Raw genomic sequence first — 115,343 nt, 5'->3', positions numbered from 1 at the left:
TAATGTTTAACTTTTGTTCTGCAGTTCATATTTAAAGAAAAGTATATCTTCTTCTTCTTTTTTCAAAAGCATCTGTTCCACCTTCTAATATTTTACAAACTTTCCTTTCTATTAAATCATTTTCTAAACTACCGTTAGTATAATAGAACTTATTATTGTTAGGATTCTGATTTTCCTCATCGTGCTCATTTGCAATAATAATATTTTCTGAATCAGCTGCTACAGTAACATTTGCATTGTGTGAAACCACAAATATCTGTCTTTTTAATTTTTGTTTACAAAGATAAGTAATCAAATCATTATAAATAGCATTATTATCAAGGTTATCTTCAGGTTGATCAATTAATAAAGGGGTATCTTCGTCTGTTTGAGATAAAATTAATACTAATAGAATAAATGATTTTTTTCCTTCTGACATTTTATTAAACTCATAATTTTTATATGTAATAATGAAGTCCATGGTTAAAAATATCAATAGTGAAATATCATTTAAAAAAGTAGAAATATTTTTATTCTTTTTAAAAATACCTTCCTTAGTGAGAGAACTATTCAATATATTTTCAATAGTTGAAATAAAATCATTGATAATAGTTATTGTATTAATTTCATAGTCTCTATTTTCCCATAGTGAAATTTCTTTGAATTGGCCATATGCCAATTCTTTATACTTAGATTGTCCTATAGAAAAATGATTTCTAAAAATATTAGAAACCTCATTAATATTAAATTTAACATCAAGTTTTATTTTAACTTCATCTTTAACAAATAATTCTTTATTGATCTCGGTATCACACTTTTTTAAACATTCAATAATTTGATTTATAGTATTATTAATACTAGATAAATTTGTACTTAATGCCATGTCATAATTTTGTCTAGCTTTCAAATTAAATTTTTCTCTGTTTAATAAATTATTAATTTTTTCTTTTTCGGGATTATTTGATTGTTCTTTTTTATATGTTACATAAAGTTTGTTTTTTTTCAATTTTGTTAGGTGAACATTATATTTATCTATTAAGTCAATTTTACGTTGCACACGACTCTCAATGTAACTATTTATTCTGTTCTCTGCATTCTTCATTTCATTCATAATGACCTTATGTAATCCATTAAATAAATTTCCTGATGTTTCCTCAAAATTTAATATATTTTGTTTTTTTAAATCATGTAAAAGTTCTATTTTGTTTTGTTGATAAGTAATATATTGTTCTATTTTATTTGTTTTCTTTGAAATAGAATTTGCTACTTGAAGCTCTTCATTACTTAGAGAAGATTGAAATTCACTTAGTTTACTTTCATAACTTTTAATATTTTGTTTAATAGTATGAATATTTTGAAAATTAATTAATTTATTATTAATCTCCTCATTTTCATTAAGTAATTTTTCAAGGCATAAATTTAAATTTTGTATAGTAGTTCTTATTTCTTTTTTGAAATTTTCAAATGTTCTAATTTCTTGATTGTCACCAATTATTTCTTTTATAAATATATTTCGTTTCTCATTATCAAACGCAATTTCTTGTAATCCATCTTGATAAATAAATTCAATATTAAAATTGTTATTAATCTCATTACCATCTTTTGATTTTATGATAGTTTTATTTGATATTTCATGTACTAAATTATTATAGTCAACATTATTTTTTTTTACTGTTATAGAATCATTAGACTTTTTAGCTAGAATTGATAGCAATAATGATTTACCACTAGATCTACCACCGATAATTGTATTTAAATAAGGATTAAATTTTAATTTTTGTCCACCAAAATATTCATGATTGAGTTCTATGGTATCGATAACTTTACTTTCAAGCTTAATATCAGGGTGTTTTTCACCTATATGTACTCTACTTAAGGGTTCTATTAATATAGATTTTAAACCTTTAAATGTTAAATCTGACTTAATAAAAGTTGATTTTTCTTTATCATACTCTTTTATTTCTTTATAACTATGAGCATCAGATCCAGAAATACATGGAAACAATTTCCCCAAATCTCTTTTTGATTGTCCACTATAAAAAGATATACAGCTTTGATTTGATGTATTAATTATATCAACATAATTTTTTACAAAATTATCATTATTTTTTATTCCGTGGCCTGTATTTGGTGAAATTCCATCATCACTATTTGGAACCATAATTAGAACATTATCTCTATATTGTTTGCCAAATGTTGCTTCTAGAGAATTAATAATATCTTTTGAAGTTGGTAAATATTCGATATTACCATTTTGAAAAATTATATCTTGATTATCAATATAATTTATCTTCTTTCCATCAACATCTTCAACTTGTATGTTTCTCAGAAAATTAATTAAATCATCATCCTTAACTTCATTATTAAATATTAAATGGATATTTACTTTCGAATTATTTCGTTTTTTAGACTTAGACGAATCTGAATTTTGATATTCATTTTTATGAGCAGCACGGGATGTTAAATCAGATACTCTTAGTTCAATGTTTGGAAACAAGACTATATCTTTCTTCAATCCGTATTCGTCTCTATTTATTTTTAAATTTAAATAATTTTCTACTGAGAAATAATCAGTGATGCCTAATACTTTTGCTTCATATTCATTCAGTAATTTACAGTATTCTAACCAATAATCCTTTACTTCATTTTCATTTCCACACAATCTAAACTGATTATTTAATTTTGTAAATGGAGTATGTATATGTAAATCCCATTTTCTCCAATATGATCCATAACTCATTTATTCACCTTCTTATTCTTTTTATATAGATTATATACTGAAATTATATTTATTTCACAATTAATATGAATCAAATAAATATCAATGAACCCATGTAACCTTTCTTTTTATTTATGATTTTTATAATAATTTTGAAAATTAATGAATTTATATTATTCAATAAACTAAATTTTCTCCACTATATTATTAATTAATATGTAATTTTTTTGATAGATTAAAATTCTTAGAATTAACAAGAAATCAAATGAATATAAACAAATTTATTTCAAATTTGATAAAAGGATTATCAAAATGTTAATTTAATTTTTTGTGTCGCTATGTTAACACTGATGTTGAGGTACTTATTTCATATAATAAATTACTATGATATTTATAAAATATCTAACTAATTTTAGAGTCTTGTTACTTTCCCTTTTAAGTTGTTAGAATATGAAAGTAAAGAATGTATTATATATAGAATTCAATAGTTAAACTTTCTTCAATTCAACTATTCTTTAATATTCAAGATCAATATCAATTTTGTGATTCTTAGTTTTTATATACATAAAATCCCTTCATAATATATCTCTAATTTTTCCATTTTAACCTTAAAGTTACCTTAAAAAATGACCCACAAAAGTGAGTCATTACCATTAGTATTTCACCTCATTGTTATATGCAGTCATAAAGAGTAATCCCTTTTTAGTTACTTCAATATTAAGTAGAGACTTGAACACGTTATCATCGATTAAGACATTGAACTTGAATTCCACTAAGCCCATCTCAAGTAAGATAAATATGATGTCGTCTTCTTTAAAGTAACCGTAATAGTCTGCATCTGGGTGATCGGTTAATGTTACTAAAATCTTATGTATGCGACCAAGCTCAAAATCCACGGAGTCACCTCCTTTGTATTATGATGATTTAATCATAATATGGAAATTAATACATAAATTAAAAATTTCTAATTTGGAAAATTTGCACTAAAATATACGAGAAAAACTTATAATAATTTAGTAAAAGACATTATTTTTCAACATTAGATAAAAACATTAACTTTCAATTATAATATAATTTACAAAAAAATTGTGGGTATTTTCCGAGTTGGAAAATACCCACTTTTTTATGATTTTCTTTGTTAATTTCACCTAAAAAAGAGGTGGAATACATTGAATAACTCCGACTTTGCGAAAGCAATCAAATACCACAGAGAGAATCTAGATTTTACTTCCAAAGAAATGGCGCATCAATTAAATATTGGATTATCAACCTATTCTAAATTAGAAAATGCTGAACGCAATATTACTGCTGTTGATCTGTATAACATCAGTAAAATATTTAATATGACGATGGACGAAATCATAACGAAGCAAGGAAGGAGGAAATAGATTATTGGTTTAATGTTTATATATCAAAAGACAAATGGAGTTGTCTACCTAACAACTCCATTTGTTGTAACTTTCGGAATCTTTATTTTATCATTTTTGTATCTGCTAATTCTTTATACCAGTGTGCACTCTTTTTAGGATATCTTTCCTGTGTTTCAAAATCTACATAGAATAAACCATATCTTTTTTCATATCCATTAGACCAAGAAAATACATCCATCAGTGACCAGATAAAATATCCTTTGACATTAGCACCGTCTTCAATAGCATCAGCGATTACTTCCAGATGTTTTTTAACATAATCAATTCGCGCATCATCATATACAGTTCCATCTACAAATTCATCTTTATATCCTAATCCATTTTCAGTGATATAGATTTTTTTATAGTTTGGATAATCTTTTTTCACACGCATAATTTGATCGTATAAACCTTGTGGGTAAATCATCCAATCCCAATCAGTTCTAGGGACATCTATATCAAATTCTCTTTGTCCTACCCCTTTTAATTGATATTTAGATCCACCTTTATTGCCTTTAGAATTATGAGTGATTTCTGATTCGCCGTCAAATCCCCTCATCCAATCACTCATATAGTAGTTAATTCCTAAGAAATCATTTAAGTCTTTAGCAGCATCTAGTTCTTTTAAATCTTCATCTAAAATTTCTAGTTTACCACCATTTACTTTAAGAATGTGATTGACACCTTCCATTGTATGATCAGAATATCGACCAAGATATGTTGCATCTAGAATAAATTTATTATGAATAATATCTTCTAATTCAGCAGCACGTACATCTTCTGGATTTTCTGGATCATACGGATATTTTGTTGGCAAGGCATGCACGACACCTATCTCACCTTCATAGCCATTATCTTTAAATAATTTAACTGCTCTCGCATGTGCTACCATCATATTGTGATGTGACTGAAATACTTTTTCAAAATCATATTTTATGCCTGGAGGAAACTTACCAACAAGATACTGTCCATCACCAATAGGGCCTATTTCATTAAAAGTAGTCCAATATTTTACTTGAGTAAATGTTTCGAAACAAAACTTAGCATAATCTACAAAGTGTTTCACATTTTTTCTATTTAGGAAATCACCATTTTTATGCAAAACTTCAGGTGTATCAAAGTGATGTAATGTAACAAATGGTTCCACATTTCTCTTTAAACACTCATCGAATAAATTTTGATAAAATTGAACGCCTTTTTCATTAACTTCTCCGTATCCTTGTGGAAAAATTCTTGACCATGCAATTGATATTCGTATACCATTTACTCCAAATTTTTCACTTAATTCTAAATCAATTGGATATTTATTATAAAAATCACTTGCTGGTTCAGCAGTATACCAATAATTCTCTTCCAAATAGGTATCCCAAGCTACTCTCCCTTTTCCATCAGTATTTGTCGCACCTTCTGCTTGATACGCTGCTGTTGCTCCTCCAAAAATAAAATCTTCAGGTAACTTTTTCATAAACAATAGATCTCCTCTCTAAGATTTGAATTGATCTTCAACGAATTCAACTGCACCCTTACCATCACGAGTTAATTTGATATATTCTGCACCTTGTGTCTTCGCTAATTTAATACCTAATCTATCTGTATCGATTTTTATATCTTCATAATTTGATGCTACTTGTGGTGCTAAAATCACTAATTGATATTCTTTCATAATATCCATGTGTGCTCCATAACTACCTGCTGCAGCTTTAATTGGTTTATCAAATTCAAGAGCAGCCTTATTTAATGCATTTGCTAATAAACCACTTGTCCCTCCACCAGCACATAATACAAGTACATTTGTTTGCTCTTTTAATCCACTATCATTACTTAGATTACTTTCCGTATTAATAACATTTGCTTTATTATTTGTATTCTTTTCTAAAATTACATCGGCTTTTGTTGTATCAAAATTTTCTTTAACTTTATCTCTTAAATTATTTGAATTATCAACACCAGCTAATTCTTCTTCTAAAATTTGTTTGTCATAAACCTTTAGGAATGGATAGTAAATTAAAACATCCACGACTATTAATGTGATAGCAAGTACAAATGACCACATACCTAAACCTGTTCCCATTATAATCCCTAACGGACCAGGTGTTGTCCAAGGCAAGTTAACACTGAAACTGTTCATTCCTAATACATCTACGAAAAACTTGAATATCCAGACGTTTGCAATTGGTGCAAATACAAACGGAATAAAGAACACAGGGTTCAGTACTAAAGGAGCACCAAATAATATTGGTTCGTTAACACCAAAGAATGTCGGTACTGCTGAAGCTCTACCAATCGCTTTATTACGTTTAGATTTCGTCAGCCACATAAACATAAATGGTACAACTAATGTTGCTCCTGTACCACCCATTGTTACAATAAACATTTGCGTTCCAGATGTTAAAATTTTATCTGCATGCTCGCCTGCTTGTAATAATTGATAGTTTGTTTCAATATTCGCATAAGTTATTGCTGCAATAGCAGGTTCAACAATTGAAGGACCATGAATCCCAATAAACCAGAATAAAGCAAATGCTCCAAAGATAATTGTTATTCCAACGTAACCATCTGCTGCAGTGAACAGTGGTGCAAAGAATTTAACAATTGACTCAGCAACGTTTGTATTTAAGATTGCGCGGCTAAGTAAATCTAATCCATATAGTGTTAAAATAACAAATGAAAATGGAAAAATATCTTTAAATACTTGTGAAATATTTGGTGGTACTTCTGAAGGCATTTTAATTGTTATATTTCTCTTTACACAGAAATTATAAATAATTACTGTCACAAATGCTGCTAAGAAAGCAGTCATTAAACCCTTTGTGCCTAAAAATGCGCTTGAAAATCCTCCAACTTTAACAGCATCTGACGCTAGAAATAGAAATCCACAAATCGCTGCTAACATTGTTGATAAAAAATTAATTTGATTCGTACTATCTAGCTTTCTATTATAAGAATCTGTTAATGACTTAGCTGTCGTACCTGCCACTAATAATGCTATAACACCCATGGTGTAATGATAAGGTTTCATCAATATCATTTCAGCATTTTTACTCCATGTAAATCCAAAAACGTTTGGTACATAAGCAATTAACAAAAATATACTCGAAAATAGTATTACGGGCATAGCTGAAATAAATCCATCACGAATCGCTCTCAAATATATATTACGTGATAGCTTTTCAAATAATGGTTTTGCTTTCTCTATTTGCGCAATTAATTTATCCATTATTTTCAGCTCCCTCTTTTATAAAGCTCAATCATATGCTTCATCATGTCTTTTAATAATAATGTAGTCATTAGATGATCCTGCCCATGCATCATTGTGACACTATATGCAATATCTTCACCAGATGCTTCTTTAGCGAGTAAGCTTGTTTGAACATTATGAGCATCAACAATACATTTATCCGCTTCTTCAACTAATTGTTCTGCCTTATCAAATTCTCCATTTTTAGCAGCATTTAAAGCTTCGAGTAACTTTGACCTTGCATCCCCAGCATATGCAACAATTTCAAATCCAAGCATTGTAGTTTCTTCTCTGTTCATATCAAATTCCCTCCAATATTTTTATATTTTTTCTTTGTAAGATACTGCAGTTGATTTTAATACTTCGTTTAATTGATTAATATTATTATATCCTTCAGATTGTAACCATTTTCTAGCGGCTTCTTCACCTTGTTCAATATAAACTTTAACCGCACCAGACCATGTTGCTCTACCGCATAGTACACCATTAAACTTCGCACCAGATTCAGCTGCAAACTTTAATGTTTCCTGGAATAATTGAGCTGAAACACCTGCGCTTAAATAAATATAAGGTAAATTAGTTGCTTGTTCTTGCTCTTTAAAGTATTGAACTGCTTCTTCTTTAGAATATACAACTTCATTCTCAGCAAATCCTTCCACAAAATTCATATTTACTGGAACTTCTACTTTTAGAACATCAACATTAAAGCGATCTTTTGAGAATAATTTCATTGCTTCATTTACTTTTCTTGGTTTAACTTTAGCAAACTCAACACTACTGTTATCAGCTATATTATCATCATATGTTAATATTTCTAAGAAGAATGGAATATCCTCTGCTACACATTCAGAGCCTATTCTTTCAATATAAGCTTGTTTTTGATCATTAATGTATTTATCATCATCTACATCGTAGTAAAGTAGGAATTTAACCGCATCTGCACCTTGTTCTTTAATACGTTTAGCAGACCATTCAACTAAACAATCCGGTAATCTTCCTTTCGTTGTAGCATCATAACCAGTTTTTTCATAGGCTAATAATAATCCTGCATCTTTATGTTTTACTTTAGAAGCAGGTAATCCATACTCAGGATCTAATAATATTGAAGAGGCATACTCAGTTAGTTCCTTAGCTACCAATGATTTTAAATTTTCTATTTGTTCAACAGTTGGATCTTCTTCCTGAAATGCTGACATCATTCTTTTTAAAGCACCACGTTGGTCAAAAGCTAATGCAGAAATAATTCCATTTTCATCACTAACTTTTTCTAAAAATCTTTTCTTATTTTCAGTATTTATCATGTTTTACACCTCTATAATTTTTATTTGCTTATATAAACCTTCAAATTTATCTATGTTAATACAACCTGTTTGTTGCTCCATTGCATTCAACATACCAAAAGTATTTGCTGTTTTAATAATCTCAATGACAGATTTATCTTTACTATAAGCTGATGCAAACCCAGCTACAGTTGCATCCCCTGAACCTACTGGATTGACTACTCCAATCTTAGGAATATTTACCTTATAGTATTCATCATCATGCTTTACTAAAGAACCATTTGCTCCTAGCGATACAAATATCCATTGTATTCCATTAAACATTTCATGTTTAAGTGCATTCTTCATTTCTGTTATATCTTCTGAAACTGTATAACCGAGTATCTGTGATAGTTCATCTAAATTAGGCTTTATAGCATAAGGTTTATTAGATTGCTCTAATAACGTTGTTAATGCTATACCTGACGTGTCAGCGATAACCGGAATTGATTTATGATTACAAATTTTAATTAAATCTGAATAATAATTGACCGGAACCCCAGCAGGCAAACTTCCAGAGAAAACAACTAATTGCACTTCATCCATTAATTTTTCAAAATGTTTAATAAAGCCTTGTAATTCATCTGTTGAAATATATGGACCGCTTTCTAATATTTCAGTTTGATTTCCTTCATGTAACACTGCTATACAATTTCTAGTTTCTTCTTTTATAGGATAGAAAGAATTTTTAATTTGTGATGCATTTAATTCATCTTCAATAAATGCTCCTAGATACCCACCTTTAAATCCAGTTGCAATGACTGGCGAATTTGCCTGGAACAATACTCTAGTCACATTTAAGCCTTTGCCACCAGCTGTTTTACTAACCGAACTTGTCCTATTAACATTATCAATTTCCAGTTGATTCAGTTTGTAGGAAATATCAACTGAAGGATTAAGAGTAACTGTCAAGATCATTACTTATACTCCTTAGTCATGATATTCACCCTTATCCCACTTCTCCAGGAATTCATCAAAGAAAGCAGGATCTTTTTGTTGATTCTCAGCTGTGTCTAGTTTAGAAATCTTTTCTATCAATACTTTATTTTTATCGTTCGGTTTATATTCTGCATCAAGAAAAGCTTCGATAATGTCACACATCAATAATTCACCAATTATCTTTCCACCAAAACTTATAACATTAGCATTCAGCTCTTCTTTAGCATACAAAGCAGACGTCATATCTCTAACTAATGCTGAACGCACGCCAGGCACTTTATTCGCTGCATTGCTTATTCCAACACCTGTTCCACAAATGCATACACCTAAATCAGCTTCGCCACTTGAAACTGCTTCACCGACCTTCTTGCCATAAATCGGATAATGCGTTCTTGTAAAATCATATGTGCCACAATCAATTACTTCATGTCCTTGAGATTTTAAAAATTTCGAAACTTCCATCTTCGTATCAGTTACTATATGGTCACAACCAATTGCAATTTTCATTTCTAAGTCCTCCCTAAAATTAAGCCATTTTATTTAGCATATCTACTCGAATTTGATGTCTTCCACCGTCGTATTTACCTGTTACAAAAGCATTTACAATATTTATTGCTAATTCATCACCAACAATTTCAGATCCCATAGTAATCATTCGAGCATTATTATGTCCACGAGTCATATAAGCTGATCTTTCATCTGATACTTCTGCTGCAATCATACCTTTAACTTTTGTAGCTACCATAAAACTACCTGCACCATATGCATCAACCATAATACCTAAATTACTTTCATCCTCTTGCACTTTTGAAACAACAGCTAAAGTAGCATCTACGAAATCTTCATGTGATTCATTTGACGTATCAATAACGTCATAACCTTTTTCTGTTAAAAACTCATGAATCTTGTTCTTTAAACTTTGTCCACTTTTATCAGATCCTAATACAACTTTCATTTCCTTCATCCTTTCGATATTTTTGTTCGTTTAAACAATATAAGCGTTTACATGTTTGATTATGTTTAAATTATAATACTTATCAAACAAAAAAGCAACATTATTTGTTTGATTTTGTTTATTTTAAAAAAACAAAAGATCAAGTATAACAATTAAGTTATACTTGATCTTTTTACTCAATATATAATTCTAAATAATAACCTCAGTAAATATTTCTAATCCTTTAGTCTTACTCACATTTTTATCATCAATTACAATTGCAGTAAGTGACTTAAGATCGCAGAATGAAACAAAGTCTTCTTTACCGAGCTTTGAGGAATCGACTAAAAGATACTTTTCAATCGAGTTTTTAATCGCTAATTGCTGCGTATATGCTTCTTCATGAGAAGAGGTCATTACATCAGAGCCTTTAACGCCATTTGCACTAAAGAACATCTTGCTAAATCTCATCTTTTCTAAAGTACTATTAGTCATATCACCTGAAAAAGATTCAGTCAGTTCTCTCATCTCACCACCAATTAAATATACTCTAAACTTATCAGATTTTTTCCTGAATAATATATTAAATACAGGTAGACAATTCGTAATAATACTTATTCTTGTATTAGATATCTCTTCAGCTAAGAGCTCTACAGTCGTGCCAGGACCTAAAAAAATAGTATTCCCCTCTTCTATCAGTTCCGCAGCTTTTTTAGCAATTTGTCTCTTCTCTTCCACGCACTGAGTATGCTTTTCATTATGAGACATTTCTGTATATTGAAATGCCGAATTACTCCTCGCACCACCATGTATTTTTGTTAATATACCCTTCTCTTCAAGTTCTGCTAAATCTCGCCTTACAGTCATATCTGAAACTTTCAAAGAATCTACAATCTCTTTTATTCGAATTGTACCTTTTTTATTAACTAAATTTGCAATCTCATCTAATCGTTCGTATTTATTCATAAAAAGCCCTTTCTGTTTACTTTATGTTTATATTTTAAACAAAACAAACAAATTAAACAACAGTTGTTGTTTTTTAAGATAACAAAAATGAGTATTCTCTAATTTAAAAAATACTCATTCGTAAAATTATTCTTCTATTTCTTCATATCTATCATTTCTATCAATACCAATAAATAATTTATGTTCTTTTAAATCTAAAGTTGTATCTGTTTTCGGTAAATATTTTTTCTCTTTAGAAATTATAAAATCATACACATGATTATCGATTGGCTGAGTAAAAAAAACATATTTCGGTGATTCTTTTATTCTTTCTGAAGATCCAGAAATACCTTCAGCAATCACAGAATACTTGTTATCCTTTTCATTGATATAAAAAGGTGCTGCATGTAATATTTCATTCTTTTCATTATCTACAGCCATTTTAAACGTAATAACGCCAGGAATCTGGTGTTGCTTATTAAATTTATCTGTCACATTGTAATATTTATCATACTGATTGACCATCGCTTCTTTTGCATATGCGTTTGCAAACGCTTCAACCGCTTCATCAATCGAATTGAAAGATTTCCCTTTCACCGATTCTGGAGTAGAACCAAAGTAACCCCAGACATCAGGCTTATCAGGTTTATTCAACTCCCACAATACAATTAAACCAACTATAGTTAATACAATGATCACACTTGAAATCCATCTCGCTTTAGTTCCCATAAAATACCTCCTTTGTATAAATTAATTATACATCTTAAGGTAGGTATAAGAACCTTAAAGTTACCCAAAATTTGAAATTAACTTTAAACTAGATAATAATGATGAAGAAATCAACAATGACTGCTCTTAATACTTTCCGTATCTATGCCATTTTTTCACCTTTTGCATCAAAATATTTTCCATATCTTCAATCTCTACATCAAGAATTGATGAAATGATTGCTGCTACTAGAAATATAATAATGAAATATTTATCGATGATATCTATGACTTGATAATCAAAAAATATACTCCCTACTAAATAAACAGCAATGGCTGCTACTAATGATTTAATAAGTAAATTGAAAGTTTTAAAAAAGATTATTAATATTTGTTTATACATAAGATTAACTCATTTCAAATTGGTTAAAACTATCATACATCTATATTATTCAAAATAAAACTACCCTCGCACCTTAAAGTGCGAGGATAGTGATTATTAATGCTATAAATAGCAGACGTTAATAATATATAAATCAATACATCACATGTTAATAGCACATTATGTAAATAAAGTTCTATTCCTCTACCATTTCATCAAAAGAAAGAATCTTTATACCTTATAATCCCCATATATATCTTATGCTTTTTCAAATGGATAACAACATCAGATTTCGGTATATATTTCTTGTGTTTAGAAACGATGAAATCATAATTATAATTTTCTATGGGCTGATAGAATCCTCCATATTTTGGAGAATCTTTAACCGTCTGAGCATTTCCCGCACCAGAGAAAGCCATAACTGAATACTTGTTATTCTTCTCATTGATATAAAATGGTGAAATATGTAGCATTTTATGATTTTCATTATCAATTAGGAAATCAAATGTCATTACACCCGGTATTTGATGTTGTTGTTCAAATTTATCTGTTACTTTATAGAATGTATCATAGCTCGAAACCCCTATCTCTTTAGAATAGGCTTTTGCAAATTGATTGACAGCTTCATCAATAGTATCGAACTCTTTTCCCTCCATACTTTCAGGCGTATCTCCGAATGATGAAATGTATTTCGGTTGTTCAAATTTATTAAACTCCCATAACGTTATCAGCCCAACGATTGTTAAAACAATTAAAGCACTTGAAATCCATCTCGCTTTAGTTCCCATAAAATACCTCCTCTGTTTGTATTTATTATACTATTATTGGAGGTATTCAGAACCTTAAAGTTACCTTAAAAATCAAACTAAAAAGTACCAACCTATCGATTGGTACTTCATTTTATATTTATATATTATTAACCACCAACTATCATGTCATACAAATCATTTAACGTTTCTTCTCTATCGTTCTTCTTCAAGCCACATTCCCAGACAACAATCACACGAATTCCTAATTCATTCAATTCCTCAATATTGCGTTCATCTCTGGATACATTACTATCTAATTTTTTCTGCCAGAATTCTTTATTTGACTTAGGCATAACAAATAATTCACAGTTATGAACATGCCAAAAACAACCATTTACAAAAACTGCAACATTATATTTTGATATATACAGATCAGGTTTTCCAGGTAAATCTTTAGCATTTTTTGTATATCTTATACCCCTATGGAATAAATATTTACGAACTATTTCTTCAGGTTTAGTATTCTTGCCAGTAATTTTCTGCATATTATGTCGTCTCTGTTCCGGTGTGTGTACGTCCATCAAAACACCTCTAGACTAATAAGATTTATATAAATAATATCGAAATCGTTTTAATATATTTTTGAATTAGTGAAAATGATTAAAAAGTTAATATTTTATAATAAATAATAATTCATCAACATTTTTATATTAAAATACTGTTCATTAATAGTAAAATCTTGTTCCTCCTTATTATAATCAGTATTCTGAACATAATGTTTTCTTTTATTACTTTCATGATTTTGAATACGACTTGTAGGTAGCAATAAAATATTATATGTTTTCCATGTTTCTAAATTTCCATTATTAAATAAATTATGATGTTTTAATAAAAAATAGTATGAAGCTTGTTTATAATTGAGCCCTCTTACTTCATCATAATATTTTGCATCAAGAATAAGTTTATAATCTGAACCGAAATAATAATAATCTGGTTCTACAGTATAGCGATTTTCACTTAAATCTGTAATCTCTGATGCTTTTGTAAAACTTTTCATTTTTTTATTCTTGATATCAGAAAACTCTAGATAACCATTTCCACTTATTCCAATAAAATAACTGTTCAAATAATTTTCTAAAATCTGTTCCCAAATTAAATTAAATGAATTAATAGTCATTCTAACTGTATTGTTGCCACTCTTTCTATATTCAAAAAATTCAATAAGACTCAAAATCAGTTTCTTTTGATAATCTTTAAACGTTTCGTTTAACACAGCTTTAAGTTTATTAATAATAAAGTCTTTGTTATCCCAACCAGTACTACTAATATCGAAATCGATTGTAGAATAATTTAATATAAAAGAAAATTTTTCTATAGTTGAGTTTATAGCAAAAGTCATACACTCACTTATAAAAACGGCATTTTTTTGATTAGAATTAGTTATTAATGGATTAAAAATAATATTACCGTTTGAAATAATTACTGGTGATTTTTTTATCGTTTTATTCCAATTGACTTTACCAGTACCACCTAATTTTTGCGTTTTAATTTCATCATAATATAATCCATACTTTTGATAGTATTCATAGATCTGAAAAAAGGATCTCATAGGATAATCTTTATTTAGATCATCATTAATACCTATCGATGTCAAAGTTTTTTTAAGTATTGCTTTTTTTATACAGTTAAAAAGTAATTTTATATCTTTGTTCAAATTTTCGATTTCTTTAATTTGTTTTAGATCGATATTTGAATAAAAGTGTTTTGGAAAACTAACAAATACATCATTATTATAAGTAACAAAACCCACAAAGTCGGTTACAATATCATTTTCTTTACGTCTAAAATCTGCTAAGGAAAAAATATCTTTATATTTGTTTTCAAATTCCTTTGATATTGCAACCCCATCCTGCAAAACTATATAATTAGTTTTGTATTTCATTATATGACTCTTCTTTAACAAATTTTTCTAAAAATTCCTTAGAAAATACTTGTTCTTTTTCTTCAAACTTTTTATAAAGTTCTCCAAAACTCTTAATATTACTATCAAATAATGATTTCTCAGAATAAGACGCGCCACGAACGTCATTCCACAAATATTGCAATAATTTGCCTTTTAATTTATCGTAGTTAACAGAATAATTATCTTGATTTTCTATATTTGTAACTATTGATTGTTCAGTTAATTCATTGTCATCCAATTTAAATTTAATAAAGAATTGGCCTAATTGCTTATCTTCTGTTAAGCCTAAACCATTTAAATCATCTACAATAAATTCATTTAGATTATGGATAAAATTAATCCATGAAAAATTCATCTTTCCAATGTTAAATACAAAGTTATTTAATGGTTTACCAGCTTCGTCTAGTGCTGCATAATTTGCATCTAAATATTCAAATTCAAATCTTCTTTTAAATGCTGTATCCATTACAAATACGTTTTGATCACTAGTATTAACTGTACCTATAATGAATAGATTATGCGGAATATAAATTTTCGATAAGGATAAACCTATATTCTTCCTTGAGAATTGCTCATTTAAATACTTTTGAATTAATTCATTATCAATTAAATATTCACTTCTACCATCTTCATCTCTATCAAGTAACTGAAATATATCTCCAAAAACTGCTGCAACATTTGCGCGACTCATTTCTTCTAGTATTAAAAAGACAGGTTCATCTCTTTTCTCAAGAGCTCTTTCAAGTGCTAAAGTAAAAACTTGTGGCTTAAAATCATATTTTATTAAATCTTTGCCATCATTATCTTTAGTCACTACAGGCATTATTTGACCTACAAAATCATGATATGATGATTCTGGATGTAATGTAGTTCTAAAAACATTTGGGTGTTCTAATTTATTCTTATAATCTTGCAGCCCATTTTTTCTAATAAATTTTTGAATATTAAAGGACTTACCAGTACCAGGAGCACCGTAAAATAGTTTGTTTTCTGAAATTATGTTTGAATCTGTAACTTTTTCATTGTTATTATATAATTTGTTTTTTTCTAAGAAATATTTGGCTTTTAACATTAAAAATTTATTTTTGTTTTCAGATAAATATTTTGCATATGCTAAACTATTGGTATTTCTATTTAATAGCTGCTTAACATCTTCAAATTCGTGAAATTTATATTTTAAGTTACAAAGTTCAATTAAATCGTCTAGATAGTTCTGAGCAAATTCGCTTAATAAAAATTTCTCATTATTTTGCTCACTCTTAATAAAAAATTCAGTAGAAATTAGATAGTCAAATAGTATATTTTTTTGATTATTTTTCTTAATATTGTCTTTTTCATTTTCAAAGTGTAATATATCTATCAAAGTTTCTTTACTGTAAGATTTATCTTTTCCGTACACTTTAAAATAAGTTAATATTTCATACAAAATATTTTTATATTTTAGCTCTCCGTCAATATAAAAATAACTAAATAAATTAATAAAAACAATTGAAATATAATTCCTTATACTCAATGTCCCTTCTGCTACTTCATTTGCCATATTTGAAAGTGTATAAGCTTTATCAATCCAAATTCCCATCTCATTACCAGGTGTTCGTAATGAATCAAATTTTTTTAAGTATTTTTTTAATGTCTCCTCATCAATTGAATCAGTAGAAAGGTTTGAAACTGCTTCTTCTAAATTTTCACCAAAACTGCTAAATCTTCCTTCTCTTTTATATATCTCGAGTAATGGAATCAATCTAACAACAATTTTTTCTGCATTAGATAAATTTCTATTTATGCCTAATAACTTATATTTATAATCTTCGATTTTATATGATGCATGAATTAATGCATTAATTAACCCTATTCTGTCCTTTTTTGTGACTTCATCAAATCTTTGTCTATCTTTATCTACGATTGCCATAAAATTACTCCTTATTCATATAAATTAATAAATCATTTATAGCTAATGCTAATCTCCTTGAAAACTCAGGAGGTACTGCATTACCAATCATTTTATATTGATTGCCTCGAGTTGATAAAAATTCAAAGTCATCAGGAAAAGATTGCAATCTTGCTGCTTCTCTAACTGTAATCGTTCTTTTCTGTTTTGGATCGTAATGTATAAATCTTAATCCATCTTTATGAAGATGTGCTGTTATAGTTGTACTAGGCATATCTTTTCGTAGGACATGATACTTATGAACTTTAGAATTTCCACCAGTAGCTTTATTATAAATCTCATTTAAAGAATTCGCATTTTGCAATTCATTTTTTCCAGATGCAATATCTTCTGCTAAAATTCCAAATATATCAATATCACGTTTATTTTGAAATCTAGTTATGTGTCCCCAATCAATTTCTATATTTTCAGGTAAAGAATGAGATTGTTTACCTACTCCTTTAACTATAACTTCATTAATTAAAGGATATGATGGAGGTAAATCACTTATTGCATCAAATACAGTTTTTATTTTCTCACTTTTATATTTCGGAAGAATATTATCATAAAAATTCATTAGTCTATGCTGAATTTCTTCCTTAGTTTTATTTCCCTTTCTCATTCCTACTAAAATTACACGTTTTCTATTCTGTGGTACACCATATTCACTCATATTTATTAAAGCGTGGTATTTTATATCTTCGACTATTTCATATCCAATTGAATTGACATCACTTCTTATCAGATCAACAATTGGTGTTCCGTCCGGCATAGCTGAAAGCATCCCAGGTACATTTTCAAATACAAATAATTCCGGCTGATATCTTTCGACAGCTTTCAAATAATATTCAAACAAAAAATTTCTATAATCATTTCTCATACCATTTTTATCTTTTGTTCTACCTGCTTGAGAATAAGCTTGGCAAGGTGGCCCTCCGATAATTAAATCAGTGTTATTACCAGCAAAAAAATCTAAACCAAACGAATATCCATACTTTTCATCATCAAATCCTCTAAATAACTCATCAGTTCTTTGCATATCAAACCAAATAGCACTCTGATCAGCGTCTGTTATATTCCATTTTGTTTTTAATCTATGTCTCAAAGTTTCAATTGGAGCTTTCTCCCATTCAACAGAAGCTAAAGGATGATAATATCCAGATTGTAAAAATCCCTCCAATAACCCCCCCGCTCCTGAGAATAAATCAATCACATTATATTTTTTCATTTTCTAATACCTCTCTCACTTTAGTTGCGATTGCTTTTCCCAATAATGGGGGAACTGCATTACCCACTTGTCTATATTGCTCTTGTTTATTACCAAAAAAAATAAAATCATCAGGAAATGATTGCAGTCTCGCATTTTCCCTAACAGTAGGAATTCTATTCCATCTATAATGAAAATGTGTTCTATGTCCAGTATCAATAGTCCTAGAAGGTTTTTTACTGTGATATCTTGTTAATGCTTCATTATATTTAAAATTCCTTTTTAATAGAATATCTTCAGGTAAAGCTTTATAATTTTTACCTTCCGGAATCAATGATATTAATTTTATTGTATCCTCAGTATGATTTGTAGGTATATGATTAACTATTTTATCGGATTTTGATCTCATCTGTTTTTGATATTGCGTTATTGGTGCATTTAAATATTTAAATTCTTGTCCTAATGAATAATCTTTAACATTATTTAATGAGGGTAAATCTCCTATCGCATCCTCGCAATTTATATATTGATCTTCATTTAATAATGGTTCTGGATATTTAAATTCGGAATTCATTATACTATTATGAATCATTACAAAGAAAACTCTTTTTCTAATTTGCGGAACGCCATAATCAGGTGCATATAAAATTTGTGGCTTTGCTACTTTATACCCTATCTTACTAAAATCTTCTATTACGCGTTTTGCTCCTGCACCATTGTATAATGTCAACATACCAGGTACATTTTCTAAAACAATAACTTTCGGCTTTAATATTTCAGCAGTTTTTACCATGGCACTATATAGTACATTTCTTTCATCAAACTCTTCTCTTTTACCAGCAAGTGAAAAACCTTGACAAGGTGGACCGCCAACTAAAACATCTAATTTAATCTTTTTTTTGTCAACATAATTTTGTATAACTTTAATATTCTCATGGTTGAATAAATCTAACTTCATTGCATCTGCATTACCATGATTTTCTTTGAAAGTTTTCAGTGCCGCATCATCAAAATCAATGCCTAAAATCACATTAAAACCAGCATCCATAAAACCTCTAGACAATCCACCTGCTCCAGAAAATAAATCTATAACATTATACTGACTACTAATATATAAGTCTTTGTTATTAACAATTTTTTGATTTATCCCAAACTCTAAGCATTCTCTTATTCTTTCTTGATCACTTTTTCCAGTAAAATTCATTTCTAACTGTTCAAAGATTTCATCAGGAATTTTTATTTTAATTTCCTTGCCTTTGATAGGATTCCTTCCTGCTCCAGGTCTAGTACCGCCTCTACTCATATTTAACCTCCATTGATAAAAAGTACTTTTATCAATATATATTATCAATTTTGATTATTAATGTAAATGGTTAAACTAATTTTTCAATAAAAGTAATCAACCTATCATATTTCAAGTCATCAAATTTCAAATTTAAACATCCTATTCTGTATTTATTTAAGTTTTATTTATAATCATTTTACATTAAAATCACAGCTTAGTTAATGCAACACGTACTTTCTTGTAAAATAAAGCAAAACAAAATATCTTCATAAAAATTTAAAAATAATTTTGAAAATTCTATATGTTTTATATACACTAATTATAAACCATCCAAAAAGGAGTGCTACTATGAATTTACAATCTGCTCTTCCATCTGAAATACGCGCTTTGATTCGCGATAACAAACTCATCCAGCATACGTCAGGCATGGCTAAGGGCTACATCCAGGCGAATGTTGTGATCTTACCTGAACGTTATGCGTATGATTTCCTCAAATTCTGCTACCGTAATCCGAAGTCATGTCCGCTTCTCGACATCACTGAAATTGGCGAACATTCCTTCCCTAAATACGGTCCTAATGCCGATATTCGTACGGATGTTGGTGAATATTATGTTTACCGTGACGGTGTCCATGTAGAAACGCGTCATGATATTAAAGATTTATATGGTAAGGATATGGTGGCTTTTATTATTGGTTGTAGCTTTACGTTTGAGCATGCATTACTAGATGCTGATATTCCTGTTCGTCATATTGAAGAAGGTCATAATGTACCGATGTATATTACGAATATTCCTACTGAGCAAAGTGGTGTCTTCCACGGTCCTACTACTGTTAGTATGCGTCCTATGTCGATGGCTCAGGCGATTCGTGCAACTGAGATTACAACACACTTCAAAGGTGCACATGGTGCTCCTATTCATATCGGCGATCCTTCTGCTATTGGTATTAAGGATATAAGTAAACCTGACTTTGGAGAAGCTGTTGAAATTCGCGACGGTGAGGTTCCTGTGTTCTGGGGTTGTGGTGTTACACCTCAATCTGTGTGTTTAAATGTTAAACCTGAACTGATGATTACACATGCGCCTGGTTACATGTTTATCACAGATATTAAGGAAAGTGAATTATTGTATTAAAGAAAATGCCATAAGCATAGTCAATACACTATGCTTATGGCTAATTTTTTAAACCGTCCATGACATTGGATTCGGATTTCTATTCAGTTGTTTCACATTACTCTTAGGTAAATTTTCACGTTTAACGACTTTTGGTGTCATACCGCTATTAATCCTTTTATATAATTTCGGATCCATCTGATTCGTTCTAAAACTTTTGAACACTCTATGCGTTATTTCTTCACATGTCGGGCAAGTATCTTTCTGCAAATTACTGCTCATCGTCTTCCATACTTCATATTCTCCACACGTTGTACAATTAAATGTATACTTCGGCATTATTCATCCAGCTTCGGAATAATATTATTTGTGAATATTTCTTTCGGTAATGACAATGTACAACATGCGTTTGGAATATCAACGATACCACCAATATTACCTTGAACTGGTGCTGAGCCGAGTAACATATATGCCTGCTCTCCTGTATAACCACATGTCTTCAGGAACTCAATAGCGTTTAAACAAGCATTACGATAAGCTGTATTTGCATCAAGATATAACTGGTCTCCAGAGAATTCATTCACTGAAATCCCTTCGAATACTAAATATTCATTGTAATGTGGCATCACTGGTCCTGGCTGGAATGCAGGGTTCTTCTTAATCTTATATTTCTCCATACCGCCTTTAATAACGTTCACCTTTAATTCAATCCATCCTGGAATCTCAATTCCACCACAGAATGTAATTTCACCATCACCTTGTGAGAAGTGCAGGTCACCGACTGATAATTTAGCCCCTTCTACAAATACCGGGAAGTAGATGCGTGATCCTTTAGAAAGGTTCTTAATATCACAGTTACCACCATTCTCTCGAGGCGGTACAGTTCTTGCACCTTCTTTAGCAACGCGGTCAAAGTCTGCACCTTTCAATGTTCCTAATACACATGAATCGGGATCTGGTAATTCTGCTAATGCCGGCACACGATTTGGATTCGTATCAACTAAAGCTTTCTCACGTCTGTTCCATTCATCAAGCATTTCCTGACTCGGTGCCACACCCATTAGCCCTGGGTGAATGATACCAGCGAACTTTACATTCGGTACGTGTCTGCTTGTCGCATAGATTCCTTCGAAATCCCAGATTGACTTTGCTGCTTTCGGATAGTGATCTACTAAGAAACTACCACCATTTTCTTTAGCAAATATACCGTTAAAGCCCCACTCATGCGCACTAAATGTTCCGATATCTAAAATATCTACTACTAATAAATCCCCTGGCTCTACACCATTTACATGTACTGGTCCACTTAATACATGCACACGTTTTAAATTAACCTTTTCAATATCAGATGGATCATCATTGTTCTTAATCTGCCCATCCGTCCAGTCCAAACATTCCATCTTAAAGACCTCTCCAGGTTCAACAGAGAAAGCCGCCGGAATATCTGGATGCCATCTGTTATGTCCAGGATGTTTTTGTTCGTGCATTTTCTTCGTTAAATCAATTTCAAATATTTTCTTAGCCATAAAAAATATCCCCCTTGAAAAATCAATTCAATATTACACTTTTAGTGTATTCTAGTTTTCAGAATTTTTCAAATTTTAATGGGATATTTTTATGAAAGGAATTCAACAAAAAAAGACCTCTTCAGGTCTTTTAAAGTTTATTATCTTTCTCCGCCAATTGTTGCTCTAATATTTCAATTCTTTTCTCAAGTTCTTTCTTCTGAAGTGCTTCTAATTCAATTCTACTTATTGTTCTCTGCTTCATATTATCCAGCAATCTTCTAATCGCAATCCCAATTGTAATTGCAATCCAAATCAACAAAAGATAAAAAGCTACTAGCCATACATATTCCATTTTACAATCTCCCTTTTAATTCCTATACACTATATCCTTATAATACCATTTTATTATGATTAAATTCATTTCAATTCAATAGTTTCAAAAATTAAACCAGCACATAAATGCTGGTTTAATCGTTCTATTTATACTCTGCAAAAAACTCTTTCGTCAGTCGTTTCACTTGTGGGCTAAGCAGTAATACTGCGATTACGTTCGGAATCAAGATTAAAGCTAATGCAAGGTCTAATAGTTTCCACAGTTCTGTTCCGTACCCAACTGCTCCGATTGTTATCGAGATAATATAGACGGCTTTCATTATGTTGCCCATCAGTTCTCCAAACAAGAACTCTGCCATTCTTGAGCCATAATATACGACAACGATAACTGTAGATAACACAAAGAAAATCAACGATATTGATATTAACGAACTTCCGAACACACCAAATGCATCTTCATAAGCCCGTGCTGTTAATGCGCCTGGATTTGCTTTTGCATCTTTATGTAAGTATACATCAGATACTAATACAACAAATGCTGTTGTTGAACATATTATGATTGTATCCACTACAATTTCAGAGATACTCCAGAATGCTTGTCTTACCGGATGATCTGTCTTTGCTGCAGCATGGGCAATAGGTGATGTTCCTAATCCTGCTTCATTGGAATACACACCTCTTGCAAATCCCCATCTTACTGTTGAAGCTAGTGCTGCTCCGAATCCTCCCCCTGCAGCTGCTTCTGGTTTAAATGCTTTCTCCACGACTAATGAAATTACCTCTGGTACATGACTGATATTCATCACAATAATGATAAAGCCAAATAATAAATATAGTCCTACCATTACAGGTACAAGTTTCTCCGTAAATGTAGCGATTCTTTGAATACCACCAAACACGACAATTCCGGTAACGATCGACATGATAATTCCTGTAATCCACGGGTTAATTGAAAATGTATCATGTATAGAATCAGCAACTGAATTCCCTTGCACCATTACACTTGGAATTAGCTCAATCATCAACATGAATGCGAATATTACAGCAAATATCATACCGACTTTTTTATTTTTAAATCCTTTCTTCATATAGTAGGTTGGGCCACCAACGAATTCACCTTTTTTATTCTTCTCACGATACTGCATCCCTAGTACATTCTCACTAAACTTCAGTGCCATTGCTAAGAATGCAATTACTAACATCCAGAATACCGCACCAGGTCCACCCATAATAATTGCTGTAGGTACGCCTACGATATTCGCAGCACCTACAGTAGAAGACAGCGCTGATGTTAGTGCCTGTTTAGGCGTAATTGTTCCTTCACCTTTTGGTTCTTTATTAATACTTCCAAAAGTTTGTTTCATGATATAAGGGAAATGTCTAAATTGTATAAACCCTAGATAAACAGTTAAAAACAAACTAGTGAAAAATAGAAGTGATATCAATGGATAGCCCCATAACCATTCTGAAAACTTTACAATATAGTCCATGATCTTCTCCTTAATTTTAATATAGTTTAAGTTTACAGAAATATTTATATCATTTCAATTATTTTTCAGAATATTCAGACCTCATTGTTATTATTTTTTATATAAAAAGAGAGATTCTAAAAATTAGAATCTCTCTTTGCTATTAACTGGTGTACGCCAAGATTTTGCTGTAATTATATTGGCTATTTTGTTGATTTCTATTCAGTGTTGTTCATAATAGTTGAAGGTACTAGGAACTTATCTTCTGCATTATTCTTAAATTAATCGATCGTAAGTCCTTCACCAACAAATTTCTGATATGCTTCATACATTCTTCCCGGTACACCGCTTTCAGCACTGTTATAACGATTGAAGTTCTTATCATTCACTACTTCTTTGATCATCTCAATCGTGTCATCACTTCTCGGATCTTCAATCTTCTCCCCTGTCGTTTCTTCAGCAATAACAAATAATCTTACTAAATATCTCGTATATGAATCATCTTTATCGAGTGTAATCTCTAATTCTTCTGTTAGTTCTTTACTCGTCTCCACAAAACATCTGAAATCTTCAAAGAAGTCTCCAAATCTTATCAATACATGCCGATAATGTTCATCTGATAGCTTCATATATCTGAATGCCAATTGCTTAACCACCCTTAATTTTTAGTCAATTCTAGTGTATCACTTTTGTAAGCGCTTGAAAATGTCGAATTTATTTATCGTGATAATACTTATGCTTCGTCTATGCCATGTGCTGCTCTCATTCCACTAAATATACATCCACCGAGGAAAGTGCCTTCAAGTGCGCCGTATCCGTGTACGCCGCCGCCTCCAAATCCTGCGACTTCTCCTGCTGCATATAATCCATGGATCGGTGTATCTTCCTGACTGATAACCTGACTGTTTAAGTCGGTTTGTATTCCGCCTAACGTCTTACGGCTGATAATGTGCAGTTTAACAGCGATTAATCTTTTAGATTCAAGTATTTTATGTGGTTTAGCGGTTCTAATCAGCTTGTCACCAAGAAACTTTCGTGCGCCGTGAATAAATGTCACTTGTGGATCTTTACTGAACGGGTTATCGAGTTGCAGGTCTCGTTCTATAATCTGTGTCTTAATGTGATCTGCGTCTAGTAATTCACTGCCTGCTAATGCGTTCATCTTACGTACTAGGTCGTGAATATTCTCTGCGACAATAAAGTCTTCTCCTTTTTCTTTAAATGCTTCTACGGGTCCTGTCGCATTTGAAGAAAGGCGTTCTTTTAATAGTAGTTTAATGTCTTTTTCAGTAAGGTCCGGATTTTGTTCAGAGCCTGATAAGACGAATTCTTTCTTTAGAATATCTTCTGTTAAGATAAACCATGAATAGTCATATCCTGTCTTACAGATGGTTTCCAGCGTATGCAATGTATCAAATCCTGGATAGTCTGGTGCTGTCATGCGATTACCTAACGCATCAAACCATAATGATGATGGTCCGGGTATGATTCTAATCCCGTGATTATTCCAGATTGGTGTATGGTTGATAATGCCTTCAGTATAGTGCCACATGCGGTCTTTATTCACGAGTTTCACGCCTGCTGTTTCACTGATGCCTAACATCTTACCATCTGTTGAATCCGGCACACCTTGTATCATCGTCTCCGGTGCTTTACCGAGTCGGCGTGGCCAGTTCTTCTTAATCAGTTCGTGATTTGCTCCGATACCACCTGTCGTAATAATGAGGTATGGTGTATCAAATTTGAACTGATCAATAATTTCACGGTTAGATGGTTCACCGCGTTCTGCTTCACTTGGCTTGAGTATATTACCTTCAATCGAAGTTATCTTATTGTCTGTAATATTTAACCGTGTCACTTGATGTCGTTCTAAAAAGCGGAAGTTCCCTTTCTGTTCTTCAGCTAATACATAGTTCACAAATGGTTCAATCAGGCCAGGGCCAGTTCCCCATGTAATATGGAAACGTGGTACTGAATTGCCGTGTCCAGATGCACTAAATCCTCCACGTTCTGCCCATCCTAATATCGGTGTCAGTTTAATCCCCATACTTTCTAAATAGGCTTCTTTTTCAAATGCTGCAAATTTAATATATGCTTCTGCCCATTGTTTCGCCCAGTAATCTTCTGTATCTAGACGGTCGAATTGTGCTGTATTTAACCAGTCGCGTTGAGCGAGTTCATAACTGTCTTTTACACCAAGTCTTCTCTGTACTTTTGAATTGACTAAGAATAATCCTCCGAAACTCCAGAATGCTTGTCCACCGATTGCTGTCTTCGGTTCCTGATCGATCATCGTCACGTGATGTCCATTTTTCAATAGTTCTGTTGCAGCAACTAATCCTGAAAGTCCTGCACCAATAATTGTTACCTCTTTTTTCATGATCAATTCCTTCTTTCTTTAGACAGTCTTAATATGATTATATACGAAAAAGACAAAGCATGATTGCTCACGCTTTGTCTTATAAATGTTTTATTGATTCCATAGATCGATCAATGATTGAATCGACATAAATCCTGCACCGATTGTAGCAAGTACTGCAATCACACCTAAAATAAGTAACCACGTTGGATGTTTATAATCTCCAACGATACGTTTATTTTTCGATGCAATAAGAATCGCAGTTAATGTAATCGGTAAGATAAGGCCGTTAAATGCGCCTGCTAGTACTAATAATTTCACTGGTTTACCTACAAGTAAGAAGACGATTGTAGAGAATACGATAAATGAAATTACGACGATATTATTGTGTTTCGTAAATACTGGATGGAATCCTTTTAAGAATGAAGCTGATGTATATGCTGCACCGATAACTGAAGTCAGTGCTGCAGCTAATAATACTAAACCAAAGATTTTAGGTCCGATTGGTCCTAAAGCATGTTGGAACGCAGAAGCGGGTGGGTTTACTGGATCTAACTTCACACCCGTTGCTACTACACCTAACACTGCTAAGAATAAACAGAAACGCATTAATCCTGTCGTTAAGATACCTAAGTTTGCTGCACGAGATACGAATGGTAAATTCGCTTTACCAACCATACCATCATCAATCAGACGGTGAGCTCCGGCAAACGTAATGTATCCACCAACTGTACCACCGACAATTGTTACAAGTGGCATTACAAGTCCTAATGGATTATCAGGCATTACCATCTTCGTTAAAGCTTCCCCATATGGCGGTTGAACTTTAATCATAACAAATGCTACTGTCAGTAACATTACTACACCTAGAATCTGTGTTACAACGTCCATCATCTTATTTGCACTTTTACTACTGAATATGATGATTGCAAGTATTCCTGTAATCACTGCACCAATTCTCACGTCAATACCAAGTAATGCATTAAAACCGAGTCCTGCTCCGGCAACGTTACCGATATTAAATGCTAGTCCTCCAAGTACGATAAGTATCGCGATAAAACTTCCTAATCCTTTAAATACTTCATTTGAAATATCTTGTCCACGTTTACCTGTTACGGTTAACACACGCCAAATATTTAACTGTGCACCGATATCAATAATGATACTCAGTAAGATCGCAAAGGCAAAGCTTGCCAGGAATTGTTCTGTAAAGATTGTCGTCTGTGTCAAGAAGGCAGGTCCGATTGCAGACGTCGCCATTAAGAAGATTGCGCCGAACAGTAATCTGCGCTGCGCTGATGTCATTTTAGGTTTCTCGTTGTTCATAATAAGCCCCTTTTCTTAGTTAGATTGTAGTAATTTCTATATTTTTTTGTAACAATGTATCACGAATTTGTTCAACAAAAGCTAATGCTTCTGGTCCATCCCCATGGACGCAAATTGAATCTGCCTGAATTGGTATTAACTTACCTGTTTCTGTCTTTACTTGTTGATCTATGATCATGCGCAATACATGTTCAACCGCTTCGTCTACATTATGAATCATCGCATTATTCGCTTTACGAGAAACAAGTGTGCCTTCATCTGTATAATTACGATCTGCAAATACTTCGTTAATCGCTGTTAAGCCATTTTCCTGTGCGACGCGTACTAAATTACCATCCGCAATACCCATCACCTTTAATTTCGGATCAAATTGCTTGATCGCATTCACGATAGCTTGCGCAAGCTTTTCATCATTAAAGGTTGCATTGTAAAGTGCACCGTGTGGTTTAACATGATTTAATTCTACTTGATGTTTATTACAGAATGCCTGTATTGCACCAAGCTGATACGTAACGAGGTTCTCAACTTCGTCATAGCTCATATCGACTTGTTTACGACCAAATCCCATGAGATCATTGTAACCAGGATGTGCACCGATGCCGGTATTATTTTCCTTACACAGTGCTACCGTACGATTTAATACATTGAAATCCCCTGCATGCATACCACATGCGATATTAGCAGAAGTAATTAAAGGTATAATCGCTTCATCATTGCCAATCGTGTAATTACCAAAGCTTTCTCCTAAGTCTGCATTTAAATCAATCTTCATCTCTAGCCCTCCAGGAAGTGATTTTTCTCTAAGAATTTTATATCGATAATATTTTCCTGATACCTTGGATGCTGCATAATACGATACTGATAATCAAGATTTGTCGGGAAGCCGGTAATCACCGTCTCATCAAGAATAGATAACATTCTGCGTATCGCTCTATCACGCGTCTTCTCAAATGTTATAAATTTACCGATCATTGAATCATAATACGGAGAAACCATACACTTTTGATATAAGAATGTATCGATTCTTACACCTGGTCCACTAGGTAAATTTAAATATTCTACTTTCCCCGGACTTGGTCTAAATCCGTGATCTGGATCTTCAGCGTTAATTCGACATTCGATACTAAAACCATTAATCTGAATCTCATCCTGCACAAGCTCGAACTTATCGTATAATGCGATATTAAGTTGTGCTTCGATAATATCGACGCCAGTCACCATTTCGGTTACCGTATGTTCTACTTGAACACGCGTATTCATCTCTAGGAAGTAATACTCTTTTGTTGACTCAACGTATAAGAATTCTAGCGTACCTGCACCACGATAATTAATATTTTTCGCTGCGTTGACGGCATCACGTGTCATGCGTTCTCTTACTTCATCCGGTACGATAGCAGCAGGCGCTTCTTCTACAAGCTTCTGATTGTTACGTTGAATAGAACAATCACGGTCGTAAAGATGTACTGCATCTCCTTTACCGTCACCAATGACCTGCACTTCAATATGTCTTGCAGTCTTAATAAATTTTTCTATGTAAACACGGTCGTCTCCAAATGCTTTCTTTGCTTCTGATTTAGCCGCATTAAATAAATTTTCGAAATCTTCCATGCGGCTGACGATACGCATCCCTTTACCGCCACCACCAGCGACTGCTTTAATCACCATCGGTACGCCGATTTCCTGTGCTTTCACCGTCGCTTCAGCGAGTGTCGGTATTACATCTTTTGAACCAGGTATTACAGGTACACCAGCAGTGACCATCGTCTTACGCGCCTCAGCTTTATCACCCATCTTCTCGATTGTTTCAGGTGTAGGTCCAATGAATACTAAATCATGTTCAGCACATAGTCGTGCGAAATTAGCATTTTCAGCTAAGAAACCATAACCCGGATGTATCGCATCTGCACCTGTAATTTCAGCTGCAGCAATCACATTATTCATATTCAGATAACTTTCTGTCGAACTAGATGGACCGATACAAACTGCTTCATCTGCTAAAGTAACGTGTAAGCTATCCACATCTGTCGTAGAATAGACAGCAACCGTCTTAATGCCCATCTTCTTACATGTTCTAATAATTCGAATCGCAATTTCTCCTCGATTGGCAATCAATACTTTCTTCAAAGTGTCACCCCCTATTTTTCTTTAATTGTCACTAACGGTTCATCATAGCCTACAGCAGTTCCGTTCTCGATATGAATCGCTTCAATAACACCATCAACATCAGCATGAATATCATTCATTACTTTCATCGCTTCGATGATACCGATACGGTCGCCTTTCTCAACTTTGTCACCGACACGGATAAACGGCTCTTTTGATGCTTCATCCTGCATATTATAGAATGTTCCTACCAGTTGAGACTTTTGTACGTGATGTCCATGCTCGACAACTTCCTGCTCTGGTTGTTGTGTTACTTGTCCTGGTATTTGCTGTACCGGATAGGTCTGTACTTCTTTAATTGCTTTTTCGATGTAGTATTCGTTATCGCCTTCTTTTACCGAAATAACTTTTAGTTCATTACTATTCATCATATCAATGAGCTGTTGTAATTTATCTGAATTCATTATGATTCCGCCTTCTCTAATAAGTTTTGGATTTTTTGACTCGTGTGTCTGATATCAAATGCATGCATGCTTACTTCATTTATAATCTTCATCATCTTTTTCTTCTCTGCTATCGCTTCTTCTAAAGTGCCTTCAACGAGACGAATCTCACTCCCAGGACCTTTTTGCACAAGTGTAGGGATATCACTGAAATATACTGTTCCTAGCTTTGCATATCCGCCGACAGTTTGACGATCATTCATCAGTATAATCGGCTGACCGTCAGACGATACCTGGATTGAACCGAGCTGAACCGGTTCAGAGATGATATCATAGTTCGTCTTCACTTCTAATATTTCACCTGACAGACGGATACCCATTCTATCTGATGTATTAGAAATTTCGTATGTGCTTGATAGTGATGCCGCTAAATTTTTAAATCGGTCATATTGACGACCTGGAATAAAACGAATCGTGCTTACTTTATCGATAAAATGCGTGTTAACGCGTCTCGTTTCAACAATTTCCGGTTGATTGAATGCAAGAAAATCATCTTTAATCAACGTACGTCCATCTAATCCGCCTAGTTTAATCTTCATATGCGTTGAATAGCTACCCTGAACTTTCGGTAGATCAAAACCACCTTTGACCGTCAGGTAAGTACGGTATCCATTTTTAGCAGTCTTAAATGTTAATATATCGCCGGCTTTTGCGTTATATACACATCGATTAACTACAGGCGTATCATTTAACTCAGCAAGCATATTACCACCAGTAATGATAAATGCATTATCTTCAGTAAATTTAAAGATGCCACCCTGCATCGTCATCTCAATACTCATATGATCTGTATTACCAAGCAGATTGTTACCTAATAATAATGCACGATAATCCATTGCGCCTGCTGGTGATAAACCAACATTTTGAAAGCCTGTGCGTCCGAAATCCTGTATTGTAGAATACATTCCCGGATGTATGACTTGAAGTCCCATTATTGTACCTCCGTTTCAATTTCATAAGTACCGTTATTTACAGCCTGTTCAATGTTATCATATTCTTCTTTTGAGATGCGTTTAAACTTAATATAATCTCCAGCTTCATAGTAAACTTCAGGATCGCGTTTCGGATCGAATAGCTTTAAAGGTGTCTTTCCGATAATGTTCCATCCCCCAGGTGAAGCTAATGGATAGATACCAGTTTGTGCATTTGCTATACCTACAGAACCCGCAGGAATTTCTTTACGCGGTGAAGCTTTGCGGGGTGTTGCAATCGACTCATCTAATCCTCCTAAAAATGGAAAGCCAGGCATAAAGCCTAACATATAGATAAGATAAGGTTTACTTGTATGTATTTGAATGATTTCTTCTGTCGTTTTATTATGTAATGAAGCCATTTCATCCAGATCAAGATTGAACGGTGCCTCGTAACACACAGGAATAACGTATGTCGTTGTCTGCTGTTGATCTGTTGAAGATAGTGTAAGACTCTGTAAAGATTCACTTAACGTTTCATGATCTGTCACTGTATCATCGAAATAAATAACGAGCGTGTTATAAGAAATGACAAGCTCTAATATGCCACTGATAGCGCTATTTTGTATCGCAGATTTTAACTGGATCACCTGCGCATTAATCTCAGGATCAATACGCTCTTCAAAGACGACGCTCATACAGTTCTCATTGATATTTACAATATTCATGATGTAACCCCTTTCTTTTTTTACCTAAATAATCATATCATAATAGTCTGATAATTTAAATTACTTATTTTGAAAGTTTAAAGTAATAAAGAGCAACAATATTTAAACGACATTAATTAAACATATAAATATGTATATAAATATACCTCATAAAAAAACCATTACACAATTTGTGTAATGGTCTAAGATGTCTTATAAAATGCCTAATCCACTTGATTGAATGTCTTTAGCGAATCCTTTAACTGTATCTACTGATAATTCATCGATGTCACGACCGATATTCGGAATCTTCTTCACAACGTCCCCTGGACATGTGATAATGTCGCAGCCGATTTCATCTGCCTGAATCACGTTATAAAGCTCGCGACATGATGCCCATAAAAGTTTCACGCCTTCTTTTTCGTGACAAACTTTTACAGCAGCACGCATTAATGGCATAGGATCTACACCAGTATCTGCGATACGGCCAGCAAATACTGAAACGTATGTTTCAACACCTGGTTTAATTGCTTTTACGATTTCTGTCACCTGTTCGATTGTATAAACCGCAGTAACGTTTAATTTAATATCCTGTTCAGATAATTTCTTGATTAATGGAATCATAGATTCGCCTTTCGTATTCACGACAGGAATCTTAACAAATACATTTTCACCGAATGACTGAATGATTGCTGCTTCTTTCTCCATCGTTTCCATATCATCGCCGAATACTTCAAATGAGATAGAAGCATCTGGTATTGCCTTAACTGCAGCTTCTGCAAAAGCTGTATAATCTTCTACACCAGCTTTAGCCATAAGTGATGGGTTTGTCGTAAATCCATCAACTGTCTGGTTTTGGTAAGCTGTTTTCATTTGTTCGATATCCGCACCATCAGCAAATACTTGCACATTTAAATTTTTCATTATTATTCCTCCACATTTAATGTAAACACTTCTACTTATTATAATCACATAATGTATGATATTGCTAATGATTGAGTATACTTGTTTGTTTTTTCAATATATTTACTATTCTTTTCAGAATTTTATATTTTTGTTGTCATTTGATGTGGTAAAATAAAATGATTAATGAATGGAGGAACATCATGAAAGCGAACAAATATGTTTACTTCTCTATATTTTTTGTTATCTTAAGTATCTTTTGTAACGGTTATAATCCCGTGCTGGCAATACTTTTCGGTTCTATCAATGCCATCATACTGTTTACCGGACTAGTAAGCTGTATTTTACTTATTATTAGTATTGTCTTAATTGATAAAGCTTTGAAGCAGCCTGAAAACATTTCAAGCGGTTTATATAAGGTCGCGAAAATTTGGCCATGGGTCATCTTAGTTGTTATTCTCTTACAACTTGCTAGTATTCTGTTTAGATTTGGTATCATTTAAGGATTGATTCGTCAATCCTTTTTATTATGGAGGTTTTTATATGGTCTATCTTTGGATTGCATGTATGAGTGTCTTCGGTGCATTATGCAGATATAGTATAAGTTTAGCGCTTCATGCACCGCTGTATACAATTATCGTGAATCTCATCGGCGCATTTGCTTTAGGATTTTCTACAACTTACTTTAGACGGCTATCCTGGTCATCGCACATAAAGACTGGAATTACAACCGGTTTTCTAGGAAGCTTCACTACATTCTCTGCACTGAGTAAAGACGTTGCCGATCTCTATTTAGCACATCATTATCTTTCACTTTTCATCTATTATAGTATTAGCATCCCTGGAGGTATGATATGTGCTGTTATCGGTATGAAATGGGGTGACAGAAATTGATCTATGTTGCAATCGGTGCACCATTCGGGGCTATGTTACGATATTATATCAGTCAGAAGATGAATGGCCGTTTTCCATTTGGTACACTGTTCATTAATTTATTAGGTGCATTGTTGTTAGGCATCGTTGCACGTTTTGATATGACAACGATGCTTTTCCTCGGTACTGGTTTTTTAGGCGCATTCACAACATTTTCTACGTTGAACATTGAGATTGTTAAACTGTATCAAACGAATAAAAACTGGTGTATTTTCTATATAACAATTACCTATATATTCGGTCCGTTACTCTACTTGTTTGCATATACATTTCATTTATAATTTTTTTGTAAATTTAGCGTAATTTTTTCTTAAAATTATCACAGCTTATGTATTTATACATTATTATAATATTGAAATTAAAATTTATTTTGGAGGGAACACCGTGAAACGAATTGCATCAATGGTATTAATGTTAACGTTATTAATCTCAATGCTTTTCCAAAGTCCTTATGCACTTGCAGATGTGACGACAGAACAGCCAACGACTGAAGCACCAACGACTGAAGTAGCAACGACTCAAGCAGCGACAACTGAAGCGCCTACAACTGAGAAAGCTACGACTGAATTACCAACGACTGAACAAGCAACAACAGAAACTCCTGCTGGACCGAACTCAGTAAAGATCTTACATACAAATGATATGCATGGTCGTTTAGATGCTGAAGATGGCCGTGTTATCGGCATGGCAAAGGTAAAGACAATCAAAGATAAAGAACAACCTACATTGATGTTTGATTCTGGGGATGCTTTCCAGGGCTTACCATTATCTAACTTCTCAAAAGGTGCTGACATGGCAAAAGCGATGAACGCTGTTGGTTACGATGCGATGACTGTTGGTAACCATGAGTTTGATTTCGGTTTTGAAACTGCGATGAACTATAAGAAACTATTAAACTTCCCTATTTTAAGTTCAAACGTTTATAAAGATGGGAAAAGTGTTTATGCGCCTTCTGCAATTATCGAGAAAAATGGTAAGAAATATGGTGTCATCGGTGTAACAACACCGGAGACTGCTACAAAGACGCACCCGAACAACATTATCGGTGTTTCGTTCCTTGATCCAGTTGCATCTGTAACTGCAGAAATGAAAAAGCTACAAGGAAAAGTTGATGCATTTATCATCTTAAGTCACTTAGGTATCGACACAACAACGAAAGAAGCTTGGCGTGGTGATAATTTAGCGAATAAGATTGCCGGCAACAAAGATTTTAAAAATAATGCAATCGTCATATTAGATGGACATTCTCACTCTGTCATTGAAAATGGTGAATTAAAAAATACGGTAATGCTTGCTCAAACAGGTACGGCACTTGCAAACATCGGGAAAGTTACATTTGATTTACAAAATAAGGTTGCAAGTAATCTGAAAGCTTCAATGATTAAAGAAGCAGATACGAAAGAAGTTACACAAGATGCTGCAGTTAAAGCTATCGTTGATACTGCAAAAGATAACTTTGGGAAAGCAACTTCTGAAGTCGTATTCCACAATCCAGTACAACTTCAAGGTGAACGTAACGACGTACGTACACGTGAGACAAACTTAGGTAACGCAATTGCTGATGCAATGGAAGCATATTCTGTTAACGGATTTGATGCAGCTGGTGACTTTGCTGTAACTAATGGTGGAGGTATCCGAGCTTCAATCGAAGGTAATAAAGATGTAACAATCGGAGATATTATTAAAGTATTACCTTTCGGAAACACTATTACACAAATTAACGTCAAAGGTACTGACGTTAAAGCAATGTTTGAACACGCTTTAAGTGCACCCGTTGTTGAAAAAGACGGAAAAACAGGATTAGATGCAAACGGTGCCTTCTTACACATCTCTAAATCAATCAAAGTTCATTATGACATGACTAAACCTGCTGGTGAACGTGTTTATGCAATTGAAGTATTCAACAAAAAGACAAACAAATTTGAACCATTAAACAATACTAAAACATACAAAGTTGTAACAAATGATTTCTTAGCCGTTGGTGGCGATGGTTATACCATGCTTGGTGGACCTCGTGAAGAAGGACCATCATTAGATGCAGTTGTACGTCAATACTTTAAAGCTGCTGATATGACAGCTTATACAAGTGAAGCATTACAACGTATCTTAGCAGGAAACGCGAGTGCGTATCAACCAGTTGTATCTGAAGAAGTAACGACTGAAAGACCGACAACTGAAACTGTAAAACCTCAAATTGACGTACCTACAGAAGAAGATGGACGCGAAGGTTTCATCATCAACACAGAAGATTCTACTGAAGAACCTGTCGTATTAGAAGTTACAAAGGCTGCTCATGATGATAAAGTCATTCCATTTGAAACTGTTGCAAAGACGAATGAAACAAATTTAGATACGACAATTCAAGCGGATCAAGTTGCAGATGATACAAACAAACCTGCAATTACTGAAGCGGTTGAGCAATTACCGGTGACTGGTGAAGCGGCTGGTACAGGTGCTGCTGCAATCGGATTATTAGGATTAGGATTATATTTAGTGAAACGTAAATCTGCATAACAAATAAGCCTTGAGTGAAATTCACTCAAGGCTTATTTGTTACGGATTTAAATGTTCAATTTGGTCCATAATATTTTCAAGTGCTTCAACTTTATACTGGAATCTACCATGGAAGACAAATTTTTCGAAGAATGTTTGCAATTCTTCTTCACCTACAATCACCTTCACACCATTATCTCTCGAATAATTCGTAATGTGTTCACTACCTACCCCTTCTGCATTGTAGTACGCAATCGGTGTTACCGGATACGGTAACTCAAACACTTTCTCTAAACGTTCTGCTTTTAATTTCAATGCTTCAATCGAGTGGTTATATGTTCTGAATTCAGCATTACCATCTTTGTTCTTATCGAGTACGATTGTCTGTTCAAGCTTCGGATCAAGCTCTAATATGTTGAATACACCTTCTAGCATTGGTTCGCCAGCAAACTGCATCTCACTTACACCGTGATAAATATGACCTGTCCAGTAATTAGAATCTATCAGGTAGATACCAGTTCTCGTCAATACGACATGATCAAGTTTATCAGTGCTTTTCACGCGTTTACCAGGAATATAGATATTTGCAAGAACGTGCATATCTTCCGGACGAATACGCTCCTCACGAATGAACTGTTCTTTTAACTGAATTAAAGTAAGGTCTGTTAAATATTCACCTTTATCTTTCGAGAACATCTTTAAAGATTCGATATGTGATGATTTCTCATCGATTGTTTTCTGTAATGTTTCTTTTTGTTCTGCTAATTCTTTTTTATATTGAAGTCGAGACTTTTCACTCTCATCGTGATACTCATCTGATCTAATTTTCTGTGCTTTACGAAATTCTTCTTCTTTACGCGCAATTGATTTTTTCTTGCTGGATAATGCGAGTAACCATAAGACGAAGAATAATAAAGCCAGGACACCTAAACCAATTAACACATAAAACAAAGTACTTCCTACTTCTACTGACATATCATTCACCTTTCTAACCGTATTTCCTTTATTATAATGAAATTTCAGAAGAACTTCATCGAAAATATGAAAGTAATTTGTGAAAGTTTACTCTAATTAAAAATATTAATAAGAAATTAATATTCTGAACAAAGATTAACAATGTTTAATAAAATATAAATTCTTAATTAATAATGATATGAAATAATTTAAGTGTCCTAAAAATATTTTTGGGCAAAATTAAATTTTCTCGGAGGATGATACCATGGCAATGTATAAACGTTTATTATTAGCAGGTACTTTCGCATCAGCATTATTATTAGGTGCATGTGGTGAAGAGGAAAAAACTGACGACGCAAAAACTGAAGATGCAGCAACAACTGAAGAAGAAACTACTGAAGATGATGCTGCTACAGAAGAAGAGACTACTGAAGAAGAAACTGAAGAAGCTTAATATTTTTTTATTGACTATCTCGCATGAGGTAGTCTTTTTTCATCCTACGAATAAAGCTAAAACGGCGGAATAGAAGTGACCACTACGACAAAAACCGAACAAAAACTATAAATCAAAGAACGATTTATTAGTTTTGTCCGGTTTTTGCTTGTGGCAGAACACTTCTATCCCTGCCTCTATTTATTTAAATTTGCTTTTAAATCTTCAATTTTATCTGTCGCTTCCCATGGTAAATCAACATCTGTACGACCGAAGTGACCGTAAGCAGCTGTTTGTTTATAAATTGGGCGGCGAAGATCTAACATCTGAATGATACCTGCTGGACGTAAGTCGAATGTCTTACGTACTGCATCAACAAGTTGTTGTTCAGTGTATTCAGAAGTACCATAAGTTTCAACTGAAATAGATACGGGTTGTGCTACACCGATCGCATAAGCTAATTGTACTTCACATTTGTCAGCTAGACCTGCTGCAACGATGTTCTTCGCAACATAACGCGCTGCATATGCACCACTACGGTCAACTTTAGTCGCATCTTTACCAGAGAATGCACCACCACCGTGACGCGCATATCCGCCGTAAGTATCTACGATAATCTTACGGCCAGTAAGACCAGCATCCCCTTGAGGTCCACCGATTACGAAACGACCAGTTGGATTGATGAAATATTTTGTTTCTTCATCAATTAATTCAGCTGGAACAACTGGTTTAATAACGTGTTCTTTAATATCAGCCTGAATTTGTTCTAATTCAATCTTCTCATGGTGTTGAGATGAGATAACGATAGTGTCAATTCTTTTCGGCTTACCCGCTTCGTCATACTCAACAGTAACTTGTGTCTTACCATCTGGACGTAAGTATTCTAAAGTACCATCTTTACGCACGGCAGTCAGACGGCGTGCTAATTCATGAGATAATGAAATTGGTAAAGGCATTAAGCTTTCAGTTTCATTACATGCAAATCCAAACATTAAACCTTGGTCACCAGCACCGATTGATTCGATATCTGAGTCAGATAAGTTACCACGGTCTTCTAATGCACGGTCTACCCCTTGAGCAATATCAGGCGACTGCTCATCGATTGCAGTAAGTACTGCCATCGTCTGGAAGTCATAGCCGAATTTAGCACGTGTATATCCGATTTCTTTTACAGTATCACGTACTACTTTAGGAATATCAACATATGTTGATGTAGTAATTTCACCTGCGATTAATGCCATACCTGTTGTTACTGATGTTTCACACGCTACACGTGCTTTTGGATCTCCTGTAAGAATTGCATCTAAGATTGCATCTGAAATTTGGTCAGCAATTTTATCTGGATGTCCTTCTGTTACTGATTCTGACGTAAATAATTTACGATCTGTCATTTATAAACACTCCTAATAAATATATATTTCACGGTTCAAGCTATAAATAAAAAATAGCCCTCTCTCCTATTAAGAGAGAAGGCTAATTATACATAATTAGTCCATTCTGCTCTTATCGTTCAGACAGCTGTCTGCAAACGGTTTGGCACCTTACTTAACAATGAAGTTAAGGGTTGCTGGGCTTCAAAGGGTCCATGTCCCTCCACCACTCTGGATAAGAGAATCCGCAAGTTAGATAATACTAAACTTTTTGTACACTGTCAATATATCGGATTGATTCACAAATTTTCTGAATAATATTTTATCTATAAAATTTTATTTATATTTAATGTAACACTTAAAACCTTATGTTATACTATTTCATGAAACTGCTTACATCAGCAGAAAATATAAACTTGGGGGACCTTTTAATGAGCGAACAAATCTTTGGTAAACTAGATAACTTATTAAAGAGTGATAGCGTATTAAATCAATTATCAAGAACACAGTTAATCAACGAAATTTTAGCAAATCGTGAAGGTGTATTAACAGAGTCAGGTGCTGTCAGAACTGAAACTGGTAAATATACAGGTCGTTCACCAAAAGATAAATTTATCGTTGAAGAAGAAGAAACAAAAGACCAAATCGACTGGGGTACAATCAACCAACCTATCTCTGAAGATATCTTCTTAAAATTATTAGACCGCGTTTTAGACTATTTAGGAACAAAAGATAAAGTTTATGAATTCAATGGTTATGCAGGTGCAGATCCTGCTACTCAATTAAATTTACGCGTCATCAATGAGTTAGCATGGCATAACTTATTTGCACGTACAATGTTTATCCGACCTGAAACATTCAATGAAGGTATCTTAATCGATCCAGACTTCACTATCATTTCTGCGCCACACTTTAAAGCAGATCCAAAAATCGATGGTACAAATTCTGAAACATTTATCATTACAAGTTTCAAACATAAAATTATCTTAATCGGTGGTACTGAATATGCTGGAGAAATGAAAAAAGGTATCTTCGGTGTAATGAACTACTTATTACCAACACAAGGTGTAATGAGTATGCATTGTTCAGCAAACGTTGGTGAAAATAAAGACGTTGCGTTATTCTTCGGTTTATCAGGAACAGGTAAAACAACTTTATCAGCTGACCCACACCGCAAATTAATCGGTGATGATGAACATGGCTGGAACGATAATGGTGTATTCAATATCGAAGGTGGATGTTACGCGAAGACAATCGACCTTTCTCGTGAGAAAGAACCACAAATCTATGATGCGATCCGTTACGGTGCGATCTTAGAAAATGTTAAAGTTGATGAAAAAGGTTTCCCAGACTATGAAGACAAATCATTAACTGAAAATACACGTGCAGCATACCCAATTGAAAATATCGATAACATCGTATTACCTTCAATTGCTGGTCATGCTAAAACAATCATCTTCTTAACAGCAGATGCATTCGGCGTATTACCTCCAATCTCTAAATTAACGAAAGAACAAGCAATGTACCACTTCTTAAGTGGATTTACATCTAAATTAGCAGGTACTGAGCGCGGGGTAACGAGCCCACAACCAGTATTCTCAACATGTTTCGGTTCTCCGTTCTTACCATTACATGCAACAGTATATGCGAATATGTTAGGTGAATTAATCGACAAGCATGGTTCAGACGTATACTTAGTAAACACTGGATGGACTGGTGGAGAATATGGTGTAGGTAGCCGTATGAGCTTAACACATACACGTTCTATGATCCGTCGTGCAATCAGTGGCGAAATTAAAAACTCTGAATTCACTCAAGATCCTATCTTCGGATTATATGTACCAAATTCAGTCGCAGGTGTTCCTAAAGAAATCTTAATGCCACGTAACGCTTGGGTATCTCAAGATGCTTACGATGAAAAAGCAAAAGATTTAGCATTACGCTTCCAGGAAAACTTCAAGAAATTCGGTGAAAAGTCAGCAGAAATTGAAGAAAAAGGCGGCTTTATATTTAGAGGATAATAATAGAGGCTGGAACTGAAGTGTTCTGCCACAAGCAAAAACCGAACAAAACTAATAAATCGCGCTTTGATTTATAGTTTTTGTTCGGTTTTTGTCGTAGGGGCAACTTCTGTTCTGCCGTTTAAGCTGTTAAAGATAAAAGGACTAAAATTTAAGTCACATCTTCATTTTATTCTACAGCTAACATCCATCTATAAATTTCTTCTAGTATCTTGCGTTCATTATCAGGTCGAAGGACGTGTGCTTCATCTTCTAAGTAAATCGCTTCATGCTTTACACCTAAGTTTTTAAGTCTTTCTTCAAGCATCTTGCCATGCGCGATATTAACCTGCTTATCTTCTGTTCCGTGAATAATCATAATTGGGGGACTGTCTGCTTTGATCAGATTAATACCTTCGCGTTTATCATAGGCGGCTTTATCTGAAATCGGACCGACGATGCGCTTTAACATGCTGCGCAAGTCTAGTCGCTCATCATACATGTAATAAATACTCGATACACCACCCCATGTAATAAAGGATGTCACATTACTATCCTGATACGTAACGAGTCCTTGAATACCCCCACGTGAAAAACCTATAAAGTGTAATGGTACATCTGGATACTTTTTTCTTAATATACGCACAAGCGCATATACATCCTCACGGTCACTTCCACCAAACTCATCCTGACCATTATGATGCGTTCCACGGTAATAAGGTGCTGCAACAAGTGTATTCGGATAGGCAAAACGCATCAGTCCAGCTGGTCTAAGCGTCCCTACCTGCCCTTTTCCACCGCGAAGATATATAATGATGCGTTCTACAAGTTTCGGCTCATATAATAAGCCTTTAACTTCAAATTCGTCAGACTGATAGGTTATCTCCTGAAAACTTATATCTTTATAAGTTGCAGGAATTACTTTACTCGTGATGAACATCAAAACGCTCCTTTAGTGTATCTAATAGGTATAGAATACAGTCATCTTTTAACAGGAAACTTTTATCTTCTGTCTGAATGTCATCCAGCGCCTTTGCAATTACCGGACCATCTGTTTCCAGATAATCTTCACGCTTGTCGATTTGCGCTACTTCTACATAGAAGACATCTTTACTGAATGGTGACTGATCATATACGGTATAGGTACCTATAAACTCATAATTACGCACTACACCACCAGTTTCTTCATATAATTCACGATGCATCGCCTCAATAGGTGTTTCATCATACTCAACCTTACCACCCGGGAATTCAATACCTCGAATTTTATTATGCGTAAGTAGCATATTACCCTTAAAGTTTGTTATTATTAGTACATGTTTACTTGTTGGAATATCAGCCTTATTTTTAATTTCGAGGATTACTTTATTTCCAACATGATCTGTAAATATCATTAATCTGCTCCATTCATCACAAAATTATCTATCTAGAGGTCTCTATGAAAAAACTAACTATACTTTTTATTATTTTAACATTAATTATTACCGGTTGTGCAGCACCACAGGAAAAAAAGAAACCATTGACGAAAGACCAGATTATCGCTCGAATGCAGAAGAATATTAAAGCAACAGACAGCATTTCTCTTGATGCCACTAATAAGACAACGATTTCATATGATAAGTTCACAACAAAGTTTACACAGGATACAGCATCTCAATTTGATACGATCAATAAAAGTGCGCTACTTATTAAAGCTGATTCAAATAACACGAAATATCCTGTAAAGTCTGTTATATTCAATATGGATGAGGGGAATATAGAAGCCTTTCCTGAACCTCAATATTTAAATTATCGTGCTCGTAATGCTGATATTCAGTACTTTTCAAGTGTCCAATCAAATATGGTCAATTTAACAGATATTGTTCAAAATGTCGTCAAAAAAGAAGTTGATAATATAAAAACGACGGATAATTCGATTCAATATCAAGGTAACTCTCAAAATTTAAAACATCTGTTTGATTACGGCGTCGATTTCTCAAGCATGAATCAAGTATCTACATTTAATGATCTCACTGATATTAAAATTCAGAGTGGTTCATTTGATGTTGAATTATCACCCGTGAAGAAGCTGCCAAAAACGCTGTACTTTGATATCAAGGTCAATGCTAAAATTAAAAACAAACCTGTCACAATATTGATGAAACAGGAAACGCACTATAAGAACTTTAATAAAACCAATGTATCTATGTATAAAGCAGAAGAAATTGATTAGGAGATTATTATGAAACAACTATTATTAGCTGGTATTAAATTTTACAGAAATTATATCTCACCAATGACACCACCCACATGCCGCTTCACACCGACATGTTCCCAATATGGATTAGAAGCAATTGAAACACACGGTGCATTAAAAGGAAGCTATTTAACGATCGTAAGAATCCTTAAATGTCATCCGTTTCATCCCGGTGGTTATGACCCGGTCCCAGACAAAGAACATCATCATTAAAAAAGGAAATTCCGAAATGGAATTTCCTTTTTATCTATACAGCTTTATTAATCGTAAGCAGCTAATAATGTGAGATGAGATTTCTTTACTTTTGGTACAGAAATATTGAGTCGATTGTCGCTAATTATTTCGTCATATTCAGTAAAGTCATGCGCAAAATAAGTACCTTTCGGCGTAATGTCCGGTACAGTCTGAAACGTTTCACCGAGCAGCGCAGTGAAATATTTGCTGAGACCAAATTCATACATGCCGCCGGATACGAGCTTCATTTCTGGTAAGTCTTCTTTTATCTTAAGTGCACTAGTCACGCCACCTAATCTACTATATTTAATAACTGCAGTATTAACGCCTATATTATAAAATTGTTGTATCGTATGCGCATCAGTCGCACTTTCATCAATAGCAAGATTAACCTTCGGATTCAAGCGATGCATTGAACGATAATCTTCAATAGAACTGAACGGCTCTTCAAAATAAAGAATGTCATACTCAGAAAGTTTACGGATCAAGTTAAAATGATTTGCATCCATTAACCCGTTTGCATCGATGACGATCTCTACATCACTCGTCTTACGAATGGATTGTACTTGCGCTAAAATATTGTGATGCATCTTTAATTTTACACGTGTAGCGTTCGGTTGAATAACACGTGCATCATGATGTAACGTTTGACCGATCAACACAGTCACTGGCTTTAGCGTATTAAAATATTGATACGCAATGATATCAAAACAACTGGATGCATTCGGTTTTTCAGAATCAAGTAAAGCATTGAATGCTTCTATTGAAGATATCGGTCTATTTTTTATTATTTGAAACTGATTGACGAGTGATTGATAAACCGTTTCAATCGTTTCAAAATGATACCACGGTGTCTCAAAACTATTTGCTTCCGCATAATATTCCACACCATCAATTACGATACCTGCTACAAGTACCTTCCGCTCATTTAAAGTAATAAGATTTGTCTTGATCGGCGCTTTAAAAGGTGCAGCATATGAATAAATATTAAGCTTTGAGATATTCATGCATAAACCATTCCTTACATTGATGACGTGATATTTTTCCGTTCGATGTTCGTTTTAAATTATTTACTCGAATAAATTGTTTAGGATGCTTATATTTTGCGATATTATTATTTAATACATTCTGAATAGTTGCATCCATATTACCATCCGCTTCATATAAACAAACCGGCACACTGCCCCACTCGCTGTCGTTAATACCAATAACACAAGCTGCATGTACAGACGTATGACTTAATATGGCCTGCTCAATTTCTGAAGGATATATATTTTCTCCACCTGAAATAATTAAATCTTTGCGACGGTCTAATATATAAAGATGATCCTCTTCGATATACCCGATATCTCCTGTTAAGAAATATCCATCTATGAATGCTTCTTGATTTGCACTTTCCGGATAAAGATAACCGTGCATGACATTATCACCACGAACACCAATTTCACCGACCTGATTCACTGCATTAAATAATTGGATATTTTGATTGACCTGACCGACACTCTTTGGATACTTTTGAATATCTTTTGGTGATGCTGTAATCATTTGAGAACATGTTTCAGTCATGCCAAATGATGTATAGACGGGTAGGTTTGCACTTCGTGCCTGAATAAGTAAACGATCATCTAGTTTAGCACCACCAATCAGTATGCCTTGAAGGGCATATTGCTGGTTAAGTCCTTGTCTTAAGAGACGTTCTAACGTTTGGGGTACAAGCGAGATATGCGTAATCTCTTTATCTTTAATATCATCGATAATCTGCTTTGCATCAAACTTTTCATGCAATACGACAGAGCAGCCATCAATCACTGCACGTATTAATACACTCAAACCACTTATATGAAACAATGGCAGAACATCCAGCCAAATTGAATCATGGTCATACGTAAATATCTGTTTACAATTTCCGGCACTTGCTAAATGATTAATAAAGCGTTGAGGTACTGCTTTCTGAACACCAGTCGTCCCTGAAGTAAACATAATAGATAATATATCTTCTGGATGATTCGGTTTGGCAGTTAATGTTGAATGCTGATTTATTGCCTTTCTAACAAACTCTGATTTATGTATAGCAGAGATGTGCGTGTAATTATTATTTGAAAATAAAAGCTCTGTATCCACAGACGCCATTTGCTTTCTCATTTCATGTTCAGTCAGATGCTTATTGATCATCACTATTTCAATATTCGCAATTATCGCAGCATGAATAAAATAACAATCCATTAATGTATTTTCCGCTACAAGCGCAACACGATGATGTTGAAGTTGATCGAGTTCGTATGCTACTTTTTGAGCTTGTTCGTAGAGTAATTGATAAGAAATATGTTGATCTTGATAAAAAATTGCTGTTTTATCTGGATATCGATTTGCTGTTGTCTTAAGCCACTGCATAATGCCACGTCCTCTTAGTTAATATAATTATCATATCAAAAAGAAGAAGTTAATACATCGGTATGCGCTTTGGTGCTAGATGTTGATATATATTGTTTATCAACATCTACGACATGATATACGCCCGACCTTCTTCACTAGATGTTGATATATTCCGTTTATCAACATCTACGACATGATATATTCCCGACCTTCATTGCTAGATGTTGATATATTCCGTTTATCAACATCTACGACATGATATATTCCCGACCTTCTTCACTAGATGTTGATATATTCCGTTTATCAACATCTAGCGATGAGGTTCTATACTCTACTGATGATTCAAAAATTCCCTTCACTGTTTTCTTGACTGTATATTTGCGTCCTTTATTCTTTCCATACGTTTCAAATTCAGATTTCAGTACATTTCTAATCGTTGTTTTACCTATACCGGTATATCTACTAATATCAGCCGTAGTTACAGCATCATTTTTCAGGATTTTTATCGTTCTAAATGCATCAAGTACTAATTTATTTTTTGGAGTTTTATATCCACAATCACAACGTACAATTCTTTGACGTCCAGACACTATCGGCAAAAACTTTCGACATTCCGGACACTTCATACCTGGTTTTAAAGCATTGAAGGGATAATAATGTATGCGTTCATACTTACTATTAGGATGATGATGCTTTTTTAATAATTCTCCAATATATAGCTCTTCATTTGTCGGTTCCCCCTCACCTAACATTTTCACAATTCTTGAGACGTCCGTTGAATATAATAGCTTATCAGTATGTTCTAGTCCACTCAATTCAAATGTAGGATTAATAAATAACACATAACTTTTCACCTGATAATCGATATTATTTTTATAACAGAAATACTTTAACTTCTTCTCTGCTTTATCGAGTTGTACTAATGGATTGGCATTCACATAATTATTCTCACTCACAAAGTTATTATTACTAAATGTATACGGTCCGGCAAAATTTTTTACATCAATATGTATAATAAATCTGTCTTTAATCAACAAAAAGTCAAATTGCACTTCGCCATTACTCCTGATTCTCACATTCCATAACTTCACGCCGCCACGTGTACCTTTCAATGCATCATAGCATATTCTCTCTCCCATATACCCACGTTCAAATGTATATAGCTGTGATTCATCAAAACTGTCCAATTCTATACGATTCTTAACTTCCCACAAATATTGTTCATAATCACTAAAATCATATAATTTCAGGAACATATCATCACCTCACATATAATATACAAATGAACACAAAAATTAACAAATTAATTTTACGTAAATTTTGTTAACAAAAAAAGCACCCCAAAAAAAGGGTGCTTCACTCTCTTGCTTATGGGAATTTAGGGAACTGATCGAAGTTCGGCTGACGTTTTTCTTTAAATGCGTCACGACCTTCTTTCGCTTCATCACTTGTGTAGTAAAGTAATGTAGCGTCACCAGCGAATTGTTGTAAACCAGCTAGTCCATCAGTATCAGCGTTCATCGCAGCTTTTAAGAAACGTAATGCTGTTGGAGAATGTTGTAACATCTCTTTACACCATTGTACAGTTTCATCTTCAATTTGGTCTAAAGGTACTACTGTATTAACTAAGCCCATATCTAATGCTTCCTGCGCATCATATTGACGGCATAAGTACCAGATTTCACGTGCTTTTTTATGTCCAACGATTCTTGCTAAATAACCTGAACCATATCCAGCATCAAATGAACCTACTTTTGGTCCAGTTTGACCGAAACGTGCATTGTCAGCAGCGATTGTTAAGTCACATACGATGTGTAATACGTGTCCACCACCGATTGCATAGCCACGAACCATCGCGACAACTGGTTTAGGAATAACACGGATTAAACGTTGTAAATCTAATACATTTAAACGTGGAATATTATCATCACCTACGTAACCACCATGGCCACGTACTTTTTGGTCGCCACCTGAACAGAATGCTAAGTCACCTTCTCCTGTTAAGATGATTGCACCTACTCTTTGATCGTCACGTGCACGAGAGAATGCATCGATCATTTCCATTACTGTATTCGGTGTAAACGCGTTACGAACTTCCGGACGGTTGATCGTAATTTTCGCGATACCTTCAAAAAATTCATATTTTATTTCTTTATACTCTTTTAATGTTTCCCAAACTCTAGTCATGATTTTCCTCCTTGATAAACGATACTATTATTGTATCAAATATTTTTAAATTCTCCACATGAATTGTATGACCCGCTTCAATTATCATATGTCGGGCATCGGGCAGTGCTTCTACCATACGTTTAGCGATTGATTCAAACTTCTTATCTAAACTTCCAGTAAGCAATAAGACCGGTTTATTAAAGCTAGGTAAAAGCGGCCAGAGATTCGGTTGTCTGCCTGTTCCATATTCTCTTAAAGCTTTAGCAATACCCATTGGTTCGTGATGCATTCTTATCTCACGCTGTCTTGTTTGCTGTGCATCAGTTAACGGATGATACGTTTTAAATAAAGATAGCTTTTCCCAGTGTTTAATAAATGCCGGATAATCTGTTTCTATCCAATTACTGCGTTCTTCATCCTGCTGAATACGCTCTTTTCTTAATTGCTCATCTTCAATTCCAGGCGTCGCACTTTCGATTATAAGCTTATCGATTAATTCCGGATAATGCAATGCAGTATATAGCGCTATACGCCCCCCCATCGAATAACCATACAGAATGATTTCGGTATATTGATTTCGATAACGCGTTAATGTTTGTGTTAACGATGCTGCAATTGCATCAAATGACCACGTTTCATCCGTATTAAAAGCCGCTCCATGTCCTGGACATTCTACTAATAACACATCTGTGTGGGACAACAGTCTTTCTTTTGCTGGAAGAAAGGTTTGAATGCTACCCAGGAAACCATGAATCATGACAATAAGACTTTCTTTATCACGATTAAAATATTTATATTTCAGCATTGAGTTTCGCCTTTAAAGTAGTAATTAATGCACTGTGTGCTTTCAAATTCTCTTCTCGGTCAGAAGTGATTTCTATAATATGACCGCTTGCTTTCGGTAATGTGATTTCATCAAATACATTAAATTTCTTATATTTAAAGTCATACAACTTTGCAGTATGTTCAAAATCGAGATTCAGCGGTGTGCCAAATAAACGTTCAAAATGCTTCTTATCTTCATACTGTGGTAAATAACTGAATATACCGCCACCATTATTATTCATCACTACAATATTAATCATATGAGCATGGTGATATTCTGATAACATCTTCTGCATAACAAGACCGTTCATATCATGGAAAAATGAGATATCACCGATTATCAACGTCACCTTTTTATGTCGAGACATTCCAAGCGCCGTACTCACTACACCGTCAATACCATTTGCCCCACGATTACAATACGGTTTACCTTCAAAGTTTGTAAAGAATGTATCGCAATCTCTTATCGGCATACTGTTACCCAGAAAGATGACTTCATTCTTCTTGATTTGTTTAAAGATCTGATACATCGCACTACCTTCGTCGAATATCGTTTGTGTGTGCTGCATAATGTGATTGATGACTAAATCATTTAATGTATGCCAGAATTTAATCCATGATTGATTGTTGACTGGTTTCTCTTCTGCGACTTGTCTAAAGAAGTCGTTTGCAGTAATTTCGATAAATAAATCCGGCACTTTCGGAAATGTATTAGGCTGAATTCTTGGTTGAATTAAAATTTGTGGTGCCGTCTGCGCTTTAATCCATTGATTGATTGCTTTCGATACAACTGCGTTACCGACACGAATAATATATCCCGGCTGAATATCTTTAATGACTTTAAAGATACTGTCTCCTGTTGTCACAACATTCGGATGTTTTAAATCACGAATCTGACTGAGCGGATCTGCAATAATCGGTATATTATGTATTGTAGAAAAGACAAGCATCTGTGTTAAATCTTCCAGCTGACAATCACCAACGATTATAATGCCTTTTTCCTGACGAATGATTGGTTTGACTGTATTGACATCAAATGTCTTCTGATAACTAACCTGAACCTTTGGGTTGATCATCATCATTTCTGCTAGCTCAAAGTCCGGCATCAATGGTTCTCTGAAAGGTATATTGAAATGTACCGGGCCTTTCATCGGTCCACTGAAATAACGACTAGACTGCATCATTACAGCATCGATAAATTGAATCGATTCATCTGTATCATCTGCGATCGGAAAGTCACGTTCATATTGAACAAAATTGCTAAACATCCCTACTTGATTAATCGCCTGTGGTGCACCGACATTGCGCAGTTCATGGGGTCTGTCACTCGTAATCACAACGAGTGGCATATGACTGATAAAACACTCAGACACTGCCGGTGTGTAGTTACTTGCTGCAGTACCAGATGTACAGAGTACAGCAACCGGCTTGTTCGTTGCTTTCATTAGTCCAAGTGCATAGAAAGCTGCACTGCGTTCATCTGGATGAATATACGTCTTCATCTTTGGGTGAAGTTCACATGCTATCGCAACTGGTGTTGAGCGTGATCCAGGTGAAATCACTATCTCATGTACACCATAATCATATAATGATTTAACGAAATGAAACACTTGTTTAGTTAACGCGTCATTCATCTTCATTTACTCCTAACATTTCTAACATCGGTTTAAATTTAATTTCTGTTTCATAAACTTCACTCTCTACAACACTCGACTTAACAATGCCACATCCTGCAAAGAGCATCGCAGTGTTATCCTGGATCACCATCGAACGGATGGCAACGATAAACTCACCTTCATCATTTAAATCAACATAACCTAATGGTGCCCCGTATAATCCACGCCCTTCATTTGCTTCCGCTAAGAAATGCATCGCCGCACGTTTCGGAAAACCACCTAGCGCAGGTGTTGGATGTAGACTTTCAGTTACTTCTAATAATCCACCACGATTCAACTTCGCATTGATCGGTGTATATAAATGATAGAAAAATTGATTTTCTAATATATCCGGTGATTGTTTTAAAGTAATCTCATTTGTAAACGGTGCTAAATCTTCCTTTATACTTTCTACAACGATTTTATGTTCATATAGATTCTTTTCATCATCCAGTAACTTTTGTTTCGCATTATCAATACTTTTGCCCATCGTTCCGGCAATGGCATTTGTATGAAGGATGCCATCCTGCACCGCAACAAGCTGTTCAGGTGTCTTTGTAATAAATGTTTGTGCACCAGACTCTATTAAAGCAAAATAACTCACTTCATGATTTTTCATCGCCTGCTCGATGAGTGGCAATATATCGATATCGCGTGCCATTGTAATCTTTCTTTTTCTTGAAAGCACAACTTTTTCCAGTTTATCTTGCTGCATCATCGATATTGCTTTATGTGCATTAGATTTAAATAAGTCCAGATCAATATCTTCAGCAGATATTATTTTGTTATCTTGTACTTTATCTGCTGCATGATGTCTTAATGCATCAATTATCTGTATTTTATCTGAAGACTGATCAACAAATATTATTGAAGCGTGTCCATTGCTTTCTACAATCTGTATTTTCGGAATGATGAAATGACTCTTTTCATATGCAGAAAAATTTTTACTTTCATTATTATCAAACTGGAAGCCACCAAAAAGTTTTAATTCATACTGCGAACCATTACCAATATATGCTGCATCCTGAACAATCGCCTTAAACTGTCGTTCGATATGTACAGGATGAATCGTATCTGCTGTAAGTACTGAATGATGACCGATACCGATTAACTTAAAAGATTTATCTTTATTGATAAAGACATAACGCTCTCCTGCAAATGCATGAAAATAATCCATGATCCATGCAACATTTAGCTGGAAGTCTAAATCAAATTGTTCTATTTTATTAATTTTATTCGTTGTTAAATGCGTCTCAAACTGTTGATTAATCGGCACATGCTACACTTCTTTCACTTCAAAATAATATACTTATTATTTTAACATTATTCAATGATTATTGGACAAATTATGCTAGATTTGTTGACGATGACTATTATTAAATATAAAATTTATACATTAAGAATAAAAGAGGTATGAATATGTCTGAACATTTACAACAACACACTGGTATTGCAATGTATTATCACTTAATGCGACCACACACTTTAACAGCAAGTTTCGTACCTGTACTTGTCGGAACAGCATGCGCAAAATATTTCACTGATATCCGTATCGATCTATTAATTATCATGCTTATTGCGTGCTTACTAATACAAGCGGCAACAAATATGTTTAATGAATATTTCGATTATAAGCGCGGACTGGATGATCATACATCGGTCGGAATCGGTGGTGCAATTGTAAGAAATGGTATGAGTCCTAAGTCAGTATATAATTTAGCGATTGCTTTTTATATTATTGCAGCCATATTAGGTCTTTATATTTGTTCTCAATCGTCATGGTTAATCTTACTTGTTGGAATTGTATGTATGGCAGTAGGTTATTTCTATACAGGTGGCCCCGTTCCAATTTCATGGACACCATTCGGTGAAATCTTTGCAGGATTCTTTATGGGATTTGTAATCATTATGATTACATTCTACATTCAGGTGGGACATCTAGAATGGTACCCTGCAATTATGTCAATTCCAGTTTCAATCAATATCGGCATGATTAATATGGCTAATAATATTCGTGACCGTGTAAAAGATAAAGCGAGTGGCAGAAAGACATATGTTATCTTAGTCGGGAAAACAATCGCAATTATTACAATGGCATTATTATACTTAATCAGTTTCCTGGTAGTACTGTATACAGTATTCTATAAACCATATGGTTCACCATTTTTATTACTTGTATTGTTAAGCTTTAACTTACCAATCAAAGCAGTAAATCGCTTCTTTAAAGGCAATACACCGATTGAACTCATGCCTGCAATGAAAGTTACGGGTCAATTCAACACCGTATTCGGATTCTTATTTGCACTAGGCTTATATCTCGCAGCATTAACTGCAATTTAAAAAACCGTGAGGCTTTTATCTAGTCTCACGATTTTTTTATTATTATTTTTATTATTTTTGATTGAAGAATTCTTTTAATCTTGCTACAACTGCTTGTGCATCTTCTTCTGTGACATCACGTACACCAGATTTTGTTAAATCAATTACGTAACTTTGTGCATCATAATGCACATCGATAGAAGTTCCATTCACATCATAGCTGCGTGGTTGAATCTCCTGCACTTTATCTTCTTCGTGATTTTCACGGTAATCTGAACCAAATTGACCTAATTTAAGTTCAGCATATGATACGAGTTTATCGATATTTGCCATTGTTAATGTCCCCCTTTATATTGTCTCAGACATTTTAATTCTAATAAATTCCACAATTTCAGGCAAGTCTTTACTTTTAATCATTCGTAAAGTTACTGATTTTTCACTTAATTTCTTTCGTTTATATTTGAAGAATAACTCTCCATATTCCCCTTCAGTATCAGGCTCAAAATCAATGTTAACTATATCCGCATATTTAATTACTTCATAGTAAATACGCTTTGATTTCATTTTACTATGGACCATAGAAATACGATCATCTAATAAAATAAACAAACCATGTTGGTTCAAATTAATATGACTATAAGTTGCAAAATGAATCAGTTCCTTGTTTTTAATATCTTTGCAAATCACTTTTAATAATTTAATAAAGAAACGGCGCTCAGATTTTTTAATTCTTTTAAAGATTTTCGAAAAGCGTTTATATCTTACTGGATAGTTAATTTCTGCTAATACTTTACGTGTCGATGCTTTATCTTTCATTTCATCACCTTATGATTTCTATTTTGTATTATAATTCACAATTAACTTTAGAAGTATAATATTTGAATAACTTTATTATACATGCTTTCTACATTAAAAAATAGATAGTAAAGCAACTTTTATTTGTAGGTATATACGTAAAATAAACGTAGGTATTAAACGAAATAAAACTACTGATGATTTCATTAAAGAATCAACAGTAGTTTTATTATTTAACGGATCGTGAGAGATTCGAACTCTCGAAACGCTTGTGACGTTTACACACTTTCCAGGCGTGCTCCTTCGGCCAACTCGGACAACGATCCATAATAATTAAAAAAATCAGAAGCGATATTTCACTTCTGATTATATGACCCCTACGGGATTCGAACCCGTGTTACCGCCGTGAAAGGGCGGTGTCTTAACCGCTTGACCAAGGGGCCAAAATGGCTCCACAGGTAGGACTCGAACCTACGACCGATCGGTTAACAGCCGATAGCTCTACCACTGAGCTACTGTGGAATAATAATGGAGCGGGTGATCGGAATCGAACCGACAACATCAGCTTGGAAGGCTGAGGTTTTACCACTAAACTACACCCGCGTTACAAATGGGGCGACTGATGGGAATCGAACCCACGAGTGTCGGAACCACAATCCGATGCGTTAACCACTTCGCCACAATCGCCAAATTTATTTTAAAAAGATGGCTCAGGACGGAATCGAACCGCCGACACATGGATTTTCAATCCATTGCTCTACCGACTGAGCTACTGAGCCAAAATGGCGGTCCCGACGGGAATCGAACCCGCGATCTCCTGCGTGACAGGCAGGCATGTTAACCGCTACACCACGGGACCACTAATAATTGCGGGAGGCGGATTTGAACCACCGACCTTCGGGTTATGAGCCCGACGAGCTACCAGACTGCTCCATCCCGCGATAATAATATGTTGTCTCTCATAAAAAGAGTACTTTTAAAATATATCATTTTAAGTTTGTGAACGCAACATTAAAAAAGTGTAAATTTTATCTTTAGAGGCATATTTCATACGAATGTTGTATAAAAGTATGTTCTTGTAGGTAATCTAGTGATATATTTGGTTTATTCTAACCATCAAAAAACCAAGATCTATTCTATTACTTTTCAATTTGATGTACTAAATGCGTTAAAATATCACAATATGGTGTTTCTATCCCTGCTTCATCACCAAATCGACTAACAGCACCTGTTAAGAAATCAACTTCTGTCTTACGTCCATTATGAATATCTTGAGTCATAGATGGATAATGCAGACCAACGACATCAGGTGAGTACATTTTATGGAATTTCTCCATTGTTGCATCTAAATCAAGCTTTGCACCTTTAGTAGCCCCTACTGCAATGATTTCCTTAACTAATGGGATTAACATTGCATCTGCTTGTTCATATGCACCAAACTCCCCGATACGCTTATCCGTTACCGAACAGTATGTGTTGAAGCAGCAGTTCACTAAAGCTTTATTCCAGATTGATGTCACAATATCATTACTGATCACACCGTTAAGTTTCGCTTCATCTAAAATTACTTTCAATTGTTCAATGAAAGCATCCACATGGCCATCAGGATATCCAAATTCAATATTACCAGTGCCTTCTAAAATTAATTCACCAGGTCCTTTTAAACCTGCTGACCACATTGTTACAGCCAGTATAACTTGCTCAACCGACAATTTCTTCAGCAGCATATCACCATGACCTAAACCATTCATCAGTGACATCACTTTCGTTTCTTTTGTAATAACACCCTGTTTGATTAAATTATCGATTGTTTCTTCAGCAGTCAACGCTTTTGTTAATAAAATTACCAAATCTGCCGGTTCATTATAGTCATCCATAAATACTGCCTTCACTTTATGGTTTGTTGTTTCACCATAAGAATGAACAGTAACCCCATTATCATTCATCGCATCAACATGGTCCTGCCATTTATCAAGCATCACCACATCTTGTCCACTTTCAGTTAAATAAAGACCTACACGTCCACCCATTGCACCTGCGCCTGCCATAACTATTTTCATACTTTCTTCCTCCTCATTTGATTATCTAATATTATTTTATCTCAGGAATAAGTGAGTTTGTTAAATCTTTCACATACTTTGTTATGTATTAATTTGTAGTCATATAGATAAAATTAATACATCTATGAAGGAGCATAATATTAAAAATATAATGAGTTTATAATAATTCAAAAGTTCAGATTATTCAATAATTTGTTTTAAATATAAAAAAACACTTAGCATACACTAAGTGTTTTGTAACGGAGATGGAGAGATTTGAAAAGTGATATTTTTGATTAATATAAAAAACTCTCAAACCGTTGTTATTACTACATTTATGGTGTATCTGTTAATGTACATTAATCAGATAAATTTAAAGTTTTCATTGAATTTGTGGCAATATATTAACTCACATATACATACAAATTATGTTACAATATTTTTATGTTCTTTGAGTAAGTTCTATGTAGAGTTATGTACCCACACCATCTATAAAATAGATGGTGTTTTTTGTGTTCCTGGACCTGCTGGACTTACTTAATTAGGTTTAATAGTTGGGAATATAATTCATCCTTATCCCCTTTATATTCATCTTTAGTTAAATTAATTTCGAAATTTAATTTTTCATTATCAAATATTAATTGTAATTGTTCATATTTATAATTTAATGTATCATCTATAACATTAGTTTGGTATTTTATAGGACTGGCATTAACTCCTATTAAATTACCTTTGCTTACTTCAATAGATCCATTCTCATTATTTAAAGAATACACATATTTTAAACTTTCATTTAATAATATTATTTTCTCTCCATCATCTGAATTAGTCACAAAATACATACTATCTTGATTCAATTCAATACCAATATCAGAAATGTGCTTTACAAATAAAAGTTTAATTTTTTCTGCATTAATAAAGTTAGTTCTTTTCTCGTTAATAAAATATTTAATATTCTTTTGATATAAACTACTCACATTTTTCACCTCATTCTTGTTATTAATTCAATCGTAATACATATAGTGAGATTGGTCTATATTTGTGCATTTTGTCGTTCTGACATTCCGATTTTAAGCACGATAACTTTTATTTTGTGGGTAGTTGTGCATTAACTCGCTTTAAAAGGGCTTCAGGTTAATTAATATAATATTCTTTATTATCTAGTACCTGACTAGAATTCACTTCCCCAATCTCTCCACGGAATCTTATAGAATCATCATCACTTTTATTTCTTATAGCAGTATTTTTTAAAACTATATACATTTCTTCTTGATATTTTGTATTAAATTTATCTTTATAATTTATTATTATTTTTATGTAAGGTCGATAAATATGACTATCTGCCAACATAAAATGATTAAAAATAATTCTATCATTCTTTTTAAATTTAACTTTTATTATTTCTTCTTTTGCACATACTCTAAATTTAAAAGTAGATGAAAATTTATCTTTTAATAAATTGTATCGATTATTACCTCTATTGCTCTTTACTATCAAAGCATTACCAGTTGGGGTATTATTTAATATAATATTCATATCATTATATTCTCGGTTATAAAATTCATTGGCATTTACTTTCTTGAAATATTCTTCTGGATTTATATGACTTATCGTAATTTCTATATTTTTAGCAAAACTGTCACCAATATTCTTGAAATAAATAAATGACTCTAAAAAATGACTTGTTTTATAATTTTCAGATATATAATCTTGAATATTTTCATTTTTTCTATCAACAATTGCATGATTAAAAATATCAGTGTCTTTCTTCATTATATTTTTTTCAATTTCAATTGGTATCATAGTAAACATTGGACGGTTGGACTGTTTTTGAAATTTATTTGTCATTAGGTAAATAATATAAACACTGATTAAACTTCCGAATGGTATAATAACATCTCTAAAAAAGCCGTAATCAAAAAAATTTTTCATTAATTTACATAGCATTATATAATTTATTTCAACGCTCATTTAAAACTCCCCTAAAATAACTTAATTAATGAAATTAGAAATAAAAAGCCACACTATAAAAAAATGTGGCTTCAATCATTTATTTTTCTATTTTAACTTCAATCTCGCCTAATTTCTCGCCACCTACACCCTTACTAGCTTTTAATATAACTGGTGTTGTTGTATCTTCTAGATCATAAGCAATTCCATTTTTTAATGTACCATCTTTTTTGATAATATCCATTTGTGTATCTAAGAATGGCTTATATTTATCGGTTTGTGGTGACATACCAACATCTAACTTTCTAATTGTGTCTTTACTATCCTGGGTTGCTTCAAATGTAGCTAACCAGCCACTTAATGCATCAATCTCTTTATCCGATTTATTTTTCACTTCATATATAATTCCTAATTGGTCTTTTTCTTGTCCCTCATAAGTTCCTTTTGGAATAAATTCAGTTTCTAAAACTTTCACATCAATATCATTTAATATTGCTGTGTTGTCTTTTAAACCTGTATTTTCTTCTTTTTTAGGTTGTTCTTTTTCAACTTTCTTAGCTGTTGTTTCTGATTTATTCTCTTTAGTTGCTTGTTCACCACCACATGCACCCAATAATACAGATGTCGCTAAAATAGTTGTACTTAGTAACTTGAAATTCATAATAAACCCACCCTTTGAATAAAATTATTTACTATTTAATTATTACTAATAATGTGTATTTTAGCAATAAGAAAAAGCCACACATATAATATGCATGGCCTGTAATATTTTAATTTAATTGTTCCAACAACTGCTTACCAGCGTATGTTAATCTGTAATCAACTCTATCAGTTCCGATTACAATTTCAATGTGTCCACTCTAAATAAGTGTTGAGATTAGTTCACTCGCTCGGTAATAGTCTTTACTTTGTGGGAACTGGTATAACTCAATATCTTGCAATACTTCCGTGTAAAACACATTAGAAATTAACATGTGATCTAACCTCCTTTTACATGTGATTGTGTTACAAAATCATTATAAATGGTTGATTAGAATATACATAGTTAGAATGTGTGTTCTAGGAGTTATTTTATAATAAATGTAATCGGTCTATTATCTCGTGCTGGAATCATAGAATCCTTATATTCAATATTTAAATCTGTATTGTCTGAGTTTGTATCGTATTTTAATTCTATATCTTGTACTTTATCTTTACTTACCTTTATCTCTTTTTTATTAAGTTCAGTATAATTTTTAAACTTAGATATTAATATAAAATCAGATGTTCTGACAGTAAAATTTTCTTTATCATTATATACAGTTATTGTTACCATTAACTTTCCATCTTTAAATTTTATATCTTTCAATAAATATTTTATACCTAAATTTTCTATATCTTCATCAATTTCAACAATTTCTCTATTTAATCTAATTTCTTTTAGACTATTACTTAATTCAGTTGGATACCCGAATCTTGTATTAAAGTCTTTATAATCCTTATATGTAATTTCACTTTTATCACTGATACTATTTTCAAATGCTTCAATTGTTCCCTGTAAATTTTTTAAACCTGTTAAAGTATCAATGTATTTTTTACTATAATAATCAATTTCATAATTATATACCGATTCAATTTCATTAATAATATTCTTATGTATTATATCTAATTCTGATTTCTTAACTGGTTCCCCTAAGCTAGAAATTTTATATATATTACTCTCAATATCATTTAAAGATTTTTCAAGCTTCTGGTTAAATATTATCTTTTTAGTTTTACCTTGTTTGATTTTTTCAATCTTTTCATTTTTTAATTCTTGTTCAGCATACTTATTTGTTTCTTTCATTTCGTCTATATTTCTAATACTAAAAATTATACTAAAAATTAATGCTATTAAAGTAAGTAATATTCCACCTGCTTCAATAATATAAGTTACCAAATCTCTTTCTTTTTCATAATCTTTTATTTTACAATTCTTTTTATTAATTTTGTTGATCCAATACATACCTGAAAAATACAAAATAATTGCTATACCTATTAAAACATATAATATACATTCCATTTTATAACCCACCTCTTTTTCTTTAAATTATCCAACATTTTTTACATTACACAACATTTTTTACATTACACAACATTTTTTACATTATAAAAAGACAACTCTTTTCAGGTTGTCTTTGCTGGTACTACCCACATATCTTATTTAATGCATTCTCATATAGTTGCCTTATCCTTTCGTGGCTATACCCTATTTTCTTGCCTATTTGTGAATAACTCATTCCATGCGCTCGTAACATAATGATGTAGTTCTCTTTGTCGCTACATAGGTTGTAAGCTCGTTCTTTTATCTCATGAAACGCTATTAGATCATCTACATTATTTTCTAGTAAGTCGGTTCCTACATCTAAGTTAATATTGAAAAAAATCATTAATATCTAAATCATCTATATCTACTGTGCCTTTTTGCTCGGTAGTGGTATGCATGTGTTTAAGTAGTCGCTTTACTTCCTGCTTATCCATTACACTGCGAGTACCTCCCTTTCGTCACTCAAAGACAATTTTATCTCTTTTATATGTTCGGTAACTATATGCTTGCTATTCGCTTCAAATTGCTTTATTTTAGCTTGTTTAATCGGGTGTATCAGTTGGTACAAATCTCTTTGCAATCGTTCAATAAGTGCTTTTTGGGTCTATATTCTGCATTGCTTGATATGTACATCATGAGTTGCTTCTTATCCTTATTATCGTAACTATCCATCACTTGCTTAAGCATGTCGATTTTCTTTAGAGATTCTTTTTCATACCTGGACAGCTTGTTTTTTCCTCAATGATTTTTAATACTAAACGATCTAATGGATATGATACAGATACCACACCTCTATTTTCATCAAAAATACAATGTGAGGTATTTAAGTGATACAGTGTTTCAATATAAAAGTATTTCGCTCTTATCTTTGCTGATATATAAAACGGGTTAAACCTAGTTAATATAACCCACTCTAATACTTTGCCATCTTGATAATATTTATATTCTTTATTTTCTTTTTTCAACTTCATATATTTACACCTCGAATAGTCATATTTATAAAAAAATATCCCCTATTCATCAATAGAGGATATTTCACTTCAAAGGAGGATTTTTCACATGTTTTAGCAACTAAAAAATTTTAATATCTAGTAATACTACCCATTACTAATCGTAACGAAAAAACACTGTTATTTGAATGTTTGTAGCTTTTTTTATAAAACTAATTTTAATATAATTATAGTTAGATGTTAAGTTTATTTACCTATTACTCAAGTATATACTTAAACACTAGCTTCTTTACGTTTTCAAACATGCTTAACTTGAAATTCTTTGAAAGTCAAAACCACCTTTTTACACCCATATTTATATGATGTGGGTGTTTTGTTTTGCTGTGGTATTTCTGTGCAATAAAAATAAAAAGCCTGTAACCACAAGGGTTACAGACTATGTAACGGAGATGGAGAGATTCGAACTCTCGCGCCGGTTACCCGACCTACACCCTTAGCAGGGGCGCCTCTTCAGCCAACTTGAGTACATCTCCATGGCTCCACAGGTAGGACTCGAACCTACGACCGATCGGTTAACAGCCGATAGCTCTACCACTGAGCTACTGTGGAATAATTTCAATCAACAAATACTATTATATCAATTGAAATGAATTGGTCAATACTTTTGGTAAATATTTTTATGGAACATTTACACCTTTTTCTCTAATAATGCATACATTGCTAACATTTCGAATAGATTTGCCCTACATTTGTCAAAATGCACTGTTTCCTGTGTATACATTTCCTGTTTTAACGCTTTTGCTCTTACACAATATTCCAGTTTAATCCCATGCAAATACTGCGTATTAAAAGTATACGTTGTCACCGGAAAAGATACTTGTGACTGATCATCAAATTCTACAACAGTATCATAATGTTCACCTGCGTGAAATCGATTTACATAGTGAACATTGATCCAGGCCATATCGTTACTTCGATCACTGTGCGTTGGAAAGAAATATGTTTGTGTACCAGGCTGTACGATGATTGGTGGTTTTGTATAAATTTCTGCAATCATCTTCGTAGATATTTTTCTCGCTTTATATGAAGCATGATAAAAGAATAATGAGTCTTCAATGATATGTAATGGCTTCTTTTTAAATATAAATGTTTCTCTTCCATATTCACCAATTTCAGAAAGTACACTTCTACCATCTCTATACGCCTTAATATACATCGTCTTTTCATTAACAATATATTTCTCCATATCAACTTTCTCCTTTGTCAATATATTGATAATATTATACACAATTCCAATTAACATTTGTTAACTTTCTCAAATTTTTTACATAGTTTACATTAGAAAAAGATATGTTTACAAAGTTAAAAATATGGTTATATATTATTAATCAAAACGAACTGATGTTAATTAATATAATTTTCTGAATACTATTGCAATTTAGAATATTATATAATATACTCGTTTTAATACATTTGAGGAGGTAACACTTATGAACTATAATCAGCAAACACAATTAAATGGTCTTGAAACTTTCGTATCTAATCTCAATAATTTATATATCGAGCTTATCATTGACGAAGCTGTTAAAAGTCATCAAAAGAAATTATTAAAAGAAAAGATTGATTTGTCTTTATTAAATCATAACCAGGAAGCATTTCTAGAGTATACGAGTGAATTGAAAGCTCTGGAGGAAATTTAAATTGAATACGATAAAATAAAGCGCCAATACCTCAAAAATTAATTTTAAGGATTGGCGCTAAAAATTTGTCTTTTTTTATTTTGCAACTAAACTTAAAAATTCTTCTTCCGTTACTCTACCGAAGTAATGTCCAAAGTCTACTGTATCTAACACTGCCTTCACAGCCTTTTGATTATGTGGTAATCCTTTAAGTTTCTGTTCGATCTCAGTAACTTCACCTACACCAAAGAAATCACCGAATATTTTAATATCATCAATCATACCTTTAATGACATTAATCTTAAGTTCCAACATACCTCCAGGGAATTTCTGTTTAACTTCATAATTATATTTCGGATTTTTCCCATAATTCCAGTCATAGTTACGATATTTCTGGTCACTGATTTCTTTGATCTTCTTCCAGTCTTCTTCCTGAAGTTGATATTCTTCAATCTCACCATCGAATATTGAATGCAGTAATGTCTGTTTAAAATCTTCCATTGACATTGGTGCTTCAAGAAATTCCTGAATGTTTGCTACACGTGAACGAATAGATTTTATGCCCTTTGTTATGAGTTTCTTTTCACTTACAGTTAAGCTCTTCACGACTTCTTCAATATCACTGTTTAACATCAGTGTGCCGTGCGAGAACATGCGATCTCCCGATTGAAACATCGCATTACCTGAGATTTTACGTTCGCCAACCTGAAGATCATTACGTCCTGTCATCTCAGCTTTGACACCTAATTTATTAAGTGCCTCTACGATTGGCATCGTAAATCTCTTAAAGTTATGGAAACTGTCTTCATCAGCTTTTGTTACGAAGCTAAAATTTAAATTGCCTAAATCATGATAAACTGCTCCACCACCAGAAATACGACGAACAACATGAATATTTTGTTCATCAACATATGATTGATTAATTTCAGCAAATGTATTTTGATTCTTTCCGATAATGATTGATGGTTCATTAACATAGAATAAGAAATAGGAATCATCTTTCGGTAAATGTTTCAATACGGATTCTTCCATTGCTAAATTCAATGAAGGATCCGTTATATTATTATTGTGAATAAATTTCATAACATCCTCCTAAAGTGTGTCTGTATTTCATTATAATGCTGCTGATTTATTATAGACAATGTTTTGTTTATTCATGTGCTATTTGTAATGCAGCGCGTTGTCCTTGTGCGACGCAGTCTGGCAGTCCTACCGCTTCAAAAGATGCACCGGTAATCACTAAACCAGGATACTGTGTCTTAATATAATGCTGAATCGCGCGAATGCGATCAATATGACCTACTTCATATTGTGGCATACTGTTAAATAATTTTGTCACAATGGTAAATTCAGGTTCACCTTTAATTTCCATCATTTTATCTAAATCATTTCGCGCAAGTTTCACAATCGCTGCATCGTCATTATCTTTAACCACATTGCTGCCAGGACGACCAACATATGCACGTAACAGTGTCTTACCTGGTGGTGTTGTATGAGACCATTTCTTGTCTGTCCACGTACACGCAGTGATGACGGTATCAGAGTTTTTAGCAATGACAAAACCTGTACCATTTTCATTATTATTCACCTGACTGTCATCAAAAGCCATCACAACGGTAGCCACACTTGTCGTCTCCATATAGTCGAAATAGTTTAATGGTCCATCATTGAGCCAGTTGCGAAATACTGTATGAGGAACCGTAATAATGACTTTATCGTAGTATACTTTCTCCCCATTTACAGTAATATGATAGCCGTTATCTAATTTCTCGATGCCATCAACTTTATGATTATATTTTATAGAGATACCTTTTTGCTCTAAGTCTTTTACAAGCGCCTCTATAAAACTCATTAAGCCATTTTTAAATTGTCTAAACTGTCCCTGAACTGGTCCTTTACTTTTAGGCGCTTTCTTCTTATTAGCACGCATTCCTTTTATAAGACCACCGTGCTTTTCTTCAGTCGCTTTAAAGTCCGGGAATGTAGATTTTAAACTTAACTTATCAATATCAGCACCATATATACCTGATAACAATGGTTCTATCAAGTTTTCTAAAGTTTCATTGCCTAAACGTCGTCTGAAAAAAGCACCGACTGAAACATCCGGTTCCATCGGTTTTGGTTGAATCAAGTAATCCATTCCTGCACGCAATTTTCCGATTGGTGAGATAAGACGTGTTGATAAAAATGGTTTCATCTCAGTCGGAATACCTAATATTGAACCACCAGGTATTGGATAAAGTTTATTTTTGGCATAAATATATGATTTTCCGGTATTATTTACTACAATTTCATCTTTTAAACCGATTGCTTCAGCAAGTTCTGTCATAATCTTTTTACGTCCAAGATATGATTCTGGACCTAATTCTATCGTATACCCGTCTTTTTGGTAAGTTTTTATCTTACCACCTGGTACGTCACTCGCCTCTAATATATCAATTTCAATCGATGAATCTTCTTTTTGCAGATAGTACGCTGCTGATAATCCGGTAATACCTGCGCCGATCACTGCACATTTCTTTGCCATGTTAAACACTCATTTCTATTGATTTAATACACTTTGAATTTCATCCACCATCGCACCAATAAAACGTTCATCCGTATTCGGCATCGCAGGGCGATAATATTTCACATTTAAATCGTCACACACGACTTTACATTCATAATCATTATCATATAATACTTCTAAATGTTCACAGACAAATCCTACTGGTGTATAGATAAAATGTTCATACTGTTCTTCTTCGTGTAATTTACGTGTTAAATCCTGTACATCAGGTCCTAACCATGGATCTGGTGTATTACCTTCTGACTGCCATCCAGTTTCAACGTTTAAAATTTTAGAATTGTCCATGATCATTGTTGCAGTATCTTCTAATTGATCTGGATAAGGATCGCCTGCTGCTTTAATTTTCTCCGGCAGACTATGCGCGCTGACAATCAACACTGTCTTTTCCCAATCAGTCTGTGGAATTGTATCTAGTGTGCTGTTCACTTGATCTGTCCAGAATGCAATAAATTTATCCTGATTATAGAATGATTCAACATGTTTAAGTTGAATACCATATTTACTTGCTTCTTCCGCGGCACGTTTATTGTAACTTCCTACTGAGAAGTTAGAATAATGTGGTGCTAAGACAATTGTTACCGCTTCAGTAATACCATCACTATGCATCGCTTCTACTGCATCTTCTATAAAAGGTGCGATATGCTTTAGACCGATATATAATTGATAGTCCTCACCTGTAGCTTCATTTAATGCTTTCACTAAAGCTTCTGCCTGGCGTTCTGTTGTCCCTGCTAACGGTGAGATACCACCGATTGCTTTATAACGATCTTTTAAATCCTGTAAACTTTCTTCAGATGGTTTTCTACCATGTCTAATATGTGTATAGTATGGTTCAATATCCTCTTCTTTATATGGCGTACCGTAAGCCATAACGAGTAATCCCTTTTTAGTCATTCATTCTTCCCCCAAATTTTAAGCTTTATATTTCGCTGAATAATCATGTACAAAAGCACTTACACGACGTAAAGTGTCCGGTTGAACTTCCGGAAATACACCATGTCCTAAATTAAAGATATAACTGTCTGACTGTAATCCCTGATCTAGAATACGTTTAAGATGAGATTCAATCACTTCCCATGGCGCAAGTAAGATTGCAGGATCCAGGTTGCCCATTAAGGTCTTTGTAATCCCTTTTGCACGTGCTTCTTCGATTTGCAGTCGCCAGTCTAATCCTAATACATCAACAGGTAAAGCATTCCACTCTTCGATCAAGTGACTTGCACCGACACCAAATGTAATGACTGGTACTTGTTTTTCTTTTATACCAGCGAAAATTCTTGTCATATGTGGTGCTATAAACTGATGATAGTCTGCTTTATTTAATGCTCCAACCCATGAATCAAATACTTGAATCATCTTACAACCAGCATCGATTTGTGCGTGCGTATATGTAATACACATATCAGCTAGTTTCTCCATCAGCATATGCCATGCTTCAGGTTGCTCATACATCATCGCTTTTGTTTTGTTGTAGTTTTTAGATGGCCCACCTTCAATCATATAACTCGCTAAAGTAAACGGAGCACCAGTAAAGCCGATCAATGGTACATTTAACTGTTCCTGCGTCAATAACTTGATCGTATCTAAAATGTAAGGTACATCTTGTTCAGGATGAATCTCACCTAAACGAGATACATCCTGTATCGTACGGATTGGATTATCGATTACCGGTCCAATACCAGATTTAATCTCAACGTCAACACCAATTGCTCCAAGCGGAGACATAATATCTTTATAAAGAATTGCTGCATCCGTATTGTATTGATCAACCGGTAACTTTGTGACATATGCACAAAGTTCTGGATCATGTGTAATCTCAAATAAACTGTGTGTTTCTTTAATTTTACGGTATTCAGGTTGACTACGTCCTGCCTGTCTCATAAACCAGACCGGTGTATGTTCTGCTTTTTCCCCTCTTGCTGCTTTTAAAATCGTATCGTTAAATGAATTCAAACAAACTTCCCCCAATTTTTTCGTATATAGTCTGATTTTATCATAACAATTATTATAAAGTATCATAAAAAACTAATGTCATTAAACTGACATAAATCTTGTATTTTGGGTATACATAAATAAAGAGAGGATGATAACGATGTATACTTATATAACTTATGGCTCCAGCTTCTTCCTGGATAAAATAAAAAAGAAATATTCAAAACGACAAATATTATCTTTCTATAATGAAGATAACGCCTATTTATATGAAGAAACAGATGATAAATCAGTGTTTAGTGCACCTCAGTCATTCACGAACGTTATCAACGATGGTAAACTACTTGAGAAACCGACTTTATTACTATATTTTATTGTGAAAGAAGCGCGTCAGGAAGTCTTTGATACGAAACCATTACCATTAGAAAAACTAAACGATTACGAAGGATATCAGGCTTTCCGTCTATTACGTCCTAAACGTGGCGAAACATATGTTGCGACTTTCCAGTTTGATAGAAAGAGTCAGATAGATGACTTTAGAAAGAGCAGCTTCTTCAGAGAAAACTTCAGTAAAGAAGCGTTGTCAATGTATCAATCAGAAGATATTATGGCAAATATCTATTATTCAAAATATTTATATGTTGAAAAACCTGAAGAGTTAACAGAAGCAGAAGATTAAAAAAGGATTGAGACACATGTCTCAATCCTTTAATAACTTCATACGTTTTTCAATTTTTTCTGTTACATTACGCATCGTCCAGAGCATTAGCAGAAAAAAGACAGCGGCATAATAAAAATGCGCCGGATATAATATCAAATAGATAACCGCAATAATAATTGTTGTAAGCCATACGAGTTTACGCATAAACTGTTTGAAACCAGTTAACACTAAACTTTCCGGCACCGGCCAAACTTGTGGCCACAACTGAAATGCCTGTTGTTTATAAAATTGCGATGTCTGTAAGACGATCGCATACACTAAAAATGCGCCGATAATCATTGCAATGATTTCCTGATTCACAATCCACATCACTACAGCTGCGATTAAGATTAATCGAATGATAATCCATAATGCATCACTACTACGTAGAAAATTTCTGATAAATAAAAACTCAAACATATGTTGCTGATTGTACTTTGATTTATGCTTAGGTAATAAGACATCAAGTACACGACGTCGTTTAACGGTATCTTTCATTCCTTTTACATCTGTAAACATATTAATGGTCTTATTTTGTTGATGTGTCAATCGTTCTTCGTAATCAATCATTGCATGCCAGTTTACTGTACGATACTGTGTGTTCTTATTAAGCAGATAAACAAGACCAATCCCAAAAATGATAATCGGAATGATAGTAATCGGCAAACCTTCAAGCGAAGTATAAATACCCGACAACGCCATCAAAAAGATCAGCAGACTGATTAAATGTTGCTCAATATCTAACTTCATCATTAAAAAACGAATCCAGATTCCTACGATAATCATTACGATCCCTAAAATAACAGCACAAATATATCCTATCATCGAGGAATCTGCTGCATTAAAATAAAGCGGCATAAATAAAGCTGCTACAATGACAAAAATAACACTTCGAATCAAAGCACTTCTTATCATCGCTGATTTAAAATAAGCATTCATATGCTGTTCAAAATTCAGTAAAAAAATCTGATCTGCCGGTCTGACAAATGTTCTGATATTTGTAATGGTCAATACAGCAAGTGCTACTGCAATAATAAGATGATAATTGATGTGCGGTGATAAGTGTTTCACCATTTGTGAATACTGTAACATCAATGCACCAAAAGCAATTGATAAGAACACGACAAAATGACCGTTAAAGATAAACTTACTATAATAAGCTACCTCTTTTTGGTTCTTCACGCGCCTTTGATTAAAAAGTTGAACTGCCTTATTCATGCGCATCACCTGTTGCATAAATATAAATTTCATCCAGTGTGGCATTTGGCATATTAAACTGCATCCTTAAATCATTAAGCGTACCTTTACCGATTAGTTTACCATGGTGCATCAGTAAAAATGAGTCACAATAACGTTCTGCCGTCGTTAAAATATGTGTACTCATCAATACAGTACGGCCCGCTTCTCTCGCTTTCACCATAAGGTCAAGCATCGATTGTATCCCTAAAGGATCTAGTCCTAAAAAGGGCTCATCAATTATATGAAGTGATGGTTCCGGGATAAATGCACAAATAATCATTACTTTCTGTTTCATCCCTTTCGAGAAATGAGCAGGAAATTGTTTCAATTTATCTTCTAAACGAAAGATCTTTAATATCGGCATCGCACGTTCCATCGCTACCTCTGCATCAATATTATAAGCCATCGCCGTCATATCGATATGTTCTTCTAATGTTAATTCATCATATAATACAGGTGATTCCGGAATATACGATAGTTCTGAGCGATATTTAAATGGGTCGCTAGAGAGTTTATAGCCATTGATTTCAATATCACCTTCTAACGGACGTAGCAACCCTAACATATTCTTAATCGTCGTACTTTTACCGGCACCATTTAATCCGATAAGTCCGATAATCTGACCTTGCGCTAATTCAAAATTAATATTATGAACAACAGGCTGATTACCATATCCCCCTGTTAAATTACTCACTTTAACTGTCACATGCATTCTCCGTTCGTCTTAATTTAAATTTATTGTATCAAATAATAATTATTTCTCATAACGAATTGTGATTGAATGAATAATTTCAATAATTACATTATAATAAACAAAATAGCAAATTATATAAGGAGGCGTTTTCAATGTGTGAAACAGTTTTCGGAAAAATATTAAAAGGTGACATTCCTTCATATAAAGTTTATGAAGATGCGTATACATATGCTTTTTTGGATATTTCACAAGTATCAAAAGGTCATACACTTGTTATCCCTAAAAATGCAGCTGAAGATATCTTATCTGTAGACCCTGAAGATTTAGCAAAAGTCATTCAATCTGTACAAAAAGTTGCGAAAGCAGTTGATGCTGCTTTTAGTCCAGCAGGAATCAACATTATTCAAAATAACCGTGCTTTCGCTGATCAATCTGTCTTTCATATCCATTTCCATATCATTCCACGTTATGAAGATGATATCGATGGGTTCGGTTACAAGTGGGAAACACATGCAGATGCATTCGATGAAAGTGCAATGCATGAATTAAAAGATGCAATCAGCAATGCGATAAAATAAGCATGTTATTTTAAATTACGGGTATAGACTAGTACAAGCAAATTGAGGAGGATCAATTTATGAAATTTTCACGTATATTATTAGGATTTGGTGTAGGAATCGCAGCAGGTGCAGCAACATCAATATTAAATGCACCGAAGTCTGGTAAAGAATTACAACAAAACTTTAAATCAACAGCATATGATACTAAAGCTCAGGTGAATCAGCTAAAGATTGAAGCAAATGAAGTAAAAGATGCTGTCTTCAAAACAAAAGATGCCTCACAAGAAGTGATGAAAACGATGACAGATGAGATTAAAGACATGATTGCACATTATAAATCTGATATTCAGCCAAATGTTGAGAATTTAAAAGGCAATATCGAAAATTTAAACAATCGTAAAGATGAAATTATGGATACTTTATCTAAGAAATAAAAATATAAACTGAAATTATAATATCTTCTGTTTATATTTTTAAAAATTCAGAAAAATACCTTGTTTCACAAATGTATTATGGTAAAATATTATTATTCTATAGTAAAGTATGATGTAATCATCATACTTTTTTTAATTTAACTATAGCAATAATATAATTTTAATATACAAGTGAAAGGATGGCAGCGTTATGAAGCGTGAAAAAGATGTAATTGAAAAAATGCTTTTTACACATAAAGTATCTCAGTTGAGTAAAGCTTTATGGAAAACCGTGGAAAAAGACTGGCAAAATTGGATTAAACCATATGATTTAAATATTAATGAACATCATATATTGATTATTATTAGAAATCTTGAGAAAGCAACAATCTCACAAGTAAGCCAGTATGGTGTGATGCATGTTTCAACTGTGTTTAACTTTGCGAAAAACCTTGAAAAACGCGGCTATTTAACGATGCCTAAAAGTGAATTTGATAAACGTAACACGTATCTTGAATTGACTGAAAAAGGTAAAGAACTGCTGTATGAAACATATCATGGCTATAAAGAAACCGATGATCGTATTTATGATGCAGCAAATAAATATAATGATATAATGCATGACCTTCCTTCTTTCACTGAATTAAAATATATCGTAGCGCAAATCTACGGCGACGACTTTATTAAGCACCTTGATAAAAGTCATAATGACCTATTAAAAGTTTTACTTGACGAGAACGAAACTGATAATGCATAATTGCTAGGTAAATTGACCGATAGGAGAATTGCCATGTACTTATGTAATAAAAACTTTAACTTTCGAGCAACATATGGCTTACAGCGCATATTGCTTATTTCAGCACTTATTTCAATCTTAGTATTTATCGTAAGTTTTGAATTATTCTCAAGTGTATTTGGTAAATATTTCTCTGATCAGTACTTTTTTCTTTTTATAGCAGCATGCTTATTGCTATACCCCATTCATAAATTTTGTCATATGATACCTTTTATGAATGATATGAAATCAATGATCTTACAAAAAACGAATAAATCTAAATTTTTTCCGTTATTTAATATAAGAATCAATCATCCGATTCACAAAATTAAATTTGGTATTTCACTGATGCTACCGTTTTTCATAATAACTTTCATCACGTTATTTTGCGTAGTTGTATTGCCACAATTTGCTCACTATTTTCTATTTATATTTTCTATTAATGTCGGGATGTCATTTATTGATTTTATATACTTAAAATATATTATCAACACACCGAAAGGCTCTTATATCGAAGAACGTAAATATGGTTTTGAGATACTGACTAAACATGAACTTTCAACGAATAATCATGAGTGCAATATTAGATAAATTGTAATCTAATATTGCTTTGTGATATATTAGAACAGAAATTTGTAAGTAAAAAGGAGAATATGTATGACGAAACTTAAAAAAGTAATGCTACCTGCAGCATTATCTATATCCGTTTTAGGATTATCTGCATGTGGCAATAATGGTGAAACTTTAATATCTTCTAAAGCTGGCGATGTTACTACATCAAACGTGATTAAAGAGATGGGCAAAACTGAAGTCGCTAACACAGCGTTCCAAATTTTAATCGGAGATATTTTAAAAGATAAATATGGTAAAAAAGTAGACGCAGATAAGATTAAAAAATCTGTAGACGAAGAAATCAAAAAATACGGTGGCGAGAAACAGTTCCTTCAAATTCTGCAACAGCAACAACCAGGAATGACTGTTGAACAATATAAAGATACACGTGTGAATGATGAATACCGTAAAAAATTATTAGAAGATACAGTAAAAGTAACGGATGCAGATGTAAAAGAAAATGCGAAGAAAGCATCTCACATCTTAATTCAAGTGAAATCTGATTCGAATAAAGATGGTTTAAGTGATAAAGCTGCGAAAGCAAAAGCTGAAAAGATCTTAGCACAAGTTAAGAAAAACAAAGCTGACTTCGCTAAGATCGCTAAAAAAGAATCTGGTGATACAGGTTCTAAAGCAAACGGCGGCTCATTAGGCTATGTTGTTAAAGGACAAACAGTTGAACCATTTGAAAAAGCATTATTTAAATTAAAAGAAGGCGAACTTTCTGGCTTAGTAAAAACTGACTTTGGTTACCACATTATCTTAGCGGACAAACAAGATGATTTCGATAGCCAAAAAAATAGTCTAAAAGAAAAAGTACGTCAAACTAAAATTCAAAAAGATCCTAAATTAATGGTTGATGCATACAAAAAGCTGCTTAAAGACTACGATGTCGATTACAAAGATAAAGACATTAAGAAAATCGTTGATGAGCAAATTTTAACAGCACAAGCACCAGAAGTAAGTCAGTAATCTAAACAGAGGCTGGGACAGAAGTGTTCTGCCACAAGCAAAAACCGGACTAAACTAATAAATCGCACTTTGATTTATAGTTTTTGTCCGGTTTTGTCGTAGGGGCAACTTCTGTGCCGCCTTTTAAGCTGTTAAACAGAAGAGGGTTAAGACTTATGTCTCACCCTCTTTTAAGTTATTTCGTCAATCATTAGTCCAGATTGATGGGTTTATAAAATTGTCTGTTCTCAAGTGCAAAAATGCGTTCTGAGAAATTACCCTTCTCTACTTTTTTCATATGCTTATCAAACATCTGCATACGTGCATCAATATTATCAATAAAGTTTAATATCTCCGCTTCTTTTACCATCGGCAATTTCGGTGAACCATATTCATATTTACCATGATGACTTAAGATTAAGTGACGAAGCAGCATAATTTCTTCTCCATCAATATTATGTTCACGCGCAATACTCGCTACTTCATCACTCATTATTGAAATGTGGCCTAATAGATTTCCTTCTACCGTATAACTTGTTGCGACTGGGCCGGACAATTCTTTAACTTTACCCAAATCGTGCAGGATAATACCTGAATATAATAAACTCTTATTGAGTGATGGATAAATATCACATAATGCTTTCGCCTGCTTTAACATCGTCAGCACGTGATATAACAATCCTGAAACGAAGTTATGATGATTGCTACTCGCAGCTGGGAATGTCATAAATTCATTTTGATATTTCTTTAATAATAAACGCGTCACACGTTGTAACTTCGCATTCTCAATTTCAAGCAGATAGTCCATCAGGTCATTCATCATATCATCTTCACTAAGTGGTGCTGATTCTAAAAAGTGCTCAAGCTTCACACCATCTTCAGGTGTCGCTACTTTAAACTGATTGACCTTCATCTGAATTCTGCCACGATAATCTATAACATCACCTTTAATTCTCACTAAAGTTTCAGGTGTGAGTGCTTTTATATCGTCTTCAGTGACAGTCCATACTTTCGCTTCTAAATCTCCACTTTTATCTTTAAGATATAACGTTAAATAAGGTTTCCCTTGTCCTGTTACGCCTTGAATTGCTTTATGAATTAAAAAGTAGTTATCAACAGCAGCACCAGGTTTTAATGTTTCAATGGTTCTCATTTTTTAACCTCCTTATTTATTCTCTCTAGTGTAATGGTATTTTTGTTTGTAACCACAGTTGATCTATTACAAGTGTAATAAATAATTTGGTTAGATTTTAACTTCATCATATATTCTAATATACGCTCACGTCTTGTTCTATCAAAATGCACAAATGCATCATCAATAATAATTGGGAACGGATAATATTTATTAAGCGACTGGATTAAACTTAGTCGCAATGCAATATACAGTATTTCTTTCGTTGATTGCGATAATTCCGTCGGATGATAAACTTGACCATCGCTCGCTTTGACAACAAGGTGTTGATCTTTATACAGGACTTGTATATATCTATCTTCAGTCAAATACTTAAATATCTTAGTTGCATCACTGATAACATATGGTAGTCTTTTTTCTTTAACAGCTTCAATATGTGCGTCAATCAATGTTTCAATATAATTGACCGCCGTAAAATCATATATCAATGTATTTAATTGATTTTTCTTAATCTGTAATTCATATTTTAGACGGGACAAACTATCATCACTCGCGATTGTTTCCATTTGCTCGTGTATTACTGTTAATCTTTCTTTCACTTGCGCTAAGTCTTGCCTTAACTGTTCAATATGTGCTTCAATAGCATTTTGTTGCGCTACTAAGTCAATCGTTGTAACATAACTTAACGCCGTATTATCGTCATATGAGAAGCCTTGTTCAGTAAGTGAACGACTTAATTGATCAAATTGAGTTAAATCACGATGATAATTGTTAAATATTTTTTCCTGAGCATAATATTCTGATTCATTGCTTACCTTAGCTTCATCGAAAAGTGTCTGTAATTCATTATTGAACTGTAATAATTGTTCCTGCATAATTGCAATCTCTTTATTTAACAGTGCGATCTGATCATTATTCTTATTAAACTGAAACTTATTCTTCTCATCTTTCGTCTGCATCGTCTTTAAATCATGGAATAAGCTGTCGATATTTAAATCAACCGGTACTGTTTGTTTGAATCGATTAAAAGCTTCGTTAAATTGTAATATATGTTGCTCGGTAGCTTTATGTTTACCATTCAATGTTTCTAATTCTATTGCCAATGCATTTATCTTATTAATTTGTTTGATGGCGAGTGTAAGTCGAGTCACCAGATAATCTTCTGGTAAATTTAGTTTTGTTCTTATATTTTGTAATGTTGAAGTCGATTGTTCAATACGCTTATTAATATCTTGTAAACTGTGATTTAACTGATGATATCGATTTTTTTCGCGAGCTATTTCACGCTTACCTTCACTCATACGCTGTCTGATTAAGCGTTGTTCTTCCAGATCAAAGGATAAATCGAAGTTATCCTGCAAATCTTTTACTTTTAGATTAAGATCAGATACTTCCTGCGCTAAAGATTGATTGAAATGTAAATCTGGTTTTTTGTTCATCATCAACATGACGATTGTAATTACAGTTAACACACAAAATACACCCAGCACGATATATTGCGGTATTAAAAATGAATAGATTGCTCCACCGATAAACAATAACATCATTAACAAAAGACTACCTTGCTGAAGTTTATATTGTTTTAACTGTTTTGCTTCAAACGCTGCTGCTTCTTCTTTCATCGTATCGTAAAGCTTTGTTTTATCTATTAAATCAGTCTTGCTCTTTTCAAGTTGTAAAGATTTTTCGAAACGCTCATCATGTACCTTTACATGTTCCAGATCATGTAGTGCCTGTTCTTTTTTAGCAATCGTATCTTTAACAAAATTAATCTCTCGATCGATCTGTGACTTTTCAAGTGAATCTTTTTCGAGTTGATTGATTGTTAAACTTGCTTGTTCATTTACTGATGGACCTGCATCTACGAGATGATACTCCTCCCAGCCAATATCTTTCATCAAAGTTGCCTGTTCGTTTGTCAGCTGATCGATCATCTTTGAATGGTGAGAAAGATCTGATTGATAGTTCCGATATGACTGTTCTTGTTTCAACAAGTCATTCGATTGTTCTATTACTGGATTCTCCAGCAATTGTATCGTGCTGTTTTCTACTGTGAGCTGATTGAGTCTTTCCTGACGTAGTTGTAGGTCGCGATTAACTTGACGCTGCTGTTTCTTAAGCGCTTCAAATCGGTCAATCCCCTGCTCGGGGAAAGTTGGCGGTGTGATATTCAATTTGTGTTCGAGTGCTTTCCATTCTTTCGCTTGATCGTGAAATGCGATTTCACGTTGTTTACGTTGTAATACTTGATTAAGTTCTTTAAGATGTGTCTTATATTCATCAGACTCGCGACTTAATTTATCTTGTTCAGACAGTAATGTATCATACGTTTCAAACAGAAGATCTTTTTGACGAATTTGAGATTCTAGAACTTGTAATGCTTCCGTTGCTTTATTTATTTCACCCGAAACGTCATCATTTAATAATCGTGATTTTTCCTGTTTAATATGTTCTGTCATCTGCGTAAACTCAGTACTGCCAAAAGCTCCAGCTTGCAAAAGATACGCCTGTAATTTATCTTCAGTCAGTTTGCGATGCACTTCCTGTAATCCTAATACATCAAATGAAAAAATATTTTTATACGTTTCTTTTGAAATGTGGTTTAATAACTGATTTAACCATTGCACATCTTTTTGTTTACCATCAAGCAATATTGTCGCTTCTTCTTTTTGATGTACGTAGTTGCGTTCAATCGTTACCATCTCGCCTGTTTGTAATTCAAGCGTCATCTTACCTCCGTATTGCGGTGAAAATCTCGGCTCAAGTCTCGGTTCATATTCCCCATCTTTAGGGAATCCAAATAATAAAGCATGGATAAACGCCTGCATCGTTGATTTTCCAGTTTCGTTCTCACCATAAATCTGAATAAAGTCTGAATGAATATCAAATTTTCGATGTTCTAATCTGCCGTATCCATATATTTCAAGTGATCTTATCTTCATGATTCATCCCTCATCATTAACTTTAATCTTGATTCGCCGTGATTAAGTAACGTTTGATGCACATCAAAACTTATATCATCTGCGTATCGTTCAACACTTGATTGCTGTATCGGTACACGTGCCTGATTAAATAACGCTTCGTTCTCTAAATGCTCTGTATTGAATTCACTGGCTAGCGTATGTACTTCAAATGTCTGCTCAAGCTCGATGTCATCGATCCAGACAAATTGTGATTCATTTGATTCATACATTTGTACTTGCTTGAGAATACTTTGTATTAAATGGCTGTCAATTAATGTTTCAAATGGATTAACGAGCTTTAACTGATACATACTTTTCCCTGAACTTCTTATACTATGCTTAAAATCAGTAATATCCTGATAGATGGCATGTTTGCCGGTTTCATTTAATGTTAACGTTACATGTTCAAAACGGATGTGTTCTGTCGGAATAAATTTAACGTCAAGTGTTGTATGATCACCTTCAACGTAAAGATACCCTTTTCGACCAGTATCAGAGAAACATGCGCCTTGCATCTTGCCAGGATAATGGATTTCAGGCAGATCATTAAGACGTTTCTTATATGGTAAATGTCCTAATGCCCAGTAATGATATAATTTTTCGTTTAAATCCTCTATTCTAAACTCTGTAGCATTGAAGCCTTTAATCTTATGATGAATTCCATGCAGCATTCCGATATGAATGGATTGATCCACTTCATTCACTGGATAACTGTCTAATTTATTTTCATAAGTTGTATGTTCTTTATAGCTAAATCCATGAATAAACACTCTTTGTCCGTTATGCGTAATCAGCTCGTATGACTGTACATCTTCAGAGAATACAACGACATTTTCCGGATACTTTGTATAAGACTTTTGAGATAACCTATCTTCAGTACCAGCAATGTAATACACAAAAATATGTGCTTGATTTAATCGTTCAAATTGCTGTTCAATAAATTTATCGGCTCTAATATTTCTATTTTTACTCGAATATAAGTTCCCACTAATAAGTATAAAATCAATTTTCAACTCTATTGCATCATCAACTAAATTTTTAAAACTTTCAAAGCTTGCTCGATATACATCCTGCATAATATGTTCCGGCAAGTTACTTTTTAAATCAAATGGCTCGTCTAGTAATAAGTCTGAACAGTGGATAAATTTTACCATAAGCAGTACCTCACTTTTCTTGTTACATCATATTTTACATTAAATCATATAAAATTGTTAGACAAGTCGAAAAAAAGCATCTAAGGTGATATCACATTAGATGCTTGTGTAACATTGCGTTAATTTTTCAATCTTTTTATCTGTATAACTTTCATAACTATTGTTATATGATTTCGGGTCTTTTGGATTTAAAAAGTTTTCAATCTTACCGGTAACAGGATCGATAAGCTTGCTTGATGCACCACAACCCAGTCCAATAATAGTTTGGACTTCTTCCATGATCAAAATATTATATAACGAAGCTTCGTCCTGTTTAGAATAACCAATGTTCTCAAGATTTCCAAGTATGTTTTTCTGACGATATAAATAATACGGAATATAATCATTTTCTATAGCAAATTGCCTTGTCATGTTCATCATATGAATGATTTCATCTCTTGGCGCCACTGGATACTTTGCTTTATTACGTGTCATCTCACTCGCTGTTTTAAAGCTCAACGTATGTACCGTTAATGACTCTGGATTTAATTTTTTCGTCTCCTGTAAAGAGTTTTCCACTTCAACGCGTGTTTCATTTGGTAATCCGATAATTAAGTCCATATTAATATTATTCATATGGTGTGCGCGTGATAGTTGAAACTTATCAATCGTTTCCTGAACACTATGATGGCGTCCAATCGCTTTTAAAGTAGCGTCTGTAAAGCTTTGTGGATTAATACTGATGCGGTCGATATCATAATGATTAAGTACATCCAGCGTTTCCGTATCAATCGTATCGGGACGTCCTGCTTCCACTGTAACTTCACGTACATGCGTCATGTCAAATGATGTGTATACTGTTTCAAGCAGCAACGATAGATCGTTCGGTTCAATCGACGTCGGTGTACCACCACCAAAGTAGATAGAAGTCACTTTAATATCATTATCTTTTAACCATGCTGCAGTATGCTTTATTTCGTGTATTAATCCTACTAAAAATTCTGGTACCTGATCTTTAAATACACGTATTGCATATGCTGGGAATGTACAGTATGCACATTTAGTCGGACAGAAAGGAATTCCGATATAAATACTTACTTCACGTTCAAGCTGATAAAGATCAGGCATAGCAGTTAATTGTGTGTGTACGATATCTCTCATCAAGTCAATTTTCTCAAGGGAAATTAAATAATCACGTACCAATATTTTCGTAATTTCTTCATGGGTTAGTCCTTGTCTATAATATTTATGGTATAGTTTCGTCGGTCTTATGCCAGTCAGTGTTCCCCAGCTTTGAACAATGCCTGTATGATCAGTTAATATCGTAATTAAAGTCTCACCAAGCGCCTGTTTCATATCGCGCTTTGTAACACCATTTCTTTTTGCAGATTGCGTATATGTTTTACCATTTATGGTCATTGTTGTCGTAACAGTTGTTTCATCTTTTTGCTCGATATTAAGATTGATCTGATTATCTCCAACACCTTCAAATAAGTAGCTTTCTTCAAAATACAGATTGATGATATTTTTAATATAGAGTTGAATTGAATCGAACTGTTCATGTTTTAAATAAAACTTCATTGTATCCCTCACAAAAAAATAAACAAAAAGCATATCACTTTTTGTTTATTTGATAATTTATTTAATTATTGTACTTGAAAGCTTAAATTTTAGCAATTAAGCTTCAGGCGTATCTTCAGTTTGTACGCCATATAATTCTTCTAAAGGTTTCATGATAACACGATTAATTTCCTGAATCATGAAGCTCATTTTTTGTTCTGCTTCCATTAATTTAGAAATGTTTTCATCTTTTTCGATTAATTCAGCAGTTGACTGTGCTGCATTTAAATCGTCTTCTGTAATTTCCTGACCAGACATTTGTTTTTCCTGTAAATTTAACTGAATCTTTCTGAAATCATCAAAGATTTTCTTTGATTCAGGGTTATTGTTTACTGCAGAGTAATGTTCTTTAATCGCATTGTATTCGTCGCTTTGACGTAATGCGCTTTCTAAACGGTTTGCTTCATCATAAATATTAACTGACATAATCATTCTCCTTTGAATTTACACATAATTTAATTGTTCGTAATAAATATACCATAAACGGCGCTCATTATACAAAGAGAGCGATTACACCTTGTACTAAACCGATAATGCCTCCGAGCAGGAAGCCTAAAAATGTAATCATCTTTAATTCCTTGTTTGATATTTCAATAACGAGTCGCTCTAAAAACGATAATTCGAAGTTATCAATCTGCTGTTTGACGATTTCCGCGATATGTACTTTCTCTAAAATTTCAGCAATATTATCTGATGTTTTAGAGATTGCATAATGCACAAATCTGTCGCTGCCTTCATCTTCCATATATTCAAAAGCTTTTGGTGCAAGTGTGACGAGTGGTGTAGAAGTATAGCGTTTTAAATCCACTTGAGCGATGATTTGCTCGATTAAATTTTCTTTAATCGTGTCTATTTCCTGGTTACTGATAAAGTTAGACGGTTGTTTAGTTAACAACAGATGATATTCACGATTTACTTCAGTAGCGATGATATTGTTTAACTTTTCTTCTCTACTTAATGCATTAAATTCTTTAATAACACGATCTGCAATCATCTCTTTCGTCATAAACATTTGAATCATGCTGACAACGCGACCTTTTTCCAAAAAGAAACGATCGATCATTTGCATCATATCATCATACCCTTTTGCTGAATTAACATAGTCACGTAATTTTTGCATGATCATTGGCGGCAAACTTTCAACTTGTGTATCAATCTTCCCACGTAAATCAGCGGGTAATAAATTTGCTATTGGTTCATTTTTGTGCGTTAAAATTGCGTGATCGATGACTTGCGAAAGTTGAAGACGTAGTTTCTCATTGCCGAGCGCACTTACATCTATATTAAAGCGTCGTGCAAAATCGTCGACTGAATATTGTCCTGTCTTTAACGTCTGAATCTGACGTACGATAAAGTCTTTAATAAACCTTTCTGTTTGCGGGGTCATCAACTTTTCTTTAAAGATTTCTGGCGTGAGTAAATGTTCTGTTACCATTTCTCCCATCTTAACTGACAATTCGTTACGACGTTTTGGAATGAGTCCTGGTGTAAACGGTAATTGTTTACCAAATAAAAATTTTGGTTCAAATGGTCTAAATAACATCTTTATTGCGATATAATTTGTAAATCCACCGATAAGTGCACCGATGAGTCCCATAAATAATACGATTAATACTGCGTTCAATATGCCACCTCTTTATTTTTTAATACTTATTAGTTTAATACCTCTATATAAAAAAAACAAACGCTGGATAAGCGTTTGTTTAGTATATTATAAGCTTACTAAATTTTCATTTTTCTTCTTATTAAAGAACATTTCCGCTTCACGCGCTTTATTTGATCCATATAATGGTTGCGTTGAACCATCTAATACACGGTAAAGGTTAGAAATTTTGTTTTGTTGTAAGACGATGTCACGATCTGATTCAATCGTAGTCCACCATAATTCATTTTTGTTATCCTGATCCGGATATGAACATGCTCCACGTGAAATCACTTGAATCACTTCAAGTGGATCTCCACCTAAAGTATTTTGTAATACTTCTGAATCTCTGAATAATGCACATAATGAAACGCATGTTGTCCAGTTCGGTAATACACGTTCTTTCTCAATTTGAACTAACGTTTTCTTTGATAAGCCGATTGTCTGAGCCATAGTATCTTGTGTATATCCCGCTTCGATACGCACCATTTTGAATTTTGTTTGAAGTAAATCTGTGAATTGCTGTTTATCCATTTTCTATACGACCTTTCTCTCTAAATATAAATTTATGTCAGTAAATGCTCTTAAAATATAAGTTGAAAAAATACACATTCATCTAAAGTGACTTTACCATCTTAATATAATTTACAAAAAATTAAAAGAGGAAACCCTTAAAAGTTTCCTCTTTTTTTAAAATTATTTTTTTAATGTCACAATTATGCAACTTTCATACCTTTTTTTGCTAAATAACGCTTTTCCTGTTCAGAAATTACAACTGCACAAGCAGCATCTCCAGAAATGTTAACAGCTGTGCGCGTCATATCGAGCAGTCTGTCTATTCCTAAAATAATTCCGATTGCGGCAGGATTTAAACCGACTGATGTCAGAACCATTGCAAGCATTACAAGACCAGCACCTGGCACCCCTGCAGTACCGATAGATGCTACGACTGCTACGACAACAACTGTCACCATCTGTCCAAGCGTTAAATCTACACCTGAAATTTGAGCGATAAAGATTGTTGCAACACCTTGCATAATCGCTGTACCATCCATATTAATCGTCGCACCTAAAGGTTGTACAAAAGATGATATTTCTTTACGTACTTCTAAATTATCTTGTGCACATTCTAAAGAAATCGGTAATGTCGCATTTGAACTTGATGAACTGAATCCAACCGTCATTGCCGGTGCGAAACCTTTAAAGAACCAGATAGGATTTCTGCGTGCTAAGAAACTGACTGCACCACCATATACTAGAATCATATGTAAAAATAGACCTAATAACACAACGAAGAAATACATTGCCAGCTGTTTAATAGCACCAAACCCTGCATTCGTAAATGCTGTTGCAACTAAACCGAATGTTCCTAGTGGTGCGAAATACTGCATAATTGCTGTTACGATAAACATCAGTATTTCATTTGTCTGCTCAAACAGTAATTTTACTGCTGAAACTTTTTCGCGTAATGCAATCATTCCGATACCAATAAATATCGCAAACGTAATCACTTGCAGCATGTTTGTTTCACTCATCGCAAGTACAGGGTTTTTCGGAATTAAATTGATCAATGTCTGATCAAAAGTCTGGGTGGCAGGTGTGCCTTCTTCTTCTGCTGCAGCAGCTTTTTTCTTCTGTTCTTCAGCATACGTTTTTACTTCTTCACTATTTAACAGCTCACTTTTACCGTCACCTGGTTTAAATACTAAAGCAAGTGACATTGCAAGGGTGATAGCTAATGCAGTCGTTACTAAAAAGAATGAAATCGTCTTTAAACCGATAGAACCTAAATGTTTAGGATCACCTACACCAAGCACACCTAAAACAATAGACACAAATACTACTGGTACAACAAGCATAAAGATTAGATTTAAGAATATTTGACCGATTACATTAAAGACATATTGATTGATCCACTTAACCCAGCTTGCATCCTGATATATATTAAAGAATGAACCTATAGCAATACCAGCAATTAATGCAATAATAATCCTGACTGTCATGTTCCCTTTTATTTTCATAATATCCTCCTCAACAACCGAATTTTCTGACTATTACAAATAATTATAAATTATTTCTATTTCAATGTAAATTGTAATTTTTATAATTATGAATTTTTATGAATAAAAAACTTATTTGTATTTACTATTACAAGCATAATAATTTTTATATGATTCACTGCAATTCACTAGATATTTCTTCCCATTTGTTTGATAATAATAAGACATGATTTGAGAGGATGAAAAAAGTGCAGGTAAAAGATCAACTCGCAAAAGCTCAGCAAGGTGCAAAAGTCAGTATCATAATGTATGTATTGCTTACTACGATAAAATTGTTATTCGGTTATATGAATGGCTCACAAGCGCTTGTTGCCGATGGATTAAATAACGCGACTGACGTTGTATCATCAGTTGCTCTGCTTATCGGACTTGCAATTAGTATGAAGCCAGCAGATGATAATCACAACTATGGTCACTATCGCTCTGAATATATCGGTTCACTCATTGCTGCATTCATTATGTTTGCAGTCAGCGTTCAGGTAATCCTTCAGGGCATTCGACACTATATCAATCAGGACTTTTCAACGCCATCCATTGAAACAGCAGTAGTAGCGATATTATCAGCGTTAGCGATGCTACTCGTCTATTTCTACAATCGGAATTTAGCGAAGAAAGTAGATTCCAGTGCATTAAAAGCAGCCGCTGCTGATAACCTGTCCGATGCGCTTGTATCACTTGGAACATTTGTAGGTATTGTCGGCGTATTTATGGGACTGCCCTTCTTAGATACAGTCGCAGCAATCGTAGTTGGCTTGCTAATCATGAAAACAGCAATTGAAATTTTCTTTGAAACAGCTATTACATTAACAGACGGCTTCGATGCAGAAACACTTGATGAGATGAAGAAAATCGTCTTAAATGTTGAGGATGTATTATCCGTTGTAGATATTAAAGGAAGAAATCACGGTGTCATGACATTTATCGATGTTACCGTAACAGTAGATGCAAATCTTACAGTGGCGGAAAGCCATGATATTACTGAAAATATAGAACACGATATTAAAGAAGCATATGGTGCAATTGAAACAATCGTTCACTTAGAACCACATGAATAGGAAATGAATACAATATGTATAAAAGACGAGCATTCCTATTTAGGTTGTCTCGTCTTTTCCAAACAAAAGCTCTCTTAAGTTAGTGCGCTTTTCAAATTTTTTCTCTAAATTGTAAAAGATTATGAATATTAAAATAAAAATTATAAAATAAACCCATAGATAGTGTTTAACAAAATACAATATAATCATAAGTGTAACCATAAAAATAAAAAACATTGTTCTTGAAAAATAAATAAATCGTCCATCTTTCTTCAAATCATATGGATAGTTTAAATGTGGATCTGATTGTAACCGATTCATATTGCGATTAAATTCTTTATGAAAATCTATGAAATGATAAATACTTACGATTATAATAACTGCTAATAATACGCCTCTATAAAATCTATCTTCAATAGTCACAAAAAGTATAATCCAAGTATATTTAAAAATATTATTAAAGTTCTTTTTAAACCAGGATAATATATTATTTACCACGGTTAAACACCTCTCTTACCTCACTATGTCGTTCGAAGTATTCATCAAATATAACAAGAACCAGAACAATGCCGCCATAGACCATAATATAATTCCACAGATTACCCCATTCAATCATCATCACGACATAAACTAAGTAGTATGTAGCGAGTTTAAATAACACAGGTATTAACCAGACGATGAAATAATCAGTTTCTTTATTGATGAAATAATTAATATGCGTAATTTTTGTATGACGATACTCATTTATAATATAGACAGTAAGTTTAACAACGAAATAGAGCATAACGAAAGCAAGTACAATGAGAAGAATACGTTCTGCCCACATTTTTGGTAACCAGTCCTTCATAGCCATATAACTAATCATAAAAATCAATGTTAACCATTCATCCTTCGCCCACCATTTATCTATCATCAGATAACCTCCTATTTTAAGTATTATTGTATACTTTTACCATTATCAATTCAATTACTATATGCTTAATTCTTTATTAAACCGGCTTATACATTTATACTTAATCTAAACAGAATTCACTATGAGGAGTGTTATTATTATGATGGCTGTAAATCATAAAGAAAATTTATTTTATATCGGTGATGTATCAAGTCCTAAAGCGCAAATGACTTATGTACCGACTGGAGAAGATAAAATTATTATCGATCATACCGAAGTTAACGATGAATTACGTGGTCAAGGTGCAGGTAAGATGATGGTAGAAGCTGCGGTTAAATACGCACGTCAAAACAACAAAAAGATTATCCCATTATGTCCATTCGCTAAAAGTGTATTTGATAAAACACCTGAATTTCAAGACGTATTATAAAAAAATCCAGCACTATGAAGATTATCATAGTGCTGGATTTTTGATGATGTTAAACATGTCCGATATATGACTTTTATCGGACAAGACGTCTTCGATTTACGCTATTTTGCTCTCAACATGTCCGATATATCACTTTTATCGGACAAGACGTCTTCGATTTACGCTATTCTGCTCCCAACATGTCCGATATATCACTTTTATCGGACAAGACGCACTTGATTTCAGCTGTTTCTCTCATTACGTGTCCAATATTGCCTCGTTATTGGACACATTAACTTCGGTATTCTCCAAAGCATACCTATTTATACAAATTATACTTCGCACCATACATCGAAGCCTGCGTGCGATCTTTCACTTCAAGCTTTGCAAAGATATGACTAACATGTGTCTTGACTGTCTTCTCTGATACAAATAACTGCTCTGCTATCTCTTTATTGGTTAAGCCTTTTGACATTTCAGCTAATACTTCCAGTTCTCGCTTTGATAATGGATTCTTTATATGTGGCAAATTCAGCCCGGATTCTTTATATGCTTCTACACTCGGATGGAACGCCTGGGCGCCAGATAGTACCTGTTTGATCGTGTGAATCAACACATCAGGTTCACTGTCCTTCATTTCATAGCCATCTGCTCCTGCATCTATCACACCCATTACATGTTCTTCATCAACAAAACTTGATAATACAAGCACTTTCACTTCGGGATAGCTGCTTTTAATGGCTTTAGTTGTTTCTATGCCGTCCATGTTAGGCATTACAAGATCCATAATAATTAAATCCGGCTTATCATGTTCTTTAAGATATGACACAACTTCACTGCCATCACTGAAATCAGCAACAACATCAAAGTCTGCTTCTGTTGATAGTAAAAATTGTAATCCTTGTCTCACAATATGATGATCATCTACGATTATTATTTTCATGTTGTTGTCCTTTCGGATAAAAAAGTTCTATTATTGTTCCGACATTTTCTTCGCTTTTCATATTAACTTCTGCGCCTATCTCATTGCTGCGTTGCAGTATATTCTTTAGACCATGCGTCGGTAAAGTTTTTGCTGAAGTTACTTTAAATCCTTTACCTTTGTCTTCTATCTTCATTATAAACTGTTCACTTTTCTGCGATAAATGAATGGATACTGCATCTGTTTGAGCATGTTTCTTAACATTATTCATTGCTTCCTGAATAATTCTGAAGATTGTATGTTCTACTTTACTTTCCAGATTGAGTAGACCAGTTACTTTGATCGTTACATTTAATCCTAACACTTCTGCGTAGTTCTTTACAGCTTCAACCAAACCTTGTTCTAATCCTACCGGTTTCAACTGCCAGATTAATGCGCGCATTTCGTTGACTGCATCCTGACTGGTAGATTCTATCATCTGAAACGCCTGAATAGATTGCTCGTCTTTACTCATCGTCCCTGCTGCATGCGCAGTGAGCTTTAATGAAAATAGCATCTGATTAACTGAGTCATGCAAATCACGAGCGAGTCTATTTCGTTCTTCCTGTAATGCGGTCTCTCGTGCTTTCTCAGTAAGATAGATACGTTTGATTGCACTACCAATTTGAAAGGCCACAGACTCTAATAAGGCGAGATCTTCTTCTGAATAAATTTTAGTGTTCGGTGTCGCTACATTTAATAACCCAAATCTTTCATCGCCTGATTGAAGTGGCACTGTTGCATGATGTGTAATACCACCGGTCATATCACTATATTGTTTATTCGCTTTTACAATTCGTGAACATGTAATAATATTACTCGCTTTCGTTAACTTCTTCTGATGATATCGCGATACACACCAGCACGGTCCTTCTGTCATATAACGACAATCATCCATAAGCAAAGCATCCGGCAATCCATATTCAGATGCCAACGTATGGGTCCCGTCTTCATCGATAAAGAATATCCATCCAGTAGAAAAATTGGTCCCCTTAACCAATCGGTCAAGGGCACCATTCATCATAGAATATACTTCTGTCTCTTCATTTAAAAATTCAGCAATTTCTTTTAAAAGTAACGTACTATTCTTCATAAGCACACCATTCTTTTATATTAGTCACGTCTGTATTCAACGCGGTATAAATCATGTCTTCTATCACGTAACTGACGGACAGTACCGTCTTCTCGACCACGACGTAATACTTCTAAGTCAACATCACCGATCATAACCATCTCATCATTTTCACCCGTTTCACCGACGATACCGTCACGTGCAAATCCAAAGTCACTTGGTGTATAGATACCAGAAGCAGAATACTGGATATCCATATTTTCTGTTTGCGGTAAGTTACCACATGTCCCACTCGTAACAGTATAGATTTGATTTTCTATCGCACGTGCCATTGAGCAATATTTCACGCGCAGATAACTTTGTCTGTCTTCAGTTGAGAATGGTGTGAATATTATTTTAGCACCCTTCTCAGTTGCAATACGTGCCATCTCTGGGAACTCACTATCGTAACAGATTTGAATGGCAATCTTGCCACAATCTGTATCAAACACTTCCACCTTTTTACCAGGTGAAATACCCCACCATCTGCGTTCATTTGGCGTAACATGAATTTTATATTGCTTTTCAATTGATCCGTCGCGTCTAAATAAGTATGAAATATTATAAATATCATCATTTTCTTCAACGAAGTGACTGCCACCAATAATATTAATATTATATCGCATCGCAAAGTCATTGAACATTTCAATATATTGTTCCGTATATTTTGTCAACTGACGGATAGATTCTGCTGGATTTCTCTTCTCATCAAAACTCATCAGCTGTGTTGTTAATAATTCAGGGAAGACAACAAAGTCACTACCTGCATCATATGCTACATCAACGAAATATTCGATTTGGTTCGCAAACTCCTCAAAAGAATCAATTTTACGCATCATGTAGTTAACTGTACAAATTCGTACGGGATAACTTGTTCTGAAATGTAGGTTAGATTTAGCAACGAAATCAGGGTTGTTCCACTCCATTAATGTTGCATACTTACTACTTTTCACATCGTCTTTTAAATAGTTCGGATTAATACGCATCAAAGTAAATCCGTTCATAAACTGGAATGTAAGTACCGGATCCTTAATCTTACGTTTCATCACGTCATTGACATATTCACGCGGTGTCAACTCATCCTGATATTGATGATAATTCGGAATACGTCCTCCGATAATGATTGATTTTAAGTTAAGTTCATAAGCGATTTCACGACGTGCTTCATATAAACGTTGTCCAACACGCATACCACGATAATCTGGATGAACCATCACTTCAATACCATATAAGTTATGTCCATTATCATTATGGTTAGTAATATATCCTGAATCCGTAATATCATTCCAGGTATGTTTATCATCATATTCATCAAAGTTAATGATCAAACTTGAACATGATCCAATAATTTTCTCTTCATATTCAATAACCATCTGTCCACGGGGAAACAAGTTAAGATGTGATTCTAAATGTGCTCTTTCCCACGGTTCCATACCAGGAAAACAAATTTTTTGTAGTGCTATAATTTCATCGATATCATCAAATGTCATTTGTCTTGCTTCAATCGATTTATTAAATTTCTCTAAATTAATTTCTTCAGTCATGTAAATTCTCCTTTAATTCATCTATAATAGTATATAAGCGAATGATGATTTATATAAATTTTAATATGATATTAAATATTACCCTATTATTATACGACTTAAATACGATTTAGGAGAAAAATTATGATTATAAATATTACAAAAGAATGGGATGCTTTAACGATTGAAGAAATGTTAAAAGCATTACACATTCCTAAAAAGCCGATGCATGAATTCAGAATGTCAAAGGATATCACGATCAATGGTGAGACTGCTACATTAAGAAACAAACTTTCTGAAGGTGATCAGTTATACTTACCGATTACAGAAGAAAAAAGTGCATACAAATCAAGTTACCGTCTTTGTGAAGTAAAATATGAAGATGAACATTTAGCAATCCTGGTAAAACCTAAAGGTGTGAAAACACATCCTAATGATATGGCTGAATCTAATACACTACTCAACCATGCCATCTACACGTTAGACTCAGCATATGTAGAACCGGTACACCGTCTTGATCAGGAAACAGTAGGATTGCTACTTGTCGCAAAAAATCCTTTCATCAAAAAGATACTCGACCGTATGCTTGAAGAACGAGAAATCACACGCACATATCGTGCCAAAGTTAAAAGTCATCTTCCACTTAAGAAACAAACAATCGATCTACCAATCGGTAAAGATAAGTTTCATCCCAATAAACGTCGTGTTTCACAAACAGGTGATCGCGCAGTAACGCATATTGTTGATTCAAAAGCTTTAGGCGATGGTATCGCAGAAGTTGAATTGACATTAGAAACTGGACGTACACATCAAATCCGTGTGCATCTTGCAGCAATCGGTTATCCTGTTCTTGGCGATCCGCTGTACAGTGATTCTAACTTACGACAGCTTGCGCTTGAAAGTTACAAGCTGGAATTTATCCATCCACTTACTCAGAAAAAGATTACTGCAATACTTGATTAAGCAGTTCAATTGCATAATATTTTAAAGATTTATATGATAATAATCGTATAAATCTTTATTAATTTTTAGGAGGCGCATCATGGAAAATGCAATACAGCATAAGTTATTAACACGTAAAGCGGTCAAAGTTTATGACCCTGAATATAAAATGTCAGAAGCAGCATTGCTTGAAATATTAGAAGCTGCTAATCAGGCCCCTTCAGCATGGAATCTGCAACATTGGGAATTTCTTGTTGTTCATAGCGATCAAGCAAAAGCAAAGTTATTACCACTAGCATACAATCAGGCACAAGTGAAAGATTCAAGTGCAACGATTATAATATTAGGTGATAAAGAAGCGAATAAAAATATCGATACAGTATTCGACCCTGCCATCGAAGCAGGTACGATGACTCAGGATATTAAAGATATGATTGCCGTTCAAGTAAACGGTGTCTATCAAAATGAAGCATATGCATATGAAGCGGCAATTATGAACTCTGCATTTCCGGCAATGCAAGTGATGAATTTTGCTACACTTAACGATTTAGGTACATGTGCAATTGGCGGATTTAATCGTACCGGTATACAAGAAGCCTTTAATATCGATGAAAGATATGTACCTGCACTGATCATTACGATCGGTAAAACGTTGAAAGAACCTAGAACAAGTGAGCGTCGTGATATTAAAACGGTTACTACATTTGTATAAAACAATAAATTTCAAATCAAAAATAAAAAGCGAGCCATTTCGTATGCAATATACGAAATGACTCGCTTTTTTACTTCTTATTTCTTCAGACGATCTCTGACAAATCCTAATAATTTGGCACGTTTACTCATTACTGGTTGAGGCTCAGTAACTTTAGGCTTCATCAATGTACGTTTATAATTTTCTGCCTGATTCACAAGTTCTTCCTGTGAATTTACAGCATTCTGATCATTACGTACATAATGGTATACACCGCTTGCATCCTGCTCACGTGCTTTTTGGTTATCATTAAGCTGAAGCTCTAAAATTTCTTTTAGTTCGTTCACAATCTTTGGATCTAAGATTGGGAATAAAATCTCTACACGTTTAATCATGTTACGTGTCATCATATCTGCAGAAGATAGATACATCTTTTCTTCACCGTTATGATAGAAGTAATAAATTCTAGAATGCTCAAGGAATCTACCAACAATACTGATTACACGAATGTTTTCACTAATGCCTGGGATACCAGGACGTAAACAACAAATTCCACGAATGATTAACTTAACTTTCACGCCAGCCTGACTTGCCTCATATAATTTCTTAATAACCGTCTTATCAGTTAATGAATTCATCTTGGCGATAATTAAGCCATTACCAAATTCTTTATGACAATCAATTTCCTGATTGATATGTTCAACAAATTCATCGCGAATTTCAAATGGTGCCACATGTAATTTCTTATATGTTGGTTTTTCTGAATAACCACTTAAATAGTTAAAGAAATTCATCGCGTCCTGACCAATTTCTTTATTCGTTGTGATAATACCCATATCAGTGTAGATTTTAGCAGTCTTATCGTTGTAGTTACCTGTACCTAAATGGACATAAGGTACTACTTCGTCACCTTCTTTTTTCACGACTAAAGTAATTTTAGAGTGCGTTTTTAAGTGTGTCATACCATAAATTACATGACATCCCGCTTCTTCAAGCATACGCGCCCAGTGCACATTATTCTCTTCATCGAATCGCGCTTTCAACTCTACAAGTACTGTTACTTGTTTACCAGCTTCAGCTGCATTCTTCAATGCATCAATGATAGGTGAGTCACTTGATACACGATATAACGTCTGTTTAATCGCTAATGTATTAGGATCTTCAGAAGCCTGTTTAATAAAATCTACAATCGGTTGGAATGACTCATATGGATGGTGGAAGAAAATATCATGTTTCTGCGCTTCTTCATAAACGTTACCACCATTTAAATATTTCGGTGGTGCCGCTTCAAATGGTTTAAACGCAAGCTGTGGATATTGCTTCTCTATCATCCCTGCTAACTGGAATAACATCGTTAAATCAAGTGGTCCATCTAACTTATAGATATCACGTGCTTCAATCTCTAATTCATTCATTAAGAAAGAACCGTTAATTGACGTGTCATGACGTGTATCGATTTCTAAACGAACAGCAGCACCACTCTTACGTTTCTTTAAGAATTTTTCAATTTCAATTAATAAATCTTCCGCACCATCTTCATGAATCGTTAAATCTGCGTTTCTTGTAATTCTGAAGGTAAACGTACGCACGACTTTATAACCAAAGAATAACTTATCGATGAAATGATTAATCACATCTTCTAATAATACGAAGATTGTACGTTCACCATTTTTAAGCTGAATAATACGGTTTAATAACGCTGGAATCTGAACAATCGCAGATTTCTTTTCACCAGCATCAGTTTCTACATCTACGAATATATTTAATGACTTGTTTGATAATTTAGGAAAAGGTCTGTAAGCGTCGATACCAAGTGGAGTCAACGTCGGTAAAATTTCAAAGTTAAACTTTTGTTCAATGATTTGATAGTTCTCAGGAGACAATTCATCAATTGCTTTAAAGAAAACCTGATATCCTTCTAACTCCTGAATCAAAGCTTTGTATTGTTCATATTGTAATTTAACGTTTTCACGATTTGCTGCATCAATTGCTATTAATTGTTCCGTTGGTGTTAACTGTGTTTTATTTTCGGGTTCATTAAAGTTCATTGCGACTTGATCTTTAAGTCCACCTACACGCACCATAAAAAATTCATCAGCATTTGAACTTGCAATTGCTAAAAATTTAAGACGTTCTAGTAATGGATTTTTCTTATCAAAAGCTTCCTCAATTACACGACGGTTAAAACCTACCCAACTTACTTCTCTGTTGTTATAAAATGCCTTGTTGTTTAAATCTAATTTTTCCATTATCGTCACATCCACTTTTATTGTATATTAATTTACAGTCTATATTAGTTATACCTAACTATTGTAAAGATTCTGTAAAAATGAGATTAAGTTTTGACTTTATTATTTTCTCGATATGTTTCTTCTGTCTTTCTGCTTGATATTCTTCAGCGATAGCATCGCCAGAGTACTCAATCACTAAATCAAAGTGTTCTTCTTTTTTCTCAAAATACAAAGCTTTAACGATATTTGTATTACTAATATTTAATGCGTAAGCGAATTTCAGTATACTGCCAAGCATTTGAATTGTTTCTCGCTCTTCGCTATTAAACCATTTCGTTTCATCTTCATAAAACTTTAGTAACGATTTATTTTTAAAGCTGGCAAGCAAGGCAAGCTTCACTCTATTTTTATGACTAATACCATTTAAGCTAGAGTTAGAAAGAATATAGTACGTATGTTGACTTGAGGCGTCTGAATCGATGTAACTTCCTAAGTAATACAGATAAGCTGCATTTCTTAAGAATGCTTTGTCACGCTTATTACCTTTAATCAGTTCAAACTTATCTAATTCATAATAGAGCGTCTCGGCAATCATTACACGTTGGTTCGCTTCTTCCTGGTTAATGTTATAGTCCGTTGCTAAGTTCTTTAACGAGTCTTTAAAGACATTGTCTTTATCGAACGGTAATACATATTCCTCTTCAAGAATGCTCATGATAACACCTTCACGTAATCCTTTACGTGAGAAGATAAATTTAGTGGCTTCTACTTCATCAAATAATGTATTAAATAATACACATGAAGGAATAATAATATCCTGTCGGTCTCTGCTTAATCCATCCAGATCTTCTAATTCATCTTCAGATGCTGCAGTAAGGTTATCAAATACCAAATCAAGATCCGATTCTTTCATCGCATAGCCATGTACCCCTGCAATCGGATATTCTGTTAATGATTGATGGATTCTCGCAATATTACGTGCTGATCCCCCAATGGCTATTATTGGAACACGACGTTTCTCAAGCCAGCGCAGACTTCTCAGCTGTTCCTGAATATACTTTGCCGCCGCTTCTATCGCATCTTTATCGTTATGTGCCTTACCTTCAAAAAACATATTTTGAAGCGTTACGACACCGAAAGGAAAACTATGTGAAAATTTTAATTCTTTGTCCTCAAAGAAAGTAACTTCTGTACTTCCTCCACCGATATCTACTGTAACACCATCTGAGTAATCTAATGTATTGATGACCGCATAGAATCCAAAGAATGCTTCTTCTTTTTCAGAAATAATTCGCATCTCTATGCCTGTGTTTTCGTTTACTTTATCGATGACTTCTTCGATGTTTGTTGCTTGTCGTACGGCAGCAGTTGCTACTGGATATAACGCATGAACATCAAACTTTTGTGCAACTTTCTGAAAACTATTTAACGTGTCACATAATACTTCGATACCACGTTCTGACATAACTTTTTCGTTGTTTAAAAACTGATATAATCGTGCAGGTGTTTTTATATTTTGTAATTCCTGTAATCCTGTTTCTTTTGAGTATTCAAAAATAACTAAACGGATTGTATTTGATCCGATATCTACTAAACCTAATCTTTTCATAACTGACCTGCCCTTTCAGATTAAAACATTTTATTTTGGATGGATCATTTCTTCAGGTTTAATCCATTCATCAAATTGCTCTTCTGTTAAGAATCCTGAATTTATTGCTGATGCTTTTAAAGTTAAACCTTCTTTATGTGCAGTTTTTGCGATATGCGCTGCTTTTTCATAACCGATATGAGGGTTTAAAGCTGTTACTAACATTAATGATTGATTTAAATAGTTGTGAATATTTTCTTCAATCGGCTCGATACCAACCGCACAGTTATCATTAAATGAATTCATACCGTCTGCTAAAAGATAGATTGATTGTAATGTGTTATACATAATAACCGGTTTAAATACATTCAGTTCAAAGTTACCTTGACTTGCTGCAATACCAACCGCAGCGTCATTCCCCATTACCTGAACAGCGACCATCGTCAGCATTTCAGATTGTGTAGGGTTTACTTTTCCTGGCATGATTGAAGAACCCGGTTCATTTTCAGGAATTGATAATTCTGCAAGACCTGCACGTGGACCAGATGATAACCAGCGTACATCGTTAGCAATCTTCATTAAATCTGCTGCAAGTGCTTTTAATGCACCATGAACAAAGGTTACTTCATCATGTGCAGTTAACGCATGGAATTTATTTGGCGATGATACGAAATCATAACCTGTTTGAACGCCAATCTGTTTAGCAACGCGATCACCAAACTCAGGATGTGCGTTAATGCCAGTACCAACTGCAGTGCCCCCGATTGCTAAATTCAATAATTCTTTTTTAGATAGGTTTAATAATGCTTCACATTTATCAAGCATATAACGCCAGCCAGAAATCTCTTGTCCTAAAGTTAATGGCGTTGCATCCTGTAAATGGGTACGACCAATCTTAATGATATCAGCAAACTTTTCTTCTTTTTCTTTTAACGTATTGCGAAGTGTATTTAATGCCGGCATTAATTTCGCTTCGATTTCATGGAAAAGTGCCACGTGCATTGCTGTTGGATAAGTATCGTTCGATGATTGAGATTTATTCACATCATCATTTGGATGAACTGATTCTGTGCTACCTGATTCTTTCAAGTACATATTTGCAACATATGCAACCACTTCATTCACGTTCATGTTACTTTGCGTACCTGAACCAGTTTGCCATACAACTAACGGAAAATGTTCATCTAATTGGCCAGATAATACATCATCACATGCTTTTACGATGGCTTCTGACTTCTCAGCTGATAATTTACCTAAATCTTTGTTGACAATTGCTGCCGCTTTTTTAAGATGAGCAAATCCGTAAACAACTTCGATTGGCATCTTTTCTTTTCCTACTGGAAAGTTTTGTTTACTACGTTCTGTTTGTGCACCCCAATATTTATCTGATGGTACTTCGATTTCTCCAAATGTATCATGTTCAATTCTAAATGACATTAACTATCTCCCCTTATCTATTGATACTTATATTTTACATTAAATAACGCTTACATTCATTAATTAATCATAAAAATACAGTACATAAATCATTATGTACTGTTCAATAGTTATTGAGGATCATCCTCTTGTTCCTGACCTTCTTCTCGTGCTTCAGCGTTTTGTTCAGAAATTTGTTCCATCTCTTTACCTAACTCTACAACGTCGTCGAAATCAGTAACCATTTCATTTTTATTATCATGTGATGTTGACATATAATCATTCCTTTACGCAAATTTTTGGAAGTAGTATTCACGTATATCTTGAGGCAATCCAGCTGCTGCAGCATCATCTAAGATTACATTGACCATACGGTGTGTTTTTAAATTCGCTGCTTCAAAGTTGCCGCCCGCTTCAGCATTGTATAGCTTTTCTACGATTGAAGCTTTGTCTGCGCCTGTTAATACGATAATAATTTCACGTGCTGAACGTAATCCTTTATCGTTATCCTGATTAATCTCTTTATAACCGACAGAGCCATCTTGAGTAATCGTAGCAAATAACGTTGTTAATTTCCCTTTGTTCTCTTTAGTCTTCGCTTCGTCTTTAATCAATTCCATAATATCTTTACCTGTTGCTTCATGGTATTGTTTATCAACGATACCAACAGTACCATAGTCGCCACGTATTTTATCATAATCAAAGATATGAATTTGACTCGTCTCAACAGGATTACGTGCCGTATCAGCCTTTAATTCTGCAATGACGTGACCAGCTTCATCACCTAACGCAGTCGCGATAATTGATGTCGGATTGTTACTCATCTGCTTTCTAAATAAATCAGCAACGTAGTTCGATACTGTTAATTTATCTTCAAAAATTTTAAAATTCATTCCCATGTTCATTCCTCCTCGTATCTTTACTCATTCTTTATTATATATGCTATACCCTATTTTGACAGCCCATAACACTATAAATATGAATATTATGAATAATTAAGGCAAACAACTATTTGTGGTTTTAAAAGTGTATTGAATAGGTTATAATAGTTTTATTAATGAAATCTAGGGGGATTACCAATGAATACATTATTAATCGGTATGGTATGTATCGCTTTCCTAACAGCTATCTTAACTGCTGGTCGTGAATCTAGCTACGGTGTTAAGGAAGAAGATTTAAACAAATAATCACAAAATAAGCCGAAGACAAATTGTCTTCGGCTTATTTTTATTGTTTCAGAAATCCTTGTTGCTTTACGACACCATCTACATCAAGACGTGCTTTACCACCAAGCATCTGTATTACCTGTTCACTCCATTTATCATCACGTTTACCTGCTGTACGCGCTTTATAATAGGCACTCGTGCGCACATCATAATCTTTATAATCATCATAGCTAAAAGGCTGATATGTATTCTCATGATAAACAACGTCCAGTGGTAATCTTTCTTTCTGACTTCCCACGTCATCTGGTACACCGACAACCATGCCAAACAATGGATATGTGTATGCCGGTAAATTAAGCAAATCTATCACACGCTGCATATTATTGCGTAATGATCCGATATAACAAATACCAAGTCCCATACTTTCAGCTGCGACTGCCATATTCTGACTAGCTAAAGCAGCGTCTACCGTACCGACTAATAGCGATTCTGTCGTCCCGAAATAATCATCTACATTTGATTTTAAGTGGTTACCTAATCCATGATGACGATGATAATCAACTACAAATACAAAGAGATGACCATTATGTTCCACGTAAGATTGACCACTGATTGCTCTAAGTTGATGCTTAATTTGCTGGTCAGTAATACCGATAATTGAATATGCCTGGACATAACTTGATGTCGATGCACTTTGTGCTGCACGCACTAAAGTCTTAATCGTCTCCTGATTGAGCGCTTCATCTTTAAATTTACGAATTGAGCGATGGTTCTGTAATAACTGGATTATATCGTTCATCACCTGACCTCCTTAATTTAAGCCTGGATAGTTTTGTTGACGTAAAGCTTCATAGATTAATATTGCTGCTGTATTTGATAAATTAAGCGAACGAACATTGTCGTTCATTGGAATGCGCAGTGCTGTGTCCATATATTTTTCTTTAACCCAGTCCGGTAAACCAGTTGTTTCACGACCAAAGATAAAGAAATGTTTCTCGTCAGGGTTACTATAATCGAATGTCGTATGAGGTTTCGTACCAAACTTCGTCAGTAAATAATAGTGACCTTCATTCTTTTCAAAGAATTCTTCGATACTATCGTAATAAGTGATATTTACAAATTTCCAGTAATCCAAGCCGGCACGACGTAACATTTTATCGTCAGTAGAGAATCCTAGCGGACGAATTAAATGAAGATGCGTATCTGTTGCTGCACAACTTCTAGCGATATTTCCTGTGTTAGCAGGTATTTCCGGTTGATATAATACTACGTTAATTGATGACATTTATTTTTCCACACTTTCTATACTTTTTAATATTTCTAGTTTAACATCATTATCTGTTTCTTTTTCATATCTTGCCTTTAAATAATCAATTTCATCATGACTCATTTGACCAATAGCCCAATAAGCTGTTCCCTTAATTTCTGGTCGAGGATCACTTTCTGCGACTTCCTTTAAATCTGGTACTGCATCGATTTCTTTGAAATGAGCGAGTGCTAAAATAGCATTACGTTGAATCGGTTTCTTGCCGCGCCAGGCACCAGCTAGATGACCAAATTCTGCTTTGAAAGTTTTATTCGTCATCTTGAGTAGAGGAACGAGGAGGGGCTTTAACTTTTCAGGTTCCAGTTCAATATCCTCATGGGTTGTATTGATACCTCGATTCTTCGGACACACTTGCTGACACGTGTCGCACCCATATAGACGATTACCAATCTTACTACGATATTCGTCCGGTATAAATCCTTTTGTCTGTGTGAGGAAACTGATGCATTTATTCGAATCAAGCTGCCCATTACCTAGGAGAGCACCTGTCGGACAACGATCAATGCAAATTGTACAATCTAAACATGATTCTATTACTGGGTGATCAGGTTCAAATGGAATCGATACAAGTATTTCGCCAAGATAAGTCCATGTGCCTAAATCTTTATTTAAGATAAAACCATTTTTAGCTGCATAGCCGAGACCCGCACGTTCAGCAACTGCCCTGTCACTGAGCACACCTGTATCTACCATATTCATCGTTTGTGCTTCAGGGACTCTCTCTTTAATAAATGCGACAAGCAGTTCGAGTCGTTTATTTAATAGCGTGTGATAATCAATTCCCCATGATGCACGTGCGAAAATACCTCGTCTTGCGCCACGAATACTCTTCGGAGCATTAGGTAGCTTATTCGGATAACCGACGGCAATCGCAATAATAGACTGCGCTTCAGGGAGAGAAAGCTTAGGGTTGATACGTTCTTCAATCGTGCCTTTCTCAAAACCAGAATCATAGTTATTTGCATAATATGCTTCCAGTTTTGGACGCAGTGACTCAAAAGGTTCTGCTGTAGTGAAACCGATGGCATCTATGCCAATCGTCTTACTATATTCAATAATTTCCTGCTTTAACTTTTGATACACCCATCTCTCCCCCTTTTCACTTTATAAGACTATTATTTTACCATAAAATTGATTCTTTTAAGAGATAATAATTACATCATCCAAAACAAAGAAGCTACAATCAAATTTGATTGTAGCAGTTTTCTCACTTTGCTTAATAATATTTACGAAGCATTATAAAACTTTCGATAAAAATGCTTTCGCACGTTCATTTTGAGGGTTATTAAATAATTGTTCTGGTGGTGCATCTTCCTGAACGACGCCATTATCCATAAATACAACTCTGTCAGCAACTTCTCTGGCAAAACCCATCTCATGGGTTACGACGACCATCGTCATTCCTTCTTCAGCCAGCTTCTTCATAACAGCTAATACATCGCCTACTACTTCAGGATCAAGCGCTGACGTTGGCTCGTCGAATAAGATAACATCCGGATCCATAGCAAGCGCTCTGGCAATCGCTACACGCTGTTTTTGACCACCAGATAATTGCGAAGGATAATTATCTGCTCTATCAGATAATCCGACTTTTTCTAATAAATCTAATGCTTTTGTTTCCAATTCACTTTTCTTACCCTTACCTAGTAATGATGGCGCAAGCATTAAGTTCTCTTTAGCTGTCTTATGCGGAAAGAGATTAAAGCTTTGGAATACCATCCCCATCTTCTGACGGAGTTTATTTATATCAGTTCCTTTAGCAGTGAGAGCGTTACCTTCAAATATAATTTCACCGCTCGTCGGTGTTTCCAGTAGATTTAAACAACGTAACAACGTTGATTTACCACTACCAGATGGACCGATAATTGCAACAACCTCTCCTTCTGAAATTTCAAGATCAATGCCTTTTAACACTTCAACCTTACCAAAATATTTATGCAAATTATTTACTTTAATCACTAACCCTCATTCTCCTTTCAAATACATTCATCACTCGACTTAGTGCGAATGTAAGGATGAAGTATACAACTGCGGCAATCAATAATGGTGTAAATGGATCGAATGATGCACCTTGAACAACTTGTGCATTAAACATCAATTCAGAAACACCGATAACAGAAACAATTGATGATTCTTTAATTACAGTGACGAATTCATTACCTAAAGCAGGTAAGATATTTTTAATTGCTTGAGGCATCACAACTTTATTCATCGTCTGTGCATGGCTTAAACCTAAAGAACGTGCTGCTTCAGTTTGACCTTTATCTACCGCATTAATACCGGCACGAATAATTTCGGCAATATATGCAGCGCAGTTAATGACAAGCGCAATTGCACCACAAATAAATGCTGATAAGTCGATACCTAGTACTGCTGTTGTTCCAAAATAAACTAAAAATACTTGAACAAGTAATGGTGTACCACGAATAAACTCAATGTAAATCCATGATAAAGTTTTTAAAATTATATTCTTGCTTAATTTCATAAAGGCGAGAATACCACCGAAGATTGAGCCTAAAACTACACCGATTAATGAAATTAAGATTGTAGCACCAATACCCTGAATAAAGAATGAACCATATTTACTGAAAAATGACCCTTCATCAAACATCGCTTCATTCGCTTTATCTTTATAACCTTTCATTAATCCTTTATCTTCTACTTCTTTAATCGTTTTATTAAGTGCATCAAGTAACTTTGGAGAATCTTTCGGCAGAGCAATTGCCGTTCCTTTATTCTCATCAGCAAACTGCATATCAGAGAAAGCTAAGTTTGTATTTTGTGATAAATATGCTTCACCAACTGGACCTTCTAATACAACGCCATCAATCTTACCTGTATTTAAAGACATAATAATTTCAGGCACACGTGTCAGTGACGTGACGTTCGCATCAGGAATTTCAGTCTTGGCAAGCTCTTCTTGTGTTGTTTGTTTTTGAACGCCAATGTTCTTTCCTTTGAAATCTTCAATTGATTTTAACTTTTTTGCATCTTTCTTCTGTATAATCATACGCTGCTGAACATGCATATAATAGTCAGAGAAGTCCACTTCTTTTTTACGTTCAGGTGTTGGTGACATACCGGAAATAATTACGTCAATCTTCCCAGTCTTTAGAGCACCAAGTAAACTATCGAACTGCATATTTACTATCTTTAATTCAACACCAAGATCTTTCGCTAATTTTTTTGAAAGTTCGATATCAATACCTGCATATTCTCGCTTTCCGTTAACCGTTTTCTCAAATTCATATGGTGCATAATCGGCAGATAATCCGACACGCAGCACACCGTTTTTCTTAATCGTATCGTATTGATCGGTTTTTGCATGAGCCGTAAATGGTGTAATCGTTGCAATCATAACAATCAATATAAGATAACTTAATAACTTTTTAAAAGACAATGACTTCCCCTCCTTTGGATAAAATTTATTATACACTTATATGTATAAGTATACAAGTCAGAATTATTATTTTTTTCTGTTTATTTCGCTTATCCTTTTGCTTATTAAAGGGAGTTAGCGTATAATCATTAACAAAAATAGTTGAAAGAGAAGTGTATAAAATGCCGCAATTAAATGAATTCATCAATGAAGTAACAATACCTGGAACGCGAGAGTTTGCAAATAAAGCAGCAGGTCTAGAAGATTGTATCGATTTAACATTAGGACAGTCAGATTTCGCTCCTCCTGCATCAGTCAAACATGCGATGATTGAGGCGATTGAAAATGATAAACTACGCTATACACATAATAGAGGTTTAATAGAGCTGAGAAATGAGATTGCAAAGTCAATTCAGAAAAAATTTAATGTCAATTATGATCCTGAAACAGAGATTGTAGTTACAAACGGAGGATCAGAAGCGATTGATGATGTATTTAGAACAATCATCAATCCTGGAGATGAAGTTATCTTACCATCACCATGTTATTTAGGATATGAACCTATCATAAAGCTGCTCGGTGCTAAAGTCGTACTCGTTGATACTTCTAAGACACACCTCGTACCTACACCAGAAGCGATTAAAGCAGCAATAACACCTAAAACAAAAGCAGTACTATTCAACTATCCGACGAATCCAACAGGTAAGACATTAACGTACGAACAAATTCAAGGATTAGCAAATATGTTAAAAGACGAAGATATCTTTATCGTAACAGATGAAATATACAGTGAAAATGTATATGACGCACCACATCATTCATTTTTAGAGTTTCCTGAACTGAGAAATAATTTATTTGTTATCAATGGTCTATCTAAATCTCACGCAGTGACAGGTGCCCGTATTGGTTACGTTGTGTCTAATGCAGAACTCATTACTCACGTCACATCAGTACATCTATATAATTCAATCTGTGTAGCAACACCGAGTCAATATGGTGCGATAGAAGCATTCAAAGATTCAGAAACAGTAAAAATTATGAATAAAGCATACATCGAACGCAGAGATTTTTTATATGAAAAATTAACCGGATTAGGATTACCAGTTGAAAAACCACAAGGTGCCTTTTATATCTTCCCGGATATATCAGCTTACAATAGCGATTCGTATCAATTTGCTTTAGACCTATTGGATCAAGAAAGATTGGCAGTTGTACCAGGAAGTGCATTCTCAGAATACGGTGAGGGACATATCAGATTATCATTTGCATCAAGTATGGAAGAAATTAAAGAGGCTATGGTAAGATTAGAACGATTTTTAAAAAATTATAATAAATAGCGTTAAAAAGTGGCCCGATTCTTTTATGGAATCGGGCCAAATATGGTGATTTGGCACGGTTCTGCTCTGGAATCGGGCAAACAAGGTGATATGGCACGGTTCTGCTCTGAAATCGGGCCAAATAAGGTGATATGGCACGGTTCTGCTCTGGAATCGGGCCAAACATGGTGATTTGGCCCGATTCTCTTAAGGAACCGGGCCATCTTACTTTATATTAATGTTCAGCTTTATAAAGATATATTTCATCATTATAACGTGGTAATACTTTTTTCAGTAATTGATGAGACATAAATGCAATCGGTAACGGAATGATGACATAAGCTAGCAATAAACTCATTACATTCTGCATTACAGTGCCGTCCATAAATTTAAAGGCATTGATCGGACCGACTAGTCCTGTGTATCCAAATCCAGCCGACATCGGCGTACCTTGAACGTTAAAGAAGTAAGCACACAATCCACCAATGATACCATTGATAAGTAGCGGCACCATAATAATAGGATGTTTGAAATATACCGGCATCATCATTTTCGCTGCACCAATAATTAATGTGATGATTGTGCCTTTATCATTCACACGCAGTGCTCCGAATAAGAATGTGTAACAACATGCAACGATACCTAGGTTTGCTGCGCCGCTCCCTAGCCCCGATAAACTAATAACAGTTGCAATTGCAACAAGAGAAATTGGTGTTGCCATCAAAAGACTATAACTAATCGCAATCAAAATACACATTAAGAGTGGGTTTAAAGTCGTAAAATGCTGAATGACCTGACCAATCGCACCCGTAAATTGTTTTACGTATGGTAGTGTAAGAGAACCGATAAATCCAGGTAAAATTCCTGCAAACAAAGGTAAAAAGACGATATTCAAACTGCCCATCTTATTTCCTAGTAAAATTAAAACAAAAGCACTAAGCGCGACGGTTAACATCATGTTTATAATGTCACCGATTCCTGCAAACATAAAACCTTTACCATTAAATTGAACGGCACCTGAACCAAGTACAGAAGCACCAGAAAGTATCGCTGTCTGTAAACCGTTAAATTTAAATTGCTGACTGATCGTAATACCAGCTAACGCACTTAAACAAAACTGAAAGATGACCAATAATTGTCCAAGACTTGTAAACACAGGATGATATCCTGCTAAATATTTAAAAAGCTCCCCAAGCATTGCATTCGGCACTAAAGCAACGACGATACCAGCTGCCATTCCATTTAATATATTTGAGAAAAACTGTTTACCGTTAATATTCATTTAAACACCTACCCTAAAAAATTATATAGTATTATTTCTATCATACTTTAGCGCTTAAAAGCAATGAATTAATAAAATTTTTTAAAATTTCCTACTACTTTGTATTTTGTTCCAGCTTATTTAACACTTCCGGTAATACTTTTGCGATATCAATATCACTACGTTCTGCAATATTAATTAACCACCAAATTGATTCTGCAATTTTATAACCAAGCTCTCCTTCACTATTAGGTTTTGGCCAACGTTTTTCTTTATCCATTACTAACCGACCGACAAGTGCTGCATCTGTTAAAAATGCTAAAGCATCTTCTTCTAAAGACCATTCAGATTGATGGTGTGATACTTCTAATGCATGATACTGTTTTCTAATCTTGATTGATTGTTCAATAATTGCTTCAAATGAATTATTCATATTATTACCTCGATTGTTTTTATACATCATAGCAGATTATCTCTTAATAAAAATAATTATTATGCATATACAAGTTATTTTTTTTGTTGAGTTCTAATAATCCATATTCTTTGACTTAAATTGACCAAACAAATAAAATATAATTAATAAGCTTATAGGAGGCACATTATGACAAACGAAAATAAAGATCTTATGTTAGAAAAAATGATAGAATCACGCACAATCTTAATCTCAGGTGGTATTGATGATAAATCAGCGAAAGAAGTTGTTAATCAATTATTATTATTAGATTCAATCAATCATGATCCGATTAAATTAATCATCTCTTCTCCAGGTGGACATGTAGATTCAGGTTATTTAATACATGATATGATTAATTTCATCGAATCAGAAGTTAAAATTATTGGTGCAGGATGGGTAGTTAGTGCAGGCGTATTAATTTACTTATCAGGTAAGAAAGAAAATCGCTACGCATTACCTAATACACGCTTCATGATTCACCAACCAAGTGGTGGTACACAAGGACAAGCGTCCAACATGGAAATTACTGCAAAAGAAATTATCCGTACACGTCAAAAATTAAACGAATTAATCGCACGTGAAACTGGCAAATCTGTAGAAGAAGTTGAACAACATACAGGTCGTGATTACTGGTTAAGCACACAAGAAGCTTTAGAGTACGGTATCGTCAATAAAATTATCGAAAATCAAAAAGAAATCTAGATCATAAATCCCAATGCGCATTTTGATGCATTGGGATTTTTTTCGGCAGTTTTAGCGGTATCTTCTCTCTTTACCACTCGATTCCGCTATTGCGCTCCAGTTTTAGCGGTATCTTTTATCTTCATTACTCGATTCCGCTATTACGCTTCAGTTTTAGCGATATCTTCTCTCTTTACCACTCGATTCCGCTATTGCTTCAAATAATCATTAATATAACCATTCACTGCTTCACGTGACTGGAAAATTACCTGCTTTTTATCGGGATATTTCTCTAGTAGCTCAATTACTTTTGGTCTGCTCACAATATTATATTGTTTAATGAATGCAATAAATTCTGAATCCGTTTCATTAGTCTCTATCCAAGGCATATCTGGCCTCTCTTTTCTTTTTCTTTGCTCGATACTCTCCAGACAAACTTCAACCGGTAAGTCTAAGAAATAAATCGTGTCACATGCAGCGATGCGCATCTCAATGGTTGATCCATAATTCCCGTCAATAATCCACGTCTCACCTTTTAACGCTTCCCTTTGTCGATTCAAAAATACTTCTCTTTCTACTACAGTTCGATCTGACTTCCAGTTCAAAAGATCAAGATGAATAACTGGTATATCTAAACATTTACTGAGATTACGAGAAAACGTACTTTTTCCGCTTCCAGGACAACCGATTACTATTATCTTTTTCATAGGTAACCCCCAAAATCTTTATTATCTAAAATAATTCATTTAGCAACGCCACATACTGTGCTGTATCTTCCGGATGATGTCTAGTACTCGTTGAAAGCCGTAAAGCCATAATAATTCTTGCATATATTAAAAATTCTTTATACTCAATCCAGCTAAACTTTAAATAATAGTCATAATATGCACGCAGTGTTTCTTCATTGATGTCATAAGGACTTGAACAATATAAAAACAATAGTTCATATAATATCAAATTCTGCATCGGAGTTGGATCGATTACAGATAGCACTTCTTTTTGCATAATAAAATTATGATAACCGAAATCGCCATGAACATATTTCGGTGCTTCTTCTGGTAATGCTACAGTGCCCAAGGCATCAAACAATGCTTCACTATCATAATAATCATCGATGACCAGTCGTTCTAATGCCAGTTCATCTTTTAAGAATATTTTAAAATCAGGTTTTAAATCATTGATATAACCGACTCTGCTATCACAATATTCATATTGATTCATAAAATTTATCTTATCTAGTATCTTTAATTTACTGTAATGCCCATTCAGCATCGAACCTTTCATATGTTCCATTAATATATATGTTGTATCATCTGTCGTAATACACTCAGGAAAAACCTCTATTTGCTGATATCTTTTCAGAAACTGACTTTCAGACTGAATTGATAATGGTGGATTGAGTTTAAGAATATATTTCTTATCAAATTCATCGATAAAGAATACTTTGCTCGTTGTTCCCGTTGTGATTTCAGTTAGCACACATCGTCCACTGACATAATGCATATCCTGTAATGCAAATAACACTCCTCTTACTGAAGCCAAGCTATCACGTCCTATCTATAATTTGCATCTTTATATTATATTCGATATTATGACTAAAAACTATCGAGGTTAAAAGATGAACTTAAAGCAACGCGCTAAACAATTAAAAATAGATGTTCCAGCTATATTTATCGCTTTACATAAAAAAGAAACACCAATACTTGCTAAAGTATTGGCGCTTATCACCATCATTTATGCACTGTCCCCTATAGACCTAATACCTGATTTTATTCCAGTACTAGGATTTTTAGATGACATTATCTTGTTACCATTATTCATTAGTTCTACCATTAAACTGATTCCTGATGACATCTTTACTCAATGCCAGCATGAAGCTCAAAGTTTGACGCGTAAAGATTTAAAACGCTGGTATTTTGCATTGCCAATTCTACTCATATGGCTATTTACTTTCTATGCACTCTTTCAATTATTCCATTCATTATTTAACCAATAAATTTGATTTGTTTCACGCTTAATTCACAAACCTATATTACGCCATTTTACCATACTGATTAGTAGTTTTCTAACTTTCATCCATCTTGAAAATATAATTTTGTCTTTTCTAAGCAAACAATGTACATATGATATTGACATTATGATATTGACATCTTTATAATCTATATATTGCTTGAAAGGAGTGACGTGATGAATAATAAATTAAAAGGGATTATGTTTGTCACATTAGGGTCAATATTCTGGGGTGTCGGAGGCACCGTATCCCAGCAAATCTTTCAAGGCTATAGCGTACCACTTGATTGGTTTATAACCATTAGATTAATCTTAAGCGGTATCTTTTTGCTTTGCCTGGCCATGATAAGGAAGCAAAATATACTGAATGTATTTCGCGATAAGCATACATTTTTCCAGCTTGTGATTTATTCAATATTTGGAATGCTTGCGGTACAGTATACATTTCTAGCATCAATAGAAGCGGGTAATGCAGCAGTAGCGACGCTCTTACAATATTTAGCGCCGATTGTCATACTGACTTTCCTGCTTATTACACGTAAGACAGAGTTTAGAGCGATAGATCTGATCATTATACTCGTCTCATCATTCGGAACATTTCTATTGCTCACGAGCGGTAATATTAACAATGTTGTCGTACCGCCAGCAGCAATTATCTGGGGATTATTATCAGCAATCGCAGCAGCGTTCTATACAATGTACGCCGGAAGACTCTTTGTCCGTAATACCCCACTCGTTATTATTGGATGGGCGATGCTTATAGCAGGATTGTTTATCAGTCTATTCAATAGACACTGGCAGATCAATCCACTGTCATACGGTGCAATGTTTAACATTTATCTCATATTCGTTATCATCGTTGGAACCGCGCTAGCCTTCTTCCTATATCTACTCAGCGTAAAATATATCGATCCACAACTTACTGCGCTACTCGGATGTATTGAACCATTAACAGCAGTTATTCTCAGTATTGTTTGGCTGAAACAACCATTTGATATCATCCAATGTGCTGGAATGATGATTATACTCGGTGTCGTGCTATTCATATCTATATTAAATACAAAAGAAAAAAACCAAGCTTCTCATTAATGAGATGTTTGGTTTAAAAATTTGTTAGATCGCATTGAAAACTTCTGATTCATAACACTTAATACAAGTACAATGCAACTCACGCCACAAACTAGAAACGTTATACCATAGTATCCTTGATCAAAGATGATTCCAAATATAATATAAGAAATTGGCATCAGTAACTGTGCTGTTAAATTGATTACAGAGAATACCCTTCCCTGAACACGTGCTTCGATATGCTCCTGAAAGAATACAAACAATGGTGTATTAACAAACTGTGCTGTAACACCTAATAGTAGACCACAAATAAAGAAAGTAATATAAACCGGCCATAAGCTATTCATTAACAGCAATGGCAAACTTATCACTATTAAAAATACACCCTCTAATAATAATCCCTTTTTAAGCATAGGAAACGGATTATCAAATTTTTTCTTATTACCAATAATTATGCCACCTATCAATACACCCACACTAAAAGATGCTTCTAATATCCCCATCATTTCTGAGCTTGCTTCAAAATGACCGATGATAATTTTGCTCATTCCAATATTTATACCTGATACAAAGAAGTTTAAGGACATAAATAATATAAGGAGTGTTCTTAAAATTTCATGATGCCAGATATATTGTAACCCATACTTAAAACTTTTAAAGACACCTTCTTCTTCAATTATTGCATCATTTGAATCAACAGCATCATCCTTTTGAAATAATTTGAAATTAATCATAAGAATGACCAAACTTGCACAAATATATGCAATAACGAAAATGAATAAAAATAATTCTTTAGACACAAATCCATATAATAATCCACCTAACACTGGACCTAAAAGCATCGACAAACTACTTGCTGTGGAATTATATCCCATTGTCTTTTGTAAATGTTCACCATGAACAATATGCGGAATTGCTGCCATAAAACTTGGATTGCTCGCACTTGAAATAAATGCAGCAAAAAAAGTTACGATGTATAGGGCAATGATATTAAAACCTAGAAAATGAATATAGAGCAATAAAAGAAATACTAAAATAGCTTCTATAAATATACTCCAGAATATAACCTTTTTACGATCAAAGTTATCTGCTAAGTATCCAGATAACGGTGTTACCACGATTCTACCAAGAACACTCATCGCTAAATTAATTGAAAACAGTTTGGCAGAACCTGTAGCAGAAAGGATATAAAAACTGATACCGAAACTATAGATGGATACACCTAACATCGAAATCATCGTACTTAATATTAATAGATACATTTGACGTTTTGATTGTTTCATTTCTAAATCCATAATATCTACCTCCATAAGTTTAATTTAATTAAACTTATTATATAAAATAAAAATTTGAAAAGCAAATGAAAGTTTAATATAATTAAACTAGTTAATGGAGGTTATTATGAATACATTAGGTTCTAAAATTAGAAGTCTTCGCAAAAGTAAAAAAATGACGCTCGTAGATCTCGCTGGGGATTATATGACAAAGGGTATGCTCAGTCTTATAGAAAATGATAAAAACAATCCATCAATGGAAAGTTTAGAATACATCGCTAAAAAGTTAGACACTACAGTAAGTGTCCTGTTGGAAGATGGGGATGAGGAAATTACAAATCAAATTTATAATAAGGTTAAAGAAATTATTAATGTACCAAGTCTTTTTCATAATGAAGTAATAAAACAAACGGTTTCTCCTTATATAGATCAAATTAAGCAAAACAGAAAAGGAGCTTTTATATTTCAGTGGTATGCATTTACTAAAGGAATAGAAAAAGATGATAAAACAGCCATGCATTATCTAACAATGGCTAAAGAAATATATATAAAAAATGATGACAAAAATGCTCTCCTTGATGTTGAAAATGATTTAATTTCTGTATATTTTATACTTGGTAAATACGATAGTGCTTTTACTAAAGGAGTAGAATTATATGAAAAATATAAAGAAGATAACGATATTACTGATCCAAATTTAATTCCAAGATTACTGTTATCAATAGCAGCTTATGGCTATTCTTCATATGATACGAGTAATTTAATTAAATATTTAGAGTTAGCTGAAGAAGTATCTATACAAAATAAGACATTTAAACTTCTTTCACCAATTTACAAATCACAATGCTTTAAGTATTTACTGGATGAAGATATGGATAAATATCAATCTACATATAAAAAGTTTGATATCTTAAAACAATTTAATCCTGAAGATTTCCAAACAAAATTTGATATGTACACAGCCGATTTAATCTATCACTTCTATCGAAGAGAATATAAAGAATTAAAGAATCTATTAGAAGTACAGCAACAAATATTAGTACATGATAAATATCAGACTGAAGTAGATGATAATTTTAATAATATCTGGCAACTATATGAGGCAATTGCATTATATAATTTAGGTGATTTTGATAATGCTATTAAAAAATTAAATGACTATCCAAATGACATACCATATTTAGCTCCAGCTGATATAAGTATACACGCTCAAAAATATACTTATCTCGCTATTAATGCTGAACGTAAAAATGAAAATGATAATGCAAAAGAATATATCATGAAAGCAATGGATATCATTAAAAATATCCCTCCAAACCATTTTACAAAAATTACAGAAGACACATACAAAAGAATTATGAACCAAAACAAGCCCACAGATTATCTTTCATAATCTGTGGGCTTTCATTAATTAAGTAATCTTTGTGCTATTAATTTTTGCAACTTCACAATATCAGTGTCCTTATTAAATAATTTAACGATTGGCATTTGAATACCTGCCACAAAAAGTTTTAATTCTGCATCAATATCAAATCGACCTGCATTTTCTACACTGAATGCTCTAATATTCTTATAAGGTATTGTAATAAACTCAATCTTCTTACCTGAGAACCCTTGTTTATCAACGATTAAGATACGTTTATTCGTGAACACAAACAAATCACGAATTAGAATAAAACTCGCCTCAACTACTTCATCTTCAAGCAAATAATCCTGAAATTCATTTTGAACTTCCTCTGTATTTTTTTCACTAGAGTTGCCCATCAATTCATCAAATAATCCCATTCTAATGCCTCCTTATTTTGTATAATATTAATATAACAAAATAAATTTGGAATTAATAGGAATAAGAGTATGTATTTAAAATATTACATTTCCCTTAATGCGCTCAATTGGTTCTGATTTTTATCAAAGTTACTATCATCTAACCACGACTCTAATCTCAATTTATTGGCTGGCCATTCTTTATCAATTATTGAAAACCAATTTGTATCACGGTTACGTCCTTTATAAACAGTTGCTTGTCTAAATGTACCTTCAAACGTAAAGCCTAATCGTGTTGCTGATTTATTCGATGTCTCATTTAAGCTATCACATTTCCATTCGTAGCGTCGATACTTTAATTCTTCAAATACATACTTCATAACTATATACTGCGCTTCTGTTGCCTGTCTGCTGCGTTTTAATAATGGAGAATAAACAATCCATCCCATTTCAATGACCCTATTCAGATTGTCTATACGCATGAGAGAGAATGTTCCTACTGCTTTTTGTGTATGATTGTCGATAATCGTTAAATAGTAAGGATCAACAGAAGCTATTAACTGTATTAAATAATCTTTAAATTCTAATTTACTCTCAAATCTTTGAATCGGCATATATGTAAGATTTTCTGGTTCTGATGATGCACCATATATTTCATATAAATCATCACAGTGCTTAATATTAATTTTTTCTATAGTAACAGTCTTTCCCGTAATTGATTGTATGTTAGGTAGTATTCCAGGTGAATAATCTTTAATCAAATCTCCTACTGGCTGATTATATTCGTTATATCTCATAATTATCCTACTTTCTTATGTGTGTCTGTTGCTATTATATTAAACAATTCCGGATACACCAAGTATCCGGAATTGTTCAGGTATCTAAAATAAAAAAAGTCCCTCTAACTAAAAGTTAAAGGGACATTAGTACCACCGGTCGGGGTCGAACCGACACTCCGTGAGGAACCGGATTTTGAGTCCGGCGCGTCTGCCAATTCCGCCACGGTGGCTTAGTAAAATTTATTATTTAATAAGTATAATACTTAAAAAAGTTATGGTCAAGAATTTCATCCTATTTTCAATCTATGTTCACAAATAGCAAATGACCTGTTATAATGAACGTGTAATAAAGTCTCGTCAACTTTATTATCACCAAATTTCATTTTCGTTTAATTACTTTTAACTACAGAATCTTTCTGTAGTTCTTTTTTTATCTCTATGTATTCACATAAATTCTACGAAAAAAATAAGCATGCATCATGCAGCTTAACAAAAATGGAGCGGAAGGTAGGACTTACACCTACATCTCGAACCAGGAAGGTCCGTATTCTAAGAGTTGAAATACTCCCGCATATATAAAATTAATGGAGGCGCCAACCGGATTTGAACCGGTGATAAAGGTTTTGCAGACCTCTGCCTTACCACTTGGCTATGGCGCCTAAAGCTGGGCTAGCTGGATTCGAACCAACGAGTGACGGAGTCAAAGTCCGTTGCCTTACCGCTTGGCTATAGCCCAATATTAAAAAATTAAGGGCGACTGATGGGAATCGAACCCACGAGTGTCGGAACCACAATCCGATGCGTTAACCACTTCGCCACAATCGCCATGGCAGGGGCAGTAGGAATCGAACCCACATCAAAGGTTTTGGAGACCTCTATTCTACCGTTAAACTATGCCCCTAAAAATAAACAAATAAAAAATGGTGGAGGGGGGCAGATTCGAACTGCCGAACCCGAAGGAGCGGATTTACAGTCCGCCGCGTTTAGCCACTTCGCTACCCCTCCAAGATGGTGCCGGAAAAAGGACTTGAACCCTCAACCTACTGATTACAAGTCAGTTGCTCTACCAGTTGAGCTATTCCGGCATAATAATAAAAAAGATGGCTCAGGACGGAATCGAACCGCCGACACATGGATTTTCAATCCATTGCTCTACCGACTGAGCTACTGAGCCATACAAATGGCGGTCCCGACGGGAATCGAACCCGCGATCTCCTGCGTGACAGGCAGGCATGTTAACCGCTACACCACGGGACCACTAATAATTGCGGGAGGCGGATTTGAACCACCGACCTTCGGGTTATGAGCCCGACGAGCTACCAGACTGCTCCATCCCGCGATAATAATAAATAATTGAAAATCTTTTTTATTTTATTTTGCTGAAGTAAAAAATAATGGCGGAGGAAGAGGGATTCGAACCCCCGCGAGCCGTTAAGCCCCTGTCGGTTTTCAAGACCGATCCCTTCAGCCGGACTTGGGTATTCCTCCATTATATAAAAATAATTAAGTGGACCTTGCAGGACTCGAACCTGCGACCCAACGGTTATGAGCCGTTTGCTCTAACCAACTGAGCTAAAGGTCCTAAATCCTAAAAGTACACATTAAGTTTTAAAAAAGATAGTGGCGGCAGAGGGGATCGAACCCCCGACCTCACGGGTATGAACCGTACGCTCTAGCCAGCTGAGCTACGCCGCCGAAATAATATTAAGTTAATATGGTGGAGACTAGCGGGATCGAACCGCTGACCTCCTGCGTGCAAAGCAGGCGCTCTCCCAGCTGAGCTAAGCCCCCATATTAAAGCTTTTAAAGCAAATCGGGAAGACAGGATTCGAACCTGCGACCCCTTGGTCCCAAACCAAGTGCTCTACCAAGCTGAGCTACTTCCCGTAGCTAGTAATTAAAATAATGGCGCGCCCGAGAGGAGTCGAACCCCTAACCTTTTGATCCGTAGTCAAACGCTCTATCCAATTGAGCTACGGGCGCTAATGGTGCCGAGGACCGGAATCGAACCGGTACGGTAATCACTTACCGCAGGATTTTAAGTCCTGTGCGTCTGCCAGTTCCGCCACCCCGGCTTTTAAGTAATAAAAGCCATAATTATTACGATAGAATTAATGGAGCGAAAGACGGGATTCGAACCCGCGACCCCAACCTTGGCAAGGTTGTATTCTACCACTGAACTACTTTCGCAAATATGGTGCGGGTGAAGGGAGTCGAACCCCCACGCCAAAGGCGCTAGATCCTAAGTCTAGTGCGTCTGCCAGTTCCGCCACACCCGCATGCAAGTATTAAGTATATAAATAATGGTGAGCCATAGAGGATTCGAACCTCTGACCCTTTGATTAAAAGTCAAATGCTCTACCAACTGAGCTAATGGCTCAAAGAAATGGTGCCGGAAAAAGGACTTGAACCCTCAACCTACTGATTACAAGTCAGTTGCTCTACCAGTTGAGCTATTCCGGCATAATAATAAATAAATGGTGGAGGATGACGGGCTCGAACCGCCGACCCTCTGCTTGTAAGGCAGATGCTCTCCCAGCTGAGCTAATCCTCCTGGGTATATATTGCCCGGCAACGTCCTACTCTCGCGGATCGTAAGACCAACTACCATCGGCGCTAGAGAGCTTAACTTCTGTGTTCGGTATGGGAACAGGTGTGACCT

General features: G+C 34.1%; 114 protein-coding genes, 32 tRNA genes, 1 rRNA gene and 1 riboswitch. Of the genes, 27 read left to right on the top strand and 120 right to left on the bottom strand.

The features are described 5' to 3' along the window. Positions 1-31 precede the first annotated feature (31 nt). The gene (locus tag BHU61_RS09520) at positions 32-2,719 is read right to left on the bottom strand and encodes a TrlF family AAA-like ATPase (RefSeq protein WP_111716419.1); all 2,688 of its coding nucleotides are present in this window, start codon (positions 2,717-2,719) and stop codon (positions 32-34) included. A 632-nt stretch (positions 2,720-3,351) separates the two neighbouring features. Further along, positions 3,352-3,594, bottom strand: coding sequence for a hypothetical protein (locus tag BHU61_RS09515; RefSeq protein ID WP_111716417.1), 243 nt, complete (start codon positions 3,592-3,594; stop codon positions 3,352-3,354). Positions 3,595-3,867: 273 nt separating this feature from the next. On the opposite strand from BHU61_RS09515, the gene BHU61_RS09510 reads away from it, so the two are divergent. After that, positions 3,868-4,086 (top strand): helix-turn-helix domain-containing protein, encoded by a 219-nt coding sequence (locus tag BHU61_RS09510; protein WP_111716415.1) that lies wholly within the window; start codon positions 3,868-3,870, stop codon positions 4,084-4,086. An 82-nt stretch (positions 4,087-4,168) separates the two neighbouring features. On the opposite strand, the gene lacG is transcribed toward BHU61_RS09510, so the two are convergent. The 16 genes from lacG to BHU61_RS09430 all read right to left on the bottom strand — a co-directional run bounded on the left by lacG (position 4,169) and on the right by BHU61_RS09430 (position 19,720). Next, entirely contained in the window at positions 4,169-5,572 is a 1,404-nt protein-coding gene (gene lacG / locus BHU61_RS09505) for a 6-phospho-beta-galactosidase (protein WP_111716413.1), read from the bottom strand. Positions 5,573-5,590: 18 nt separating this feature from the next. Continuing rightward, a complete protein-coding gene (locus BHU61_RS09500) occupies positions 5,591-7,327 on the bottom strand; it encodes a lactose-specific PTS transporter subunit EIIC (protein ID WP_170122528.1) in 1,737 nt (578 codons plus the stop codon). Between the two features lie 2 nt (positions 7,328-7,329). Then, positions 7,330-7,644 carry a PTS lactose transporter subunit IIA gene (gene lacF, locus BHU61_RS09495; protein WP_111716410.1) on the bottom strand — a complete coding sequence of 105 codons (315 nt, stop codon included), beginning with the start codon at positions 7,642-7,644 and terminating at the stop codon, positions 7,330-7,332. A gap of 21 nt (positions 7,645-7,665) precedes the next feature. Next, entirely contained in the window at positions 7,666-8,646 is a 981-nt protein-coding gene (lacD, locus tag BHU61_RS09490) for a tagatose-bisphosphate aldolase (protein WP_111716408.1), read from the bottom strand. 3 nt (positions 8,647-8,649) lie between these two features. Continuing rightward, positions 8,650-9,582, bottom strand: coding sequence for a tagatose-6-phosphate kinase (gene lacC, locus BHU61_RS09485; protein ID WP_111716406.1), 933 nt, complete (start codon positions 9,580-9,582; stop codon positions 8,650-8,652). Positions 9,583-9,594: 12 nt separating this feature from the next. Then, positions 9,595-10,110: a galactose-6-phosphate isomerase subunit LacB gene (gene lacB, locus BHU61_RS09480; protein ID WP_086039016.1), complete on the bottom strand. Its 516-nt coding sequence runs from the start codon at positions 10,108-10,110 to the stop codon at positions 9,595-9,597. Positions 10,111-10,129: 19 nt separating this feature from the next. After that, positions 10,130-10,558, bottom strand: coding sequence for a galactose-6-phosphate isomerase subunit LacA (lacA, locus tag BHU61_RS09475; protein ID WP_111716405.1), 429 nt, complete (start codon positions 10,556-10,558; stop codon positions 10,130-10,132). 189 nt (positions 10,559-10,747) lie between these two features. After that, a complete protein-coding gene (locus tag BHU61_RS09470) occupies positions 10,748-11,503 on the bottom strand; it encodes a DeoR/GlpR family DNA-binding transcription regulator (protein WP_111716403.1) in 756 nt (251 codons plus the stop codon). Between the two features lie 126 nt (positions 11,504-11,629). After that, positions 11,630-12,211: a hypothetical protein gene (locus tag BHU61_RS09465; protein WP_111716401.1), complete on the bottom strand. Its 582-nt coding sequence runs from the start codon at positions 12,209-12,211 to the stop codon at positions 11,630-11,632. Positions 12,212-12,337: 126 nt separating this feature from the next. Next, positions 12,338-12,592, bottom strand: coding sequence for a hypothetical protein (locus BHU61_RS09460; protein WP_111716400.1), 255 nt, complete (start codon positions 12,590-12,592; stop codon positions 12,338-12,340). A 194-nt stretch (positions 12,593-12,786) separates the two neighbouring features. Beyond that, a complete protein-coding gene (locus tag BHU61_RS09455) occupies positions 12,787-13,359 on the bottom strand; it encodes a hypothetical protein (protein WP_111716398.1) in 573 nt (190 codons plus the stop codon). Positions 13,360-13,487: 128 nt separating this feature from the next. Further along, on the bottom strand, positions 13,488-13,901 hold the full coding sequence (locus BHU61_RS09450; protein ID WP_111716396.1) for a very short patch repair endonuclease: 414 nt from the start codon (positions 13,899-13,901) through the stop codon (positions 13,488-13,490). 95 nt (positions 13,902-13,996) lie between these two features. Continuing rightward, on the bottom strand, positions 13,997-15,262 hold the full coding sequence (locus BHU61_RS09445) for an LlaJI family restriction endonuclease (RefSeq protein WP_111716394.1): 1,266 nt from the start codon (positions 15,260-15,262) through the stop codon (positions 13,997-13,999). Next, complete coding sequence (locus BHU61_RS09440; protein ID WP_111716392.1) at positions 15,246-17,192, bottom strand: AAA family ATPase; 1,947 nt, start codon at positions 17,190-17,192, stop codon at positions 15,246-15,248. Before BHU61_RS09440 ends, BHU61_RS09445 begins: the two co-directional genes overlap by 17 nt. A gap of 4 nt (positions 17,193-17,196) precedes the next feature. Further along, complete coding sequence (locus BHU61_RS09435; protein WP_111716391.1) at positions 17,197-18,438, bottom strand: DNA cytosine methyltransferase; 1,242 nt, start codon at positions 18,436-18,438, stop codon at positions 17,197-17,199. Further along, positions 18,425-19,720 carry a DNA cytosine methyltransferase gene (locus BHU61_RS09430; protein WP_242444245.1) on the bottom strand — a complete coding sequence of 432 codons (1,296 nt, stop codon included), beginning with the start codon at positions 19,718-19,720 and terminating at the stop codon, positions 18,425-18,427. Before BHU61_RS09430 ends, BHU61_RS09435 begins: the two co-directional genes overlap by 14 nt. A gap of 330 nt (positions 19,721-20,050) precedes the next feature. Here BHU61_RS09430 and BHU61_RS09425 point away from each other — a divergent pair, with 330 nt between their 5' ends. Continuing rightward, complete coding sequence (locus BHU61_RS09425) at positions 20,051-20,836, top strand: putative hydro-lyase (RefSeq protein WP_111716389.1); 786 nt, start codon at positions 20,051-20,053, stop codon at positions 20,834-20,836. 48 nt (positions 20,837-20,884) lie between these two features. On the opposite strand, the gene BHU61_RS09420 is transcribed toward BHU61_RS09425, so the two are convergent. From BHU61_RS09420 to BHU61_RS09360, 13 genes are all read right to left on the bottom strand, one after another. Further along, a complete protein-coding gene (locus BHU61_RS09420) occupies positions 20,885-21,154 on the bottom strand; it encodes a zinc ribbon domain-containing protein (protein ID WP_111716387.1) in 270 nt (89 codons plus the stop codon). Then, positions 21,154-22,341, bottom strand: coding sequence for a formamidase (gene fmdA, locus BHU61_RS09415; RefSeq protein ID WP_111716385.1), 1,188 nt, complete (start codon positions 22,339-22,341; stop codon positions 21,154-21,156). The genes BHU61_RS09420 and fmdA overlap by 1 nt, the downstream gene beginning before the upstream one ends. A gap of 130 nt (positions 22,342-22,471) precedes the next feature. After that, on the bottom strand, positions 22,472-22,675 hold the full coding sequence (locus tag BHU61_RS09410; RefSeq protein ID WP_111716383.1) for a hypothetical protein: 204 nt from the start codon (positions 22,673-22,675) through the stop codon (positions 22,472-22,474). Between the two features lie 124 nt (positions 22,676-22,799). Further along, positions 22,800-24,146 carry an alanine/glycine:cation symporter family protein gene (locus BHU61_RS09405; RefSeq protein ID WP_111716381.1) on the bottom strand — a complete coding sequence of 449 codons (1,347 nt, stop codon included), beginning with the start codon at positions 24,144-24,146 and terminating at the stop codon, positions 22,800-22,802. A 260-nt stretch (positions 24,147-24,406) separates the two neighbouring features. Further along, a complete protein-coding gene (locus tag BHU61_RS09400; RefSeq protein WP_111716379.1) occupies positions 24,407-24,769 on the bottom strand; it encodes a hypothetical protein in 363 nt (120 codons plus the stop codon). Between the two features lie 89 nt (positions 24,770-24,858). After that, positions 24,859-26,505, bottom strand: a complete 1,647-nt coding sequence (locus BHU61_RS09395; protein ID WP_111716377.1) for an FAD-binding dehydrogenase — start codon at positions 26,503-26,505, stop codon at positions 24,859-24,861. A 90-nt stretch (positions 26,506-26,595) separates the two neighbouring features. Next, positions 26,596-27,810, bottom strand: a complete 1,215-nt coding sequence (locus BHU61_RS09390; RefSeq protein ID WP_111716375.1) for an NRAMP family divalent metal transporter — start codon at positions 27,808-27,810, stop codon at positions 26,596-26,598. A 19-nt stretch (positions 27,811-27,829) separates the two neighbouring features. Beyond that, positions 27,830-28,582, bottom strand: a complete 753-nt coding sequence (locus tag BHU61_RS09385; RefSeq protein WP_111716374.1) for a LamB/YcsF family protein — start codon at positions 28,580-28,582, stop codon at positions 27,830-27,832. Between the two features lie 2 nt (positions 28,583-28,584). Continuing rightward, positions 28,585-29,934, bottom strand: a complete 1,350-nt coding sequence (accC, locus tag BHU61_RS09380) for an acetyl-CoA carboxylase biotin carboxylase subunit (RefSeq protein WP_111716372.1) — start codon at positions 29,932-29,934, stop codon at positions 28,585-28,587. Between the two features lie 11 nt (positions 29,935-29,945). Beyond that, positions 29,946-30,377, bottom strand: coding sequence for an acetyl-CoA carboxylase biotin carboxyl carrier protein (locus BHU61_RS09375; protein ID WP_111716371.1), 432 nt, complete (start codon positions 30,375-30,377; stop codon positions 29,946-29,948). Next, complete coding sequence (locus BHU61_RS09370) at positions 30,377-31,348, bottom strand: 5-oxoprolinase subunit C family protein (protein ID WP_111716369.1); 972 nt, start codon at positions 31,346-31,348, stop codon at positions 30,377-30,379. The genes BHU61_RS09375 and BHU61_RS09370 overlap by 1 nt, the downstream gene beginning before the upstream one ends. Continuing rightward, a complete protein-coding gene (gene pxpB / locus BHU61_RS09365; RefSeq protein ID WP_111716368.1) occupies positions 31,348-32,055 on the bottom strand; it encodes a 5-oxoprolinase subunit PxpB in 708 nt (235 codons plus the stop codon). Before pxpB ends, BHU61_RS09370 begins: the two co-directional genes overlap by 1 nt. Before the next feature lie 192 nt (positions 32,056-32,247). Next, entirely contained in the window at positions 32,248-32,958 is a 711-nt protein-coding gene (locus tag BHU61_RS09360; protein WP_111716366.1) for a transaldolase, read from the bottom strand. A gap of 182 nt (positions 32,959-33,140) precedes the next feature. Here BHU61_RS09360 and BHU61_RS09355 point away from each other — a divergent pair, with 182 nt between their 5' ends. The 4 genes from BHU61_RS09355 to BHU61_RS09340 all read left to right on the top strand — a co-directional run bounded on the left by BHU61_RS09355 (position 33,141) and on the right by BHU61_RS09340 (position 36,384). Then, positions 33,141-33,440 carry a hypothetical protein gene (locus tag BHU61_RS09355; RefSeq protein ID WP_099576750.1) on the top strand — a complete coding sequence of 100 codons (300 nt, stop codon included), beginning with the start codon at positions 33,141-33,143 and terminating at the stop codon, positions 33,438-33,440. A 40-nt stretch (positions 33,441-33,480) separates the two neighbouring features. Next, positions 33,481-33,831 (top strand): fluoride efflux transporter FluC, encoded by a 351-nt coding sequence (locus BHU61_RS09350; RefSeq protein WP_111716364.1) that lies wholly within the window; start codon positions 33,481-33,483, stop codon positions 33,829-33,831. After that, complete coding sequence (locus BHU61_RS09345; RefSeq protein ID WP_242444244.1) at positions 33,828-34,151, top strand: fluoride efflux transporter FluC; 324 nt, start codon at positions 33,828-33,830, stop codon at positions 34,149-34,151. The genes BHU61_RS09350 and BHU61_RS09345 overlap by 4 nt, the downstream gene beginning before the upstream one ends. Before the next feature lie 103 nt (positions 34,152-34,254). Then, positions 34,255-36,384, top strand: a complete 2,130-nt coding sequence (locus BHU61_RS09340; RefSeq protein WP_242444243.1) for a 5'-nucleotidase C-terminal domain-containing protein — start codon at positions 34,255-34,257, stop codon at positions 36,382-36,384. A gap of 39 nt (positions 36,385-36,423) precedes the next feature. Here the strand turns inward: BHU61_RS09340 and BHU61_RS09335 are convergent, their stop codons facing one another. After that, positions 36,424-37,338, bottom strand: coding sequence for a nuclease-related domain-containing protein (locus BHU61_RS09335; protein WP_111716363.1), 915 nt, complete (start codon positions 37,336-37,338; stop codon positions 36,424-36,426). Positions 37,339-37,582: 244 nt separating this feature from the next. Here BHU61_RS09335 and BHU61_RS09330 point away from each other — a divergent pair, with 244 nt between their 5' ends. Continuing rightward, positions 37,583-37,771 carry a hypothetical protein gene (locus tag BHU61_RS09330; RefSeq protein ID WP_099576743.1) on the top strand — a complete coding sequence of 63 codons (189 nt, stop codon included), beginning with the start codon at positions 37,583-37,585 and terminating at the stop codon, positions 37,769-37,771. 176 nt (positions 37,772-37,947) lie between these two features. Here BHU61_RS09330 and metK read toward each other — a convergent pair whose 3' ends face one another. Next, positions 37,948-39,141, bottom strand: coding sequence for a methionine adenosyltransferase (gene metK, locus BHU61_RS09325; protein WP_111716361.1), 1,194 nt, complete (start codon positions 39,139-39,141; stop codon positions 37,948-37,950). A 109-nt stretch (positions 39,142-39,250) separates the two neighbouring features. After that, a riboswitch (SAM riboswitch) is annotated at positions 39,251-39,362 on the bottom strand. 189 nt (positions 39,363-39,551) lie between these two features. Here metK and pckA point away from each other — a divergent pair. Next, positions 39,552-41,141 (top strand): phosphoenolpyruvate carboxykinase (ATP), encoded by a 1,590-nt coding sequence (pckA, locus tag BHU61_RS09320; RefSeq protein WP_111716359.1) that lies wholly within the window; start codon positions 39,552-39,554, stop codon positions 41,139-41,141. A 169-nt stretch (positions 41,142-41,310) separates the two neighbouring features. On the opposite strand, the gene BHU61_RS09315 is transcribed toward pckA, so the two are convergent. Together BHU61_RS09315 and ytkD are read right to left on the bottom strand one after the other, a co-directional pair. Continuing rightward, positions 41,311-42,060 carry an alpha/beta hydrolase family protein gene (locus tag BHU61_RS09315; protein WP_111716357.1) on the bottom strand — a complete coding sequence of 250 codons (750 nt, stop codon included), beginning with the start codon at positions 42,058-42,060 and terminating at the stop codon, positions 41,311-41,313. Further along, entirely contained in the window at positions 42,044-42,514 is a 471-nt protein-coding gene (gene ytkD, locus BHU61_RS09310; RefSeq protein ID WP_111716355.1) for an RNA deprotection pyrophosphohydrolase, read from the bottom strand. The genes BHU61_RS09315 and ytkD overlap by 17 nt, the downstream gene beginning before the upstream one ends. Positions 42,515-42,558: 44 nt before the next feature. On the opposite strand from ytkD, the gene BHU61_RS09305 reads away from it, so the two are divergent. Together BHU61_RS09305 and yidD are read left to right on the top strand one after the other, a co-directional pair. After that, the gene (locus BHU61_RS09305; protein ID WP_111716353.1) at positions 42,559-43,332 is read left to right on the top strand and encodes a hypothetical protein; all 774 of its coding nucleotides are present in this window, start codon (positions 42,559-42,561) and stop codon (positions 43,330-43,332) included. Between the two features lie 9 nt (positions 43,333-43,341). Continuing rightward, positions 43,342-43,569, top strand: coding sequence for a membrane protein insertion efficiency factor YidD (gene yidD / locus BHU61_RS09300; RefSeq protein ID WP_111716352.1), 228 nt, complete (start codon positions 43,342-43,344; stop codon positions 43,567-43,569). A gap of 47 nt (positions 43,570-43,616) precedes the next feature. On the opposite strand, the gene BHU61_RS09295 is transcribed toward yidD, so the two are convergent. The 7 genes from BHU61_RS09295 to BHU61_RS09265 all read right to left on the bottom strand — a co-directional run bounded on the left by BHU61_RS09295 (position 43,617) and on the right by BHU61_RS09265 (position 51,888). Further along, on the bottom strand, positions 43,617-44,597 hold the full coding sequence (locus tag BHU61_RS09295) for an enolase C-terminal domain-like protein (protein WP_111716350.1): 981 nt from the start codon (positions 44,595-44,597) through the stop codon (positions 43,617-43,619). Continuing rightward, complete coding sequence (gene menE, locus BHU61_RS09290; protein ID WP_111716348.1) at positions 44,578-45,981, bottom strand: o-succinylbenzoate--CoA ligase; 1,404 nt, start codon at positions 45,979-45,981, stop codon at positions 44,578-44,580. The genes BHU61_RS09295 and menE overlap by 20 nt, the downstream gene beginning before the upstream one ends. A 230-nt stretch (positions 45,982-46,211) precedes the next feature. Beyond that, complete coding sequence (locus tag BHU61_RS09285) at positions 46,212-47,219, bottom strand: nuclease-related domain-containing protein (protein ID WP_111716347.1); 1,008 nt, start codon at positions 47,217-47,219, stop codon at positions 46,212-46,214. A 112-nt stretch (positions 47,220-47,331) separates the two neighbouring features. Continuing rightward, positions 47,332-48,153 (bottom strand): 1,4-dihydroxy-2-naphthoyl-CoA synthase, encoded by an 822-nt coding sequence (gene menB, locus BHU61_RS09280; RefSeq protein WP_199798222.1) that lies wholly within the window; start codon positions 48,151-48,153, stop codon positions 47,332-47,334. Then, positions 48,143-48,937 (bottom strand): 2-succinyl-6-hydroxy-2,4-cyclohexadiene-1-carboxylate synthase, encoded by a 795-nt coding sequence (menH, locus tag BHU61_RS09275; protein ID WP_111716343.1) that lies wholly within the window; start codon positions 48,935-48,937, stop codon positions 48,143-48,145. Before menH ends, menB begins: the two co-directional genes overlap by 11 nt. Beyond that, positions 48,924-50,597, bottom strand: a complete 1,674-nt coding sequence (menD, locus tag BHU61_RS09270; protein ID WP_170122523.1) for a 2-succinyl-5-enolpyruvyl-6-hydroxy-3-cyclohexene-1-carboxylic-acid synthase — start codon at positions 50,595-50,597, stop codon at positions 48,924-48,926. Before menD ends, menH begins: the two co-directional genes overlap by 14 nt. Further along, entirely contained in the window at positions 50,584-51,888 is a 1,305-nt protein-coding gene (locus BHU61_RS09265) for an isochorismate synthase (protein WP_111716340.1), read from the bottom strand. The genes menD and BHU61_RS09265 overlap by 14 nt, the downstream gene beginning before the upstream one ends. Positions 51,889-52,031: 143 nt before the next feature. On the opposite strand from BHU61_RS09265, the gene BHU61_RS09260 reads away from it, so the two are divergent. Beyond that, complete coding sequence (locus BHU61_RS09260) at positions 52,032-52,952, top strand: 1,4-dihydroxy-2-naphthoate polyprenyltransferase (RefSeq protein ID WP_111716338.1); 921 nt, start codon at positions 52,032-52,034, stop codon at positions 52,950-52,952. A gap of 51 nt (positions 52,953-53,003) precedes the next feature. Here BHU61_RS09260 and BHU61_RS09255 read toward each other — a convergent pair whose 3' ends face one another. The 20 genes from BHU61_RS09255 to BHU61_RS09160 all read right to left on the bottom strand — a co-directional run bounded on the left by BHU61_RS09255 (position 53,004) and on the right by BHU61_RS09160 (position 61,976). Beyond that, positions 53,004-53,264, bottom strand: a complete 261-nt coding sequence (locus tag BHU61_RS09255; RefSeq protein ID WP_099576714.1) for a hypothetical protein — start codon at positions 53,262-53,264, stop codon at positions 53,004-53,006. 15 nt (positions 53,265-53,279) lie between these two features. Then, on the bottom strand, positions 53,280-53,747 hold the full coding sequence (locus tag BHU61_RS09250; protein WP_111716337.1) for a PH domain-containing protein: 468 nt from the start codon (positions 53,745-53,747) through the stop codon (positions 53,280-53,282). Between the two features lie 216 nt (positions 53,748-53,963). After that, positions 53,964-54,052: transfer RNA gene (locus tag BHU61_RS09245), tRNA-Ser, on the bottom strand. Positions 54,053-54,097: 45 nt separating this feature from the next. Then, a tRNA-Glu gene (locus tag BHU61_RS09240) sits at positions 54,098-54,169 on the bottom strand. Between the two features lie 4 nt (positions 54,170-54,173). Then, positions 54,174-54,248 (bottom strand) — tRNA-Asn (locus BHU61_RS09235). Between the two features lie 7 nt (positions 54,249-54,255). Next, positions 54,256-54,329, bottom strand: a tRNA-Gly gene (locus tag BHU61_RS09230). 8 nt (positions 54,330-54,337) lie between these two features. Next, a tRNA-His gene (locus BHU61_RS09225) sits at positions 54,338-54,413 on the bottom strand. A gap of 19 nt (positions 54,414-54,432) precedes the next feature. Beyond that, positions 54,433-54,505 (bottom strand) — tRNA-Phe (locus BHU61_RS09220). A 4-nt stretch (positions 54,506-54,509) separates the two neighbouring features. Next, a tRNA-Asp gene (locus BHU61_RS09215) sits at positions 54,510-54,585 on the bottom strand. An 8-nt stretch (positions 54,586-54,593) separates the two neighbouring features. Next, positions 54,594-54,667 (bottom strand) — tRNA-Met (locus tag BHU61_RS09210). A gap of 198 nt (positions 54,668-54,865) precedes the next feature. Then, on the bottom strand, positions 54,866-55,786 hold the full coding sequence (locus BHU61_RS09205) for a ketopantoate reductase family protein (RefSeq protein ID WP_111716335.1): 921 nt from the start codon (positions 55,784-55,786) through the stop codon (positions 54,866-54,868). A 512-nt stretch (positions 55,787-56,298) separates the two neighbouring features. After that, positions 56,299-56,742, bottom strand: a complete 444-nt coding sequence (locus tag BHU61_RS09200) for a hypothetical protein (protein WP_111716333.1) — start codon at positions 56,740-56,742, stop codon at positions 56,299-56,301. Between the two features lie 157 nt (positions 56,743-56,899). After that, the gene (locus BHU61_RS09195) at positions 56,900-57,736 is read right to left on the bottom strand and encodes a hypothetical protein (protein WP_111716332.1); all 837 of its coding nucleotides are present in this window, start codon (positions 57,734-57,736) and stop codon (positions 56,900-56,902) included. Between the two features lie 79 nt (positions 57,737-57,815). Then, a complete protein-coding gene (locus BHU61_RS09190; protein WP_111716330.1) occupies positions 57,816-58,376 on the bottom strand; it encodes a DUF5067 domain-containing protein in 561 nt (186 codons plus the stop codon). Positions 58,377-58,781: 405 nt separating this feature from the next. Continuing rightward, positions 58,782-59,756, bottom strand: a complete 975-nt coding sequence (locus tag BHU61_RS09185) for a hypothetical protein (RefSeq protein ID WP_111716328.1) — start codon at positions 59,754-59,756, stop codon at positions 58,782-58,784. Positions 59,757-59,880: 124 nt separating this feature from the next. Continuing rightward, a complete protein-coding gene (locus BHU61_RS13755; protein WP_170122522.1) occupies positions 59,881-59,991 on the bottom strand; it encodes a sigma factor-like helix-turn-helix DNA-binding protein in 111 nt (36 codons plus the stop codon). A gap of 487 nt (positions 59,992-60,478) precedes the next feature. Continuing rightward, entirely contained in the window at positions 60,479-60,751 is a 273-nt protein-coding gene (locus BHU61_RS09175; protein WP_111716324.1) for a hypothetical protein, read from the bottom strand. A 423-nt stretch (positions 60,752-61,174) separates the two neighbouring features. Then, positions 61,175-61,263 (bottom strand) — tRNA-Ser (locus BHU61_RS09170). Between the two features lies 1 nt (position 61,264). Beyond that, positions 61,265-61,339: transfer RNA gene (locus tag BHU61_RS09165), tRNA-Asn, on the bottom strand. Between the two features lie 79 nt (positions 61,340-61,418). After that, on the bottom strand, positions 61,419-61,976 hold the full coding sequence (locus BHU61_RS09160; RefSeq protein WP_170122521.1) for a competence protein ComK: 558 nt from the start codon (positions 61,974-61,976) through the stop codon (positions 61,419-61,421). A 244-nt stretch (positions 61,977-62,220) separates the two neighbouring features. On the opposite strand from BHU61_RS09160, the gene BHU61_RS09155 reads away from it, so the two are divergent. Beyond that, positions 62,221-62,430, top strand: a complete 210-nt coding sequence (locus tag BHU61_RS09155) for an IDEAL domain-containing protein (RefSeq protein WP_099576706.1) — start codon at positions 62,221-62,223, stop codon at positions 62,428-62,430. Positions 62,431-62,505: 75 nt separating this feature from the next. Here the strand turns inward: BHU61_RS09155 and BHU61_RS09150 are convergent, their stop codons facing one another. From BHU61_RS09150 to hemE, 4 genes are all read right to left on the bottom strand, one after another. After that, positions 62,506-63,492, bottom strand: coding sequence for a lipoate--protein ligase (locus BHU61_RS09150; RefSeq protein ID WP_111716320.1), 987 nt, complete (start codon positions 63,490-63,492; stop codon positions 62,506-62,508). A gap of 67 nt (positions 63,493-63,559) precedes the next feature. Beyond that, positions 63,560-64,936, bottom strand: coding sequence for a protoporphyrinogen oxidase (hemY, locus tag BHU61_RS09145; protein WP_111716318.1), 1,377 nt, complete (start codon positions 64,934-64,936; stop codon positions 63,560-63,562). 15 nt (positions 64,937-64,951) lie between these two features. Then, positions 64,952-65,872, bottom strand: a complete 921-nt coding sequence (gene hemH, locus BHU61_RS09140; protein WP_111716316.1) for a ferrochelatase — start codon at positions 65,870-65,872, stop codon at positions 64,952-64,954. 18 nt (positions 65,873-65,890) lie between these two features. Continuing rightward, positions 65,891-66,931: a uroporphyrinogen decarboxylase gene (gene hemE / locus BHU61_RS09135; protein ID WP_111716315.1), complete on the bottom strand. Its 1,041-nt coding sequence runs from the start codon at positions 66,929-66,931 to the stop codon at positions 65,891-65,893. Positions 66,932-67,070: 139 nt separating this feature from the next. On the opposite strand from hemE, the gene BHU61_RS09130 reads away from it, so the two are divergent. Beyond that, positions 67,071-67,589, top strand: a complete 519-nt coding sequence (locus BHU61_RS09130) for a hypothetical protein (RefSeq protein ID WP_111716313.1) — start codon at positions 67,071-67,073, stop codon at positions 67,587-67,589. Between the two features lie 21 nt (positions 67,590-67,610). Here the strand turns inward: BHU61_RS09130 and BHU61_RS09125 are convergent, their stop codons facing one another. Continuing rightward, positions 67,611-68,828 carry an ABC transporter permease gene (locus BHU61_RS09125; protein WP_170122520.1) on the bottom strand — a complete coding sequence of 406 codons (1,218 nt, stop codon included), beginning with the start codon at positions 68,826-68,828 and terminating at the stop codon, positions 67,611-67,613. After that, positions 68,821-69,555: an ABC transporter ATP-binding protein gene (locus BHU61_RS09120; RefSeq protein ID WP_111716309.1), complete on the bottom strand. Its 735-nt coding sequence runs from the start codon at positions 69,553-69,555 to the stop codon at positions 68,821-68,823. The genes BHU61_RS09125 and BHU61_RS09120 overlap by 8 nt, the downstream gene beginning before the upstream one ends. Positions 69,556-69,695: 140 nt before the next feature. On the opposite strand from BHU61_RS09120, the gene BHU61_RS09115 reads away from it, so the two are divergent. From BHU61_RS09115 to BHU61_RS09095, 5 genes are all read left to right on the top strand, one after another. Further along, positions 69,696-70,121: an HIT family protein gene (locus BHU61_RS09115; protein WP_111716308.1), complete on the top strand. Its 426-nt coding sequence runs from the start codon at positions 69,696-69,698 to the stop codon at positions 70,119-70,121. 59 nt (positions 70,122-70,180) lie between these two features. Continuing rightward, positions 70,181-70,537, top strand: coding sequence for a YtxH domain-containing protein (locus BHU61_RS09110; RefSeq protein WP_111716306.1), 357 nt, complete (start codon positions 70,181-70,183; stop codon positions 70,535-70,537). A gap of 190 nt (positions 70,538-70,727) precedes the next feature. Then, positions 70,728-71,273, top strand: a complete 546-nt coding sequence (locus BHU61_RS09105; RefSeq protein ID WP_099576687.1) for an HTH-type transcriptional regulator Hpr — start codon at positions 70,728-70,730, stop codon at positions 71,271-71,273. A 33-nt stretch (positions 71,274-71,306) separates the two neighbouring features. Next, positions 71,307-71,882, top strand: a complete 576-nt coding sequence (locus BHU61_RS09100) for a DUF3267 domain-containing protein (RefSeq protein WP_111716304.1) — start codon at positions 71,307-71,309, stop codon at positions 71,880-71,882. 66 nt (positions 71,883-71,948) lie between these two features. Then, on the top strand, positions 71,949-72,875 hold the full coding sequence (locus BHU61_RS09095) for a peptidylprolyl isomerase (protein ID WP_111716302.1): 927 nt from the start codon (positions 71,949-71,951) through the stop codon (positions 72,873-72,875). Between the two features lie 190 nt (positions 72,876-73,065). On the opposite strand, the gene yhaM is transcribed toward BHU61_RS09095, so the two are convergent. The 8 genes from yhaM to BHU61_RS09055 all read right to left on the bottom strand — a co-directional run bounded on the left by yhaM (position 73,066) and on the right by BHU61_RS09055 (position 83,365). Then, the gene (gene yhaM, locus BHU61_RS09090) at positions 73,066-74,007 is read right to left on the bottom strand and encodes a 3'-5' exoribonuclease YhaM (RefSeq protein WP_111716300.1); all 942 of its coding nucleotides are present in this window, start codon (positions 74,005-74,007) and stop codon (positions 73,066-73,068) included. Further along, positions 74,004-76,928, bottom strand: a complete 2,925-nt coding sequence (locus tag BHU61_RS09085; protein WP_111716299.1) for an ATP-binding protein — start codon at positions 76,926-76,928, stop codon at positions 74,004-74,006. The genes yhaM and BHU61_RS09085 overlap by 4 nt, the downstream gene beginning before the upstream one ends. After that, positions 76,925-78,103 carry a metallophosphoesterase family protein gene (locus tag BHU61_RS09080; protein WP_111716297.1) on the bottom strand — a complete coding sequence of 393 codons (1,179 nt, stop codon included), beginning with the start codon at positions 78,101-78,103 and terminating at the stop codon, positions 76,925-76,927. The genes BHU61_RS09085 and BHU61_RS09080 overlap by 4 nt, the downstream gene beginning before the upstream one ends. A gap of 96 nt (positions 78,104-78,199) precedes the next feature. Next, the gene (locus BHU61_RS09075) at positions 78,200-79,663 is read right to left on the bottom strand and encodes a coproporphyrinogen III oxidase (protein ID WP_111716295.1); all 1,464 of its coding nucleotides are present in this window, start codon (positions 79,661-79,663) and stop codon (positions 78,200-78,202) included. Between the two features lie 96 nt (positions 79,664-79,759). After that, positions 79,760-80,128, bottom strand: a complete 369-nt coding sequence (locus tag BHU61_RS09070; protein WP_099576673.1) for a YlbF/YmcA family competence regulator — start codon at positions 80,126-80,128, stop codon at positions 79,760-79,762. Positions 80,129-80,195: 67 nt separating this feature from the next. Then, entirely contained in the window at positions 80,196-81,326 is a 1,131-nt protein-coding gene (locus tag BHU61_RS09065) for a DUF445 domain-containing protein (protein ID WP_111716293.1), read from the bottom strand. An 87-nt stretch (positions 81,327-81,413) separates the two neighbouring features. Then, entirely contained in the window at positions 81,414-81,878 is a 465-nt protein-coding gene (xdrA, locus tag BHU61_RS09060; protein WP_111716291.1) for an XRE family transcriptional regulator XdrA, read from the bottom strand. Positions 81,879-82,060: 182 nt separating this feature from the next. Further along, positions 82,061-83,365 (bottom strand): dicarboxylate/amino acid:cation symporter, encoded by a 1,305-nt coding sequence (locus BHU61_RS09055; protein ID WP_111716289.1) that lies wholly within the window; start codon positions 83,363-83,365, stop codon positions 82,061-82,063. Between the two features lie 218 nt (positions 83,366-83,583). Between BHU61_RS09055 and BHU61_RS09050 the strand changes: the two genes are divergently transcribed. Next, a complete protein-coding gene (locus BHU61_RS09050; protein ID WP_111716287.1) occupies positions 83,584-84,459 on the top strand; it encodes a cation diffusion facilitator family transporter in 876 nt (291 codons plus the stop codon). Positions 84,460-84,925: 466 nt separating this feature from the next. On the opposite strand, the gene BHU61_RS09040 is transcribed toward BHU61_RS09050, so the two are convergent. Continuing rightward, positions 84,926-85,351, bottom strand: a complete 426-nt coding sequence (locus tag BHU61_RS09040; RefSeq protein ID WP_111716284.1) for a hypothetical protein — start codon at positions 85,349-85,351, stop codon at positions 84,926-84,928. 139 nt (positions 85,352-85,490) lie between these two features. Between BHU61_RS09040 and BHU61_RS09035 the strand changes: the two genes are divergently transcribed. Continuing rightward, positions 85,491-85,760, top strand: a complete 270-nt coding sequence (locus tag BHU61_RS09035) for a GNAT family N-acetyltransferase (protein ID WP_096075987.1) — start codon at positions 85,491-85,493, stop codon at positions 85,758-85,760. 298 nt (positions 85,761-86,058) lie between these two features. Here the strand turns inward: BHU61_RS09035 and BHU61_RS09030 are convergent, their stop codons facing one another. Genes BHU61_RS09030 through BHU61_RS09020 form a run of 3 tightly spaced genes read right to left on the bottom strand, consistent with a single transcriptional unit; the run spans position 86,059 to position 89,355 of the window. Beyond that, entirely contained in the window at positions 86,059-86,682 is a 624-nt protein-coding gene (locus tag BHU61_RS09030) for a response regulator transcription factor (protein WP_111716282.1), read from the bottom strand. Beyond that, on the bottom strand, positions 86,660-87,793 hold the full coding sequence (locus BHU61_RS09025; RefSeq protein WP_111716281.1) for a GAF domain-containing sensor histidine kinase: 1,134 nt from the start codon (positions 87,791-87,793) through the stop codon (positions 86,660-86,662). Before BHU61_RS09025 ends, BHU61_RS09030 begins: the two co-directional genes overlap by 23 nt. Before the next feature lie 20 nt (positions 87,794-87,813). Then, the gene (locus BHU61_RS09020; protein ID WP_111716279.1) at positions 87,814-89,355 is read right to left on the bottom strand and encodes a bifunctional GNAT family N-acetyltransferase/carbon-nitrogen hydrolase family protein; all 1,542 of its coding nucleotides are present in this window, start codon (positions 89,353-89,355) and stop codon (positions 87,814-87,816) included. Between the two features lie 123 nt (positions 89,356-89,478). On the opposite strand from BHU61_RS09020, the gene BHU61_RS09015 reads away from it, so the two are divergent. Together BHU61_RS09015 and BHU61_RS09010 are read left to right on the top strand one after the other, a co-directional pair. Then, positions 89,479-90,297 carry an RluA family pseudouridine synthase gene (locus BHU61_RS09015; RefSeq protein ID WP_111716277.1) on the top strand — a complete coding sequence of 273 codons (819 nt, stop codon included), beginning with the start codon at positions 89,479-89,481 and terminating at the stop codon, positions 90,295-90,297. 79 nt (positions 90,298-90,376) lie between these two features. Continuing rightward, positions 90,377-90,988 (top strand): nitroreductase family protein, encoded by a 612-nt coding sequence (locus BHU61_RS09010; protein WP_111716276.1) that lies wholly within the window; start codon positions 90,377-90,379, stop codon positions 90,986-90,988. A 77-nt stretch (positions 90,989-91,065) separates the two neighbouring features. Here BHU61_RS09010 and BHU61_RS09005 read toward each other — a convergent pair whose 3' ends face one another. The 10 genes from BHU61_RS09005 to BHU61_RS08965 all read right to left on the bottom strand — a co-directional run bounded on the left by BHU61_RS09005 (position 91,066) and on the right by BHU61_RS08965 (position 102,053). Beyond that, positions 91,066-93,216, bottom strand: coding sequence for an RNA degradosome polyphosphate kinase (locus BHU61_RS09005; protein WP_111716274.1), 2,151 nt, complete (start codon positions 93,214-93,216; stop codon positions 91,066-91,068). Positions 93,217-93,274: 58 nt separating this feature from the next. Continuing rightward, positions 93,275-94,807, bottom strand: a complete 1,533-nt coding sequence (gene ppx, locus BHU61_RS09000; protein ID WP_111716273.1) for an exopolyphosphatase — start codon at positions 94,805-94,807, stop codon at positions 93,275-93,277. A 30-nt stretch (positions 94,808-94,837) separates the two neighbouring features. Next, the gene (fumC, locus tag BHU61_RS08995) at positions 94,838-96,223 is read right to left on the bottom strand and encodes a class II fumarate hydratase (protein ID WP_111716271.1); all 1,386 of its coding nucleotides are present in this window, start codon (positions 96,221-96,223) and stop codon (positions 94,838-94,840) included. Positions 96,224-96,333: 110 nt separating this feature from the next. Then, complete coding sequence (locus BHU61_RS13440) at positions 96,334-96,477, bottom strand: SAS053 family DNA gyrase inhibitor (protein WP_165958672.1); 144 nt, start codon at positions 96,475-96,477, stop codon at positions 96,334-96,336. 12 nt (positions 96,478-96,489) lie between these two features. Beyond that, complete coding sequence (locus BHU61_RS08990) at positions 96,490-97,101, bottom strand: sugar phosphate isomerase family (protein ID WP_111716270.1); 612 nt, start codon at positions 97,099-97,101, stop codon at positions 96,490-96,492. A 328-nt stretch (positions 97,102-97,429) separates the two neighbouring features. Then, entirely contained in the window at positions 97,430-98,167 is a 738-nt protein-coding gene (gene nfsA, locus BHU61_RS08985) for an oxygen-insensitive NADPH nitroreductase (RefSeq protein ID WP_111716268.1), read from the bottom strand. A 12-nt stretch (positions 98,168-98,179) separates the two neighbouring features. Next, entirely contained in the window at positions 98,180-98,653 is a 474-nt protein-coding gene (trmL, locus tag BHU61_RS08980) for a tRNA (uridine(34)/cytosine(34)/5-carboxymethylaminomethyluridine(34)-2'-O)-methyltransferase TrmL (protein ID WP_096075976.1), read from the bottom strand. After that, positions 98,654-99,778 carry a tRNA epoxyqueuosine(34) reductase QueG gene (gene queG, locus BHU61_RS08975; protein ID WP_111716267.1) on the bottom strand — a complete coding sequence of 375 codons (1,125 nt, stop codon included), beginning with the start codon at positions 99,776-99,778 and terminating at the stop codon, positions 98,654-98,656. Between the two features lie 153 nt (positions 99,779-99,931). Then, a complete protein-coding gene (locus tag BHU61_RS08970; protein ID WP_111716265.1) occupies positions 99,932-100,654 on the bottom strand; it encodes an amino acid ABC transporter ATP-binding protein in 723 nt (240 codons plus the stop codon). Continuing rightward, on the bottom strand, positions 100,647-102,053 hold the full coding sequence (locus BHU61_RS08965) for an ABC transporter substrate-binding protein/permease (protein WP_111716570.1): 1,407 nt from the start codon (positions 102,051-102,053) through the stop codon (positions 100,647-100,649). The genes BHU61_RS08970 and BHU61_RS08965 overlap by 8 nt, the downstream gene beginning before the upstream one ends. 203 nt (positions 102,054-102,256) lie before the next feature. Here BHU61_RS08965 and BHU61_RS08960 point away from each other — a divergent pair, with 203 nt between their 5' ends. Next, the gene (locus BHU61_RS08960; protein ID WP_111716264.1) at positions 102,257-103,411 is read left to right on the top strand and encodes an aminotransferase class I/II-fold pyridoxal phosphate-dependent enzyme; all 1,155 of its coding nucleotides are present in this window, start codon (positions 102,257-102,259) and stop codon (positions 103,409-103,411) included. 214 nt (positions 103,412-103,625) lie between these two features. On the opposite strand, the gene BHU61_RS08955 is transcribed toward BHU61_RS08960, so the two are convergent. Next, positions 103,626-104,672 carry a PTS sugar transporter subunit IIC gene (locus tag BHU61_RS08955; protein ID WP_111716262.1) on the bottom strand — a complete coding sequence of 349 codons (1,047 nt, stop codon included), beginning with the start codon at positions 104,670-104,672 and terminating at the stop codon, positions 103,626-103,628. 94 nt (positions 104,673-104,766) lie between these two features. Continuing rightward, positions 104,767-105,084: a nucleoside triphosphate pyrophosphohydrolase family protein gene (locus BHU61_RS08950; RefSeq protein WP_111716568.1), complete on the bottom strand. Its 318-nt coding sequence runs from the start codon at positions 105,082-105,084 to the stop codon at positions 104,767-104,769. Positions 105,085-105,252: 168 nt separating this feature from the next. Here BHU61_RS08950 and BHU61_RS08945 point away from each other — a divergent pair, with 168 nt between their 5' ends. Beyond that, positions 105,253-105,807, top strand: a complete 555-nt coding sequence (locus BHU61_RS08945; RefSeq protein WP_111716261.1) for an ATP-dependent Clp protease proteolytic subunit — start codon at positions 105,253-105,255, stop codon at positions 105,805-105,807. A gap of 188 nt (positions 105,808-105,995) precedes the next feature. On the opposite strand, the gene BHU61_RS08940 is transcribed toward BHU61_RS08945, so the two are convergent. Both BHU61_RS08940 and BHU61_RS08935 read right to left on the bottom strand, forming a co-directional pair. Continuing rightward, a complete protein-coding gene (locus BHU61_RS08940; protein ID WP_111716259.1) occupies positions 105,996-106,493 on the bottom strand; it encodes a P-loop NTPase family protein in 498 nt (165 codons plus the stop codon). Between the two features lie 25 nt (positions 106,494-106,518). Continuing rightward, positions 106,519-107,328: an aminoglycoside phosphotransferase family protein gene (locus BHU61_RS08935; protein WP_111716258.1), complete on the bottom strand. Its 810-nt coding sequence runs from the start codon at positions 107,326-107,328 to the stop codon at positions 106,519-106,521. Positions 107,329-107,404: 76 nt separating this feature from the next. On the opposite strand from BHU61_RS08935, the gene BHU61_RS08930 reads away from it, so the two are divergent. Together BHU61_RS08930 and BHU61_RS08925 are read left to right on the top strand one after the other, a co-directional pair. After that, the gene (locus BHU61_RS08930; protein ID WP_111716256.1) at positions 107,405-107,782 is read left to right on the top strand and encodes a YkvA family protein; all 378 of its coding nucleotides are present in this window, start codon (positions 107,405-107,407) and stop codon (positions 107,780-107,782) included. A gap of 191 nt (positions 107,783-107,973) precedes the next feature. Beyond that, entirely contained in the window at positions 107,974-108,885 is a 912-nt protein-coding gene (locus tag BHU61_RS08925; protein WP_111716254.1) for a DMT family transporter, read from the top strand. On the opposite strand, the gene BHU61_RS08920 is transcribed toward BHU61_RS08925, so the two are convergent. Further along, the gene (locus tag BHU61_RS08920; RefSeq protein WP_170122518.1) at positions 108,882-110,159 is read right to left on the bottom strand and encodes an MFS transporter; all 1,278 of its coding nucleotides are present in this window, start codon (positions 110,157-110,159) and stop codon (positions 108,882-108,884) included. The two genes, BHU61_RS08925 and BHU61_RS08920, sit on opposite strands and share 4 nt — an antisense overlap. 106 nt (positions 110,160-110,265) lie before the next feature. On the opposite strand from BHU61_RS08920, the gene BHU61_RS08915 reads away from it, so the two are divergent. Next, the gene (locus BHU61_RS08915; protein ID WP_170122517.1) at positions 110,266-111,531 is read left to right on the top strand and encodes a helix-turn-helix domain-containing protein; all 1,266 of its coding nucleotides are present in this window, start codon (positions 110,266-110,268) and stop codon (positions 111,529-111,531) included. Positions 111,532-111,545: 14 nt separating this feature from the next. Here the strand turns inward: BHU61_RS08915 and BHU61_RS08910 are convergent, their stop codons facing one another. The 25 genes from BHU61_RS08910 to rrf all read right to left on the bottom strand — a co-directional run. Beyond that, complete coding sequence (locus BHU61_RS08910; protein WP_111716250.1) at positions 111,546-111,923, bottom strand: PH domain-containing protein; 378 nt, start codon at positions 111,921-111,923, stop codon at positions 111,546-111,548. Between the two features lie 83 nt (positions 111,924-112,006). After that, entirely contained in the window at positions 112,007-112,699 is a 693-nt protein-coding gene (locus BHU61_RS08905; RefSeq protein ID WP_111716248.1) for a GNAT family N-acetyltransferase, read from the bottom strand. Positions 112,700-112,829: 130 nt separating this feature from the next. Continuing rightward, a tRNA-Leu gene (locus BHU61_RS08900) sits at positions 112,830-112,911 on the bottom strand. Positions 112,912-113,266: 355 nt separating this feature from the next. Beyond that, a tRNA-Cys gene (locus BHU61_RS08895) sits at positions 113,267-113,340 on the bottom strand. A gap of 5 nt (positions 113,341-113,345) precedes the next feature. Continuing rightward, positions 113,346-113,417 (bottom strand) — tRNA-Gln (locus BHU61_RS08890). Between the two features lie 16 nt (positions 113,418-113,433). Continuing rightward, positions 113,434-113,506 (bottom strand) — tRNA-His (locus BHU61_RS08885). Between the two features lie 2 nt (positions 113,507-113,508). Continuing rightward, positions 113,509-113,582, bottom strand: a tRNA-Trp gene (locus BHU61_RS08880). Between the two features lie 20 nt (positions 113,583-113,602). Next, positions 113,603-113,686: transfer RNA gene (locus tag BHU61_RS08875), tRNA-Tyr, on the bottom strand. A gap of 4 nt (positions 113,687-113,690) precedes the next feature. Beyond that, positions 113,691-113,766: transfer RNA gene (locus BHU61_RS08870), tRNA-Thr, on the bottom strand. 16 nt (positions 113,767-113,782) lie between these two features. Then, a tRNA-Phe gene (locus BHU61_RS08865) sits at positions 113,783-113,855 on the bottom strand. Positions 113,856-113,862: 7 nt separating this feature from the next. After that, positions 113,863-113,938, bottom strand: a tRNA-Asp gene (locus BHU61_RS08860). Positions 113,939-113,946: 8 nt separating this feature from the next. Further along, positions 113,947-114,020 (bottom strand) — tRNA-Met (locus BHU61_RS08855). 56 nt (positions 114,021-114,076) lie between these two features. Further along, positions 114,077-114,169, bottom strand: a tRNA-Ser gene (locus tag BHU61_RS08850). Positions 114,170-114,189: 20 nt separating this feature from the next. After that, a tRNA-Ile gene (locus BHU61_RS08845) sits at positions 114,190-114,263 on the bottom strand. Between the two features lie 39 nt (positions 114,264-114,302). Then, positions 114,303-114,376: transfer RNA gene (locus BHU61_RS08840), tRNA-Met, on the bottom strand. Between the two features lie 20 nt (positions 114,377-114,396). Continuing rightward, positions 114,397-114,472 (bottom strand) — tRNA-Ala (locus BHU61_RS08835). A 22-nt stretch (positions 114,473-114,494) separates the two neighbouring features. Continuing rightward, positions 114,495-114,568, bottom strand: a tRNA-Pro gene (locus BHU61_RS08830). 19 nt (positions 114,569-114,587) lie between these two features. Further along, positions 114,588-114,664, bottom strand: a tRNA-Arg gene (locus tag BHU61_RS08825). 3 nt (positions 114,665-114,667) lie between these two features. Continuing rightward, a tRNA-Leu gene (locus tag BHU61_RS08820) sits at positions 114,668-114,756 on the bottom strand. A 40-nt stretch (positions 114,757-114,796) separates the two neighbouring features. Then, positions 114,797-114,871 (bottom strand) — tRNA-Gly (locus BHU61_RS08815). Positions 114,872-114,876: 5 nt separating this feature from the next. Further along, a tRNA-Leu gene (locus tag BHU61_RS08810) sits at positions 114,877-114,960 on the bottom strand. Positions 114,961-114,985: 25 nt separating this feature from the next. Continuing rightward, positions 114,986-115,061 (bottom strand) — tRNA-Lys (locus tag BHU61_RS08805). A 7-nt stretch (positions 115,062-115,068) separates the two neighbouring features. After that, positions 115,069-115,144 (bottom strand) — tRNA-Thr (locus tag BHU61_RS08800). 15 nt (positions 115,145-115,159) lie between these two features. Continuing rightward, positions 115,160-115,235, bottom strand: a tRNA-Val gene (locus BHU61_RS08795). A gap of 12 nt (positions 115,236-115,247) precedes the next feature. Continuing rightward, positions 115,248-115,343, bottom strand: a 5S ribosomal RNA gene (gene rrf, locus BHU61_RS08790); the annotation flags it as partial.

It is taken from the genome of Macrococcus epidermidis, assembly GCF_003259695.1.
GTDB classification, from domain to species: domain Bacteria; phylum Bacillota; class Bacilli; order Staphylococcales; family Staphylococcaceae; genus Macrococcoides; species Macrococcoides epidermidis.
This window is presented reverse-complemented; position numbering and strand designations above follow the sequence as displayed.

Coding starts and splice junctions, on each gene's coding strand:
- BHU61_RS09520 (WP_111716419.1), bottom strand. CDS start 2,719: ATGAGTTATGGATCATATTGGAGAAAATGGGATTTACATATACATACT.
- lacG (WP_111716413.1), bottom strand. CDS start 5,572: ATGAAAAAGTTACCTGAAGATTTTATTTTTGGAGGAGCAACAGCAGCG.
- lacF (WP_111716410.1), bottom strand. CDS start 7,644: ATGAACAGAGAAGAAACTACAATGCTTGGATTTGAAATTGTTGCATAT.
- lacD (WP_111716408.1), bottom strand. CDS start 8,646: ATGATAAATACTGAAAATAAGAAAAGATTTTTAGAAAAAGTTAGTGAT.
- lacC (WP_111716406.1), bottom strand. CDS start 9,582: ATGATCTTGACAGTTACTCTTAATCCTTCAGTTGATATTTCCTACAAA.
- lacB (WP_086039016.1), bottom strand. CDS start 10,110: ATGAAAATTGCAATTGGTTGTGACCATATAGTAACTGATACGAAGATG.
- lacA (WP_111716405.1), bottom strand. CDS start 10,558: ATGAAAGTTGTATTAGGATCTGATAAAAGTGGACAAAGTTTAAAGAAC.
- BHU61_RS09470 (WP_111716403.1), bottom strand. CDS start 11,503: ATGAATAAATACGAACGATTAGATGAGATTGCAAATTTAGTTAATAAA.
- BHU61_RS09465 (WP_111716401.1), bottom strand. CDS start 12,211: ATGGGAACTAAAGCGAGATGGATTTCAAGTGTGATCATTGTATTAACT.
- BHU61_RS09460 (WP_111716400.1), bottom strand. CDS start 12,592: ATGTATAAACAAATATTAATAATCTTTTTTAAAACTTTCAATTTACTT.
- BHU61_RS09455 (WP_111716398.1), bottom strand. CDS start 13,359: ATGGGAACTAAAGCGAGATGGATTTCAAGTGCTTTAATTGTTTTAACA.
- BHU61_RS09450 (WP_111716396.1), bottom strand. CDS start 13,901: ATGGACGTACACACACCGGAACAGAGACGACATAATATGCAGAAAATT.
- BHU61_RS09445 (WP_111716394.1), bottom strand. CDS start 15,262: ATGAAATACAAAACTAATTATATAGTTTTGCAGGATGGGGTTGCAATA.
- BHU61_RS09440 (WP_111716392.1), bottom strand. CDS start 17,192: ATGGCAATCGTAGATAAAGATAGACAAAGATTTGATGAAGTCACAAAA.
- BHU61_RS09435 (WP_111716391.1), bottom strand. CDS start 18,438: ATGAAAAAATATAATGTGATTGATTTATTCTCAGGAGCGGGGGGGTTA.
- BHU61_RS09430 (WP_242444245.1), bottom strand. CDS start 19,720: ATGAGTAGAGGCGGTACTAGACCTGGAGCAGGAAGGAATCCTATCAAA.
- BHU61_RS09425 (WP_111716389.1), top strand. CDS start 20,051: ATGAATTTACAATCTGCTCTTCCATCTGAAATACGCGCTTTGATTCGC.
- BHU61_RS09420 (WP_111716387.1), bottom strand. CDS start 21,154: ATGCCGAAGTATACATTTAATTGTACAACGTGTGGAGAATATGAAGTA.
- fmdA (WP_111716385.1), bottom strand. CDS start 22,341: ATGGCTAAGAAAATATTTGAAATTGATTTAACGAAGAAAATGCACGAA.
- BHU61_RS09410 (WP_111716383.1), bottom strand. CDS start 22,675: ATGGAATATGTATGGCTAGTAGCTTTTTATCTTTTGTTGATTTGGATT.
- BHU61_RS09405 (WP_111716381.1), bottom strand. CDS start 24,146: ATGGACTATATTGTAAAGTTTTCAGAATGGTTATGGGGCTATCCATTG.
- BHU61_RS09395 (WP_111716377.1), bottom strand. CDS start 26,505: ATGAAAAAAGAGGTAACAATTATTGGTGCAGGACTTTCAGGATTAGTT.
- BHU61_RS09390 (WP_111716375.1), bottom strand. CDS start 27,810: ATGAACAACGAGAAACCTAAAATGACATCAGCGCAGCGCAGATTACTG.
- BHU61_RS09385 (WP_111716374.1), bottom strand. CDS start 28,582: ATGAAGATTGATTTAAATGCAGACTTAGGAGAAAGCTTTGGTAATTAC.
- BHU61_RS09375 (WP_111716371.1), bottom strand. CDS start 30,377: ATGAATTCAGATAAATTACAACAGCTCATTGATATGATGAATAGTAAT.
- BHU61_RS09370 (WP_111716369.1), bottom strand. CDS start 31,348: ATGGGACTTCAAGTCATACATCCGGGAATGTATTCTACAATACAGGAT.
- pxpB (WP_111716368.1), bottom strand. CDS start 32,055: ATGAATATTGTAAATATCAATGAGAACTGTATGAGCGTCGTCTTTGAA.
- BHU61_RS09360 (WP_111716366.1), bottom strand. CDS start 32,958: ATGAAAAATTTAAATGTGCAAGTATTTGCTGATGGTGCGGATATCGAA.
- BHU61_RS09355 (WP_099576750.1), top strand. CDS start 33,141: ATGAAAGCGAACAAATATGTTTACTTCTCTATATTTTTTGTTATCTTA.
- BHU61_RS09350 (WP_111716364.1), top strand. CDS start 33,481: ATGGTCTATCTTTGGATTGCATGTATGAGTGTCTTCGGTGCATTATGC.
- BHU61_RS09335 (WP_111716363.1), bottom strand. CDS start 37,338: ATGTCAGTAGAAGTAGGAAGTACTTTGTTTTATGTGTTAATTGGTTTA.
- BHU61_RS09330 (WP_099576743.1), top strand. CDS start 37,583: ATGGCAATGTATAAACGTTTATTATTAGCAGGTACTTTCGCATCAGCA.
- metK (WP_111716361.1), bottom strand. CDS start 39,141: ATGACAGATCGTAAATTATTTACGTCAGAATCAGTAACAGAAGGACAT.
- pckA (WP_111716359.1), top strand. CDS start 39,552: ATGAGCGAACAAATCTTTGGTAAACTAGATAACTTATTAAAGAGTGAT.
- BHU61_RS09315 (WP_111716357.1), bottom strand. CDS start 42,060: ATGTTCATCACGAGTAAAGTAATTCCTGCAACTTATAAAGATATAAGT.
- ytkD (WP_111716355.1), bottom strand. CDS start 42,514: ATGATATTTACAGATCATGTTGGAAATAAAGTAATCCTCGAAATTAAA.
- BHU61_RS09305 (WP_111716353.1), top strand. CDS start 42,559: ATGAAAAAACTAACTATACTTTTTATTATTTTAACATTAATTATTACC.
- yidD (WP_111716352.1), top strand. CDS start 43,342: ATGAAACAACTATTATTAGCTGGTATTAAATTTTACAGAAATTATATC.
- BHU61_RS09295 (WP_111716350.1), bottom strand. CDS start 44,597: ATGAATATCTCAAAGCTTAATATTTATTCATATGCTGCACCTTTTAAA.
- menE (WP_111716348.1), bottom strand. CDS start 45,981: ATGCAGTGGCTTAAGACAACAGCAAATCGATATCCAGATAAAACAGCA.
- BHU61_RS09285 (WP_111716347.1), bottom strand. CDS start 47,219: ATGTTCCTGAAATTATATGATTTTAGTGATTATGAACAATATTTGTGG.
- menH (WP_111716343.1), bottom strand. CDS start 48,937: ATGCTGAAATATAAATATTTTAATCGTGATAAAGAAAGTCTTATTGTC.
- menD (WP_170122523.1), bottom strand. CDS start 50,597: ATGAAGATGAATGACGCGTTAACTAAACAAGTGTTTCATTTCGTTAAA.
- BHU61_RS09260 (WP_111716338.1), top strand. CDS start 52,032: ATGTCTGAACATTTACAACAACACACTGGTATTGCAATGTATTATCAC.
- BHU61_RS09255 (WP_099576714.1), bottom strand. CDS start 53,264: ATGGCAAATATCGATAAACTCGTATCATATGCTGAACTTAAATTAGGT.
- BHU61_RS09250 (WP_111716337.1), bottom strand. CDS start 53,747: ATGAAAGATAAAGCATCGACACGTAAAGTATTAGCAGAAATTAACTAT.
- BHU61_RS09205 (WP_111716335.1), bottom strand. CDS start 55,786: ATGAAAATAGTTATGGCAGGCGCAGGTGCAATGGGTGGACGTGTAGGT.
- BHU61_RS09195 (WP_111716332.1), bottom strand. CDS start 57,736: ATGAGCGTTGAAATAAATTATATAATGCTATGTAAATTAATGAAAAAT.
- BHU61_RS09190 (WP_111716330.1), bottom strand. CDS start 58,376: ATGAATTTCAAGTTACTAAGTACAACTATTTTAGCGACATCTGTATTA.
- BHU61_RS09185 (WP_111716328.1), bottom strand. CDS start 59,756: ATGGAATGTATATTATATGTTTTAATAGGTATAGCAATTATTTTGTAT.
- BHU61_RS13755 (WP_170122522.1), bottom strand. CDS start 59,991: ATGTTACGAGCGCATGGAATGAGTTATTCACAAATAGGCAAGAAAATA.
- BHU61_RS09175 (WP_111716324.1), bottom strand. CDS start 60,751: ATGAAGTTGAAAAAAGAAAATAAAGAATATAAATATTATCAAGATGGC.
- BHU61_RS09160 (WP_170122521.1), bottom strand. CDS start 61,976: ATGGAGAAATATATTGTTAATGAAAAGACGATGTATATTAAGGCGTAT.
- BHU61_RS09155 (WP_099576706.1), top strand. CDS start 62,221: ATGAACTATAATCAGCAAACACAATTAAATGGTCTTGAAACTTTCGTA.
- BHU61_RS09150 (WP_111716320.1), bottom strand. CDS start 63,492: ATGAAATTTATTCACAATAATAATATAACGGATCCTTCATTGAATTTA.
- hemY (WP_111716318.1), bottom strand. CDS start 64,936: ATGGCAAAGAAATGTGCAGTGATCGGCGCAGGTATTACCGGATTATCA.
- hemH (WP_111716316.1), bottom strand. CDS start 65,872: ATGACTAAAAAGGGATTACTCGTTATGGCTTACGGTACGCCATATAAA.
- BHU61_RS09130 (WP_111716313.1), top strand. CDS start 67,071: ATGTATACTTATATAACTTATGGCTCCAGCTTCTTCCTGGATAAAATA.
- BHU61_RS09125 (WP_170122520.1), bottom strand. CDS start 68,828: ATGAATAAGGCAGTTCAACTTTTTAATCAAAGGCGCGTGAAGAACCAA.
- BHU61_RS09115 (WP_111716308.1), top strand. CDS start 69,696: ATGTGTGAAACAGTTTTCGGAAAAATATTAAAAGGTGACATTCCTTCA.
- BHU61_RS09110 (WP_111716306.1), top strand. CDS start 70,181: ATGAAATTTTCACGTATATTATTAGGATTTGGTGTAGGAATCGCAGCA.
- BHU61_RS09105 (WP_099576687.1), top strand. CDS start 70,728: ATGAAGCGTGAAAAAGATGTAATTGAAAAAATGCTTTTTACACATAAA.
- BHU61_RS09100 (WP_111716304.1), top strand. CDS start 71,307: ATGTACTTATGTAATAAAAACTTTAACTTTCGAGCAACATATGGCTTA.
- BHU61_RS09095 (WP_111716302.1), top strand. CDS start 71,949: ATGACGAAACTTAAAAAAGTAATGCTACCTGCAGCATTATCTATATCC.
- yhaM (WP_111716300.1), bottom strand. CDS start 74,007: ATGAGAACCATTGAAACATTAAAACCTGGTGCTGCTGTTGATAACTAC.
- BHU61_RS09085 (WP_111716299.1), bottom strand. CDS start 76,928: ATGAAGATAAGATCACTTGAAATATATGGATACGGCAGATTAGAACAT.
- BHU61_RS09080 (WP_111716297.1), bottom strand. CDS start 78,103: ATGGTAAAATTTATCCACTGTTCAGACTTATTACTAGACGAGCCATTT.
- BHU61_RS09075 (WP_111716295.1), bottom strand. CDS start 79,663: ATGAAGTTTTATTTAAAACATGAACAGTTCGATTCAATTCAACTCTAT.
- BHU61_RS09070 (WP_099576673.1), bottom strand. CDS start 80,128: ATGTCAGTTAATATTTATGATGAAGCAAACCGTTTAGAAAGCGCATTA.
- xdrA (WP_111716291.1), bottom strand. CDS start 81,878: ATGGATAAACAGCAATTCACAGATTTACTTCAAACAAAATTCAAAATG.
- BHU61_RS09055 (WP_111716289.1), bottom strand. CDS start 83,365: ATGAAAATAAAAGGGAACATGACAGTCAGGATTATTATTGCATTAATT.
- BHU61_RS09050 (WP_111716287.1), top strand. CDS start 83,584: ATGAAAAAAGTGCAGGTAAAAGATCAACTCGCAAAAGCTCAGCAAGGT.
- BHU61_RS09040 (WP_111716284.1), bottom strand. CDS start 85,351: ATGATAGATAAATGGTGGGCGAAGGATGAATGGTTAACATTGATTTTT.
- BHU61_RS09035 (WP_096075987.1), top strand. CDS start 85,491: ATGATGGCTGTAAATCATAAAGAAAATTTATTTTATATCGGTGATGTA.
- BHU61_RS09030 (WP_111716282.1), bottom strand. CDS start 86,682: ATGAAAATAATAATCGTAGATGATCATCATATTGTGAGACAAGGATTA.
- BHU61_RS09025 (WP_111716281.1), bottom strand. CDS start 87,793: ATGAAGAATAGTACGTTACTTTTAAAAGAAATTGCTGAATTTTTAAAT.
- BHU61_RS09020 (WP_111716279.1), bottom strand. CDS start 89,355: ATGACTGAAGAAATTAATTTAGAGAAATTTAATAAATCGATTGAAGCA.
- BHU61_RS09015 (WP_111716277.1), top strand. CDS start 89,479: ATGATTATAAATATTACAAAAGAATGGGATGCTTTAACGATTGAAGAA.
- BHU61_RS09010 (WP_111716276.1), top strand. CDS start 90,377: ATGGAAAATGCAATACAGCATAAGTTATTAACACGTAAAGCGGTCAAA.
- BHU61_RS09005 (WP_111716274.1), bottom strand. CDS start 93,216: ATGGAAAAATTAGATTTAAACAACAAGGCATTTTATAACAACAGAGAA.
- ppx (WP_111716273.1), bottom strand. CDS start 94,807: ATGAAAAGATTAGGTTTAGTAGATATCGGATCAAATACAATCCGTTTA.
- fumC (WP_111716271.1), bottom strand. CDS start 96,223: ATGTCATTTAGAATTGAACATGATACATTTGGAGAAATCGAAGTACCA.
- BHU61_RS13440 (WP_165958672.1), bottom strand. CDS start 96,477: ATGTCAACATCACATGATAATAAAAATGAAATGGTTACTGATTTCGAC.
- BHU61_RS08990 (WP_111716270.1), bottom strand. CDS start 97,101: ATGGGAATGAATTTTAAAATTTTTGAAGATAAATTAACAGTATCGAAC.
- nfsA (WP_111716268.1), bottom strand. CDS start 98,167: ATGAACGATATAATCCAGTTATTACAGAACCATCGCTCAATTCGTAAA.
- trmL (WP_096075976.1), bottom strand. CDS start 98,653: ATGTCATCAATTAACGTAGTATTATATCAACCGGAAATACCTGCTAAC.
- BHU61_RS08965 (WP_111716570.1), bottom strand. CDS start 102,053: ATGATTGCAACGATTACACCATTTACGGCTCATGCAAAAACCGATCAA.
- BHU61_RS08960 (WP_111716264.1), top strand. CDS start 102,257: ATGCCGCAATTAAATGAATTCATCAATGAAGTAACAATACCTGGAACG.
- BHU61_RS08955 (WP_111716262.1), bottom strand. CDS start 104,672: ATGAATATTAACGGTAAACAGTTTTTCTCAAATATATTAAATGGAATG.
- BHU61_RS08950 (WP_111716568.1), bottom strand. CDS start 105,084: ATGAATAATTCATTTGAAGCAATTATTGAACAATCAATCAAGATTAGA.
- BHU61_RS08945 (WP_111716261.1), top strand. CDS start 105,253: ATGACAAACGAAAATAAAGATCTTATGTTAGAAAAAATGATAGAATCA.
- BHU61_RS08940 (WP_111716259.1), bottom strand. CDS start 106,493: ATGAAAAAGATAATAGTAATCGGTTGTCCTGGAAGCGGAAAAAGTACG.
- BHU61_RS08930 (WP_111716256.1), top strand. CDS start 107,405: ATGAACTTAAAGCAACGCGCTAAACAATTAAAAATAGATGTTCCAGCT.
- BHU61_RS08925 (WP_111716254.1), top strand. CDS start 107,974: ATGAATAATAAATTAAAAGGGATTATGTTTGTCACATTAGGGTCAATA.
- BHU61_RS08920 (WP_170122518.1), bottom strand. CDS start 110,159: ATGGATTTAGAAATGAAACAATCAAAACGTCAAATGTATCTATTAATA.
- BHU61_RS08915 (WP_170122517.1), top strand. CDS start 110,266: ATGAATACATTAGGTTCTAAAATTAGAAGTCTTCGCAAAAGTAAAAAA.
- BHU61_RS08910 (WP_111716250.1), bottom strand. CDS start 111,923: ATGGGATTATTTGATGAATTGATGGGCAACTCTAGTGAAAAAAATACA.
- BHU61_RS08905 (WP_111716248.1), bottom strand. CDS start 112,699: ATGAGATATAACGAATATAATCAGCCAGTAGGAGATTTGATTAAAGAT.